Source organism: Parafrankia colletiae, assembly GCF_001854655.1.
In the GTDB taxonomy this organism is placed as follows: Bacteria; Actinomycetota; Actinomycetes; order Frankiales; family Frankiaceae; genus Parafrankia; species Parafrankia colletiae.
The window spans coordinates 1-115343 of the sequence record NZ_MBLM01000058.1 but is presented as its reverse complement, the minus strand read 5'-3'; the positions used below and the strand labels follow the sequence as shown (position 1 = coordinate 115343).

General features: G+C 72.4%; 86 protein-coding genes and 5 pseudogenes. 40 read left to right on the top strand and 51 right to left on the bottom strand.

The window, feature by feature from the left end:
* Positions 1-51: 51 nt before the first annotated feature.
* Together CC117_RS40435 and CC117_RS40430 are read right to left on the bottom strand one after the other, a co-directional pair.
* Positions 52-1365: a DUF2252 domain-containing protein gene (locus CC117_RS40435; RefSeq protein WP_071083283.1), complete on the bottom strand. Its 1314-nt coding sequence runs from the start codon at positions 1363-1365 to the stop codon at positions 52-54.
* A gap of 138 nt (positions 1366-1503) precedes the next feature.
* A pseudogene (locus CC117_RS40430) lies at positions 1504-2535 on the bottom strand (helix-turn-helix transcriptional regulator); the annotation flags it as partial.
* 163 nt (positions 2536-2698) lie between these two features.
* On the opposite strand from CC117_RS40430, the gene CC117_RS08550 reads away from it, so the two are divergent.
* From CC117_RS08550 to metH, 4 genes are all read left to right on the top strand, one after another.
* A complete protein-coding gene (locus tag CC117_RS08550) occupies positions 2699-3163 on the top strand; it encodes a VOC family protein (protein ID WP_071083210.1) in 465 nt (154 codons plus the stop codon).
* A 234-nt stretch (positions 3164-3397) separates the two neighbouring features.
* Positions 3398-4522: a DUF222 domain-containing protein gene (locus CC117_RS08545; RefSeq protein ID WP_071083209.1), complete on the top strand. Its 1125-nt coding sequence runs from the start codon at positions 3398-3400 to the stop codon at positions 4520-4522.
* Positions 4523-4950: 428 nt separating this feature from the next.
* Entirely contained in the window at positions 4951-5772 is an 822-nt protein-coding gene (locus CC117_RS08540) for an alpha/beta fold hydrolase (protein ID WP_241829937.1), read from the top strand.
* Between the two features lie 119 nt (positions 5773-5891).
* Complete coding sequence (gene metH, locus CC117_RS08535; protein ID WP_071083207.1) at positions 5892-9638, top strand: methionine synthase; 3747 nt, start codon at positions 5892-5894, stop codon at positions 9636-9638.
* A 111-nt stretch (positions 9639-9749) separates the two neighbouring features.
* Here the strand turns inward: metH and CC117_RS08530 are convergent, their stop codons facing one another.
* The 8 genes from CC117_RS08530 to CC117_RS08495 all read right to left on the bottom strand — a co-directional run bounded on the left by CC117_RS08530 (position 9750) and on the right by CC117_RS08495 (position 17246).
* Positions 9750-10034, bottom strand: coding sequence for an EthD family reductase (locus CC117_RS08530; RefSeq protein ID WP_071083206.1), 285 nt, complete (start codon positions 10032-10034; stop codon positions 9750-9752).
* A 106-nt stretch (positions 10035-10140) separates the two neighbouring features.
* Positions 10141-11034: a CYTH domain-containing protein gene (locus CC117_RS08525; protein WP_241829936.1), complete on the bottom strand. Its 894-nt coding sequence runs from the start codon at positions 11032-11034 to the stop codon at positions 10141-10143.
* A 136-nt stretch (positions 11035-11170) separates the two neighbouring features.
* Positions 11171-11365, bottom strand: coding sequence for a ferredoxin (locus CC117_RS08520; RefSeq protein ID WP_071083205.1), 195 nt, complete (start codon positions 11363-11365; stop codon positions 11171-11173).
* A gap of 130 nt (positions 11366-11495) precedes the next feature.
* Complete coding sequence (locus CC117_RS08515) at positions 11496-12329, bottom strand: TauD/TfdA dioxygenase family protein (RefSeq protein ID WP_071083204.1); 834 nt, start codon at positions 12327-12329, stop codon at positions 11496-11498.
* A 7-nt stretch (positions 12330-12336) separates the two neighbouring features.
* Complete coding sequence (locus tag CC117_RS08510; protein ID WP_071083203.1) at positions 12337-12909, bottom strand: carboxymuconolactone decarboxylase family protein; 573 nt, start codon at positions 12907-12909, stop codon at positions 12337-12339.
* 796 nt (positions 12910-13705) lie between these two features.
* Complete coding sequence (locus CC117_RS08505) at positions 13706-15004, bottom strand: acyl-CoA dehydrogenase family protein (protein ID WP_071083202.1); 1299 nt, start codon at positions 15002-15004, stop codon at positions 13706-13708.
* Positions 15001-16140 (bottom strand): acyl-CoA dehydrogenase family protein, encoded by a 1140-nt coding sequence (locus tag CC117_RS08500; RefSeq protein ID WP_071083201.1) that lies wholly within the window; start codon positions 16138-16140, stop codon positions 15001-15003. Before CC117_RS08500 ends, CC117_RS08505 begins: the two co-directional genes overlap by 4 nt.
* A 215-nt stretch (positions 16141-16355) precedes the next feature.
* Positions 16356-17246, bottom strand: coding sequence for a hypothetical protein (locus CC117_RS08495; RefSeq protein ID WP_071083200.1), 891 nt, complete (start codon positions 17244-17246; stop codon positions 16356-16358).
* A 190-nt stretch (positions 17247-17436) separates the two neighbouring features.
* On the opposite strand from CC117_RS08495, the gene CC117_RS08490 reads away from it, so the two are divergent.
* Positions 17437-18117, top strand: a complete 681-nt coding sequence (locus CC117_RS08490; protein WP_071083199.1) for an enoyl-CoA hydratase-related protein — start codon at positions 17437-17439, stop codon at positions 18115-18117.
* Positions 18114-18914: an alpha/beta fold hydrolase gene (locus CC117_RS08485; protein ID WP_071083198.1), complete on the top strand. Its 801-nt coding sequence runs from the start codon at positions 18114-18116 to the stop codon at positions 18912-18914. The genes CC117_RS08490 and CC117_RS08485 overlap by 4 nt, the downstream gene beginning before the upstream one ends.
* Here the strand turns inward: CC117_RS08485 and CC117_RS38805 are convergent.
* A pseudogene (locus CC117_RS38805) lies at positions 18872-19270 on the bottom strand (sensor histidine kinase); the annotation flags it as partial. The gene CC117_RS08485 and the pseudogene CC117_RS38805 sit on opposite strands and share 43 nt — an antisense overlap.
* 172 nt (positions 19271-19442) lie before the next feature.
* On the opposite strand from CC117_RS38805, the gene CC117_RS08475 reads away from it, so the two are divergent.
* A complete protein-coding gene (locus tag CC117_RS08475; protein ID WP_071083196.1) occupies positions 19443-20609 on the top strand; it encodes an acyl-CoA dehydrogenase family protein in 1167 nt (388 codons plus the stop codon).
* Positions 20610-20706: 97 nt separating this feature from the next.
* On the opposite strand, the gene CC117_RS08470 is transcribed toward CC117_RS08475, so the two are convergent.
* The 3 genes from CC117_RS08470 to CC117_RS08460 all read right to left on the bottom strand — a co-directional run bounded on the left by CC117_RS08470 (position 20707) and on the right by CC117_RS08460 (position 23868).
* Positions 20707-21546 (bottom strand): alpha/beta fold hydrolase, encoded by an 840-nt coding sequence (locus CC117_RS08470; RefSeq protein WP_071083195.1) that lies wholly within the window; start codon positions 21544-21546, stop codon positions 20707-20709.
* A gap of 89 nt (positions 21547-21635) precedes the next feature.
* A complete protein-coding gene (locus CC117_RS08465; RefSeq protein WP_071083194.1) occupies positions 21636-22088 on the bottom strand; it encodes a deaminase in 453 nt (150 codons plus the stop codon).
* 187 nt (positions 22089-22275) lie between these two features.
* Positions 22276-23868 carry a WS/DGAT domain-containing protein gene (locus tag CC117_RS08460; RefSeq protein WP_071083193.1) on the bottom strand — a complete coding sequence of 531 codons (1593 nt, stop codon included), beginning with the start codon at positions 23866-23868 and terminating at the stop codon, positions 22276-22278.
* Between the two features lie 1242 nt (positions 23869-25110).
* Here CC117_RS08460 and CC117_RS08455 point away from each other — a divergent pair.
* The 6 genes from CC117_RS08455 (at position 25111) to CC117_RS08430 (ending at position 31445) form a co-directional block, all read left to right on the top strand.
* Positions 25111-26391 (top strand): thiamine pyrophosphate-dependent dehydrogenase E1 component subunit alpha, encoded by a 1281-nt coding sequence (locus tag CC117_RS08455; RefSeq protein WP_071083192.1) that lies wholly within the window; start codon positions 25111-25113, stop codon positions 26389-26391.
* A 209-nt stretch (positions 26392-26600) separates the two neighbouring features.
* Positions 26601-27560, top strand: coding sequence for an alpha-ketoacid dehydrogenase subunit beta (locus CC117_RS08450; RefSeq protein ID WP_071083281.1), 960 nt, complete (start codon positions 26601-26603; stop codon positions 27558-27560).
* 4 nt (positions 27561-27564) lie between these two features.
* On the top strand, positions 27565-29043 hold the full coding sequence (locus CC117_RS08445) for a dihydrolipoamide acetyltransferase family protein (RefSeq protein WP_071083191.1): 1479 nt from the start codon (positions 27565-27567) through the stop codon (positions 29041-29043).
* A 182-nt stretch (positions 29044-29225) separates the two neighbouring features.
* The gene (gene pheA, locus CC117_RS08440) at positions 29226-30173 is read left to right on the top strand and encodes a prephenate dehydratase (protein ID WP_071083280.1); all 948 of its coding nucleotides are present in this window, start codon (positions 29226-29228) and stop codon (positions 30171-30173) included.
* 86 nt (positions 30174-30259) lie between these two features.
* Positions 30260-31021: a pentapeptide repeat-containing protein gene (locus tag CC117_RS08435; RefSeq protein WP_071083190.1), complete on the top strand. Its 762-nt coding sequence runs from the start codon at positions 30260-30262 to the stop codon at positions 31019-31021.
* A 199-nt stretch (positions 31022-31220) separates the two neighbouring features.
* On the top strand, positions 31221-31445 hold the full coding sequence (locus CC117_RS08430; RefSeq protein ID WP_071083279.1) for a hypothetical protein: 225 nt from the start codon (positions 31221-31223) through the stop codon (positions 31443-31445).
* A gap of 22 nt (positions 31446-31467) precedes the next feature.
* On the opposite strand, the gene CC117_RS08425 is transcribed toward CC117_RS08430, so the two are convergent.
* Genes CC117_RS08425 through dnaK form a run of 4 tightly spaced genes read right to left on the bottom strand, consistent with a single transcriptional unit; the run spans position 31468 to position 35273 of the window.
* Positions 31468-31836 (bottom strand): chaperone modulator CbpM, encoded by a 369-nt coding sequence (locus tag CC117_RS08425; RefSeq protein ID WP_241829934.1) that lies wholly within the window; start codon positions 31834-31836, stop codon positions 31468-31470.
* Positions 31833-32873 carry a DnaJ C-terminal domain-containing protein gene (locus tag CC117_RS08420; protein WP_071083189.1) on the bottom strand — a complete coding sequence of 347 codons (1041 nt, stop codon included), beginning with the start codon at positions 32871-32873 and terminating at the stop codon, positions 31833-31835. Before CC117_RS08420 ends, CC117_RS08425 begins: the two co-directional genes overlap by 4 nt.
* Positions 32870-33364 carry a nucleotide exchange factor GrpE gene (locus tag CC117_RS08415; protein WP_071083188.1) on the bottom strand — a complete coding sequence of 165 codons (495 nt, stop codon included), beginning with the start codon at positions 33362-33364 and terminating at the stop codon, positions 32870-32872. The genes CC117_RS08420 and CC117_RS08415 overlap by 4 nt, the downstream gene beginning before the upstream one ends.
* Positions 33357-35273, bottom strand: coding sequence for a molecular chaperone DnaK (gene dnaK / locus CC117_RS08410; protein ID WP_198541775.1), 1917 nt, complete (start codon positions 35271-35273; stop codon positions 33357-33359). The genes CC117_RS08415 and dnaK overlap by 8 nt, the downstream gene beginning before the upstream one ends.
* A 285-nt stretch (positions 35274-35558) precedes the next feature.
* Here dnaK and CC117_RS08405 point away from each other — a divergent pair, with 285 nt between their 5' ends.
* The 4 genes and pseudogenes from CC117_RS08405 to CC117_RS40425 form a co-directional block, all read left to right on the top strand.
* A complete protein-coding gene (locus tag CC117_RS08405) occupies positions 35559-36071 on the top strand; it encodes an Hsp20/alpha crystallin family protein (RefSeq protein WP_071083187.1) in 513 nt (170 codons plus the stop codon).
* A gap of 151 nt (positions 36072-36222) precedes the next feature.
* The gene (locus tag CC117_RS08400) at positions 36223-36777 is read left to right on the top strand and encodes a hypothetical protein (RefSeq protein ID WP_131803035.1); all 555 of its coding nucleotides are present in this window, start codon (positions 36223-36225) and stop codon (positions 36775-36777) included.
* Between the two features lie 219 nt (positions 36778-36996).
* Positions 36997-38340, top strand: a complete 1344-nt coding sequence (locus CC117_RS08395; protein WP_071083276.1) for a phosphoribosyltransferase family protein — start codon at positions 36997-36999, stop codon at positions 38338-38340.
* A 98-nt stretch (positions 38341-38438) separates the two neighbouring features.
* Positions 38439-39077, top strand: a pseudogene (locus tag CC117_RS40425) (DegT/DnrJ/EryC1/StrS family aminotransferase); the annotation flags it as partial.
* 521 nt (positions 39078-39598) lie between these two features.
* Here CC117_RS40425 and CC117_RS08385 read toward each other — a convergent pair.
* The gene (locus CC117_RS08385) at positions 39599-40555 is read right to left on the bottom strand and encodes a LysR family transcriptional regulator (protein WP_071083185.1); all 957 of its coding nucleotides are present in this window, start codon (positions 40553-40555) and stop codon (positions 39599-39601) included.
* Positions 40556-40676: 121 nt separating this feature from the next.
* Here CC117_RS08385 and CC117_RS08380 point away from each other — a divergent pair, with 121 nt between their 5' ends.
* Together CC117_RS08380 and CC117_RS08375 are read left to right on the top strand one after the other, a co-directional pair.
* Complete coding sequence (locus tag CC117_RS08380) at positions 40677-41585, top strand: NAD(P)H-binding protein (protein WP_071083184.1); 909 nt, start codon at positions 40677-40679, stop codon at positions 41583-41585.
* Positions 41586-41696: 111 nt separating this feature from the next.
* A complete protein-coding gene (locus tag CC117_RS08375) occupies positions 41697-42986 on the top strand; it encodes an amidohydrolase family protein (protein WP_071083183.1) in 1290 nt (429 codons plus the stop codon).
* Between the two features lie 117 nt (positions 42987-43103).
* Here the strand turns inward: CC117_RS08375 and CC117_RS08370 are convergent, their stop codons facing one another.
* Together CC117_RS08370 and CC117_RS08365 are read right to left on the bottom strand one after the other, a co-directional pair.
* On the bottom strand, positions 43104-43616 hold the full coding sequence (locus CC117_RS08370) for a hypothetical protein (RefSeq protein ID WP_071083182.1): 513 nt from the start codon (positions 43614-43616) through the stop codon (positions 43104-43106).
* Between the two features lie 229 nt (positions 43617-43845).
* Positions 43846-48060, bottom strand: a complete 4215-nt coding sequence (locus CC117_RS08365) for a molybdopterin-dependent oxidoreductase (protein WP_084131745.1) — start codon at positions 48058-48060, stop codon at positions 43846-43848.
* A gap of 439 nt (positions 48061-48499) precedes the next feature.
* Between CC117_RS08365 and CC117_RS08355 the strand changes: the two genes are divergently transcribed.
* Complete coding sequence (locus CC117_RS08355) at positions 48500-49975, top strand: MFS transporter (protein ID WP_071083179.1); 1476 nt, start codon at positions 48500-48502, stop codon at positions 49973-49975.
* Here CC117_RS08355 and CC117_RS08350 read toward each other — a convergent pair.
* Entirely contained in the window at positions 49943-51922 is a 1980-nt protein-coding gene (locus CC117_RS08350; protein ID WP_071083178.1) for an AfsR/SARP family transcriptional regulator, read from the bottom strand. The genes CC117_RS08355 and CC117_RS08350 overlap by 33 nt on opposite strands.
* Positions 51923-52025: 103 nt before the next feature.
* On the opposite strand from CC117_RS08350, the gene CC117_RS08345 reads away from it, so the two are divergent.
* The 3 genes from CC117_RS08345 (at position 52026) to CC117_RS08330 (ending at position 54719) form a co-directional block, all read left to right on the top strand.
* The gene (locus tag CC117_RS08345; protein ID WP_071083275.1) at positions 52026-52904 is read left to right on the top strand and encodes an alpha/beta fold hydrolase; all 879 of its coding nucleotides are present in this window, start codon (positions 52026-52028) and stop codon (positions 52902-52904) included.
* 765 nt (positions 52905-53669) lie between these two features.
* Entirely contained in the window at positions 53670-54278 is a 609-nt protein-coding gene (locus CC117_RS08335) for a hemerythrin domain-containing protein (protein ID WP_071083176.1), read from the top strand.
* Positions 54279-54314: 36 nt separating this feature from the next.
* Positions 54315-54719, top strand: a complete 405-nt coding sequence (locus CC117_RS08330; protein ID WP_241829948.1) for a DUF2267 domain-containing protein — start codon at positions 54315-54317, stop codon at positions 54717-54719.
* Positions 54720-54787: 68 nt separating this feature from the next.
* On the opposite strand, the gene CC117_RS08325 is transcribed toward CC117_RS08330, so the two are convergent.
* The 4 genes from CC117_RS08325 to CC117_RS08305 all read right to left on the bottom strand — a co-directional run bounded on the left by CC117_RS08325 (position 54788) and on the right by CC117_RS08305 (position 59838).
* The gene (locus CC117_RS08325) at positions 54788-56512 is read right to left on the bottom strand and encodes a GAF domain-containing sensor histidine kinase (RefSeq protein WP_071083175.1); all 1725 of its coding nucleotides are present in this window, start codon (positions 56510-56512) and stop codon (positions 54788-54790) included.
* Positions 56513-56672: 160 nt separating this feature from the next.
* Positions 56673-57737 (bottom strand): universal stress protein, encoded by a 1065-nt coding sequence (locus CC117_RS08320; RefSeq protein ID WP_071083174.1) that lies wholly within the window; start codon positions 57735-57737, stop codon positions 56673-56675.
* Between the two features lie 131 nt (positions 57738-57868).
* Positions 57869-58582 carry an AMIN-like domain-containing (lipo)protein gene (locus tag CC117_RS08315; protein ID WP_071083173.1) on the bottom strand — a complete coding sequence of 238 codons (714 nt, stop codon included), beginning with the start codon at positions 58580-58582 and terminating at the stop codon, positions 57869-57871.
* Positions 58583-59199: 617 nt separating this feature from the next.
* Positions 59200-59838 (bottom strand): response regulator, encoded by a 639-nt coding sequence (locus CC117_RS08305; RefSeq protein ID WP_071083171.1) that lies wholly within the window; start codon positions 59836-59838, stop codon positions 59200-59202.
* A 227-nt stretch (positions 59839-60065) separates the two neighbouring features.
* Here CC117_RS08305 and CC117_RS08300 point away from each other — a divergent pair, with 227 nt between their 5' ends.
* From CC117_RS08300 to CC117_RS08290, 3 genes are all read left to right on the top strand, one after another.
* A complete protein-coding gene (locus CC117_RS08300) occupies positions 60066-61736 on the top strand; it encodes a SulP family inorganic anion transporter (protein ID WP_071083170.1) in 1671 nt (556 codons plus the stop codon).
* 163 nt (positions 61737-61899) lie between these two features.
* Positions 61900-63426 (top strand): AAA family ATPase, encoded by a 1527-nt coding sequence (locus CC117_RS08295; protein WP_071083169.1) that lies wholly within the window; start codon positions 61900-61902, stop codon positions 63424-63426.
* Between the two features lie 58 nt (positions 63427-63484).
* A complete protein-coding gene (locus tag CC117_RS08290; protein WP_071083168.1) occupies positions 63485-64492 on the top strand; it encodes an Acg family FMN-binding oxidoreductase in 1008 nt (335 codons plus the stop codon).
* A gap of 8 nt (positions 64493-64500) precedes the next feature.
* Here the strand turns inward: CC117_RS08290 and CC117_RS08285 are convergent, their stop codons facing one another.
* Positions 64501-65763 (bottom strand): acetyl-CoA hydrolase/transferase family protein, encoded by a 1263-nt coding sequence (locus CC117_RS08285; protein ID WP_071083167.1) that lies wholly within the window; start codon positions 65761-65763, stop codon positions 64501-64503.
* Between the two features lie 63 nt (positions 65764-65826).
* On the bottom strand, positions 65827-66726 hold the full coding sequence (locus tag CC117_RS08280) for a universal stress protein (protein WP_071083166.1): 900 nt from the start codon (positions 66724-66726) through the stop codon (positions 65827-65829).
* 298 nt (positions 66727-67024) lie between these two features.
* Between CC117_RS08280 and CC117_RS08275 the strand changes: the two genes are divergently transcribed.
* The 4 genes from CC117_RS08275 (at position 67025) to CC117_RS37335 (ending at position 73002) form a co-directional block, all read left to right on the top strand.
* Positions 67025-68596 carry a bifunctional aminoglycoside phosphotransferase/ATP-binding protein gene (locus tag CC117_RS08275; RefSeq protein ID WP_241829932.1) on the top strand — a complete coding sequence of 524 codons (1572 nt, stop codon included), beginning with the start codon at positions 67025-67027 and terminating at the stop codon, positions 68594-68596.
* Between the two features lie 76 nt (positions 68597-68672).
* A complete protein-coding gene (locus tag CC117_RS08270) occupies positions 68673-69566 on the top strand; it encodes a universal stress protein (protein WP_071083165.1) in 894 nt (297 codons plus the stop codon).
* A gap of 317 nt (positions 69567-69883) precedes the next feature.
* Positions 69884-72838, top strand: a complete 2955-nt coding sequence (locus tag CC117_RS08265) for a GAP1-N2 domain-containing protein (protein WP_071083164.1) — start codon at positions 69884-69886, stop codon at positions 72836-72838.
* Positions 72835-73002 carry a hypothetical protein gene (locus CC117_RS37335; RefSeq protein WP_157905377.1) on the top strand — a complete coding sequence of 56 codons (168 nt, stop codon included), beginning with the start codon at positions 72835-72837 and terminating at the stop codon, positions 73000-73002. The genes CC117_RS08265 and CC117_RS37335 overlap by 4 nt, the downstream gene beginning before the upstream one ends.
* Before the next feature lie 57 nt (positions 73003-73059).
* Here the strand turns inward: CC117_RS37335 and CC117_RS08260 are convergent, their stop codons facing one another.
* The 5 genes from CC117_RS08260 to CC117_RS08240 all read right to left on the bottom strand — a co-directional run bounded on the left by CC117_RS08260 (position 73060) and on the right by CC117_RS08240 (position 81468).
* The gene (locus tag CC117_RS08260) at positions 73060-75015 is read right to left on the bottom strand and encodes a recombinase family protein (protein WP_071083163.1); all 1956 of its coding nucleotides are present in this window, start codon (positions 75013-75015) and stop codon (positions 73060-73062) included.
* 285 nt (positions 75016-75300) lie between these two features.
* Positions 75301-75975: a deoxyribonuclease V gene (gene nfi, locus CC117_RS08255; RefSeq protein ID WP_071083162.1), complete on the bottom strand. Its 675-nt coding sequence runs from the start codon at positions 75973-75975 to the stop codon at positions 75301-75303.
* A gap of 53 nt (positions 75976-76028) precedes the next feature.
* Positions 76029-76352, bottom strand: coding sequence for a toxin-antitoxin system YwqK family antitoxin (locus CC117_RS08250; RefSeq protein WP_071083161.1), 324 nt, complete (start codon positions 76350-76352; stop codon positions 76029-76031).
* Positions 76353-76375: 23 nt separating this feature from the next.
* Positions 76376-78295 carry a YwqJ-related putative deaminase gene (locus CC117_RS08245; RefSeq protein WP_071083160.1) on the bottom strand — a complete coding sequence of 640 codons (1920 nt, stop codon included), beginning with the start codon at positions 78293-78295 and terminating at the stop codon, positions 76376-76378.
* Complete coding sequence (locus tag CC117_RS08240) at positions 78292-81468, bottom strand: ATP-binding protein (RefSeq protein WP_071083159.1); 3177 nt, start codon at positions 81466-81468, stop codon at positions 78292-78294. The genes CC117_RS08245 and CC117_RS08240 overlap by 4 nt, the downstream gene beginning before the upstream one ends.
* Before the next feature lie 276 nt (positions 81469-81744).
* On the opposite strand from CC117_RS08240, the pseudogene CC117_RS40880 reads away from it, so the two are divergent.
* Positions 81745-81965, top strand: a pseudogene (locus CC117_RS40880) (IS1634 family transposase); the annotation flags it as partial.
* Between the two features lie 8 nt (positions 81966-81973).
* Here the strand turns inward: CC117_RS40880 and CC117_RS08235 are convergent.
* The 11 genes from CC117_RS08235 to CC117_RS08180 all read right to left on the bottom strand — a co-directional run bounded on the left by CC117_RS08235 (position 81974) and on the right by CC117_RS08180 (position 96000).
* On the bottom strand, positions 81974-84391 hold the full coding sequence (locus CC117_RS08235) for a phosphoketolase family protein (RefSeq protein ID WP_071083158.1): 2418 nt from the start codon (positions 84389-84391) through the stop codon (positions 81974-81976).
* Positions 84388-84744, bottom strand: a complete 357-nt coding sequence (locus tag CC117_RS08230; RefSeq protein WP_071083157.1) for a helicase associated domain-containing protein — start codon at positions 84742-84744, stop codon at positions 84388-84390. Before CC117_RS08230 ends, CC117_RS08235 begins: the two co-directional genes overlap by 4 nt.
* Positions 84745-84808: 64 nt before the next feature.
* Positions 84809-85333 (bottom strand): flavodoxin family protein, encoded by a 525-nt coding sequence (locus CC117_RS08225; RefSeq protein WP_071083156.1) that lies wholly within the window; start codon positions 85331-85333, stop codon positions 84809-84811.
* 196 nt (positions 85334-85529) lie between these two features.
* Positions 85530-86420, bottom strand: a complete 891-nt coding sequence (locus CC117_RS08220; protein WP_071083155.1) for a universal stress protein — start codon at positions 86418-86420, stop codon at positions 85530-85532.
* A gap of 341 nt (positions 86421-86761) precedes the next feature.
* Positions 86762-88831: an NAD-binding protein gene (locus CC117_RS08210; RefSeq protein ID WP_071083153.1), complete on the bottom strand. Its 2070-nt coding sequence runs from the start codon at positions 88829-88831 to the stop codon at positions 86762-86764.
* A 63-nt stretch (positions 88832-88894) separates the two neighbouring features.
* A complete protein-coding gene (locus tag CC117_RS08205; RefSeq protein WP_071083152.1) occupies positions 88895-90049 on the bottom strand; it encodes a uroporphyrinogen-III synthase in 1155 nt (384 codons plus the stop codon).
* Positions 90046-90369: a nitrite reductase small subunit NirD gene (gene nirD, locus CC117_RS08200; protein ID WP_071083151.1), complete on the bottom strand. Its 324-nt coding sequence runs from the start codon at positions 90367-90369 to the stop codon at positions 90046-90048. The genes CC117_RS08205 and nirD overlap by 4 nt, the downstream gene beginning before the upstream one ends.
* Before the next feature lie 17 nt (positions 90370-90386).
* Entirely contained in the window at positions 90387-92987 is a 2601-nt protein-coding gene (gene nirB / locus CC117_RS08195) for a nitrite reductase large subunit NirB (protein WP_071083272.1), read from the bottom strand.
* A gap of 150 nt (positions 92988-93137) precedes the next feature.
* Positions 93138-94127: a TIGR03557 family F420-dependent LLM class oxidoreductase gene (locus CC117_RS08190; protein ID WP_071083150.1), complete on the bottom strand. Its 990-nt coding sequence runs from the start codon at positions 94125-94127 to the stop codon at positions 93138-93140.
* Positions 94127-95287, bottom strand: a complete 1161-nt coding sequence (locus tag CC117_RS08185) for an iron-containing redox enzyme family protein (protein WP_071083149.1) — start codon at positions 95285-95287, stop codon at positions 94127-94129. Before CC117_RS08185 ends, CC117_RS08190 begins: the two co-directional genes overlap by 1 nt.
* Positions 95287-96000, bottom strand: coding sequence for a class I SAM-dependent methyltransferase (locus CC117_RS08180; protein WP_071083148.1), 714 nt, complete (start codon positions 95998-96000; stop codon positions 95287-95289). The genes CC117_RS08185 and CC117_RS08180 overlap by 1 nt, the downstream gene beginning before the upstream one ends.
* Positions 96001-96194: 194 nt before the next feature.
* On the opposite strand from CC117_RS08180, the gene CC117_RS08175 reads away from it, so the two are divergent.
* The 5 genes from CC117_RS08175 to CC117_RS08155 all read left to right on the top strand — a co-directional run bounded on the left by CC117_RS08175 (position 96195) and on the right by CC117_RS08155 (position 100191).
* Positions 96195-96509 carry a DUF1330 domain-containing protein gene (locus CC117_RS08175; protein WP_071083271.1) on the top strand — a complete coding sequence of 105 codons (315 nt, stop codon included), beginning with the start codon at positions 96195-96197 and terminating at the stop codon, positions 96507-96509.
* Positions 96510-96715: 206 nt separating this feature from the next.
* Positions 96716-97366: a carboxymuconolactone decarboxylase family protein gene (locus tag CC117_RS08170; protein ID WP_071083147.1), complete on the top strand. Its 651-nt coding sequence runs from the start codon at positions 96716-96718 to the stop codon at positions 97364-97366.
* 167 nt (positions 97367-97533) lie between these two features.
* Positions 97534-98157, top strand: coding sequence for a TetR/AcrR family transcriptional regulator (locus CC117_RS08165; RefSeq protein ID WP_071083146.1), 624 nt, complete (start codon positions 97534-97536; stop codon positions 98155-98157).
* A gap of 163 nt (positions 98158-98320) precedes the next feature.
* Entirely contained in the window at positions 98321-99355 is a 1035-nt protein-coding gene (locus tag CC117_RS08160; RefSeq protein ID WP_071083145.1) for an ATP-binding cassette domain-containing protein, read from the top strand.
* Positions 99352-100191: an ABC transporter permease gene (locus tag CC117_RS08155; protein ID WP_071083144.1), complete on the top strand. Its 840-nt coding sequence runs from the start codon at positions 99352-99354 to the stop codon at positions 100189-100191. Before CC117_RS08160 ends, CC117_RS08155 begins: the two co-directional genes overlap by 4 nt.
* Before the next feature lie 2094 nt (positions 100192-102285).
* Here CC117_RS08155 and CC117_RS38800 read toward each other — a convergent pair.
* Together CC117_RS38800 and CC117_RS08150 are read right to left on the bottom strand one after the other, a co-directional pair.
* Positions 102286-103116, bottom strand: a pseudogene (locus CC117_RS38800) (BTAD domain-containing putative transcriptional regulator); the annotation flags it as partial.
* Between the two features lie 458 nt (positions 103117-103574).
* Positions 103575-104315: an MBL fold metallo-hydrolase gene (locus CC117_RS08150; RefSeq protein ID WP_071083143.1), complete on the bottom strand. Its 741-nt coding sequence runs from the start codon at positions 104313-104315 to the stop codon at positions 103575-103577.
* A gap of 186 nt (positions 104316-104501) precedes the next feature.
* Here CC117_RS08150 and CC117_RS08145 point away from each other — a divergent pair, with 186 nt between their 5' ends.
* Positions 104502-106097: an FMN-binding glutamate synthase family protein gene (locus CC117_RS08145; protein WP_071083142.1), complete on the top strand. Its 1596-nt coding sequence runs from the start codon at positions 104502-104504 to the stop codon at positions 106095-106097.
* A 13-nt stretch (positions 106098-106110) separates the two neighbouring features.
* Complete coding sequence (locus CC117_RS08140; protein WP_071083141.1) at positions 106111-106500, top strand: PPOX class F420-dependent oxidoreductase; 390 nt, start codon at positions 106111-106113, stop codon at positions 106498-106500.
* A gap of 84 nt (positions 106501-106584) precedes the next feature.
* Here the strand turns inward: CC117_RS08140 and CC117_RS08135 are convergent, their stop codons facing one another.
* The 4 genes from CC117_RS08135 to CC117_RS08120 form a co-directional block, all read right to left on the bottom strand.
* A complete protein-coding gene (locus CC117_RS08135; protein ID WP_071083140.1) occupies positions 106585-107772 on the bottom strand; it encodes a cytochrome P450 in 1188 nt (395 codons plus the stop codon).
* Between the two features lie 85 nt (positions 107773-107857).
* Positions 107858-109324 (bottom strand): aldehyde dehydrogenase family protein, encoded by a 1467-nt coding sequence (locus CC117_RS08130; RefSeq protein ID WP_071083139.1) that lies wholly within the window; start codon positions 109322-109324, stop codon positions 107858-107860.
* Between the two features lie 13 nt (positions 109325-109337).
* Entirely contained in the window at positions 109338-110324 is a 987-nt protein-coding gene (locus CC117_RS08125; protein ID WP_071083270.1) for a sucrase ferredoxin, read from the bottom strand.
* 4 nt (positions 110325-110328) lie between these two features.
* On the bottom strand, positions 110329-111255 hold the full coding sequence (locus CC117_RS08120; protein ID WP_071083138.1) for an enoyl-CoA hydratase: 927 nt from the start codon (positions 111253-111255) through the stop codon (positions 110329-110331).
* 354 nt (positions 111256-111609) lie between these two features.
* Here CC117_RS08120 and CC117_RS08115 point away from each other — a divergent pair, with 354 nt between their 5' ends.
* Entirely contained in the window at positions 111610-112440 is an 831-nt protein-coding gene (locus CC117_RS08115; protein ID WP_071083137.1) for an SDR family oxidoreductase, read from the top strand.
* Between the two features lie 191 nt (positions 112441-112631).
* Here the strand turns inward: CC117_RS08115 and CC117_RS08110 are convergent, their stop codons facing one another.
* A complete protein-coding gene (locus CC117_RS08110) occupies positions 112632-113720 on the bottom strand; it encodes an NAD(P)H-dependent amine dehydrogenase family protein (protein ID WP_071083136.1) in 1089 nt (362 codons plus the stop codon).
* A 738-nt stretch (positions 113721-114458) separates the two neighbouring features.
* On the opposite strand from CC117_RS08110, the gene CC117_RS08105 reads away from it, so the two are divergent.
* A partial coding sequence (locus CC117_RS08105; protein WP_071083135.1) for an ABC transporter substrate-binding protein occupies positions 114459-115343 on the top strand: 885 nt, incomplete at its 3' end.

Sequence of the window (115343 nt, the reverse complement as noted above, 5' to 3'; positions counted from 1 at the left end):
GACGTCCGCCGGACGCGACATCCACCGGCGCGCCCCCGGCCGACCTCGCCGTCAGTCGACGTCGATGATCTGCCCGTTGCGGAACATGTCGACGAACAGGGCGTGGTCGTGGTGCACCTGCGCGCCGTAGCGGTGGGCGAACTCGACCAGGGCCGCGGTGAAACCCTTCGGGTCCGCCGAGATCGCCTCGTGGATGGCGGCCTCGGTGGAGAAACTGACGAGGTCGTGTTCGCTCTCGTCGTCGGCGACGGCGTGCATCCGCGCGGTCGAGCGGCCCAGGTCGGCCACCAGCTCCAGCATCTGGTCCCGCTCGTTCACCTCGGACCAGTCCAGGTCCTGGGCGTACGGCGACACCTCGGCGACGAGCTGGCCGACCCCGTCGATCTCGGTGTACCCGAGCCAGGTGTCGCTGTCGGCCTGCAGCGCCCGCTGCGACAGCGCCGTGCGGTGCCCCTGGTGGCGGAAGTAGCCGGCGATCCGCTCGTCGGCGACGAACCGGCTGACCGCCGGGACCTGGCCCTGCTTCATGTACAGCACCACGTCGTTGTCCAGCGCCTCCGTCTGCCCCTCGACGAGCAGGCTGTAGGACGGCAGCCCCGCGCTGCCGATGCCGACCCCGCGCCGCAGCACGACATCCTTGACGGTCAGCGACACCGGCCGGGTGCGCCGCCCCGGCGGAACCGTCGCCAGGTAGCGGTCGAAGGCGGCCAGGACCTTCCCGCGGGTCTCGTCGTCGACCGCGCTGGCCCCGCCGCCCCGGGTGAACCGGCGGTCGTAGTCCTCGACCACGGTGAGCTCGTCGAGCAGTCCCACCCGGGTGGCGCGCCGCGCCTGCTGCAGGAACGCGTGCACCACCCCCGAGGTCGACGTCCGCGTCAGCAGGTCGGCGGACGAGCCGCCCTCGGCGAGGTCGCGGATCTTCTCCTGGTAGGCGCCGACGCAGGACTCGACCAGGTCGGTGATGACGGCGTCGCTGAGCGCCTTCGCCCGGCCGAGCAGGGCGAGGCTCGCGACGAGCCGGCGCAGGTCCCAGGTGAAGGGCCCGACGTAGGCCTCGTCGAAGTCGTTGACGTTGAACACGAGCACACCGTTGCTGCTCATGTAGGTACCGAAGTTCTCCGCGTGCAGGTCGCCGTGGATCCAGACCCGGCTCGTCCGCTCGTCGAGGAACGGGTCGTCGAGCGCGTGGACGTCGGCGTAGAACAGCGCCGCGGACCCGCGGTAGAAGGCGAACGGCGACGCCGCCATCTTCCGGAACTTGCGCCGGAACGCGCCCGCCTCCGCGGCCATCAGGTCACCGAAGGCCGCCTCGAAGACCTCCCCGATCACGCGGGTGCGGTCCGGGTCGGGTGCGGACGTCGTCATGCGCTGCGCTCCTTCTCGTACGGCCGGTCCAGCATGCCAGCGCGCCGCCGCCCACGCGATGTCCCGGATGTGACCATCTGACTCCTGTACCCCGGGGTGGCCGGGTGGCCGGCCGTAGAGCGCCGTCAGATCCGCCGCGGCCTCGGTCATCGCCGCGCGCAGCTCCGGCGGATCGAGCACCTCGATGTCGGCACCGAGGACCAGCAGGTCGCCGCGGGCGTGCCGGACGGACTCGATCGGCAGCCGGGCGCGCACCCAGCCGTCGGCGTCCGGCTCGCCCGCCGTGCGCTGGACGGACCTCGCCACCGCGGGTGCGAGCCGGAAGGGTACGAGCCGCAGCCCCGCCGGCGACAGCCGCACCGTCGCCGAGGACCGGTAGACCTCGGCCTCGTACCGCGCCGTCCAGCCGGCCCAGTACCCGGCCAGGTCGAACCCGTCGGGGCGGGTGAAGGTCTCCGGCAGGACGTCCAGCGCGCGGATCTGGCCGACCCGGTAGACCCGGTAGACCCGGACGCCGCTGCCGGAACCCGCCTCCACACCCACGGCGCCCGCCTCCACACCTGCGGCGCGCTCCCCCGTCCCCGCCGCCTTCGGTGCCTCCGCCGCGGCGGCGACCAGGTACCAGGTGCCGCTCTTGAGGACGATGCCGAGCGGCTCCACCTCACGGACCACCTCGCGGGGAGCGCGCCAGCGCAGGTAGGTGATCCGGATCGGGCGACACCCCCAGACCGCGCCGGCGGCGTCGGCCAGGAACGGCACGGGTTCGGCGTCCCGGAACCAGCCGGGCGCGTCAAGGTGGAACAGCTCGCGGGCCCGTGCCGCCCGTTCCCGGTTCCCCGGGGGTAGCGCGGCGAGCAGTTTGCGCTCGACGGCCGCGGCGTCCAGGCCGAAACCGAGCGCGGCGGCCGCGTCCGGAAGACCGGCCAGCGGCAGCGAGTCCGACTCGCCCGCGGTCAGGCCGGTCAGGCTCGTCCGGTAGCCGGCCACCAGCCGGTACCCACCCGCGGACCCGCGTTCGGCGAGGACGGGCACGCCCGCCGCGGCGAGCGAGTCCAGATCCCGGTAGACGGTGCGGACCGACACTCCCAGCTCGGCGGCGATCTCGCCGGCGGTCAGCCGACCGCGGACCTGCAGCAGCAGAAGGACGGACAACAGGCGGCTGGCGCGCACTGCCGCATTCTCCGCCGCGATACCTGACAGGAGAAGTCAGGTATCGCGGCGAGGATGGCCGCGGGGACGAACGCGCGGGAAGGAGCAGCGGTGCCGCGCGGGAGATGCGCGCGGCGCAACGGTCCGCAGTTCGACCGCCCCGAACCCGAGCAGGAGGAGTGACATGGCGACAGCGGAAACGGCGGAGGCAGCGGAAACGACGGAGGCAGCGGGGACGACGGAGACCGCGGAAGCGGCGGGGCCGACCGCGGGGGTGAGCTGGGCCGGGCTGATGGTCGACTGCCCGGACGCGAAGGCACTGGCGGAGTTCTACGGCGAGCTGACGGGATGGGGCGTCGGTGGTGCTGACGAGAACGGTGCCTGGGCCTACCTGACACCCCCCGGAACCGAGATCATGATCGGATTCCAGCGGGTGGACGGCTACCAGCCGCCGCGGTGGCCGGACCAGGACGGGCCGCAGCAGTTCCATCTGGACTTCCGCGTTCCGGACCTGGCAGCAACCCTGGAGCTGGCCGACCGGCTCGGCGCGACCCAGCCCGACTTCCAGCCGGGTGGCGACCGCTGGCGGGTTCTTCTCGACCCCGCCGGCCACCCGTTCTGCCTCTGCCCCGCCGCGGCGTGGTCGTAGACGGCGCGGCGGAGTCGTAGACGGACAGTGGCGCAGCCACGGCACCACCGCTGGATGTCGTGGCTGCGGTGCTCCGGACTGTCGGACGTCACGGAGGCCTCGAGGTGACGCCCGGTTCCCCGTGTGGTCTCCCCCTGCCCGGCAGACCCACCACCGCCCGAACCCGCCTATGATCGAACACACGTTCGAAACCGTGTTGGATGTCCCATCCCTGCCCCGGAGACGAGGTTCCCCATGCCTCCCACCGACGCGACCGCCCCTGCCAGCAGCAGCCAGCACCAGGCCAGTAGCCCGGCCGATGGTGGCGAGGGTCCCGCCGTGGACGCCATGAGCCGGTTCGAGAAGCGGCTGAGGGACCATCTGAACACCATCAGGAACGCGGCCCGTCAGGTCGCGGCCGGCCAGGCACAGATGCTGCGTGCCCTGGCCGGCACCGCCGCTCTGCACGCACCGCGGGAGGGTGACCCGGCAGGGGTCTTCACCGACTACGCCCCGGAGGAGGTCGCGGCCGTCCTGGCGGTGTCTGCGAACTCGGCCCGCAACGAGCTGTACTTCGCCGAGACCGTCGCCCGGCGCCTCCCGCACGCGTTGGACGCGTTGGAAGCCGGCGAGATCGATCTGCCGCGGCTGCGGATCCTGGAACACGCGATCACACCCCTCGGCGACGACRTCGCCACCGCGTTCGAGGCATGGATGCTGGAGCGGGGCCAGCGCAGGCACCGCACCGCCTACGCCGCCGCCGCACGTCGCGCAGTGCTGCGCCTGGACCCCGACGGCACCGAACGCCGAGCGAGGGAACGGGCGAAGGAACGCGGGGTCTGGATCGACGCGGAGGAGGACGCGATCAGCACCCTGTCCGCACGTCTGCCCGCCGATCAGGCAGAGGCCTGCTACCGGCGGATCAATGATCTCGCGGACGGGATCGCCCGGGCCCGCACCGAGGACGACACCCGCACCCCCGACCAGATCCGCGCGGATGTTCTGGTCGATCTGCTGATGGGCCGGGGCGAGCATGCCGCGCCCATCGGCTGCGAGATCCAGGTGGTGGTGCCCATCACAACCCTGCTCGGTCTCGGTCAGGAGCCCGGCGAGCTCGCGGGCTACGGCCCACTGCCCGCCGCGGTCGCGAGAGAGATCGCGATGCGCCCAGGGTCCACGTGGYGCCGTCTCCTCACCGACTCACGGGGCGCGCTGCTGGAGGTGGCCGAGCGGCGGCTCCCCAGCCCCGGCCAGGTACGCCACGTCCGGGCCCGGAACCGGCACCTGCACCCGCCCGGCGACACGCACCGAAACCGACCACACCGTGCCCTACGCCGAGGGCGGGCCCACCCTCACGATCAACCTGGGCCCCTGCTGTAAGYGTCATCACCGCATGCGGCACCGGCCAGGCCGGCTGTGGAGGGTCCGCCAGCCCACCCCCGGAACATTCGTATGGACCGGGCCGTCGGGAACCACCACGACCTACCCGTACGACTACCTCACCGGCGAGGAACAACTCCCACCGAAGGTCCGGAACGAGTAGGTCCTGGCCGAGCAGCTTCCGACGCTGGGCGGACGGACGACTCCCCCGTTGCTCGGGTGTGACGCCCGGTGCCTGTCCGACACCGGGAGAGCCACGATGGGATCGTCAGCGGAGGGCAGGACGGTTTTCGCGACAGCGCGGGGGACCGCGACAGCACAGGGACGGGGTGTCGGTGCAGGCAACAGGGACGGGGCAGCTCCGGGCAGTGCCGAAGAAAGTTCGGACGGTCACGGTCGGTGGGCCCGGTGYGTCGAACGAGGTGCTCGTGGTCGGGGAGGGAGAGCCTGTCGTCCTCGCCGCGCACGCCTGGGGCGCGTCGGCGCGGGTGATGCTGCCCACTGTTCTGAACCTGCCGGGGACGAAGGCCGTGGTGAACTTCCGTGGCTACGGCGGTTCGTCGCCGCGGCCCGACGGCTGGACGTATCCCGAGCTCGCCGCGGAGCTGGCCGCGGTCGCCGACGCGGTCGGGGCGACGTCCGCCATCGGGCAGAGCATGGGGGCCGGCGCGCTGATGGCGCTCGTCGACCGAGAGCCGGACCGGTTCGAGGCCCTGGCACTGTTGCTGCCGCCGGCGCTGGACGAGCCGATCCCGCCGGACGTCGAGGATCTGTTCCGCCGGATCCACCTGGCCCGGCACGGTGGCGACCCGGACGAGCTGCGCACCGAGATCGCGGCGTGCATGTCCCCGGAGCTGCTGTCGGTCCGCGGCGCGGACGCGTACCTGCGGGCCTACGCGCTGATGCTGGCGGCCTGCACGCCGCCGACGCAGCGCCCGGGGAACACCCCGGTCGCCGACCGCGGGCGGCTGGCACGGGTGCAGTCGCGGGTGCTGGTCGTCGGGCAGGACGGCGATTTCATCCACCGCACCCTGACGGTGGGCGAGGTCGCCGCCGCCCTCCCCCGCGCGCGGACGCACATCTTTCCCGCCACGGCTCCGATGTGGAGCGACCGGCGCTCGCTGCGGGCGATGCTGCGCGACCTGCTCACCGGCGGCCCGGAGGTCGTTGCGCAGGCCGGGCCGGAACCCGGGCGGGAAGCCGGGCTGGGGGTCCGGCTGGACGTCGGTGCCTCGCGGGGCACCGTGTAATGTCGGCAACCAAGTCGAGGGGCGCTGCAACGGACCCTGGTTCTGTAACGGGCTCAGGTCCGCCACGCTCGGCCGGCACCACTCCGTAAGGGCGCCTCCCTCACAGGGAGGTGTGTGTCATGGCGGAATCCGGGGTCCTCGGTAACGCGGTTGTCARCAGTCCCGATGCCCCTGCGGCCGGGGCCGGCGGGCAGGTGCTGCGGGAACTGCTGGCGCAGCGCGTGGTCGTGCTGGACGGCGCGTGGGGCACGATGCTGCAGAACGCCGGCCTCACCCCTGCCGACTACCGCACCGAGCGGTTCGCGGACCACCCGAAGGACATCACCGGCGACCCCGACCTGCTGAACCTGACCCGGCCGGACGTCATCCTCGACGTGCACCGGCAGTACCTGGCCGCGGGCGCCGACATCACCACGACGAACACCTTCACCGCCACCAGCATCGGCCAGGCCGACTACGGCCTGGAGTCGCTGGTGCGGGAGATGAACGTGCAGGGGGCACGGCTGGCCCGCCAGGCCGCCGACGAGGCCGCCGAGCGAACGGGCACCCCCCGGTTCGTCGCCGGGTCGATCGGGCCGCTGAACGTGACGCTGTCGTTGTCTCCGCGGGTGGAGGACCCGGCCTACCGGGCGGTGACCTTCGACCAGGTCCGGGACTCCTACGCCGAGCAGATCGCGGCGCTGGCGGAGGGCGGGGTCGACCTCCTCCTCATCGAGACGATCTTCGACACGCTGAACGCGAAGGCCGCGATCGCCGCGGCCCGCGAGGTCGCCCCCCAGCTGCCGCTGTGGATCTCGGTGACGATCGTCGACATGAGCGGGCGGACGCTGTCGGGGCAGACGGTGGAGGCCTTCTGGAGCTCCATCGCACATGCGGAGCCGCTGGTCGTCGGGGTGAACTGCTCGCTGGGCGCCGAGGAGATGCGCCCGCACGTGGCGGACCTGGCCCGGCTCGCCGGCACGTTCACGGCCTGCCATCCCAACGCGGGCCTGCCGAACGCGTTCGGCGGCTACGACCAGACTCCGGAGGAGGCCGGCCGGCTCATCGGCGGGTTCGCGGCCGAGGGCCTGGTCAACGTGGTCGGCGGCTGCTGCGGGACGACCCCGGCGCACATCGCGCGGATCGCCGACGCGGTGAAGGGCGCCGCGCCGCGCCCGATCCCCGAGCCGCCCGACCGGACCCRGTTCAGCGGCCTGGAGCCGTTCGAGATCGGTCCGGACACCGGCTTCGTCATGATCGGCGAGCGCACGAACGTGACCGGCTCGGCCCGCTTCCGCCGGCTGATCGAGGCGGACGACTACCAGGCCGCGATCGACGTCGCCCTCGAGCAGGTCCGTGGCGGGGCGAACCTGCTGGACGTCAACATGGACGCCGACCTGCTCGACAGCGAGCGGGCGATGACCACGTTCCTGAACCTGCTGGCGACCGAGCCGGAGGCCGCCCGACTGCCCATCATGATCGACAGCTCGCGCTGGAGCGTGCTGGAGGCGGGCCTGCGCTGCGTGCAGGGCAAGGGCGTCGTGAACTCGATCAGCCTCAAGGAGGGCGAGGGCCCCTTCCTGGAGCAGGCCCGGCGCATCCGCGACTTCGGCGCCGGCGTGGTCGTGATGGCCTTCGACGAGAAGGGCCAGGCCGAGACCACCGAACGCAAGGTGGCGATCTGCGGGCGGGCCTACGACCTGCTCACCCAGCAGGTCGGCTTCCCGGCGACCGACATCGTGTTCGACCCGAACGTGCTCGCGGTGGCCACCGGCATCGCCGAGCACAACGGCTACGCCAAGGCCTTCATCGACGCGCTGCCGCTGATCAAGGAGCGCTGCCCGGGGGTGCGCCTCTCCGGCGGCATCTCGAACCTGTCGTTCTCCTTCCGCGGCAACAACGTCGTCCGCGAGGCGATGCACTCGGCGTTCCTGCTGTACGCGGTGCGGGCCGGGCTCGACATGGGCATCGTCAACGCCGGCCAGCTCGCGGTGTACGCGGACATCCCCGCCGACCTGCTCGAGCTGGTCGAGGACGTGCTCTTCGACCGGCGGGACGACGCCACCGACCGGCTCGTCGCGTTCGCCGAGACGGTCAGCGGCAGCGGCACGAAGCGCGTGGTGGACCTGTCCTGGCGGGAGGCCCCGGTCCGGGAGCGCCTCGCGCACGCGCTCGTCCACGGCATCGTCGACTTCATCGAGGCCGACACGGAGGAGGCGCGCGCCGTGGCGGCCCGCCCCCTCGACGTGATCGAGGGCCCGTTGATGGACGGGATGAAGATCGTCGGCGACCTGTTCGGCGCGGGCAAGATGTTCCTGCCGCAGGTGGTCAAGAGCGCCCGGGTGATGAAGCGTTCCGTCGCCTACCTGGAGCCGTACATGGAGGCGGAGAAGCAGGCGCTGCTCGCCGCCGGCGGCTCCGCCGACGCCGACCAGGGCCGCCGCGGCAACGGCCGGGTGGTGATGGCGACCGTCAAGGGCGACGTCCACGACATCGGCAAGAACATCGTCGGCGTGGTCCTGGGCTGCAACAACTACGAGGTCATCGACCTGGGGGTGATGGTCCCCGCCAAGGTCATCCTCGACACGGCCGTGGCCGAGGGCGCGGACGCGGTCGGCCTCTCCGGGCTGATCACCCCGTCCCTCGACGAGATGGTCTCGGTGGCCGCCGAGATGCAGCGCCGCGGGTTGAAGCTGCCCCTGCTGATCGGTGGTGCGACCACCTCCCGCCAGCACACCGCCGTGCGCATCGCTCCCGCCTACGACGCCACTACCGTCCATGTGCTGGACGCCTCCCGGGTCGTCGGCGTGGTCTCCGACCTGCTCGACAACGACCGGGCGATCGAACTCGCCGCGCGCACCCGCCAGGAGCAGCAGGAACTGCGGGAACAGCACGAGAAGCGCCAGCAGCAGCCGCTGCTCACCTTCGACCGGGCCCGGGCGAACCGTGAACAGGTCCCGTTCGACGACCTGCCCGTCCCCGCCTTCACCGGGCTGCGCGTCGTCACGCCGACGCTCACCGAGCTGCGCGCCATGATCGACTGGCAGTTCTTCTTCCTCGCCTGGGAGCTCAAGGGCAAGTTCCCGGCGATCCTGGAGCAGCCGGTCGCCCGCGAGCTGTACGACGAGGCGAACACCCTGCTGGACCAGATCATCGCCGACGGCGGCCTGCGGGCCGAGGGCGCGTACGGCTTCTGGCCCGCCGTCGCCGACGGCGAGGACATCGTGATCGACGTCGCCGCGGTGGACGCCGCCGCGCCGGGCGCGACCAGCCCCCTGGCCGAGAGCGGCCGGCTGCGGCTGCCGATGCTGCGCCAGCAGACGGCGAAGCCCACCGGTCGCCCGAACCGCAGCCTCGCCGACTACGTGGCGCCGGCCGGCGACCATCTCGGCGCGTTCGCGGTGGCCGTGCACGGCGCCGATCGGCTCGCCGCCGACTTCGAGGCCCACCAGGACGACTACCGGGCGATCATGGTGAAGGCGCTGGCCGACCGGCTGGCCGAGGCCTTCGCCGAGTACGTCCACCTGCAGGCGCGCCGGGCCTGGTTCGAGCCGGACGCGCAGCCGGCGCTGGCGGACCTGCACGCCGAGCGGTTCCGCGGCATCCGGCCCGCGTTCGGCTATCCGGCGAGCCCGGACCACAGCGAGAAGCAGGCGCTGTTCGCCCTCCTCGAGGCGGACCGGGTCGGCCTGGGCCTGACCGAGTCGTTCGCGATGACACCCGCCTCCGCGGTGAGCGGGATCATCTTCGCCCACCCGTCCTCGCGGTACTTCACCGTCGGGCGGATCGGCCGCGACCAGGTCGAGGACTACGCCCGGCGGCGGGGCATGAGCATCGGCGAGGTCGAGAAGTGGCTGCGCCCGAACCTCGCCTACGACCCGGAGTAGTCACCCAGCGTCACGCTGCGCCGCAGCGGGGTGCAGGACCCTGCGGGAGCATCGGGAACGGCACCGGGCGCCCGGTGCCGTTCCGGGCGCACTCGGGCCTGGTACGGCGGGTCAGCCGGTGAACTCGCTGATCTGCATCACCGGGGTGATCGTGGTGTAGTTCACCAGGTCGGAACTGATCGACGAGGCGTCGGCGCTCATCRCCTTCTTCAGGTCCTCCATCGAGGCGAAGCGGAAGTGCGCCGCCGCCACGTACGGCCCGCGGATGCCCCGGTCGACCTCGACCTCGGTCAGCCCCCACATCCGGCAGGCCATCGGAATGTGGTTGGTGACGTAGTACTCGTGGTCGAAGGTCGCGCCCTCGCTCCTCGGGTACAGCACGCTGAGCCGGATCACGGTATTGGCCTCCTCGGTCCCGGTATCCGCCCGTCAGGACACCATCCGTACAGCTTCTCCCAGGTCACTGGTTCGGCGCATCCGTCCCGGACCGCCCCGGTGCGCGTCAGCGCGGGCGCTGGGCCGCCGCGACGCCGGCGAAGTAGTCCAGCGTGGCCCGGGTCTTGGTCGGATGCGGGCCGGTCAGCTCGACGCCGTGGGCGCGCAGGACGTCCGCGGTGCGGGCACCGACCCGCAGGGCCTCGGCGGGCAGGCAGCGGGTCGACAGCTCGAGGATGCGGGAGCCGTCGGGGTAGGTCCACCGCTCGACGAGCAGGCGGCGGTCCAGGCCCGCCACCCGGATCTTGGTCCGGCCGGCGTCGACCGGGCCGAACATCACCAGGTCCTCCGGCCGGACACCGGCGGGCAGGCGGGACGACAGCAGCCGCAGCTGCCGCCGGGTGAACAGGCGGTGCGCCGCGCGGCGCTGGGCGATGACGCGGGCGACGTCGTCCGCGCCGAGCCGGGCCCGCAGCGCCCCGGAACACACGTAGTAGCCGGGCATCCCGTCGACCTCGACGACGAAGTCCTGGGCCCGCCGCAGCCGCCGCGGGATGTCGGCGGGGACGACCGGGCGCAGCTTGACGACGGCGTCGTCGGGCCCACCGACGATGCTCCGGATCCGGGCCACGACCCCGTTGCGGTGCAGCGCGTGGTCCGGGGTGTCGAGGTAGCACACGCGGAGCCTGCGGGCCCGGGTGAAGTCGACCCCGAGGGCCTCACAGGTGCTCTCGTGCGCGTGGGCCGGCACGATCAGCTTGAGCTCGACCCGGTCCACCTCGCTGGCGACGGCCAGCAGGCGGTCGAGTTCGGGCTCGGTGAGCTGCCAGAACCGCTGCGCCGCCCGCCGGCGGCCCGCCGCCCGGGCCCCGACCGGTGCGGCCGCCGCGGCAGACACCCGACCGCGGGACACACGCCGCAGGCGTGACACACGCGCGGCGACGGGAGGCAGACGGCTCATCCCGGACAATGCTAGGTGCGCAGAGCGCATATCACCTGACAAAAAGTGTTTCTCTCCCCCACGGGGAGCCGCGGGCGGCGTGTGCACGGGCGGGGGTCCCGCCCGTGCCGGTGCCCGGGGCTCCCAGGGCCGAGACTCAGTCCTCGGCGATGGCGATGGCCTGCTTGGGGCAGGCCGAGACGGCGGCCCTGAGGTCCTTACGCAGATCCTCGTCCGGCTCCTCGTCGAGGATGACCAGATAGTCGTTGTCGTCGAGCTCGAACACCGACGGGGCGATGCCCACGCACAGCGCGTTGCTCTCGCACAGTTTGAAATCCACGACCACTCGCATGCTGACCCTCCGTCAGACCGACACACTCCAGACCRGGATCACGTCCGCCGCGCCGCCAGGTCCGGCCTCTGGACCTGGCCGGCTGTCCGATGGGCGTCATCCTGCCGCGCATCTGCTCGATGCGCGGAGGTCAGGCTACGACTTCTTCGCCCCTGAGGGTCGTTCGGTGCATCAGCCGGTGCGACGTCGCCGTGTACGGGATCGCCCGGTGCAGCATGCCGGTGTTGTCCCAGATCACCAGGTCACCTGGGCGCCAGTGGTGGCGCAGGACGAAACGCGGCTGTGTCGACCAGGCGAGGAGACGGTCGAGCAGGGCCCGGCTGTCCTCTTCCGGCCAGCCGACGACGTGGCTCGCGGTGGCCCCGACCAGCAGCGACCGGCGACCGCTGCGCCGCGTCCAGACCAGCGGGTGCTCGCGGGCGGGTACCCGCTCCCAGCTCGCCCGGGTCTTCGGCGAGGCGTCCGGCTCGGCGAGGGCCTGGGAGGCCGCGAAGCTGTGCACGACCCGCAGGCGCGCGAACTGCTCCTTCTCGTCGGCCGGGAGGGCGTCGTAGGCGGCGTAGGTGTTGGCGAACTCGGTGTCGCCGCCCTCGTCGGAGACCTGGCGCGCGGTCAGCAGGGTCGCCTTCTGTGGCAGCTCGTCGTTGGCGCCGTCGAGGTGCCAGAAGAAGGTGCCCCGACGGTAGGCCGCCAGCACGCTCTCGGCCGGGTCCAGCGTGATCTTCGAGACCTCGGGCAGCCCGTCCATCCCGCCCATGGGGGCGACGACCACGGTGCCGAGCATGCGGCTGAACGCGACCAGGTCCGCGTCCTCGACGTGGACCTCCCGGTAGATCACGACGCCGTGCTTCTCCAGGAGCGCCTGGCACTCCGCGGCGACCGCCGGGTCGACGAGCCGGGGCCCGGTGAGGCCGGCGACCTCGACGCCGACGTCCGGGCTGACGGGGGAGACGGTGGCGGCCATGGTGGCCTCAGCTTTCGTGGAGGTCGTCGTCGAGCGGCAACTCGAACGAACGCATCATCATGGAGAGCGTCTCGTAGGTGCCCACGGTGAAGATGACGTCGAGCAGCTGCTGGACGTCGAGCTTGGCGCTGAGCACCTCCCAGGTCGTCAGCGCGATCTCACCGTCGATGATCAGCTCGTCGACCGCGCGGATCAGCGCGGCGTCGAGCGGGTCCAGGAACGGGGCGTCCGGCCCCCAGGCGATGCGCGCGATCTCCGCGTCGGTGATGCCCAGATCCCGGGCCATGATCACGTGCTGGGCCCACTCGTAGGCGTTCTTACGCACCGCGGAGACCCGCAGGACGAGCGTCTCGCGCTGCCGCAGCGTGAGCGTGGTGCCGCGCAGGATGTGCCCGTTGTAGGTGAAGAACGCGTGGGCCAGCTCGGGATGGTGAGCGAGGGTGCCGAGCGTGTTCAGGGCCTTGGAACGCCCCTCGGTGGGCAGCGGGGGGTGCCGCGGCACCTCGGGCGTCATCGCCGCCAGGGCCTCGCGCATCTCCTTCGGCCACTGCCGCAGGGGACGCGGTTCGATCCGTGCCATGTCTTCAGAGCCCTCCGCCCGTGAAGCAGTGAACGCCCGGCGGATGATCAGGCCCGACGACCAGCCGGACACGGCACCATGCAAACCGAACGAATCCTAAAAAATTGCTATCATCTGCCGTTCGGTCGGTCAAGAGTCACAGATTGGGCTACTGCCCCAACATCGGACAACCCGACACAGGACCGCGGCGAGTCGCGACACCGGACATTCCTGGTCATCTCGCCGCCATCTGGAAGAAGCCTATATGGCACATCCGAGAATGCATGTGATAAGCGCGTTGCGACAACGCGGAACCCGGCGCGACAGCAGCCGGCGGCCCGTCGGGCAGCCAGACAGCGCCACCACCAGCGGACACCGGCTGACAGCGGCGGCAGAACGGCCTCACCCGGCACCGCGCCGAGCTTCCGCCAGTGACCGCCCCATCACCGTGGCGTGCTGCACGAACGGCACCGCCGCGGTGCGCCCACGACTTCGAAGAGACAGATTCGGTAACGATACTCTTTCTGGCGAGAGCGTGTTTCTCGCAGCATCAACGAAAACCGCGGCAGGTTTCTCTGATATCGATCCCGGCCGTCGCGAAAAACGCACGCGGGGGCGATCCCGAGCGCGGCACACTGCACTTCAGAAGGTTGAACGGTCAAGCTGTTCCAGGTGGGTGATCCGCAGCCCTTTCCCGGCCGCGGCCCACCCGGTTTCCGCAGGCGTGCCGGCGGGTCCGGCGGTGGCCGGCGGCGTCGCATCCGACGACGCCGGCCACCGCGGGCAAGGTCCAGGTCCGCCAGCTGGCGGTCCGCGGTCAGCGCCGGGCCGAACCGCCCCGTGGGACGTCCCGGAACGCCACCCCGCGGTCGAGCGCCACCTCCCGCGGCATGCCCAGCACCCGCTCGCTGATGACGTTGCGGGCCATCTCGGTGGTCCCGCCGCCGATGCAGCTCACCTGGCGCAGCAGGTAGTCGTTGCCGCACTCGGCGGTGGCGCCGTCGTCGTCCGCCCAGGCCGCTCCGGCACCGCCGGCGAGCTCGAAGGACAGGGTGGACGTCCGGGCTGCCACCACACCGGTGAACAGCCGCCCGACGGCCGCGGACTGGTCGGGGATCCGGCCGGACCGCAGGCCCTGCGAGAGCCGCTCCTGCAGGGCGTGGGTGACGATGTCGAGCATCCGGCCCTCGCCGATCAGGTCGCGGGCCAGCGGGTCGTCGAGCCTGCCGGCGTCCCGCGCGATCTCCACCAGGTGGGTGGCGCGGATGCTGCCGCGTGCGCCGCCCTTGGGGATGGTCACCAGCGGCGAGTTGTGCAGCATCCGCTCGTGGAACATCCACCGGGTGCCGACCGTCCAGCCGTCGTCGACCTCGCCGACGCGGTCGGAGTCCGGCACCCGCACGTCGGTGATGAACTCCTGGCAGAACTCCTTGTTGCCGTTCAGCATCTCGATGCGGTGCACCTCGATGCCGGGCTGGTGGATCGGCATGATGAACACGGTCAGCCCGCGGTGCTTCGGGACGTCCCAGTTCGTTCGGGCGAGCACCAGGCCCCAGTCCGACCACCAGGCGCCGGTCGTCCAGATCTTGGAGCCGTTGAGGATCCAGTCGTCGCCGTCACGGACGGCGGTGGTCATGGCGGCGGCGACGTCCGACCCGGCGCTGGGCTCGGAGAGGAACTGCATCCACAGCTCCTCGCCCCGCAGGATCGCGGGGATGTGCGTGCGCTTCTGCTCCTCGGTACCGAAGTCCAGCAGCACCGCCGCGCACGGGGAGAAGGTCGGCGCCTGGATCTCGGACGGGTACTCGTAGCCGGTGATCTCCTCGCTGAAGACCCGCTGGTGCTCGGGGGTCAGCCCCTGCCCGCCGTACTCCTTCGGGAAGCAGATGCCGGCGAAGCCCGCGTCGAAGAACATCCGCTGGATCTCGCGCTGGCGGGCGACGCCGGCGAGTTCCTCCTCGTCGCTGTGCCCCGCCCGCATCACGCCGACGCCGGCGTTCGGCGGCAGCGGCGCGAGATTGGCGCGGATCCAGCTCCGCGCCCGCTGGCGGAAGCTCTCGACATCCTCGATGTCGCCCGACGGGGTGGTGCCGCCGCTCGTGGCGCCCGTGCTCATGCCCGCTCCTTCAGGTGCTCGACGACGCCGGCGATCCGCTGCCGGTGCTCGGCCGGGGTTCCGTACAGCGCCCGGTCGAGCACGACCCGGCGCAGGAAGAGGTGGAGGTCGTGCTCGAAGGTCACGCCGATGCCACCGTGCATCTGGACGCAGTCCTGCAGCAGCTCGGAGCCGTAGTCGCCGATGAACGCCTTGGCGACGCTGACCAGCTCGGGCGCGTCCGGGGACTCCGCGTCGACGGCCCTGGCCGCCTTGTCACTGATCGCGTGCGCCGCCTCCAGCCACGACTTCATGTCGGCGAAGCGGTGCTTGAGCTCCTGGTAGGAGGCCAGCGGCCGGCCGAAGGAGTAACGCTCGAAGGCCCACTGCACCGTCAGGTCGAACGCGGCCTGCATCGCACCGACGCTCTCCGCACACTGGATCACCAGAGCCTGCTGCAGCTGGCGCTCCACCTGGTCCGCGGCGCCGCCGAGCTCGCCGACGACAGCGCTGCGCGGGACGCGGACACCGTCGAACCGGACGGTGAAGAACCGCCGGGTCAGGTCCACCGTCTTCAGCGGGGTGATCGTCACCCCGGGCGCGCCGGCCGGCACCAGCACCTGGCTGAGGCCCTCCGCCGTCCGCCCCGTGACCAGCAGGTACCCGGCCTGCTCGGCCGACTCGACCGGGCGCTTCACCCCGTCCAGGACGATCTCGTCGCCCTCGACGCGGCAGGTGAGCCCCACCGTGCCCAGCCGGTCGTGCGGCGCGGGCTCGGCGTGGGCCCAGGAGGCGACCGTCGTGCCGGCCAGCAGGTTCTCCAGCGCCTCGGTGTGCGCCTCGCCGCCGGCGGCGCTCAGCGCGGCCGCGACGACGTTCGTCGGCACCAGCGGCCCCGGCGCCGCGCGCAGCCCGAACTCGTGGGCGGCGATGGTCAGGTCGACCAGGCCCGCCCCGCTGATCGAGCCGCCGCCGTGTTCCTCGGAGACCAGCAGGGAGGTCCAGCCGAGCTCCGCGCCGGCCCGCCAGTAGTCGGCGTCGAAACCGGCGGGGCTGTCGCGGAGCGTGCGGATCCGGTCGACYGGCACCTGGTCGGTCAGGTACCGGGCGGTCGCCTCCCGCAGCACCTCTTGATCGGCGTCCAGCTCCAGCAGCACAGTCCTACCTCCACGTCGCTTGAGCCCCCGCGCGACACCCAGCACCGCAGGAGGTGAGAAAAACCTATAGGCGAATTTGACCGGTGTTCAACAGATAACCCGACAGTGGCCCCGGGGACAAGTCCCGGCCCCGGCATCTACTGGCCTGGGACCGCCAGAACGGCTCCCAACCGGGCCGTCAGGAGCGAGCAACTGGGACCGCGGTCAGCTCGCGGTCAGCTCACCGCCCCGCCCGCCGGACCCCCGTCGACACCGGCAACGGGGCCTGCGCCGGCATCGTCCTCGCTCATGTCGAAGTCGTACTGGAGCGGCAGGATCAGCCGGTACGGCAGGAAGGCCAGCTCCTCGTACGCGCCGCGGTGCGCCGGGAAGCGGCCGACCGCCTGCCAGGACCGGCGGGCCCGCGCGATGCGCCCGATGACCACCGCCGGGTCGTCCTCGCACAGCAGCAGGTGCAGAACCAGGCCGGTCTGCTCCGCCAGCCCCGACTCCGCCACCCGCACGGCCGGCCCGGCGGACGGGGCGGGCGGGGCTTCGTCGCCGCCCTCGTCGTCAGCCCGGGTCAGCCGGACGGCGGCGAGCACTCCGGGCACCGCGGCCAGGTCGGGCAGGTGTACGCCCTCCCACCAGGCCACCGCCTCGTCCACCCGGTCCGGCGACGGCGCCCGACCCAACGCCATGATCACTCCCCGGTGCGCCAGGTAGGGCACGGCGACGGGACGCACCAGGCAGCCCGGACGGGTCCACGCCGAGGAGACCCGCCACCGCGAGTTGTGCCGCACCTGCCCGGGGCGCCAGAACCTGCCGGCCCGCAGGATCGTCCGGTCCAGCGCGAGCCAGCCCTCCCGGGCCTGCGGGCTGGTCATGTCGAGCGGGCCGCCGAACCAGTAGGTGGTCAGGTAGGACGGATGCCCGCCGATCAGCTCGGACCGGACGGCCCCCGGCACCGCCCGCAGGTCCCGCGGCGCGGCGTAGCGCCGGCCGGCCAGCACGTCCGGCTTGGCGAGGTGCTCGGGCATGTGGTCCAGGTCGTACCAGCGGTTGTAGTCGACCGTGTGCTCCGCCGCGACGTCCAGCAGCGCCAGCATCATTCCGGTGATCTCCACACCAATCCCTCCCTCGGCCCCGCCCCACCCTGCCATCGGGCGTTCGGCGGGCGCGCGCGAGCGCTGCGCGTGTGGATCTGTTGACCCTCGGTGTGAAGGTGTGGGTCAATGCGACATCGACGTCGATGTCCCCGGGGGGACCGTCGACCGCGGTTTGCTTCCGTCCGCCTGCGACCGGCGAGGGAGACCGATGCGTCCCGAACATGTCGAGTACGACGTCGTCGACCAGCACATCGGCGTCATCACGTTCCAGTTCCGCCTTCCCCGCGCCGCCGACGCACCCGCGGCCGGCGCCCCGGCCGACGCGCACGGTGCCCAGCTCATGCGCGAGCTCGACGACGCCTGGCAGACCGCCGGCGCGGACAGCCGGGTCCGGGTGATCGTGCTCCGCGGAACCGGCCGGCACTTCTTCGACCCGCCGGCCGCCGGCCCACCGGTGCAGGGCGGGCAGGCCTGGCAGCTGCGCTACGCCCGGGCGTGGAAGGCTGTGCCCAAACCCGCCGTCGCGGCCGTCCAGGGCCGGTGCGCGGCCGGCGGTGCCCTGTTGTGCTGGCCGTGCGACCACGTCATCGCCGCCGACGACGCCGAGTTCTGCGCCTCCGAGGTCCGCCTGGCCGTGGGCGGCACCGACGCGGGACCCGCACCCGGAGGTGGGGGCACCGGGACACTGACCGCGGCCGAGGCGCACGGGCTCGGCCTGGTCACCGCGGTGGTGCCGCTGGCGGCGCTGCACAGCGCCACGTTCGCCCTCGCCCGCAGTCTCGGCGGGGCGGTCGGCCACGACGACGTCCCGGCCGTTCCGGCGGTTTCGGCCGTTGCGCCCACCCCGATCAGGCGGGCGGAAGCCCTGGAAGGAGATCCGGGCCGGTGACAGCTCCCGAGAGCGCGGCGACCGGCGTGAGCATCTTCGTCCAGCACGGCCCGGTCCGGCTGCACGTCCTCGGCAACGACCGGGTCGCGTCGTCCGGCCGGCCCGATCAGGCCGATCACTCCGACCAGCCCGACCGGTCACCGGCACCGGTGGTGGTGGTGCCCGGGATGGGCGAGTACGCCGGCGAGTACGGGTGGCTGCTCGAGCGGCTCGGCGACCGCCAGGCCGTCGCCGTCGACCTGCGTGGGCGGGGCGGCAGCGACGCGCCGCCCGCCGACTCCGCCGGGTACTCCTGGGAGGACCACATCGCGGATCTGCGGGCTGTCGTGGAAGCGCTCGGCCTGCGCCGGCCCGTGCTGGTCGCGTTCTCCCGCGGCTCGTCCTACGCGCTGGGGTACGCGCTGCGCTACCCGGGCGAGGTCGGCGGCCTCGTCGTCGGCGACTACTGGGCCCGGCACGCGCGTCCGCCCGACGCCGCGGTGGAGCGACAGCTGACGGCCCGGATCCGGGGCGTCGCCGTCGCCGACCGGATGCCGGGCCACGCGGCGCGAGCCGTCTTCGCCCAGGCCCGGGACGTGCCGCTGTGGGACCGGCTCGGCGACCTGCGCTGCGGTGTCCTGGTGATCCGCGGCGGGCGGCGCGGGGCGGTGGTGACCGACGAGGTCGCCGCCCAGTGGCGGGAGGCGCTCCCGACCGTCGAACTGGCGACCGTCGACGACGCCGGGCACGACCTGTGGAGCCGTGACCACGACGCCTACCTGGCCGCCCTGCTCCCCTTCCTCTCCCGCACCGGCTGACCCGGCCCGTCGGGCGGCAGTCCTGGCCCGTCCGCCGGCGGCTGCTCGTCCACGGGCGGCTGCTCGTCCACCGGCGGGACCGAGGGGAAGGACGCGCCGAACACGGCTCCGCCCTCCGGGGCATGCCCGGCGAACGGCCGGCCGCCGAGCCGGCGCACGAGGCCGGCGACCAGCGCGAGCCCGACGCCGGTCGAGACGGGACGCTGCCCGTGGTAGCGCTCGAACGGCGCCGCCCGGTCGAAGGCCACCGCGATGTCGTCGTCGGTGAGCCCCGGGCCGCCGTCGCGCACCTCGATCACCGCGGTGTGGCCGCCCGCGCGCAGCGCGAGCACCATCGGCTGGCCGGCGGGCGGCACCCACCACGGGATGCGGCCGCGGCGTCACCGCCTCGTGAGGTGACAAACAGGCCCGCGACCGAAAGCGCGTAACCATGCGAATGTATGAGGGGTTGCCGGCGGGCAGCCCCTGACTGACGCCCGCGGACGGCTGCCGCCGCCCCGCCCACCTCGTCCAGCGGAAGGTCGACTGATGCACTTCGAACTCACTCCGGATCAGGAGCAGCTCCGGGCCGGGGCGCGCGAACTCGCCCGCAGCTTCGGGGACGACTACTGGGCGGAGAAGGACCAGAAGGTCGAGTTCCCCTGGGAGTTCTACAACGCGTTCGCCGAGGGCGGGTGGCTCGGCATCGCGATCCCCACCGAGTTCGGCGGCGGCGGGCTGGGCATCACCGAGGCGGCGCTGCTCCTGGAGGAGATCGCGGCCTCCGGCGCTGGCATGAACGGGTGCAGCACGATGCACCTGACGATCTTCGGCCTGAACACGATCGTCAAGCACGGCAGCGCGGACCTGCAGAAGGAGATCCTGCCGAGCGCGGCGGACGGGTCGCTRCACGTCTGCTTCGGGGTCACCGAGCCGAACGCCGGCACCGACACCACCAGCATCACGACCTTCGCCGAGAAGGTCGACGGCGGCTATGTGATCAACGGCCGGAAGGWCTGGATCACCAAGGCCGGCGACTCGCAGAAGATGATCCTCATCACCCGTACGACGAAGCGTGAGGAGGTCACCCGCTCCACCGACGGGATGACCCTGTTCCTCATCGACATCGACCGCGAGAAGATCGACCTGCGCGCCATCCCGAAGATGGGCCGCAACGCGGTCTCCTCCTACGAGGTCTTCATCGACAACCTGTTCGTCCCCGAGTCGGCGCGGATCGGCGAGGAGGGCAAGGGCTTCAAGTACCTGCTGGACGGGCTCAACCCGGAGCGCATCCTGCTCGCCCACGAGGCGCTCGGCATCGGGCGGGCGGCGCTGGAGAAGGCGACCCGCTACGCCAAGGAGCGGGTGGTGTTCGGCCGGCCGATCGGCAAGAACCAGGGCGTCGCCTTCCCGCTGGCCGAGGCCCAGATCCGGCTGGACGCCGCCGAGCTGATGGCCCGCCAGGCCGCCTGGCGCTACGACCAGGGCCTGCCCTGCGGCCAGCAGGCGAACTCGGCGAAGTGGCTGTGCGCCGAGGCCGGTTTCCAGGCCGCCGACCAGGCGATCCAGACCCACGGCGGCATGGGCTACGCCCGCGAGTACCACGTGGAGCGCTACTTCCGCGAGTCGCGGATCATGCGCCTGGCCCCGGTCAGCCAGGAGATGGTCCTGAACTACGTCTCGCAGCACGTCCTCGGCCTGCCGAAGTCGTACTAGACGACGTCGCACCGGGCGGCGGCGGGTGACAAGGGGGCGGGCGGCGGCCCCTGCCCCCGCCGCCCGCCCGGATGCCGCCGGTGCTCCCGGCGGCGGGTCACGCCTGCCGGGGGCCGGTGGCGAGGAAGTCCAGCAGGTCCTGGTTCAGCCGGTCGCGGTGCGTGGCGATGAGCCCGTGCGGCGCGCCCTCGTAGACCTTGGGCGTGGCGTCCTTGACGAGGTCGGCGGTGCGCTTCCCGCCGACCTCGAACGGAACGATCTGGTCGTCGTCCCCGTGCACGACGAGTGTCGGCCGGTCGAAGGCGGCGAGATCCGGCCGGAAGTCGGTGGCCGAGAACGCCTCGATGCACTCGACCGTGCTGCGCAGACTCGACTGGACGCCCTGCGACCAGAACGAGTCGCGTACGCCCTGGGAGACCTTGCTGCCCGCGCGGTTGGCGCCGAAGAACGGGCCGTCGGCCAGATCGCGGTAGGTCTGCGACCGGTCGGCGAGAATGCTCGCCCGCAGGCCTTCGAAGACCTCGGGTGGAACACCGTCCGGGTTGTCGTCCGTCCTGAGCATGAACGGCGGCACGGCGGAGACCAGCGCCAGCTGGGCGAGCCGGAACGTCCCGTGCCGGCCGACGTACCGGGCGACCTCGCCACCGCCCATCGAGAAGCCGACCAGTGTGACGTCGTGCAGGTCCAGATGGTCGATCAGGGTGGCGAGGTCGTCGGCGAACGTGTCCATGTCGTTGCCGGTCCAGGGCTGCGAGGAACGCCCGTGGCCGCGGCGGTCGTGCGCGATGACGCGATAGCCGTGCGCCGCGAGGAAGAACGCCTGCGACTCCCAGCTGTCGGCATTGAGCGGCCAGCCGTGGCTGAGGATCACGGGACGCCCCTCGCCCCAGTCCCTGAAGTAGATCTCGGTGCCGTCCTTCGTCGTCACTGTCGCCACGGTCGTCCCCCTCGGAAGTCAGGTGCCGGACCCGTCCCCTCTCCACGCTAGGTTCCCCGGATGCGGCCGACGACTCAGACGGAGACGACTCAGACGGACAGGTGGGCGTTGACGGCGCGGGCCTGTTCCGCCAGGTCGGGGAGCTCCACGACGGTGACCCCGGCGGCACTGAGCAGCTCGAAGCCCTGGCAGTCGGCGACGAACAGGCTGGGCTCGCGCCAGGCGATGACGACCCTCGGCAGCCCCGCCTCCAGGATCAGCTGGGTGCAGGTGCGCGGCCGGGACTTCCGCTGGGAGCAGGGCTCCAGCGTGCTGTAGATCGTCGCCGTGGCGAGCCGGGGATCGTCGAGGGTGATCTTCGCCAGCGCCGACTCCTCCGCGTGCACCGCGTCATCCACCTCCCGGGAGTACCCGGAGGCGATCTCCTCGCCGTCCGCGCCGACGATGACGGCGCCCACCGAGTAGGCGCCGGTCGCGGGCGGGCAGCGGCGGGCGAGCTCGATCGCCCGCGTCATCCACAAATGATCATCGAACTCGGTCATGCGGGCAGTTCCTCCTCGGGCGGGCGCGGCGCGGGCGGCGCCTGCCCCAGCGAACCAGTCCGCGACCGCCGGCGCCCGGGCACTGTGAGAACCAGCTGCCCGGGCACCGGTGCGGATCGCTGCGCCACCCGCCCCGGCCAGCGTCACACCGCACGCCGGCCGAGGCGCCCGTCAGGCGGTGGAACCGTCAGGCGGTGGAGGCGGCCGGCGTCCTCTCGCGGCGGCGCCACGGCCGGAGCAGACCGCCGACCTCGTTCGTCACGACGCCGGTCACCGCCCCGGTCACGGTGCCGGTCATCATCGCCGTCACGGCGGCGGCCGCCGCGGGCAGCCGCTGGGCCGGGACGGTGACCCGCTGCCGGGGGGCGCAGGCACGCAGGGCGTCGAGCTCGTCCAGCCAGAGCTGGGCGAGCCGCTCGTGGCCCGGCACGCTCTCGCTGGCGACGAACATGACACCGACCTGGTCGTCGACGCCGAACATGGCCACGGCCAGGTGCTGGCGCCCGACCAGCAGCGGCCCTGTGCCGATCAGCCCCGTCATCCGGCGGCCGGCGACGGACAGCGGGCCGCGGATCGACCGGGCGTTGGTCGCCACCAGCGCCATCTTGCTGATCTGCGTCGGGTAGCTCCCGACGCCGGCGAGCATGCGCTGGGAGGCGAACCGGGCCATCGCCGGGAAGTGCCGCCGTTCCACCAGGCCCAGGCCGCCCTGCTTCATCCGGGTGGTGGCCACGGCGATGCGGGCCAGCCGCCGGACCGGGTCGGGCTCACCGCAGTGCAGTGGCACCCGCCCGCCCGTGTTGTAGTTCGACAGGACGTCCTGCTCGGCCGCGGAGCGGATGCTCACCGGCATCAGCGCGTGGACGGGACGGGTGCCGCGCCTCCAGTCCGCCGGTGACCAGGCCCGCAGCGCGCCGGCGAGCGCGGCGAGGTAGATGTCGTTCACGGTGACGCCGTGCTGGCGGGCGATCGAGCGCAGGGTGCTCAGCTCGACGGTGACCCAGTTGTGCCGGGCCGGCCCGGTGGGCGGCCCGCCCCACCCGCGCAGCCGGCGGGTCGGCAGCAGGCAGTTGATCCCACGCCCGACGAACTTGGCGTACTCGGCCGGCCGGGGGCGGCGGATCGTCGCCGGCAGGCCGAGATCAACCGTGTCGCTCTCCCCGAACAGCAGGTGCATGGCCCGGTACATGGCCATCCCGTCCTGCTGGACGTGGCTGGAGCGGTACACCAGAGCCGTGCCCGTCGCGCCCGGGCTGGGGTCACGCAGGAGGTACAGCATCCACGGCGGCCGGGTCATGTCGATCGGCCGGCTGGCGATGTTGTCGACGGCGGCCCGCAGGCGGGCGTCGTCGACACCCCCGTGGGCGCCGATGCCCGCCCCGGCACCGGCGCCTTCCCCACCGGCTCCCGGACCGTCCGCGGCCAGGTCCCCGACCGGGGGCAGGTCGATCGCGACGACATGGTCGGTGAGGTCGATGTTCGGGTCGGAGACCCAGCGGGTCTCGCGCGCCGACGCCCCCCGCTCGGGCGACCAGATCGTCACGGTGTCGAGTCGGTCGGTGAGCGTCCGCGCCTCCGGGGCGCGCAGCCGCTCGACGACGTGCGCGCGCAGCTCGGCGAGGTCGAGCTGCGGGCCGTCGAAGAACAGCAGCGCGCCGATGTCCTGGTGCTCACCGGGGTTGCGCTGGACGAACGCGAGATAGGCCCGGTCTCCCGGGGTCAGCGGGCGCACGTGCGCCGGCGTGTAGTCGGTCTTTCTGATCGCGCCGAGCAGAGCCATCAGACGCTCCCCCCGCCCGTCCGCGGGCAGTGGGTACAGGTCTGGACCGTCCGGTCGTCAGCCCTGACAAATCGGCGCATCTGTGCGCAAAAGGAACCTATACCCATGCATCAATTACTGCCCGTGTCTGACACGACATCCGGGGTTGTGGCGGACGTCTCCTGTCCGGCATCTGGGACGCACAGCAAGAGGTTGATCACCCGCAGCAGTCAGAGCCAGCAGCCTGCGRATACAGCGCGTTTTCTCATGACAACCGTACAACCGGACCACCGGCACCAAGGTGYGCTCCCGCGAGGGACCATCGACCCGGCGGTCCGACGGCCCGACGGCCCGACGACCCGGCGGCCCAAGGACCCGCACCCAGCACTCGGGATACCGCACCCGGAATGCTGCACCCGCGATTCCGTACCCGGGCGCAGGGCGCACAGGAAACGGCCCGCACCATGACAACGGTAAATCGCCGACGGGCCCGAGGCAGGGCCTTCACAAAGGGACCTGCCCGACCTCGACAGCTAGCCGACAGCACCCGAAGGCACCTTCGGCGGRCACCCCGGAGACCCTTGTCACAGCCACGGAGAACGGCCTTTCGAGTACCACCACCCGGATTCACCGGCGCCCGCTCCGTCCACCGTCAGGCCGTGGCGACCGGCAACGATCCCCGGCGGCACCAGTACACCGTTCTGCGCCTTTTCGACCCTGCCCCGACCGAAAGAAGCTTCACGATCATGCCTCTGACCAGCAGCGACAGTTCCACCGATCCGAAGTGTCGACCTCGCCACACAGGCCTGGGCGGCATTCCCGGGAACGCATACCCGGCACGACCTGGCAACATCATCGGCACGTCTGCCAGGCTTTCTTCCCCTTTCCCGCACACCGGTCGGCGGGGGCGGGTAACCCCCGGGCGAGGCCCCGGGGTGATTCTGAACACGATCCAGCCACTCACCCGAGGCGGAAAATCGGTAAGCAGCGGCCGGCTAGTGCCGTGACCGACAGGGTTCGCCCCGGCCGGTGCGTCCAGCCGGTACCGAGAAGCTGAGCGGAGAAGGATCGTGATCACGGAGATCGCCCGGGCAGGGCGTGCCGGCGAGCCGAAACAGGCCGGGTCCGGCCACCGCTCACCGCAGCTCGTTTCCTGAACGGCGGACGTCGCGCGGGCAGCACGCCCGACCGCGCCGGGCGCGGCGCCGGCGCCGGCCCCGGCGCCGCAGACCGCACTCCGCCGCCAACCGCCGAAGGTGGACTATGACGATCCTCGACGCCAGCGCCGCGCCCGGCCAGACGGGCCCGCCGAGCTCCCACGGCCCGCGGCGCGATCCCGCGCCGCTGCTCCCCGACCCCGAGCCGGTGCGGGTTCTCGGCACGGACGCTGCCGGCGAGGTCGACCCCGGTCTGCTCCGCGAGCTGTACCGTCGGCTGGTCCTCGGGCGCCGCTTCAACCAGCAGGCCACGACCCTCGCCCGCCAGGGCAGCCTCGCGGTCTACCCGGCGTCCACCGGCCAGGAGGCCTGCCAGATCGCCGCGGCGATGGTGCTGCGGGAGACGGACTGGCTGTTCCCCAGCTACCGCGACACCCTGGCCGTGACGGCGCGCGGCGTGCCGCCGATGGACGTCCTCGCGCTGATGCGCGGTCACACGCACTGCGGCTACGACCCACGCCTGGCCCGGACGGCGCCGCTGTCGACCCCGCTGGCCACCCAGGCCTGCCATGCCGTCGGTCTGGCCCACGCCGCCCGGCTGCGCGCGGCTGCCGATCCGGCGGCGGACCGGGAGGTGGTCGCTCTCGCACTGGTCGGCGACGGCGGCACCAGCGAGGGTGACTTCCACGAGGCGCTGACGTTCGCCGGGGTGCTGCGGGCGCCGGTGGTGTTCCTGGTGCAGAACAACGGCTACGCGATCTCGGTGCCGCTGTCACGGCAGACCGCGGCGCCGACCCTGGCGCACAAGGCGGTCGGCTACGGCGTCACCGGACGTCTCGTCGACGGCAACGACGCGCCCGCGGTCCACGCCGTGCTCAGCGAGGCGGTCGAGCACGCCCGGGCCGGCCACGGCCCGGTGCTCGTCGAGGCGATCACCTACCGGCTGGACGCGCACACCAGCGCCGACGACGCGACCCGCTACCGGGCCCAGGGGGAGGTCGACGCCTGGCGGGCGCACGACCCGGTCACCCGCCTGGAACGGCACCTGCGCGAGACCGGGCAGCTGGACGACACCGGCGTCGCGACCGTCACCCGGGCCGCCGAGGAGTTCGCCGCCCGGATGCGCGCACAGGTCGCCCAGGCCGCCCAGGTACCCGCTCCCGATCCGCGCACGCTGTTCGCCCACGTCTACGCCGAGCCGACCAGCCAGCTCCGTGAGCAGGCGGCCGAGCTCGCCGCCCGCCTCGAGGCCGATCTCGACGGCGATCTCGACGTCCGCCCGGACTCCGGTCCGAACGCCCGTCCGGACGTCCACCCTGACGCCCGTGGGGACCTCGCCGCCGCGGAGCCCGCGGCGGGCCCCGGCACCCGGAGTGACCTGTCATGAGCAACGCGACCAGCATCCCCCCCACGATCACCACGACCGCGAGCGCCCTGGCGGGCGCCACCGCCGCCGGGGCGGCCGCCGAGGTCGCCGGGGCCGAGGCCGGCGCGGCCACCAGGCCCGCGGTGCCCGCCGGGGCGCTCGGCCGGCCCGGCGGGCGCTCCCGCGGCAGCACCGGCAGCACCGGCAGCACCGGCAGCACCAGGACGACCATGGTGCGGGCGCTCAACACCGCGCTGCGCGACGCGCTGCGCGAGGACCCGGACGTACACGTCCTCGGTGAGGACGTCGGGACTCTCGGCGGCGTCTTCCGGGTCACCGACGGACTCGCCGCCGAGTTCGGGGCGCACCGCTGCCTGGACACCCCGCTGGCGGAGGCCGGCATCCTCGGCATCGCCGTCGGCATGGCCATGTACGGGCTGCGGCCCGTCGTGGAGATGCAGTTCGACGCCTTCGCCTACCCTGCCTTCGAGCAGCTCGCGTCGCATGTGGCGAAGATGCGCAACCGCACGGCCGGCCGGGTCCCGCTCCCGATCACCATCAGGGTCCCCTACGGCGGCGGGATCGGCGGGGTCGAGCACCACAGCGACTCCAGCGAGGCGTACTACGTCCACACGCCGGGGCTGCACGTGGTCACCCCGGCGACGGTCGCCGACTGCTACGGGCTGCTGCGCGCCGCGATCGCCTCGGACGACCCGGTGGTCTTCCTCGAACCGAAGCGCCTGTACTGGTCCAGCGAGGAGTTCACCCCGAGCGCGGTGCCGCCCATCGGCCGCGCCGTGACGCGCCGGCACGGCAACGCGGCCACGCTGATCACCTACGGGCCCTCGCTGCCGGTCTGCCTGCAGGCCGCCGACGCCGCCGCGGCCGAGGGCTGGGACCTGGCCGTCGTCGACCTGCGCTCGCTCGTGCCGTTCGACGACGAGACGGTGTGCGCGGCGGTCCGGGCCACCGGGCGGGCCGTGGTCGTCCACGAGGCGGCCGGGTTCGGCGGCGTCGGCGCGGAGATCGCCGCCCGGGTCACCGAGCGGTGCTTCCACCACCTCGCCGCGCCGGTGCTGCGGGTGACGGGCTTCGACATCCCGTATCCGCCGCCGTTGCTCGAGCACCACTACCTGCCCAGCGTCGACCGGATCCTCGATACCGTCGCCCGACTCCAGTGGGAGCAGTGAACCCGTGGCCGCGGTGCACGTATTCGCCCTGCCCGACCTCGGCGAGGGGCTGACCTCGGCCGAGATCGTCCACTGGCTGGTGGATGTCGGGGACGTCATCGAGGTCGACCAGCCGGTGGCCGAGGTCGAGACCGCCAAGGCGGTCGTCGAGGTCCCCTGCCCGCATGCCGGCGTCGTCACCTCCCTGGCCGGCCCGGCCGGCACCGAGCTGCAGGTCGGCAGACCGCTGATCACCGTCGCGGTCGGGTCCGCAGGTGAGCCGTCCGACGGGCCGGCCGATGGGCCCGCGCGTGGGTCGGAGGACGGGGCGGGCGGGTCCGGCAGCGTTCTCGTCGGCTACGGCACCCGCGAGCAGCCCGCCCGCACCGGCCGGCGGGCCCGGACCGGCCTGGCCCCGCAGCCGGCGCCAGCCTCCCCGTCGGCACCAGCTCCACGGCCGGCACCAGCTCCACGGCCGGCACCAGCCCCGCAGCCGATGACCGAACCGGCGACCAGGCTGGTGGACGGGGTCGTCAGGGTGGTCTCACCGCTGGTCCGCCGCCTGGCCCGGGACAACGGCGTCGACCTGCGTTCGCTCGCCGGCAGCGGGCCGGACGGCCTGATCCGCCGCCGCGACGTCGAGGCCGCGGTCATCACGGCCCGCACTGCGGCGTCGGCGCCGTCCGCGCCGTCCAGCATCCCGCTCCCCAGCCCGGCCAGCCCGGCCAGCCCGGCCGGCACGGCCGGCACGGCCAGCGCGGATGACCATGACGTGGTGCCGCTCAGCCCACTGGGCCGGCACGCGGCGGAGGCGTTCACCCGCAGCCGGCGCGAGGTGGCCGACTCCACCTGCTGGGTCGACGCGGACGCCACCGCGCTGCTCGCGACCCGGGCGACCCTCAACCAGAGCGCACCCGCCGCCGGCGCACCCGGTGCGGACAGCGCGGACGGCGGCGGTTCCATCGGGCTGCTGGCGATCGTCGCCCGTGTCTGCGTGGCGGCACTGCTGCGCTTCCCCGACCTCAACTCGCAGGTCGTCACCGACCTCGACGGCCGGGCCACCGCAGTGCGCCGGCACCGGGCCGTGCACCTCGGCTTCGCCGCGCAGACACCGCGGGGCCTGGTCGTCCCCGTGGTCCGGGACGCGCAGGCGCTGACCACCGCCGCGCTCGCCGGCGAGATCACCCGGCTGACCACCGCCGCGCGGGCGGGGAGCCTCACCCCCGCGGAGCTCTCCGGCGGCACGTTCACGCTGAACAACTACGGAGTGTTCGGCGTCGACGGGGCCACGCCGATCATCCACCACCCGGAGACGTCGATGATCGGTATCGGCCGGATCATCCCGCGGCCCTGGGCGGTCAACGGGACGCTGGCGGTTCGCAGCGTCGCGCAGCTGTCCTTCACCTTCGACCACCGGGTCTGCGACGGGGCGACCGCCGGTGCGTTCCTGCGTTTCGTCGCCGACGCCGTCGAGAACCCCACCCGGCTGCTCCGGTACCTGTGACGACCCGCCCGGTGGCTCCGCCAGCCCCGTCCCCGACATCGCGCCCGGCCTCGCCCACGGTCCCGCCCACCGTCTCGCCCGGCACGGCGCCGGTGGTGGCGACCCCCCGGCCCGCGCCGGCGATCTCCGTGCCGCACCAGACCGGCGAGGCCCGTGCCCTGGCCGGTCCCGGAAGGGACGTCTTGCCTGCCCACCCGCAGCGATGCACCTACCTCGGCCCCGAGGGGACCTTCACCGAAGCCGCGCTGGGCACCCTTCCCGAGGCCGTCACGCACGAGGTGTTCCCGTCCGACTCGGTGGCGGGTGCGCTCGACGCGGTGCGGGGCGGGGAGGCCGCCGTCGCGCTGGTGCCGATCGAGAACTCGGTCGAGGGGGCGGTCACCGCCACTCTCGACGAGCTCGCGACCGGGCGGCCGCTGACCATCCGCCGCGAGGTGCTGCTACCGATCAGCTTCGCGCTGCTCGTCCGGCCAGGCACGACGCTGGACGACGTCAAGAGCGTGACCGGTCACCCGGTGACCCAGGCGCAGGTGCGGCGCTGGCTGGCCCGGCACCTTCCGCACGCCGAGTGGGAGTCCGCCGCGTCCAACGGCGAGGGTGCCCGCCTGGTGCGCGACGGCCGCTTCGACTGCGCCTTCGCCGGGGAGTTCGCCGCGCGCCGCTACGGGCTGGAGGCGCTGATCACCGAGATCAACGACGCTCCCGACGCGATGACACGCTTCGTGCTGCTCGGGCGTCCCGGCCGCATCGCCGCGCCGACCGGCATGGACAAGACGTCCATCGTGGTCTGGCCGGCCGCCGACGAGCCGGGGGCGCTGCTCGCGCTGCTGGCGGAGTGGGCCGTGCGCGGGGTGAACCTGCTGCGGATCGAGTCGCGGCCGACCGGCGAGGGACTCGGCCGCTACTCCTTCTCGATCGACGCCGAGGGGCACGTCACCGATCGCCCGGTCCGGGAGGCACTGATGGGGCTGCACCGGATCAGCAGCAGAATCCGCTTCCTCGGCTCCTATGCCCGCGCCGACCGGACCGCCCCCGCGACCGACCCGCGCCTCGCGAACCACGAGTTCGCCAGGTCAGCCGCCTGGGTCGCCCGCTGCATCGACGGCATCGGTGAGCATCCCGAGCTGTGACCGCCACGTTCGCTCCCGGTGACGGGTCGGCCTAAGGTGGCGCAATCGTTCCCCCGAAGCCGGTTGTGTGGCTAATCTCACCTGTCATGACGCGCGACAATCGCACCGGCCGGGGCCGTTCAGGCGGCACCGGGGTGGTCGCGGACCGGTTATCCGGAGCCGCCTCGACCCGCCGTGGACTGTGGCCCGGCCGGCGGGGCGCCGCGGCCGAGCTCGCCGGCGCCGACCTGGCCGGCCGGGTCTTCAGCGGCCGCGGGCTGCGCGGGGCCGACCTGCGCGGGGCCTATCTGAGCGGCGCGGACCTGCGCGGCACCGACCTGCGGGGCGCCCGGCTGCGCGGCGCGGACCTGCGGGACGCCGATCTGAGCAGCGCGGTGCTGGCCGGTGCGGACCTCAGCGGGGCCATGCTCGTCGGCACCTACCTCACCGGCGCCGACCTGCGCGACGCCGACCTGCGCGGGGCATACCTGCGCGACGTCGACCTGCGCGGGGCGTTCCTCGGTCGCGCCGACCTGCGCGACGCCGACGCCAGCGCGACCATCCTGCGCGGTGCCGTCCTGCAGGGGGCGGACGCGACGGACGCGATCCTCGACACAGCCGACCTGCGCGCGGCCGACCTGCGCGGCCTGCGGCTGGCCGGGGCCCGGCTGCACCGGGTGGACCTGCGCGGCGCCGACGCCCGGGGCACCGAACTCGGTGAGGCGACGCTGTGCGCGGCCCGGCTCGACCGGCTCCGATGGTCCGCGGCGACCACCTGGCCGCAGAACGAGTGGGCGCACCGGGTCCGCTCGACCTCCCGCGAGACCGCACCGGATGTCTTCGAGGTCGAGGGCAGCCGGCACGGCTGACACATGCCGTACAGGCCTTACCGGTCGAGTCCGGGCCGGCTTCGTCCTACCATCGCGAGATGAACCTGCGGTGTTTGACCACGCTGCCCGTCCCGGGGCCCCGGGACGGCGACCTGGCGGCCGGCACCAGCCGACCCGCCACCGGAGAGGTCACCGGTCGTCCACCATCGGCAGGTGGGTCGACGTCGAGGTCGATCTGATGGGACTTTTCCGTCGTCGTTCCGACGCCTCCCGCGAGTCCGACCCCGCGCCCACGTTCGGCGGGCGGACGTTCAGCCGTCTGTTCGGGGTGTCCTGCGCCGAGTGCCGGCTCGGGCCCGCCTCCTTCACCCGGGTCGCCGCCGAGGCCTACGCCTGGGCGGACACCCACGACCAGCTCCACCATCCCGCCAGGTCGTCGGCGAAGGTGGTCAGCAACCGGTAGCCGGGCAGCGGGCCCGGCACGGTCAGCTGACGGGCGGCCGGTGCGCCTCGCCGCGCGCCGGCCGGGCCCGCAGCAGGCGCTCCAGCTCGTCGATGCGGTCGAGCAGGTCGAGGACGACTCCGGTCGCCGTGTAGGTGATCCCCAGGTCGTGGCGGAGCCGCTCGATGCGCCCGGCGCGCGCCACCGCCCGCGCGGCGAGGACGTAGCGCCCGGACGCGTCGGGCTCGGTGTCGAGCAGGCCGAGCGCGACCAGCCGGCGGACCAGGTCGGGGTGCAGCCCGGAGGCGACGCCGAACGCCTCCAGGTCGAGCCCCGGCCCCGGGCTGTCGCGCCCGGCACCGGCGTCGGAGCCGATGCCGGGCGGGCGGATACGGACCAGCAGCGTCGTCATGACGGCCCCCTGGGGTTGAAGGACGAGTCCCGGGCCAGCTGGCGGAACAGCTCGTTCTCCCGCTCGGTCGGCTTCGGCGGCACCATGATCCGGGCGTGTGCGTACAGGTCACCGGCGTCCGCCCCCGGTCCGGAGGCCGGCAGGCCCCGTCCGCGCAGGCGCAGCGCACGGCCGCTGGGCGTCCCCGCCGGCACGGCGAGGCTCACTCGCTGCCCGTCCGGGGTGTCCAGCGCGACCGTCGTGCCGAGCGCGGCCTCCCAGGGAGTGAGCAGCAGATCGGTGTGGACGTCCCGGCCCTCCGCCCGGAACCGCGGGTCGGTCAGCAGGCGCACCACCAGGTACAGGTCACCTGCCGGGCCGCCGCCACGCCCCCGGCCGCCCTGCCCGGCCAGCCGCAGCCGCTGACCGTCGCGGATCCCGGCCGGAATCGTCACCTCGATCTCACGCGGGCCGTCGGCTCCCGGCAGGACCACCCGGCGCCGCCCGCCCCGGTACGCCTCACCGAGCGTCGCCTGGACCTCGGACTCCTGGTCGGCACCGGGCGTCGGCCCGGCCCGGCCGCGGCGGGCGAACCCCTGCGCGCCCGCGCCGAACAGGTCGGCGAAATCGAACCCCCCGAACCCGAACCCACCGCCGCCGCCGCGCGGACCGGCACCGAAGCCGCCGCCGCCCCGGTCGGCCCCGAAGCCGGAACCGGCACCGCCGCCCGCGCCGCCACCCGCACCGCTGCCGGCGGCCGCGCCGGGGCCGCCGCCCGGGCGACCAGCCCAGGCCTCGGCGCCCTCGGGCACCCGGCGGAAGTCGGGGCCGAAGCGGTCGTAGCGGGCCCGCGTCCGCGGATCGGACAGCACGTCGTACGCCTCGGACACGTCCTTGAACCGTTCCTCCGCCGACGGGTCGGAGTTGATGTCCGGGTGGTACTTCCGCGCGAGCCGGCGGTAGGCCCGCTGGATGGCGTCCGCATCCGCGTCCCGTGCCACCCCCAGGACCTGGTAGAAGTCCTGGCCGGTCGCCGGCCCGGTGCGCCCGCCGCTCATGACGGCGCGTCCACCTGCGGCGCGTCCGCCTGCGGCCCGGCGCTCACGGCGACGGTCGCGGGGCGCAGCAGCCGCCCGTCCGCGGCGAACCCGGGGCGCAGGACCTCGACGACGGTGCCGGCGGGCGGCGGCTCCGGCATGGTCGAGGCGTCGACCACCGCTCCGACCTCGTGCCGCTTCGGGTTGAACGGGCCGGCTTCGTCGTCCAGGCGGCTGACGCCGCTGACCCGCAGCGCGTCCAGCGCGAGCTGACGCACGCCGCGGACGCCGTCGACCAGCGCGCCGGGGTCGGCGGCCGCGTGCTCCAGAGCCAGGTCGAGATGGTCGAGGACCGGAATCCAGGCGAGGACGACTCTGTCCCGTTCGGCCGACCGGGCCGCCTCGAGCTCCCGCCCGGCCCGGCGGCGGTAGTTGTCGAAGTCGGCGAGGGTGCGCAGCTGCCTGGCCTGGCATTCCTCCAGCTCGGCAGCAAGGCCGGACGGCTCAGTCATCGTCACGGGTGGTGAAGTCGGCGTCGATCACATCGTCGGCGGCCGACGCCGTCTGCCGAACGCCGGCGGGCGGGAGACCGAACAGGATCTGTTGCAGATCGTTCACCAGCGGGCGGACGCGGTCGACGTCTGCGTTCTCGTCGAGCGCGCGTCGCGCGTCGGTCACCAGCTGTTCGGCACGGGCCTTCTCGTGCACGGGCACCTGGTCACCGAGCTCGGAGATCCGCCGCTCGACCTGGTAGACCATCGAGTCGAGCTGGTTGCGGGCGTCGGCGTTCTCCCGCCGGGTGCTGTCCTGCGCCCGGTTGCGCTCCGCGTCGGCCACCATCCGCTCGATCTCGTCCGGCGGGAGGTTGGTGTTGTCGGAGATGGTGATCCGCTGCTCCGCGCCGGTGTCCTTGTCCTTCGCGGTGACGTTGAGGATGCCGTTCGCGTCGATGTCGTAGGTGACGTCGACCTCGGCCTGGCCGCGCGGCGCGGGGCGGACCCCCTCCAGGCGGAACCGACCGAGGGTCCGGTTGTCCGCAGCCATCTCGCGCTCACCCTGCAGCACCACGATGTCGACCGCGGACTGGTTGTCCTCCGCGGTGGAGAACGTCTCGGTGCGGCGCGCCGGGATCGTCGTGTTCCGTTCGATCACCGTGGTGCTGACCCCGCCGAGAGTCTCCACACCGAGGGAGAGCGGGTTGACGTCCAGCAGCAGGACGTCGGAGACCTCGCCCCTGAGCACCGCGGCCTGCACGGCCGCCCCGACCGCGACGACCTCGTCCGGGTTCACGGTCATGTTCGGGTCCCTGCCCCCCGCGAAACGGCGGACGGCGGCCTGGACCGCCGGCATCCGCGTGGCGCCACCGACCAGGATGACCTCGTCGATGTCCCCCTGCGCGGTCTTGGCGTCCTTCATCGCCTGCCGCAGCGCGGGCATGCACCGCTCGAGCAGGTCGGACGTGCTCGCCTCGAACTGCGACCGGGTGAGGGTGGTGTTGAGATGCTTCGGGCCGTTCGCGTCGGCGGTGATGAACGGCAGGTTGATCTGTGCCTGCGTCACCGAGGAGAGTTCGGTCTTGGCTTTCTCCGCCGCTTCGAAGAGCCGTTGCAGCGCCTGCGGATCCATCCGCAGGTCGATGCCGGACGTCTTCTGGAAGTCGTCGGCGAGAAGGTCGACCAGGCGCCGGTCCCAGTCGTTTCCGCCCAGATGGGTGTCACCCGCGGTGGCCCGCACCTCGACGATGCCGTCACCGACGTCGAGAATGGACACGTCGAACGTGCCGCCGCCCAGGTCGAAGACCAGCACGGTCTCGTGCGACCGTTTGTCCAGCCCGTAGGCGAGGGCCGCCGCGGTCGGCTCGTTGATGATCCGCAGTACCTCCAGGCCCGCGATCCGGCCGGCGTCCTTCGTGGCCTGCCGCTGCGCGTCGTTGAAGTAGGCCGRCACGGTGATCACCGCCTCGGTGACCCGCTCCCCCAGGAACCGGCCGGCGTCGTCCGCCAGTTTCCGCAGCACCATCGCCGAGATCTCCTCGGGCGCGTACTGCCGCCCGCGCACGGCGATCCGGACGGCGTCGTCCCTGCCCGACTCGAGGTCGAAGGTGACGGTTCTGCGCTCGCTGGAGACCTCGCCGTAACGGCGGCCGATGAACCGCTTGACCGAGGTGATCGTGCCCTTCGGGTTCAGAATCGACTGTCGGCGCGCCAGCTCCCCCACGAGGCGGTCGCCGCTCTCCGTGAACGCGACCACGGACGGTGTCGTACGGGAGCCCTCCGCGTTGGGAACGACGGTGGGCTGACCGCCCTCGACAACCGCTATGACCGAGTTCGTCGTACCGAGGTCTATTCCCACGGCCTTTCCCCACGATGTCCTCCCGATGAGAGCCTTCCGGTATGAGGCGTTTTCCTCCCTCCGACACATGCATGCAAATGCGCGTGTTTAGGGAACCGCGGCAACCGCCGCCTGACAGACCGGTACCACCCCCCGCCGGCCCGAAAACGGAAACGGCGGACCGGCACGCACGGCGAACCAGCCGGCGTCGGCCCGTACCGGCACACGCAGGGCGGACCGTCACCCGCYGGACCGTCACCCGCCGGACCGTCACCCGCCGGACGGGCGTCCGCTTGCCGGCCAGGCAGACCCGACCGACGATTGGTGCGTAGCCAGACAAGAGCACTGCGTCACAGTCAAGGGGGTACGCGCATCATGACTCAGCCTGTGCGCGCCGGGGCCAGCCGTCCGCTGCCCACCGTCCGCTTCGACCCGTTCCGCGAGATCGAGGACGCCTGGAGCCGGATGGGCAGCCTGCTCGGCGACGTCGTCGGCAGTGAGCACCGGTCCTACGGGGCCCTGGGCAGCCGAACGGCCGCGGTGGACGTCGAGGAGACCGACGAGGCGTTCGTCGTCGAGCTCGAGACGCCCGGTGTCCGGGCCGACGACCTTTCGATCGACCTGCGGGACAACGAGCTGTCCATCAGCGGCGAGATCAGGGCGCGGGAACGCGAGGGGACGCTGCGGCGGCAGGGCCGCCGGACAGGTCGGTTCGAACAGCAGATCACGCTCCCCGGCGAGGTCAACCCGGACGCGGTGACCGCGGCCCTGGACTGCGGCGTGCTGACCGTCCGGCTCCCGAAGGCCCGCCGCAGCGAGCCCCACCACATCAGGATCTCCGGACCCACCGCGGCGGCCGAGCAGGGATCGACGCAGCGGCTGGGCTGACCCACGGCCGGGGCATTCTCTTCCGTGCGGCGAAACTTTCACGCGGCGCACTCCCTTCCTCTGCGCGTCATGTCGTCATGTCGGATACCCGACCTGCTCGGAATCCGCACATCGGCGGCATGGCCACCCCGTCCGCGCGAGCCTTCTGGGCGTGGACCTTCGTCGCGTCGGACAGGTAGCCGGCATCGCCGGAGCAGTCCTGTGGCTGGGAATGCTGACCACCGGATTCATCGTGATCGCGGTGCTCAGCTCGTCGCCGACGCTGAAAGCACCGATCCTTGCTCTCTACCGGGATGACGGAGTCGTTTTCGCCGAGATCAGGGCCTGCCCCGGCGACGGTGTGCGGACCTTCTACGTCGACCAGGCCTACAGCAGATGGTCCGTGCTGGCCGCCTCCTCCTCGACGGCGCCGACAAGGATCCGGCTCTTCGAGGTCCCGGCCGGCTGGATCCTGGAGGGCCGGGATCCCCTGCTGTCACATCCCGAGCTTCACCGCGCGGGTACGTATCTGATCTGGCTCCGGACCAGAGGGGACGATCAGGCCGCCTTCGCGTTCGACACACCCCAGCTCGATGCGACCACCCGCGACCTGGTGCTGACCACCACCGGCCGCGACCGCGACGACAACGACCCCGCCGCGGCACCGATGCCGCGCCCGGACTTCGAGCGACGGGCGGAGCTGTACTGCGAGGAACACCACGGCTGAACACCACGGCGCAGGACGGCCCGGAAGGACCCTCGCCCCCGAGCCTCCGGAGCACCCACCACTCCGTGGYGGGGACATCGATCCGTGGCGGGGACATCGACATCCAGGGCGGCACCGATGTTCGGACGGCTGGCAGCGGGGCAGGAGGAAACACGGGGTTTCAGGGACGGGCGGACCGCCGGGCGCACAGACCGCCAGGAGGCGGAAGGGAGCGACGAGATGCTCTTCCGTGATCGCGGACATGCGGGTCGCGAGCTCGGCAGGCGGTTGGCGTACCTGCGCGGACCGGACGTGGTGGTCGTCGGCCTCCCCCGCGGCGGGGTGTCGGTCGCCTATCACGTCGCGCAGGCGCTGGGCGCGCCGCTGGACGTCATCGTGGTCCGCAAACTGGGTGTCCCCTTCCAGCCTGAGCTGGCGATGGGTGCCATCGCCGAGGGCGATGTGCGGGTCGTCAACAACGAGACCCGGCTCCTGGCCATCAGCCCGGCGGACCTCGCCGCCGTCGAAGCCCGCGAGCGGGTGGAGCTGGACCGGAGGATCCGCCGCTTTCGCGGGTCACGCCCGCGGGTTCCGCTGGCCGGCCGCACGGTGATCGTGGTGGACGATGGCATCGCCACCGGTGCGACAGCCTCCGCAGCCTGCCGGGCGGTCCGCGCCGCCGGCGCCGCCCGAGTGGTGCTCGCCGCGCCGGTCGCCCCGCCGGACCGGATCGCCTGGCTGCGGCAGGACGCCGACGAGGTGGTCTGTCTGGCCACCCCGGAGGAGTTCTTCGCCATCGGCTCGTTCTACGCCGACTTCACCCAGACACCCGACGAGGAGGTGACGGACCTGCTGCGGCAGGCCGCGCTGGCCGCCCCGCCGGAGCCCGCCAGGATGCCCGGCCCTGGGGCAGGAGGAACCACGGGCACGGGCCAGAGGATCGAGGTCACCGTCCCTGCCGGCACGGCACGACTCACCGGGCAGCTCACGGTGCCGGAACATCCGTGCGGGCTGGTCGTGTTCGCCCACGGCAGCGGCAGCAGCCAGCACAGTCCGCGCAACCGCCACGTGGCCCAGGCCCTCGGTTCCGCCCGCCTGGCCACGCTGCTGTTCGACCTGCTCACTCCGGACGAGGAAGCCGACCGCACGAACGTGTTCGACATCGGCACGCTCGCGCGACGGCTCGTCGAGGTCACCCGGTGGCTGGGCGAGCAGCCGGCCACCGCCCGTCTCCCCACCGGCTTCTTCGGTGCCAGCACCGGTTCCGCGGCCGCGTTGTGGGCTGCCGCCGAACTCGGCCCACGCATCAGCGCCGTCGTCTCCCGCGGCGGGCGCCCCGACCTGGCTGCCCCGAAGCTGGCTCTGGTCGCCGCCCCGACCCTGCTCATCGTCGGCGGGCGGGACGACGTCGTGCTCGACCTGAACCGGCGTGCCCAGACTCAGCTGCGGTGCGAGAACCAGCTCACGGTGGTGCCGGGGGCCACCCACCTGTTCACCGAGCCCGGCGCTCTGGAAGCGGTGGCCACCCTGGCCAGGGACTGGTTCCTCCATCACTCGGCCCTGGTCGGGAACATCCGCGCCTGAGGGTCGTGGAGACACGGAGACACCGGAACCTGCCGTCGCGGGCCGTATGCGCGACGGCCGCGTCACACCCGGTCTGATATGCAGCGGTCTGGCCTGATATGCAGCGGTCTGTGGCTCTCTTCGTCAGGCACCGCATCGACGCGACCGTCGCTGACGGCGTCTTCGCCCTGCTCGCGCTGGCGGCCGGGGGCTGGCCCGGGGCAGCCGGGTGGCCGGCGCCGGACAGCGCGGGTTCCCTGCTCCCGGCCGGGACCAGGGCCGACACCGGGGGCAGCCGGACCGAGGACGGCCTGTTGTGCCTGTCCGTGCGGTCCGCCTTCCATCTGCTGCTGAGCGCGGCGGAGCTTCCGGCGGGGAGCGAGATCGTCATCTCCGCGGTGACCCACCCGGACATGGTGAGGATCATCGAGCTGCACGGTCTGCGCGCCGTCCCCGTGGACATCGACCCCGGCACCCTCGCCGTCGACGAGGCGGCGCTGGACTCGGCGGTCACCGATCTGACCCGCGCCCTCGTCGTCACCCATCTTTTCGGCGCGCGGTCGTCGCTGGACGCCGTCGCGCGGACGGCGCACGACCGCGGGCTGCTTCTCATCGAGGACTGTGCCCAGTCCATCCAGGGTCCCGACGACCGGGGCGATCCGCGGGCCGACGTGTCCCTGTTCAGCTTCGGGCTGCTCAAGACCGCGACCGCGATGGGTGGAGCGGTCACGTGGGTGCGCCGGCCCGCGCTCGCCGCCGCCATGCGTGCCCGGCACGCGGGCTGGCCCGTACAGCCCCGGCGGGCCTACGCGGTGAAGGTGCTCACCTGCATGGTGGCGCTGGTTGCGTCCCACCCGGTGCTGTACGGCCTCCTTTTCGGTGGCGGGTGCAGGTACGACCCGACCGCGCTGGTCCGGTCCCGGGTCCCCGGGGACGAACCCGGCTTCACCCGGTGGCTGCGGCGCAGGCCCTGCGACGCGCTTGCCCGGACCGTGGCCCGGCGACTGGCCCACTTCCCCGCGCACCGGCTGGCCAGCCGCGCCGAGGCCGGCGAGGCCTTCGCGGCCGCGCTCCCGCCGGGGGTGTTCCGGCCCGGCGCCACCGCGGCGCGGCACACCCACTGGGTCTTCCCCGTCGTCGTCGACGACCCGGACCGGGCCGTGGACGGGCTGCGGGCCGCCGGCGTCGACGCGACCCCGGCCACCAGCCAGATCGCCGCGGTCGAACCCGCTCCGCCGGGCGCCACCCGGATGCTCACCGGCCTGGTCTTCGTACCGGCCTACCCCGGGCTGCCCGCCGCCCGGCGAGACCTGGCCGCAGCCGTCATCGCGGCCTGCTCGTCGGGGCCGGCGGGCACCACGGCGGCCACAGCCACAGCCGCCCGGACCATGGCCGCGACGGCCGCCGAACGGGAGTCGCGCGGCCACGCGACGACGAGGGTGGACGGAGCGAGGTCGCTGACGGGCCGGTAGGTGATGTCGGGCCGGGGGTGCCGGCGGGCGACCGAGACCGGTGGGAACCAGACGATCCGACCCAGCTCGATCAGATTGAAGATCTGCGCGAGGTCCATGCGGGGGCTGTCGGCGAGGGCCCGCTGCGCCGCCACCGCGGCAGACCCGGGCTGGGGATCGCCGTGGTCCGCCGGCGCCCCGTCAGGCAGGAGCCGGCCGGCCAGGTCCGCCAGGCACACCTGGTCACGGGCCGCCAGCGGATCGGTGGCGGCCAGCGCGACCAGCCGTGGCTCGGTCAGCAGCGGCTCGAACTCCACGCCGCGGTCATCGAAGGGGGCGGGCAGGAGAGCGACGTCCGCACGCCCGTCCCGTAGCGCGGGAGCCTGCTCACCACGGCCACCCAGCAGCAGATCCACCGGGATGGCGGCCGGTTGCTCCTCGTAGGCGGCGAGGATGCGCGGAAGCAGACCGGCGTCGTAGTCGGCCTTGAGGGCGAGCCGCAGCCGCGGCTCGGGCTCGGCGGCGTGGCGGGCGTGCCGGGCGGCGGCGGTAACCGCGTCGAGGGCGACGCGGGCGTCGCGAAGCAGCGCCTCGCCGGCCGGTGTCAGTGAGACCTGGCGGGTGGTGCGATCCAGCAGCCGCACGCCCAGCTGGCGCTCCAGCTCCCGGATCGCCCTGGACAGCGGCGGCTGGGCCATGCCCAGGCGGTCGGCCGCGCGGGTGAAGTGTAGTTCCTCGGCGACGGCGACGAAATACCGGAGCTGCCGCACCTCAAGGTCACCCATACCTCGACGGTATCAATCGGGACCGAAACGATCCTTCCGCCGCGCTCCGCCGGCCCGTTGACTGGGCGACGACCGGCCGCCCCGCCGGCTCACCGGCTCACCGGATCCGAGGGAGAATCCCATGATCGTTGTCACCACACCCACCGGCAACATCGGCCAGCAGGTCCTGACGAACCTCCTCGAGGAGGCCGCACCTGTCCGGGTCGTCGCGCGCGACCCGACGAAGCTTCCCGAGCAGACCCGCGGGCGGGTCGAGGTCGTGCGGGGCTCACACGGCGACGCGGACGTCGTGGCCCGCGCGTTCGAGGGGGCCGACGCCGTGTTCTGGCTCCCGCCGCCCGACTACCGCACACCGGACCTCGCCGCGTCCTACCTGGACTTCACCCGGCCGGCCAGCGACATCTTCCAACGTCACCAGTCGATGCGGGTGGTGGGAGTCTCGGCGCTCGGCCGCGGCAGCGCGCTGGCCCGTAAGGCGGGTCTGGTGTCCGCCTCGCTGGCGATGGACGACCTGATCGCGGGCACCGGAGTGCGGTACCGGTCGCTGGCCCTGCCCTCGTTCATGGACAACCTGCTCCGCCAGGCCGCCGCGATCGGGAGCCAGGGTGTGTTCTTCCTGCCGCTCGACGCGGACCGCAGGCTGCCGACCTGCGCCACCCGTGACATCGCCTCCGTGGCGACCAGGCTGCTGCTGGACACGTCCTGGTCAGGCCAGGACAGCGTCGCCGTGCTCGGCCCCGAGGACCTGTCCGGCGACGACATGGCACGGATCATGTCCGAGGTGCTGGCACGACCGATCCGCTTCCAGTCGGTCTCGGACGAGGACTTCCGCATGACGCTCGGCCGGCAGGGCATGTCCGAAGCCATGGTCCAGGGTATGGCCGAGATGATGCTGGCCAAGAACAGCGGGCTCGACAACGCCGAGCCGCGAACCCCGCGGGCGGACTCCCCGACCAGCTTCCGGGCCTGGTGCCAGGACGTCCTGGGGCCCGCCGTGTCGGCGTCGAAGGAAGGCGCCGCGACCCCCTGACGTGACCGACGCAACAGGGGGAGAGTAGGTGCCACGGGACAGCGGGCCCGGCTGCCGCGAAAGGACGACCGCCGGCCCGCCGGTCCATACCGCACCCGCGAAAGGACTCCCATGCGCCATGACGACATGATTCTTGTCAGCGTTGACGACCACATCGTCGAACCGCCCGACATGTTCGCAAACCACCTCCCCGAGCGGTACAAGGCCGACGCGCCGCACGTCATCAGCCTGCCGGGCGGCGCCGACGCCTGGAAGTTCCGGGACACCATCGTCCCCAACGTCGCCCTGAACGCGGTGGCAGGGCGACCGAAGGAGGAGTACGGACTCGAACCACAGGCCTTAGACGAGATCCGCCCCGGCTGCTACCAGGTCGACGAGCGGGTCAAGGACATGAACGCCGGCGGCATTCTCGCCTCGATGAACTTCCCGTCGTTCCCGGGTTTCGCGGCACGRCTGTTCGCCACCGAGGACCCGGACTTCTCCCTGGCCCTGGTGCAGGCGTACAACGACTGGCACATCGACGAGTGGTGYGGGGCGCACCCGGGGCGCTTCATCCCGATGGCCCTGCCGGTCATCTGGGACGCCGAGCTCTGCGCCCTCGAGGTGCGCCGGACGGCGGCGAAGGGATGCCACTCGCTGACGTTCACCGAGAACCCGGCGGCGCTCGGCTACCCCAGCTTCCACGACGCGTACTGGAACCCGCTGTGGCGCGCGGTGTGCGACACGAACACCGTGCTGTCGATCCACATCGGCTCGTCCGRCAAACTGACGATCCCGGCGCCCGACTCGCCGCCGGACGTCCTGATCACCCTGCAGCCGATGAACATCGTCTCGGCCGCGGCGGACCTGCTGTGGTCGCCGGTCATCAAGAACTTCCCGGACATCAGGATCGCCCTGTCCGAAGGCGGGACGGGCTGGATCCCCTACTTCCTGGAGCGCGTCGACCGCACCTTCGACATGCACTCCACCTGGACGATGCAGGACTTCGGTGGACGGCTCCCGTCCGAGGTGTTCCGCGAGCATTTCCTGACCTGCTTCATCAGTGACCCGCTCGGGGTCGAGCTGCGCCACCACATCGGCATCGACAACATCGCCTGGGAATGCGACTACCCGCACAGCGACTCGATGTGGCCGGGCGCCCCGGAGGARCTSGGCKCGGTGATGGACMRGTTCGCCGTCCCSGACCCGGASATCAACMRGATGACCTACGAGAACGCCCTGCGCTGGTACTCCTTCGACCCGTTCTCCCACCTCCCGCGCGAACAGGCCACGGTCGGCGCGTTRCGGGCCCGGGCCGAGGGCCACGACGTCACGATCCGCGCGCTGAGCCACCGCACCTACGAGCGCGGCGAGAAGCTCGCCGCCTACCAGGCCCTGGCTTCCTCCGCGCCCCAGCGGTAGCGCCGAAACGGCAGGTCCCGACCGGCCGGCTCCGGGCGCGGGCAGGGCGCGCGGTGCTCACACCGCGCGCCCGTCCACCCGGAGCCGTCCACCCGCGGGTAATCAGGCCGCGGGTGGTCAGGCCGCGCGGCCCGGCACAGTGGCCAGCTGGCCGATGCGCACCTTCTCCAGCATCGTGGCGACGGAGCGGGTGATCTCGGGCAGCGAGTCCCGCAGCCCGGCGACGGCCTGCTGATAGAGGTCGAGGTCGGGGACGCCCGCCCCGGCGAGCAGCCCCATCGGGTCGGCGAGGCGGGCCTCCAGCCACCCGACCGGGTCGTCGGTGAGCCGCGGGTCGAAGACCCGGTCGCTCGGCTCGTTGTCCCGCATCGTGGGATGGTGATGGACCCGGTCGCGGCTGCCCGGCCCGCCCGCGACCGACTCGAGCAGGTCCACCCGGAACACCGCGTCGTCGACGACGACCCGCTGCGAAGCGTAGACCGAGCCCCGCCACGGCTGGCGTTCGACGAGTCTCAGCTCCACCCGCACGCCCCGCTCCGGGCCCTCCTGGCCAGGTGTCGGTTCCGGGTCGACGAAGTAGAGGTCCTCGACAACCACGGCAAGTCCGTCGAAGCAGAACATCGTCAGCATGTGCCCGCCCTTCGGTCCACGTCGTGCTCTGGTCGGTGTCGTACTTCGTGATTGGATGCTGGCACGCCGCGCGTACGACCGTCCTGCGCACGCGTTGCTCTTCATCAGCCCGAAACCATCGGGTCCGCAGGCCCGGGCCGCAGGATCTCCGCGCGAGGATCCGACGCCCCCCGGGAACCTCACAGGTCCGGTCGCTGATCGCCAGCGGGGGCACCGAGGGTCACGACCGTCAGTACACGTCGCGGACATAGCGCCGATCGGCGGCGAGCTGGCGGACGTAGGCAGCCGCGCCGTCGGGACCGAGCCCGCCACAGGTGGCGACGACATCGCGCAGCGCCCGGTCCACGTCCCGCGCCATCCGGACGGCGTCGCCGCACACGTAGACGTGGGCCCCCTCGGCCAGCCAGGTCCACACCTGCGCGCCGTGTTCACGCATCCGGTCCTGAACGTAGACCTTGGCGCGCTGGTCGCGGGAGAAGGCGAGATCCAGCCGGGTGAGGGCCCCGGACGCGGCGAACGCGGCCAGCTCGTCGGCGTAGTAGAAATCGGTGGCCCGCCGCTGTTCGCCGAAGAACAGCCAGTTCGGGCCGGACGCGCTGCGGGCGTGACGATCCTGCAGGAACCCGATGTACGGCGCGATACCGGTCCCGGCGCCGATCATGATGGCCGGCGTGGCGTCGTCGGGTGGCAGGCGGAAGTGCGGGGCCCGTTTCACGAAGACCCGCACCGGATGCCCCGGCTCCGCATCGGCGAGATACGTCGAGCACACACCGCCACGAGCGCGGTCTCCAGCGCCCGCGAAGCGGACGACCGACACGGTGAGGCTCACCGTCCGCGGCTCCACGAGCGGCGAGGACGAGATCGAGTACAGCCGCGGCCGCAGCGGCCGCAGCACCGTCATCCACTCCGTGGCATCGGCCCGCACCGGGTGTTCGGCCAGGACGTCGACGGCCTGCCGTCCCCACGTCCACTTCGCGAACTCAAGCTGGTTGTCGGGACGCAGCAGCGTGCGCAGGCGACTGTCACCGGCCCGTTCGGCGACGAAGCGCAGCAGCTCCGGCCGGACGGTGGTGATGTCCAGGCGGTGCCGCAACGCCTCGGCGAGCGGCGCCCGTCCACCGTCGCCCGTCTCGACCTCGGTGTCCGGGGCGAGGCCGGTCACGGCCAGCCACTCGTCGACCAGGGACGGGTTGTTCGTGGGCCAGACACCCAGCGCGTCACCGGCGGCGTACTCCAGCCCGCTGCCAGCCAGGTCGACGGTGACCCGGCGCACCTCCTTGGCCGAGCCCGCCAGGCTCAGCAGCCGGTTGTCGATCAACGGTGCCGCCCAGGGATCGYGGTCCGCCGCCCGCGGCGGTGTGGCGGGCCGGGCGGCAGGCACAGCGGCGGCGGCAGGCACGGCGACTACGGGCACGGCGGTGACGAGCGGTGCGGCCTCCGGTGCGGTTTCCGGTCCGGCCTTCGGCGGCGGGTCGAGGACGGCCTGCGGGTCCGCGGGCGGGGCGAGGGCGGCCAGGACCTGCTCCAGCCAGCCGTCCAGGGCGTCACGGTAGTGGGGCTCGCAGTCGACACGGCCGACGAGCCGGGTCGCGCCGAGTTCGGCCAGCCGCTCGTCGAGGCGGCGCCCGTGGCCGCAGAAGTCCGCGTAGCTGGAGTCGCCGAGTGCCAGCACGGCGTAGCGGCGGCCCTCCAGGCGAGGAGCGTCCGCGCCACGCAACGCGTCCCAGAAGACCGTGCCGTTGTCGGGGGCGTCGCCGTCGCCGAAGGTACTGGTCACCACCAGCAGGTCACCCGGTGCCACGAGCAGATCGCCGACCGGCGCCGCCATGGCGTCGACGCGGACCTGCCAGCCCGCGTCCCGCAACCGGTCCCGGATCACGGCAGCGGCATCCTCGGCGTTGCCGGTCTGTGAAGCCCACAGCACGCTCACCGCGCGTGCCCCGGCGTCGGCAGCCTCGCCGGCCGCAGCGACGTCACGCCTCGTCTGGCGCGGAATGAGCGGGGCGGTGGGGAGGGCGACGCCGTAGCCGCCGGCGAGGAAACCGTCCACCCACTGCCGGCGTCCCGCGTCGAAGGGCGCGTCCGCGGGCAGGCGCGGCGGGGCGCCCGGGGCCGGCGGCGCGGCGGCCAGCGCCGCGAGGAACCCGGCGAGGTACCGCCGCTGGGGTTCCGTGAGATCCGGTGGGGTCAGATCGATGCCGAGCGCCTCACCCAGTGCACGGCCCGTGCCACGATCCGCAGGCTCCCGGTCCGCCGGCGGGACATCCACCGGCGGACCGGCGACCCTGGTCAGCGCGACCGCGCAGGCCTTCAGCTCGGGCTGGAACGAGATCGGGTCGACGGCGTCGCTGGTGACCGCGTTGACGCTGAGCTGTTCGCCGAACAGGTCGTTCCAGTGGAACGGGGCGAAGCAACCACCCGGCAGCACCCGGTCGGTGACGACCGCGGGCAGCACGGCGCGGCCACGGCGGGAGACGAGCTCGACCCGGTCGCCGGCAGCGATGCCCAACGTCTCGGCATCGGACGGGTTGATCTCGACGAACGGGCCGGGGTTCAGCCTGTTCAGCCTGGCGACCTTGCCGGTCCGGGTGAGGGTGTGCCACTGGTGCGCCAGCCGTCCGGTGTTGAGCAGGAAGGGATAGTCGTCGTCGGGCAGTTCGGCGGGCGGCAGGTGCGGCCGGGCGTGGAAGGCGGCACGGCCGGTCGGCGTCGGGAAGCGCAGCCGCGGGCGGGTGCCGTCGGGCCGCTCCAGCAGCGGCTGGCTGACACCGTCGTTGCGGTAGCGGATCGGGTTCCGGTCGGCGGCGCCCGGCGGGGCCGGCCACTGCACCGGGCCGGTGCGCAGCCGCTCGTGGTCGACGCCCCGCAGGTCGTAGCCGGTCTCCGGGTTGGCGAACTCGCGGATCTCGGCGAAGACCTCCTCGGCGGAGGCGTAGGTGAAGGCGTCCGCGAACCCCAGCGCGGCGGCGACCCGGGCGATGAGCTGCCAGTCGGGCAGCGCCTCCCCCGGCGGGTCGACGACCCGCCGGGCCAGGGTCAGGTTCCGCTCGGAGTTGACCATGATGCCGTCGGTCTCGCCCCAGGTCGCCGCCGGCAGCAGCACGTCGGCATGGGCGTTCGTCTCGGTGTCGCCGAAGGCGTCCTGGACGACGACCAGCTCGGCCGCCGCGAGACCGGCGAGGACGGTGGCCCGGTTGCCGACCGACGCCACCGGGTTGGTGCAGATGATCCAGCAGGCCCTGATCCGGCCGGCGGCCATCTGCTCGAACATGTCGATCGTGCCCCGGCCGACGTCCGGGCGCAGCGTGCCGGTCGGCAGGCCCCACTGCCGCTCGACGAAGGCGCGGTCGGCGTCGACCAGGACCGAGCGCTGGCCGGGCAGGCCGGGTCCCATGTACCCCATCTCCCGGCCGCCCATCGCGTTGGGCTGGCCGGTGAGCGAGAACGGCCCGGCGCCGGGCCGGCAGATCGCCCCCGTCGCCAGATGCAGGTTGACCAGTGCGTTGGTGTTCCAGGTGCCGTGGGTGCTCTGGTTGAGGCCCATCGTCCAGCAGCTCATCCAGGTGTTCCCGGCCGCGGCGATCCACCCGGCGGCCCGGCGCAGATCCTCCTCGGCCAGCCCGGTGAGCTCGGCGACCGTGGCCGGTGGGTAGTCGGCCAGGAACGCGGGCAGCTGCTCCCATCCGCTGGTGTGCTCGGCGATGAACGCCACGTCCAGGTGGCCGCCCTCGGCGAGCAGGTGGAGCAGGCCGTTGAGCAGGGCGAGGTCCGTGCCCGGACGGATCTGGAGGAACAGGTCGGCCTTCTCGGCGGTGGCGGTGCGGCGCGGGTCGACGACGATCAGCCGGGCACCGGCACGGACCCGCTCCATCAGGCGCAGGAACAGGACGGGATGGCACTCGGCCATGTTCGACCCGATGACCAGGAACACGTCGGCGTGGTCGAGGTCGTCGTAGGAGCCGGGCGGGCCGTCGGCGCCGAGCGACAGCTTGTAGCCGCTGCCCGCACTGGCCATGCACAACCGCGAGTTCGACTCGATCTGGTTGGTACGCAGGAAGCCCTTCGTCAGCTTGTTGGCCAGGTACTGCGCCTCCAGCGTCAGCTGGCCCGAGACGTACAGCGCGACGGCGTCCGGGCCGTGCTCATCGATGATCGACCGCATCCGACTGGCGACACTGCCGATCGCCTCGTCGAGCGGGATGTCGGTCAGCTTCCCGCCGCGCTCGTGGCGTATCCGTGCCGTCGCCAGCCGGCCCGGCGCGGTCAGCAGGTCGGCGCTGGTCGCGCCCTTCGTGCACAGCCGGCCGCGGTTCGCGGGGTGCTCCCTGTCCCCGCTCACCCGGGTGACCCGGCGGCGGCCGCCCGGCTCCGCGGCGAGGTCGAGGACCATGYCGCAGCCGACCCCGCAGTACGAGCACACGGTCCTCGTCCGGGCTGCGGACACCGGTCCTCCCCTCCCTGACGAAGGCCGCCGTCGGCGGCGGCTGGCGCTGTCGGATGCGGCTGGCGCTGTCGGATGCGGCTGGCACCGTCGGATGCGGCTGGCGCGTCGCGTCCCGACCGTAGGAGGGGCGCGTTTCACCGGTGTCACACCCGGGCCGGCCGTCGGTGACGACCACCGCACCACCACCGGCAGGGGCTGGTGAGTTCCGGCGGGGAGGCGATGCCCGGGCGCCGCCGCACCGCTCGGGGCCTGGTTCGGCCGGGTACCGAACCGACGTTCCGCCTGTCCGGGAAGGTTGCTCACCGCTGCCGGCCGGCTGGTGAGAGAACTGTTTTCCCACCGTGTAATGGCTGGCCGGGTGCCGCGAAACAGCGGCTTCCTAACGTGCCGTCGCGACACGTCCTGCCCGATGTCTCGCGGACCGGCCCGAGGAGCCCCCATGAGAACAGCCCCCACTGACAGGAAGCACCCGGGCCGGCGGACCGGCCGATCCGGGCACTGGATCGACGACTGGCATCCGGAAGATCCCGTGTTCTGGGAGAGGACCGGCCGGCGGATCGCCCGCCGCAATCTCGTGCTGTCCGTCCTCGCCGAGCACTTCGGCTTCTCCGTYTGGGTGATGTGGAGCATTCTGGTCATCAAGATGGGTGCGGACGCCGACGGCGGGCCGGGTCCCGCCGGCTTCGCGCTGAGCATCGACCAGCAGCTCTGGCTCGTCGCCGTCCCCTCCGGGGTCGGGGCCTTCCTCCGCCTGCCCTACACCTTCGCGGTGCCGGTCTTCGGTGGCCGTAACTGGACGGTCTTCTCCGCACTGCTGCTGGTCGTGCCCTGTGTGCTGATGATGTGGGCGGTACGCCACCCCGAGCTGTCGTTCGGCGCGCTGCTGGCGGTCGCCGCCGTGGCCGGGGTCGGCGGCGGGAACTTCGCCTCGTCCATGACGAACATCTCCTTCTTCTACCCGGAGAAGGAGAAGGGATGGGCGCTCGGGCTCAACGCGGCCGGTGGCAATCTCGGGGTCGCCGTGATCCAGAAACTCGGCGCGGTCGTCATCGCCGCCGGGACCGGTACCGCACTGGCCCGGATCGGACTGATCTACATTCCGCTGGCGGTCGTCGCGGCGGTCGGGGCACTGCTGTTCATGGACAATCTTTCCGAGGCGAAGGCCGATTTCGGCTCGACCGCGTCGGCGGCCAGGCGCGGCCAGACCTGGATCATGTCCTTTCTCTACATCGGCACCTTCGGTTCCTTCATCGGCTATTCGTCGGCGTTTCCCGCGCTGCTGAAGAACCCCGCGCTGTTCGACCGACCGGACGTCGCGCTGAGCTACGGCTTCCTCGGCGCGCTGGTCGGCTCGGTCGCCCGCCCGCTCGGCGGGAAGCTCGGTGACCGGATCGGCGGCGCGAAGGTGACCGTCGCCGCCTTCGGCGTCATGACGCTGGGCGGTCTCGGCGCGGTCGCCTCGATCGGCCCCCGGGGAGGCATCCTCGACCGGCCCAGTTTCGGGCTCTTCTTCGGCTCGTTCATGCTGCTGTTCCTCGCCAGCGGCATCGGGAACGGGTCGACGTACCGCATGATCCCGGCGATCTTCGCCGCCCGCGGAGCCCGCAACGGCGGAACCCCGGACGCCATGCTCCGGGCCCGTCGGGAGGCTGCCGGTGCCATCGGCATCTGCTCGGCGGTCGGTGCCTTCGGCGGCTTCCTGGTGCCGATCGTGTACGCCGAGTCGAACAAGGCCTACGGGACGATCGCCCCGGCCCTGTGGGTCTACGTCGGCCTGTTCGTCGTGATGGCCGCCGTCACCTGGCTGTGCTACCTGCGCCGCGGCGCCGCCAGCACCCAGCCCGCCCCGACCCCGACCCCGACCCCGACATCAACGCAGGCATCACCGCAGGCACTGGCAACGACCACGAGGTGAGCCGCCAGAGCTGCACCGGCACGCGCGAGCGCTGGCTTCCGCCTCGGCGCGGTAGCGCTCCACCGGGCCGAGGGTGAGCATGCCGCTGGCGGCGCCGGCGTGTTCGGTGCGGGCGGGCCACAGCGCCCGGGCGGCCCGCGCGGCGATCGCGTGCTCGCCGAGCTGGGCGGCGGCGCGGGCGGTGAGGCACCAGAGCGCCTCCTGGAGGTGGTCGCGCGGTGGTTCGGGCGTTGCGGTGAGGGCGACCCGCGCCTGTTCCCGGTGGCCCTGCGCGAGAAGCACGAGCGGCGCCGCCCAGGGCGCGTACGGGCCCCAGTCGAGCCGCGGGTCGGTGGGAGCGGGGCGGCTGTGCAGCAGGCGCAGCCCGAGCAGAGCAAGCGGCAGCAGACCGCGATGCAGGCCCGGCATCCCGGCGTGCTCGAGGGCGGTGTCGGCGGCGCGGTAGGCGGCCGCGGCCTGCGCGGCGGACGGCCCGACGGGCACGGTGCTGCGGACCGCGGTGACGAGGGCCCGGAACCACTGGGTCAGCACCGGCACGAGCGGTGACTCGTGCTGGGCGGCGAGCTCCTCAGCGGCGTGCGCGTGGTGGGAGCCGGCGTCGAGATCGCCCCGGGCCGACGCGGACTGCAGGCGGACGAGATGGCCGAGAATCGCGAAGGCGGGCAGCCCGTGCCGGGTGGACAGGGCGATGATCTCCGCCCCGACGGCGTCCCGCCGCGGCGCGAGTCCCGGCCGGGAGAAGGACTGGAGAAGGACGCCGTTGAGCGCGAAGGCGAGCAGGGCGGGATCGCCGAGGGTCCGCGCCAACGCCTCCGCCTCCCGCGCCGGCCCGGCGGCGTCCTCGGCGCGGCTCTCGACGGCGACCGTGGCGTACAGCCGGGCACGCAGGTCGGCGGGAGCGGCCGGCCCGAGCGCGGCGAGGGTGCGTTCGGCCGCGGCCACGACGGCGCGGCTCTGTTCCGGGTCATCGGCGCGGTTCCAGATCGCGGGCACGTCGTAGGCGCCGATCACCCGGGCGGTCAGTGCGACGTCGCCCGTCCGTTCCGCGGCGAGCGCGGCGGCAAGCCGGTCACGCCGTGACGAGACAAGCGCGTCTCCGCCCGCGAGCGCGAGGGCACGGGCGACATCCACGGTCGTGCGGGGGCCGAGGCGGGCGGTGGTGGTCAGCCACGGGGAGCCCCGTGGTTCGAGGGCGGGCGACTGGGTGAGCAGATCCGTCTCGAGCTGCCGCAGGGCGCGGCTCGGGTCGAGCCCGAGCTGGTCGACGAGCATCGCGCGGGCCCGCCGGAGCGTGGCGAGCGCGTCGGCCCGACGTCCGGCGCGGTAGAGGGCGCGGGCGAGCAGCCCCCACGCCGGCTCGCGCCACGGGTGCTCGGTGACATGCGCGTCGAGGTCGGCGACGAGGTCGGCCCCGTCGCCACGATCGAGCAGAATGCCGGCCCGCAGCTCCACACCCTGCAGTCGCAGCTCCCCGAGCCGGACCCGCTCGCCCCGCACCCACCCGACGTCGGGCAGGTCGGCATAGGCCGGCCCGCGCCAGGCGGCGAGAGCCTCGCCGAGCGACGCGAACGCCTCGGGCGAACCGGGCGAACCGGGCGAGCCGCGTGCGGCGGCAAGCGCGTCTTCGAAGCGGTGGACGTCGACGGCCACCCGCGGCAGACGCAGCGCGTAACCGGGCCCCTCGGTCACCAGCACGCGCGGTGGCGTGCGGGGCGGGCGTTCCGGCTCGAGGGCGCGGCGCAGGGTGGCGACGAACGTGCGGAGGGCGCCGACGGCGCCGGCCGGCGGGTCGGGCCACAGGTCGGCGACGAGGGTGTCCGTGGCGACCATCCGTCCGTCGGCGGCGACGAGACGGGCGAGGACCTCACGGTGCCGGGGGCCGCGCAGGTCGATGCTGCTGCCGTCCTCGCGCCGCGCTCTCGTCGCGCCCAGCACCTCGATCCGCATGTCCCCATCCTCACGACCGCGCCGCGCCCGCGTCCCGCGTGCTGATTCGCCGCTGATCGGCGCCTCGCAGCCTGGGCTCACCCGCTACGGAAGGAAGCCCGCCATGCGCCCCACCATCCCCGGATTCGACTACACCCGCCTGCCGGGCGCGGACGGCGTCACGCTCTCGGCCGCGGTCGGCGGCACGGGCAGCCCGGTCGTGCTGCTGCACGGCTTCCCCCAGACRCACCTCATGTGGCGGCAGGTCGCCGAACGCCTCGCTGCCCGGCACACGGTCATCTGCCCCGACCTGCGTGGCTACGGGGCAAGCGACAGGCCGCGGGCCACCAGCCCCGACGTGTACGCGAAGCGGACCATGGCAGCRGACATCGTGACGCTCGCCGCCGCGCTCGGCCACGAGCGCTTCGCGCTGGTCGGCCACGACCGGGGCGCCCTCGTCGCCTTCCGGGCGGGCCTCGATCATCCCGAGACGATCACACACCTCGGCATCCTCGACGTGCTCCCGACGCTCGACATGTGGACGGTCCTGCACGGGGTGTCGGGCGCGGTCGGCTTCCACCTCTATCTCATGGCGCAGCCGGAGGGCCTGCCGGAAACGATGATCGCCAACAGCGCGGACGCCTTCTTCGGCTACTTCCTCGACGCCTGGGCGAACGCCCCCGGGGCGATCCCGGCGGACGTCCGCGCCGAGTACCTGCGCGCCAGCGCCGCCGCGGTGCCGTCGATCGTCGCCGACTACCGCGCGTCCGCGGGCGTCGACGTGACGCACGACCAGGCCGACCTCGACGCGGGCTCACAGTTCGCGATGCCCGTCTCCGTCGTGCAGCAGGACTGGGGCGCCCAGCTCGGCTTCGACGCCGCTGCCCTCTGGCGGGCCTGGGCACCCGACCTCGACCACCGCCTCACCCGTGCAGGCCACTTCATGGCCGAGGAGGACCCCGACGAGATCACCCAGGTGATCCTTGACCTCCTCACCCGGTGACGCGGGCCGGCGGCACTGTACCCAGCGCACGCCGGTCGCCGCCTCCGAGAAGCCCACCGGACAAGTGAAACCGTCCGCTCGGACCTGATCAACCAGGCGGTTCGCACAGAGCGGGGGCCGTGAGACGGCGCTCACGTTCTATCCCACGGCGGGCACGGTGCCGCCGGCCGACACCGCGCCCGCTGCCGCCGCGCCGGCTGTCCCCGCGACTGCTGACCACGCGCCAGCGGGCGCGCCGTTTCCGCGGCGGAGCAGTGGGAGGCGTGGGCGGCTCGTCGCCGGACTTGTCGCGCTCACCCTGACCGCCGGTGCGATCATCGTGTCCGGCGCGTTCGCGACCGGCGGCTCCGACCATCTGGTCGCCACCACGAGCCTGACCACGCGGCAGTCCGACCCGCAGGCCGTCATCCGGGCCGACCGGGCGGCGCCGACGACGCTGCCACGGGCCGCCCAGCCGCAGACCGCCCAGCCGCAGGCCGCGCACGTCTTCACGTTCGCCGGGGCCTCGCTCGCAGGTCGTGCGCGGCCGAGGGCGCGGCCGGGGGCACCCTCACAGCGCGTTGACCGAGCGCCTGGTAGTGCGTGGAGTTGGACCGGGTGCTGTCGCACGGCCGCTCGGCGGGGTCTGGCCCCGGACCACCCCCGGCGATCTACCCGGGAGCAGCAGCGCGGGGCGGTTTGGACCCGGGCACCCGGGCACGTCCAGATCTGTCCACCGAATCCGCCCCGCCTCGCCGGGCGGGGCGTCACGGGATGGAGTGCCCGATGGCGATGAGCGAAGCCGAGGTCGAGCGCGCCCGCGCCGCCCAGCTGCCCGACGACGACGTCGTGGGTGTCCTGCTCCGTCAGCACGCCCGCGTCCGTGACCTCTTCGCCGACGTCCAGAGCACGACGGGCGAGCACAGGAAGCAGGCTTTCGACGAGCTGCGCGCGCTGCTCGCGGTGCACGAGACGGCAGAGGAGATGGTCCTGCGGCCGGTGACCGCCGAGGCCGACCGGACCGTCGCCGAGGCCCGCAACCGGGAGGAGGACGAGGCCGCCCAGGTCCTCAGGGTGCTGGAGAAGATGGACGTCAACAGTGCCGAGTTCGACCGCCGGCTTGCCGAGTTCGAGAAAACCGTCTCCGATCACGCCGAGCACGAGGAAAGCGAGGAGTTCCCACGCATCCGCGCCGCCCGCACCGAGGACCAGCTCGAGCACATGGGCCGCCGGCTGCGCACCGCCGAGAAGATCGCTCCTACCCATCCGCACCCGTCCACTGCGGGGTCACCGGCCGCCCAGTGGACCATCGGGCCGGTCGCCTCGATCATCGACCGGGTGCGCGACGCGGTGCGGTCATCGCATCGGCCGCCACGCGGTGGTCGGAGGGCATGACCGACAGCGACGGCAAGAGGCCACCTGATGGGAGAGGTGAAGCTGTTGAAGCAGGATGAGATCGTCTCCGCCGTCCGCGGGACCGCCCGGCTAGACAGCGTCGAGCACACCGAAGCCGCCGTGCGGGCGACTCTGTCGGTACTCGGCGAGCGGTTGTCCGGCGGGGAGACCAAGGACCTGGCCTCCCAGCTCCCGCCGTCGTTCGCCCAGGCGCTGCCGCCAGCCGGCCGTGGCGAACGGTTCGGGCTCGACGAGTTCTATCGGCGCGTCGCCGAGCGGGAGGGCGAGGGCTGCGACGAGGCGCATGCCCGCCAGCACGCCCGGGCGGTGGTCGCGGCGCTGAAGGCGTCGATCGGTCCGGACGAGTTCGAGGATGTCGCTGGGCAGCTCCCCAGTGACTACGCCGACCTGCTGGGCCGCGAGCCGGTCATCCACTACTGACCAGGGTCTGAAAGAACAACGGTCGGGTAGCCCGGCGGTGTCCTGTCAGAGGGTCCGGCGGCGTCCCGTCAGAGGGGTGCGGTCCAGCGCAGCTGGGTCCCGCCGGCGGGTGCGGTCTCCGCGGTGAAGGTGCCGCCGAGACCCTCGGCCCGTGCCCGTAGGTTGTCCAGGCCACTGCGGCGGGCGGTGTCACCGAGGCCGACACCGTCGTCAACGGCCTCGAGGGTGACCATGTCCCCTTCCACCGCCACGCGGATCTCGACCCGCGTGGCGTGGGCGTGCCGGGCGGCGTTGGTCAGGGCTTCCCGGGCCACGGCGAGGAGGTGGTCGGTGAGCTGGTCGTCGACGACGGTGTCGAGAGGACCGGTCAGGCTGAGGGCGGGGGCGAAACCGAGAGCGGGCCGCACCTCCGCGGCGATCTTCTTGAGGCCGGCGTGCAGGTGGCCGCGCCTGGCAGGCCCCTGCCCGCGCAGCTCGAAGATGGAGCGACGGATGTCCTTGATGGTGGCGTCGATGTCCTCGACGTAGCCGCCGAGCCGCTCGGCGTTCGACGGGTTCTCGTACTGCGCGAGATCCTGCATGCCGAGGGCGACGGCGAACATGCGCTGGATGACGTGGTCGTGCAGGTCGCGGGCGATGCGGCCGCGGTCGGCGAGGACCCTCAGGCGTTCCTGGTCGGCCTTGGTCCGGGCGAGCTCGAGGGCGACGGCGATATGGCCGGCGAAGCCGGCGGCCATGTCGAGGTCGCTGTCGGTGAAGGCACGCGCGCCGCGGTCCCGCCCGATGAGCAGGGCTCCGATGCACTGCTCGGCCCCGGTGACGAGAGGAAGGACGAGAAGCGGCCCGGTGCGCGGCCCGCGCTCGTCCGGGACCGCGTCGAGTTCCGCGTCGTCGACGCGCAGGGCCTGCCGTTCGCCGATCACCCGTCCGGTCAGCGTGTGCTCCAGCGGGATGAGACGACCGACACGCTCGGTGTCACCCTCGACCGGGACGTCAGCCCCGCCCTCGACGGTGGACGCCGTGAGCGCCGCGGCGACCCGGACGTGCCCGCCGTGGTCCAGGTCCCCACCCGGGTCGGCGTGGTCACCCGCGCGCAGCGCGAGAGCGACGAAGGACGCGCCGGCGACGTCCCGAACCCGGCGCGCGGCAGCGGTGAGCGCGTCGTCGGCGCCGGCCATCAGCAACCGGGCGACCTCCGCCGATGCGGTCATCCACAGATGCCGCTGCTGCGACTCGTGGTAGAGCCGCGCGTTCGCGATCGCCACGCCGGCGTTGGCCGCCAGAGCGAGAGCAAGCTCCTCGTCCTCCGCGGTGAAAGGAAGACCGCCGTGTTTGTCGGTCAGATACAGGTTGCCGAACACCTCCCCCCGCACGATGATCGGCACTCCGAGGAAGGTCGTCATCGGCGGATGACCCGCCGGGAAGCCCTGGGAGCCGGTGGCGCCGGCGATGCCGTCGACGCGGCGCGGACGGGGGTCGTCGATGAGCAGGCCCAGCAGACCGTGCCCGGTCGGCAGATGCCCGATCCGGTCGACGTCCGACTCGTCCATGCCGACGTGGACGAACTCCTCCAGTGTGCGGTCGGGCGCGATGACCCCCAGGGCGCCGTAGCGGGCGCCGAGCAGGTCGCAGGCGGCCTCGACAACGCGCCGCAGCAGGACGGACAGCCGCAGGTCGGTGGCGACGACCTGGTTGGCCTGGAGCAGGCCGCGCAACCGCCCCTGCGTGGCCAGCACGTCCTGGGCCCGATCGACCAGCTGGCTGAGCAGGTCGTCGAGCTCCAGCCTGGCCACCGCGGGGAACGTCAGCCCGTCTCCCGGCGGCGGCGCCGGCGGGACGATCGGCCCGGCCTGTGAGCTGCCGGTCTGCGGGCCGGTCGGATGCGCCGCATCCGACCGATATGAGGCAGATGACTGCGATCTTGCCACCACGCCAGCAGAATACGCGAGGCGATCAGGGGACGGAAGTGTGGGCCCGCGGGCGGCCTGCTTCCCGGTTCGCCGAGACTTTCGGTCCCTCCAGTGCGGCGCCACCGGCGGCCCCGCGCACCACGGCGACCGGGCAGCCGGCGTGCGCCACGCACTGCGAGCTCGTGGAGCCGAGCACGAGTTCCGCGAAACCACCCCGGCCCCGCGCGCCGAGAACCAGCATCTGCGCCCGGGCGGCCTCACTGATGAGTTCGCGACTCACCCCGCCCCACACCAGCACCGGCTCCACCTCGACTCCGGCGCCGGCCGGCCCGCGGAGGACGCGCACAGCATCGTCAAGGAGCGCACGGGCGGCGTCGCGGAACACCTCCTCACCTGCCGCGCCGGCCCCGTCCCCCAACGCGGGCGGCGGCGTCCAGACATGCACGACCCGTAGCCGGGCGGCCCTCAGCCGCGCCTCCCGAACAGCCCAGGCGAGCGCGACCTGGGAGGAGGCCGAGCCGTCGACACCCGCGACGATCGGGCGGTGGCCCTCCCAGCCGGCGCTGCCACCGTGCACGATGACGACCGGAACAGTCGCGCCGTGCAGGCAGGCGAGGCTGACCGAGCCGGTCGGCATGCGGCCGGACGGAGTGGCGCCGCGGGCCCCCACGACGAGCATCTCGGCACCGTCAGCCTCGGCCAGCAACATCCGCACGGGAGGCCCGAAGACGGTCCGGGCCACGATCCGGGCGTACGGCTCATCCGCACGCACCCGGTCCACCGCCTCGTTGAGGATCCACTGGGCCGTCCACCGCGGATGTTCCGGCGACGTCGCCGGTGGCGGGCGCGATCCGTCCTGTGCCGGTCCGGCGGACGCCCAGGCCAGCACCGCGCGTACACCGGTCCCGCGGAGCACGGCCTCCCGGACGGCCCAGTGCAGTGCGCGCTCCGAGTCCACGGAACCGTCGAGCCCGACCACGATGTCCCGGCCGGGCCCGTCCGACCAGCCGACCTCGTCATCGTGGACAGCATCGTCGCGGACAGCATCGTCGTCATCACTCACAGCGTCGTTGCCGTCGGCGGGCGGCTCCTCGTGGTCATCCGTCACGTGGCCAGGCCTCGCCGAGGCCCTCCAACGAGGCGATGTCGCCGCCATCACTCAGCCCCCCTGCGTCGTCGGCGTGTCACCCGCGCCCCGCCCCGCCGCAGGCGCCGGTGCCACCTCGGGCGGGGCGGGCCTCACGCCGCCAGGTCGATGGCCAGCCGTGGCGGGTTCGACAGTTCGAGCACCCGGAAGCCGACCCGGTCGTCAACGCCCAGGCCGAGGTGGACGTATCCCTCGTAGTCGCCGGTGATCCGGTACTGGACGAGCGAGGGATGGCCACCACCGGTGGACGGGGTGCGCAGCGTCGGGTTTCCGGCCTCGTCGTGGGCCACGGTGGAAAAGAGCACCACCTCCATGAACGCCTGGCCTCGCAGGGCGACCACCGCGCCCTCGCCCGGGGAGCGCACGTCGGGGACGTACCGCACGTCGTAGCCGGGGACCTGGTCCGCGAACTCGATCACCAGCCGGTCGAAGGCGACGCCGACAGCCACGTTGTGCCCGCTGCGTACCCCGACTACCGTCGCCGAGCCGGGCAGGGCGCGGTCCACACGACGCGGCTCACTCGACCAGACGACCGGCCGCGGCGCGTCCGTCGGGGACGGCGCAGGCGCGGGGCCGGCCGTGGTTCGCGACGGGGCAGGCGACGGCGGGACAGTCGACGGGGCGGAGGTCCGACTCGCCGAGGGAGCGGGAGAGGCGGTGGCCGCGGAACCTCCACCGCCCGATCCACGGTTGTCGGAACCGCCGCCGCAGCTCACCAGCCCCAGCAGGACACCGGTGAGGAACATTCCCACCGCGGCTCGCACCAGACCGCCGCCCACCGGCGTCCGGGCCCCTGGCCCGCTCATCGCGATCTCCGCGATCTCCGCGAGCCCCCGCGAAGGTGACGAGAGCCGTGGCCGGTCTGGCTGCGGCACCCCCGGAGCCGGACGCTCCCCCCGCGCAGGCTCACCCAGCCGCCGGGACCCATCCGGACGTCCGCGTGGGGCGCGGGCTGGCGGCGTGCCAGCTGCCTCGCCACGGCCACCGCACCGATCGCCAGCTCTCCGACGACCACGACCGCGGTGAGGTCAGGGCGGGAGTGGACCACCGATGCGCACCGCACCGGCGCGGACGGGGTCACCGCCGGAACCGTTCGTTCCACGGCCGAGGACGCGGCAGCCGGCGAGCCGGCACCGGAGGCCCCGGTCGACGGCCGCGCGGGCTCCGAACGGCCGGGTCCGGCGGGGACGGGCGGCGGGCCGGTGATCGGTTCCGGCCGGGCGAACACCTGCGGCGCGACGAAAACAGTCTTCATGACTTCCGCCTCCTCGACCATCCAATACACCACTGGTGTTCCCGTCCGGAGGGGTGGTGAGGAAGGCGAAGGTCGCGGCGGAACCAGGAGGAAGGTCCCGTCGACGGCACAGGCGGACGAACCGCCGCCGGGCACGGGTTCCGGCTCGYGGCAGAGCGCCCGTGGTGGTTACTCGCCGGCCTGCTTCAAGAGGTAGACGGCGGCCTGCGTACGGCTGGCCAGGCCGAGCTTCTCCAGGATGCTCGACACGTAGTTCTTCACGGTCTTCTCCGACAGACCCAGCCGGGTACCGATCTGCCGGTTCGTCAGACCGTCCGCGATCAGCTGCAGGATCTCCCGCTCACGCTGGTTCAGCGAGGCCAGCGCGGGATCCTCGTGCGGGCCCTCCCGCAGCCGCTCCAGCACCCGGCGGGTCACCGAGGGCGCCAGCAACGACTGCCCCGACGCCACCGCCCGGATCGCGCCCACCAGGTCGTTGCCCCGGATCTCCTTCAACACGTAGCCGGCCGCCCCGGCCATGATCGCCGAGAACAGCGCCTCGTCGTCGTCGTACGACGTCAGGATCAGACACGCCACGTCCGGCAGGGTGGACCGCACCTCACGGCAGACGTCGATGCCGCTGCCGTCCGGCAGCCGCCCGTCCAGCACCGCCACGTCCGGGCGCAGCGCGGGAATACGCCGCAGCGCCTCCGCGGCCAGCCCGGCCTCCCCGACGAGCTCGATGTCGTCATGCCGGGCGAGCGTCTGACGCAGACCGTTCCGCACGATCTCGTGATCGTCGAGAACGAACACCCGGATCTTCTCCATGGGCCGCGACGATACGGCCTCGGGCACCTTCGGCGGAACCTTTCGGCATACGGGAGCAGGACCTGCTACCCCCGGCAAACCTGCCGAAGGCCGCGCGGGTCAGCCCGCAACCTGGGACATCCTTCTTCCCGACAGATGACAGACCGGACGAACCGCCGGATTCTCCGGGTCGGTGCCTACGCTGCCCTGATGACCTGTGCCACCACCGACCAGGAGTGACGTGCTCCGTGTACCACCTGCGCCTGCCGCCCCTGCCGCGTTACTCCCGCCGGTGGGTGCGAGGGGATGTCGCAAGCGGCCTGACGGTGGCCGCCTACCTGATCCCGCAGGTCATGGCCTACGGCGCACTCGCGGGCGTGGCGCCCGTGGCGGGCCTGTGGGCGATCGCGCCCGCCATCGTCGCCTACGCGGTCCTCGGGTCGTCGCGGCTGTTGTCGGTGGGCCCGGAATCCACCACGGCGCTGATGACGGCGGCCGCTGTCGCCCCGCTGGCGGCGGGTGATCCGAACCGACACGCCACCCTGGCCGCCACCCTCGCCGTGGGGGTCGGGGTCCTCGCGATCGCCGCCGGGATCGCCCGGCTCGGTGTCATCGCCCACCTGCTCTCCCGGCCGATCCTCGTCGGCTACCTCGCCGGCGTGGCGGTCATCATGATCGTCGGCCAGTTGGAGAAGGTGACCGGCGTCCCGGTCGACAGCGGGAGCCTGTACGGGGAACTCCGCTCGTTCGCCGGCTCGCTGCACCACCTCCATCTCGGCACTCTCGCGGTCTCCGTCGCGTCGCTCGCCCTGCTCGTCGCACTCCACCGCTGGACGCCCCGGCTACCGAGCCCACTCATAGTGATCATGATCGCGACCTTCGCGGTCTGGGTGTTCGGCCTCGACGGGCACGGCGTCCGCGTGGTGGGTGCCGTCGAGGGCGGCCTCCCGCGTCTGGTGCTGCCCACGGGCTCCGACCTCGTCGACCTCGCACCGTCCGCGCTCGGCATCCTCTTCGTCGGGTTCGCCGACAACATGCTCACCGCCCGCGCCTTCGGCGGTCGCGACAGCCACCGCATCGACGCCAACCGGGAGCTGTTCGCGTTGGGGACGGCGAACCTGGGAGCGGGAGCAGGGCAGGGCTTCCCGGTCAGCAGCAGCGGGAGCCGCACCGCGCTCGCCGCGTCCAGCGGCGCGCACACACAGGTGTACTCCCTGGTCGCCCTGGTCGCCGTCGTCCTGGTCCTCGCCTTCGGGCGCCCCGCACTGGCGATGTTCCCGAGGGCGACGCTCGGCGCGATCATCATCTTCGCCGCGGTCCGCCTGATCGACGTCGCCGGGTTCCGGCGGCTCGCCTCGTTCCGGCGCAGCGAGCTGGCGCTCGCGCTCACCGCCGCCGGCGGCGTGCTGGTCTTCGACATCCTGTACGGGGTCCTGGTGGCCATCGGCGTCTCGCTGCTGGACCTGCTGGCCCGGGTCGCCCGGCCCCACGACGCGGTGCTCGGGCAGGTCCCCGGCCTGGACGGGATGCACGACGTGGACGACTACCCGAGCGCCCTCACCGTGCCGGGGCTGTTCGCCTACCGGTACGACTCGCCGCTCTTCTTCGCCAACGCCGAGAACTTCCGCCGCCGGGCACTCGCGGCCCTCGACGCGTGCACCGACGACGTCGACTGGTTCGTCCTGAACATGGAGGCCATCGTCGAGGTCGACATCACGGCTCTCGACGCGCTCGAGGATCTGCGTGCCGAGGTGACCGGCCGGGGCATCGCCTTCGGCCTGGCCCACGTCAAGCACGACCTGCTCGACGACCTCACCGCGTACGGGCTGACCGCGAAGGTCCAACCCGAGATGATCTTTCCCACCATGCGCGCCGCCACCGCGGCCCACCGTCTGCGCTCGCAGGATCGGCACCCCTGAACGTGGAAGGCGCCTCGGACCCGGGCGGCCCGAGGTGGTCCTCCGTGGCGGCCATCGTGGACCTGGGACCCCTTCTTTGGTCCCGCTCGTCCGGGACCTTGGAACCCCGTCCGTGCTACTCAGGAATGCGGTACCCGGAGCGTTTCGGGGGCAGGGTCGAGACATGGGTGTGGCGACAGCAGCAGGCACGGTCCCTACCGCGGCGGCAGCCCCCGAACGGGCGGTGGCCTCGGTACCGCTGCGGCCCGGTCCGGCCGGGTCCGCGGCCCCGGACGCGGCGGTGCAGCCGGCCCGGCTGGTCGAGACGCACACCTCCGTCCTGGTCTTCATGGGCGACCGGGTCTACAAGACCAAGAAGCCGGCCGACCTGGGGTTCCTGGACTTCCGCACGCGGCAGGCACGCCGAGCCGCCTGCCACGCCGAGGTGGACCTCAACCGGAGACTGGCGCGGGACGTCTATCTCGGTGTCGCCGACGTGGTCGGCCCCGACGGCGACCTCTGCGACCACATGGTCGTCATGAGGCGCCTTCCGGCCGATCGCCGGCTGTCCACCCTCGTCGCCGCCGGCAGCGACGTCACCGGACAACTGCGGGCCGTGGCCCGCCTGCTCGCCGGCTTCCACAGCCGCTGCGAGACCTCCGCCCAGATCAGCGACGCCGCTTCTCCCACCGCGCTGCGCCAGCTCTGGGACGAGGGCATGGAAGGCGTCCAGCCCTATGTCGGGACCGTTCTCGACCCCGCCACCATCGACGCCATCGGCCGCCTCGCCGCCCGCTACCTGGACGGGCGCGAGCCTCTGCTCCGGGAGCGGCAGCGCCTCGGACTGATCCGGGACGGCCACGGCGACCTGCTCGCCGACGACATCTACTGCCTCGACGACGGCCCCCGCATCCTGGACTGCCTCGAGTTCGACCAGCGGCTGCGCGTCGGTGACATCCTCGCGGACATCGCGTTCCTCGCGATGGACCTCGAACGCCTCGGCCGCCCCGATCTCGCCGCCTTCTTCCTGGACCGCTACCGCGAATACGCCGCGGAGAGCCACCCCAGGTCGCTGGAGCACCTCTACGTCGCCTACCGGGCGTTCGTCCGCTGCAAGGTCGCCTGCACCCGACACGCCCAGGGCAACAGCTCCGCCGCGGCCGAGGCACGCGCACTCGCCGCCCTGGCCCTGTCGAGCCTGCGCCGCGGGCGGGTGCGGCTCGTGCTCGTCGGCGGGCCCGGGGAGTCGGGGCGCAGCCAACTGGCCGCGGCCCTGGCCGAAGCGGAGGGATGGACACTGCTGCGCGCCGAGACCCCGGCCACCGGGACCGCCGACAGCGGTCCGGACAGCGCGACCGGTGACAACGCCGACGCGGGGTACGACGAGCTGCTGCGGAACGCGCACATCGCGGCCGAGCGCGGCGAGACCGTCGTCCTCGACGCGCCGTGGGCCCTGCGCCGCGACCGCCACCGCGCGGCGGCGCTGGCCCATGCCACCGCGGCCGACCTCGTCCAGCTCCGGTGTGCGCCTGTGGCTCACCCCCAGGCAGCAGCGCAGCCGAGGCCGGTACTCCGACCGGTCGGCCCGTCCTCCGGTTTCGGGTCCGCGGGTGAGCCGCCTTCCGCTGATCCCTGGCCCGAGGCAAGAACCCTTCCGTACGCCAGCACGCCCGAGGGCGTCCTGCGGGCTGCGCGGCGGGCGACGACATGACAATGACCGCGGACAACAGTGCCGGGACGCAGGCCCGAGCCCAGAGGAGAGCGAGCTCATGGTCACACGCGGGATGGTGATATCCGCCGATCAGGCGCGGGCCGCGGTGGAGGCCGCAGTCCTCGCCCCGTCGATCCACAACTCCCAGCCGTGGCGGTGGCGGTTGCACGAGGACACCCTGGAGCTGGCCGCGGATCTGGCCCGCGCAGTCCCCGTCGTCGACCCGGACCATCGGCAACTGGTGGTGAGCTGCGGCGCGGCGCTGCTCAACGCGTGGCTGACGCTGCGCGACGCCGGGCTCGACGTGGTGGTCGACGAGCTGCCGGACGGCACCGACATCCTCACCGGGAGGCTGGCCACCCTCCGTGTGGTGGGCCGCAGACCGCCCACGGAGGACGAGGCGACGCTCACCGCCGCGATCACCCGCCGACACACCGAGCGCCGCCCGTTCGACCCCGCCGACCTCCCGGCCGAGCTGACCCGCGTCCTGCGGCGGGCGGCCGAGGCGGAGGGAGGTTGGCTGGTCGCACTCGTCGACCCGGATGCCCGGGTGGAGCTGTCGGTGCTGCTGGCGCGGGCGGACTGGATCGAGACGCACGATCCGGCCTACCGGGCGGAGCTGCGGGAGTGGAGCCGCACTGATCCGAACGCGCCCGACGGCATCCCGCGCAGCGCGGTGGTCGGCTCCGGGCAGCCGCGCCAGTCGGAGTTCCCGCTCCGCGAGCTGGACGTCGTCGGCGAGGCCGGCCAGCGGTTGCGCCAGCTGGAGGTGGAGCACCCGGGCGTGCTGGTGCTCGGCACCGACGCGGACAGCGTGGCGGACCGGCTCCGCGCAGGGCGGGCGCTCGGCCGGGTGCTGCTCACCGCGACGGCTGCGGGCCTGGCCACCTCGCCGCTCGGCCAGGCGATCGACATCGAGGCGACCCGCGGCCTCGTCCGGGACACCACCGGCGGGAGCGGGGCCGCCCAGATGATCCTGCGGGTGGGCTACCCGGACCCGTCCGCTCCCGCGCTGCCGGCGACCCCACGCCGCCCGCTCTCCGAAGTCCTCGACACAGCCGGCTGACCTCCCGGTCAGGCCACGTGCGACCGGGTTTCCCGGCGCGGCCGGGCACCACTGGCTTCGGCGAGCGCGGGACGGGCGCGGGGATGCGCGACCTTCTCGACGAGGTCGCGGGCCTGCCGCTGCTGGCTGCTCCCCCACAGCACGGCGGTGCCCTGCTCACTGACGACATGACTGTGCTGGAAGCTGGTCGTGGGTTCGGTCAGCGCAGGCACGACCGTCGACACGTCGGCCCTGGGATGCCAGCTGGGCAGGGCGATGACCGCCCGCCCGTCCTGCGCGTGCAGGGCGCCCGCGACGAAGTCCGGCTGCCCCCCGAATCCCGACCACACCGTGCCGCGGATGTACGAGGCGTTCGCCTGCGCATGCAGGTCGATCTGGAGCGCGGTGTTGATCGAGGTCATCGCGTGCTGGCGGGCGATGACGGCGGGGTCGTTGACGGTCTCGGTGCGCAGCAGCCGCACCCGGGGGTTGCGGTCAAGCCACCTGTACAGCTCGTCCGAGCCGAACACGAAGCTGGTCACCAGCTGGGCGTCCGGGTCGAGGGCACCCGCCCGGTCGAGCGCGAGGACACCGTCGGAGAACGTCTCGGTCCACACCCGCAGCCCTCGCCGGTCCGTGAGCGAGGCGAGCGTGGCATCCGGAACCGCCCCGATGCCGAGCTGCAGGGTGGCGCCGTCGGCCACCAGCGCGGCGACCCTGCCGCCGATCTCCCGCTGGACGTCGCCGGCCGGCCGCGGGGTGGGGCTGGCCAGCGGCACGTCGGCCTCGACCGCCAGGTCCACGGCGTCGCAGGAGATCTCACCGTCGCCGAACGTGTAGGGCATCGCGCGGTTGGTCTGGGCGACGATCAGGCCGCCGGCCGCCCGGGCCGCCGCCACCGCCGCGGGAAGGATGTTGACCTCGGTGCCCATCGACACCCGCCCGTCGACCGGGCGGCTGGTGTGGAGGACGACCACGTCGGGGCGGTGCGCGCCCGCGAACAGCCGCGGAACCAGGCTGAGACGGCTGGGCAGGTACTCCAGGCCCGGGCGACCCCGCATCCCGGGGCCGACGAAAGGCGTCACCGGGATCACGCCCGCCCGGTCCGGGACGCCGTGCTGGGCGTTGAGGACGAAAAGGCGGTACCCGGCCAGGGCACGGTCGACAGCGCCCAGGGCGACCGTCGGGGTCGCGAAGTTGCCGGACGCGACCACCTTCGGTAGCCGGTCGCCGTGGCCGGCCAGGCGGGCGGCGATCAGGTCCGCCAGCATGTTCTCACTTACGGTGCGCATACCCGTATCGTCCCGGCTTCGCCGGGCCGTCGCGAGGACTGCCGGCCGGGAACCCACCCGTCCTCAGGCGTGGAGGACGGCGACCGGGCAGTCCGCGTGCAGCACGCACTGGTGCGCGGTGGAGCCGAGCACCAGTTCGGCGAAGCCACCACGCCCCCGGGTCCCCACCGCGAGAAGCTGGGCCTCGGCTGACGCGCGCAGCAGCGCGCGGGTAGGGGTGTCGTCGACCGCGAGCTGACGGACCTCGAGGTCGGCCTCGTCGTCGAGGCCGGCGGTCGCGACGTCGGCGAGAAGCCGCTCGGCGTCGGTGCGCAGCGAGGGGTAGAACTCGTCCACGGACACACCGAAGCTGGTGATGTCGACACGGTAGCCGTACACCAGGTGCAGCGGCGCCCCACGCTCGGCGGCCTGCGCGGCAGCCCAGCGGACGGCCGCCTGCGACGACTCCGAGCCGTCGACGCCGACCACGACCGGCCGCCGGTCCTGCGAGGCGGTCTCGTCTGCGTGGCCGGCCTCATCGGCTGTCCCGCGGACGACCACGACCGGGCCGGAGGAACGGTGCAGGAGCCGGTGGGCGACCGAACCGGCGAGGATGCGGTGGGCCAGGCCCGGGCCGCGTGCTCCGACCACGGTCATCGCGGCGTTCTTGGCCTCCGCGACGAGGGCGTCCACCGGGTCCTGGTCGACGACGAGCCTGCGCAGCTCGACCGCCGGCTGCGGTGCCGGGACGCGGGCGATCGTCCGGTCGAGCATCTGGGCGGCCGCCGCCGCGAGAGCGCCGTGCTCCGCGGCGGCGGCAGCCTGGTAGACCGGCCGCGGCAGGCCGTCCGCGGTCCATCCCAGCAGGGCCGTGACCGGGCGCCGCTCGACCTGGGCCGTCCGGTAGGCCCAGCGCAGCGCGGCTTCGGAACCTGCGGAGCCGTCGATGCCGACGAGGATCTCCCGGGTGGGTTCGGTGCTCACGGCTGCCTCCTGGCTGTTGTCGGCCCCCGTTCGGGGGTGGCGTGAAGTGCCCGCCCCAGCGTGGCGCGGCGAACGGATCGTCGGGACCGACGAAGGTCCCGCCGGCACGGGGCAGGAGGTCGGGTGAGCCGGCATCCCGATCGTCCCCTGACGGCCCGGCCCGAACGGGGCATCGTCTTCCGCGGAGGGAGTCGGACCACGGCGGACGATCCCGGGGCGCGGATTACTCGGCTGGCCCCGGATCACCGTACGTCGATGGTCGTGACGCATTTCGTCCCGAACACATCTGGAGACGTCGATGCTGGTTCAGGAGAGTTCGGTGCAGGAAGACGGCGGTCTCCATTCCGGTCGTTCTGGAGAGCCGGAGACCAGGGCGGTGCAGAATCACCCGGCCCCGGAACTTCGCCTCGACAGTCGGGAGACCGTGGAGACGCACACCGCGATCCTTTTCCTGACCGAGGACCGCGTCTACAAGCTGCGCAAGCCGGTCGACCTCGGCTTCGTGGACCTCAGGACCCGGCAGACGCGGCTGGCGGCCTGCGAGGACGAGGTGCGTCTCAACCGTCGGCTGGCCCCGGACGTCTACCTCGGCGTCGCCGACATTCGGGACGAGCGCGGTCGACCGCACGACCACATGGTCGTGATGCGCCGGATGCCCGCCGACCGCAGGCTCTCGGAACTGGTGCGCGGCGGTGCCGACCTGACCGGCGAGCTGCGCGCGATCGCCCGCACGATGGCGGCCTTCCACGAGCGCTGCGAGACCTCGCCGGAGATCTCCCGGGCCGGTGGGCTCGCCAACCTGGAGGCGCTGTGGCTGGAGGCGATGAACGCCGTGGCGCCTTTCTGCGGCTCGATCCTGGACGCTGGCACCGTCGACGAGATCGGCCGGCTTGCCCTGCGGTACCTGGCCGGGCGGGGCCCCCTGCTGGCGGAGCGGCAGCGGGCCGGGCACATCCGCGACGGGCACGGTGACCTGCTCGCCGACGACATCTACTGCCTGGACGACGGCCCCCGCATCCTGGACTGCATCAACTTCGACCGCCAGCTGCGGGTCGGAGACGTTCTCGCCGACGTCGCCTTCCTCGCGATGGACCTGGAGCGGCTCGGCGCCCCGGCCGCGGCCCGGACCTTCCTCGACGCGTACCGCGAGTTCTCCGGCGAGACCCATCCGGCGTCGCTGGAGCACCTCTACATCGCCTACCGGGCGTTCGTCCGGGTACGCATCGCCTGCATCCGCGACCATCAGGGCGATCCGGACGCCGCCGAGGAGGCCCGCCAGCTCGCCGACATCGCGCTGACGCACCTCCGTCGAGGCCGGGTGCGGCTGGTACTGGTCGGCGGGCTGCCCGGCACGGGCAAGTCGACACTGGCGAGCGGTCTGGTCGCCGCGCAGGACGAGTGGGCCCTGCTGCGCTCGGACGTGGTGCGCAAGGAGCTCGCCGGTCTCGCCCCGCACGTCGCGATCGATGTCGCCCCCGGAACCGGTATCTACAGCGCCGCGTCCACCGAGCGCAGTTACGCCGAGCTGGTCACGAGAGCCCGGCGGGCGCTGGAGCGCGGGCAGAGCGTCGTCCTCGACGCCTCGTGGTCATCCCGGCGGTTCCGGGAGCTCGCGGCCGGGGCGGCGAAGGAGACCGGCGCGGATCTGACGCAGGTCCGCTGCGTGGCGCCGACGCGGATCGCCGTCGCCCGCATCGCGTCGCGGCGGGCCGTGCAGGCGTGCGGCACCGGCGCGGACGCCTCGGACGCGACCGGTGCGGTGTACGCGTCGATGGCGCACCGGGCCGACCCCTGGCCGACCGCGCTCGACGTCGACACCACGGCCTCCGTCGCCCAGACGGTCGCCGCCGCGGCGCGGATCGTCGACTGACGCCGACCGGCGCCGCCGCCGTCCGGAACACCCGCTCGCCCAGAACATGCGCTTCCGCAGCTAAGGAGAGAGTGCGATGACCGGAATCGTGGTCGGAGTGGACGGGTCGGCCGACGCCGAGGAGGCGCTGCGGTGGGCGATGGCGCAGGCGCGCAGGCAGGACTGCCCGCTCACGGTGATACTCGCCTGGGATCCGAAGCACTGCCCGCCCGCCGTGTCCGCGACGACCGCGACGGCTGACGCGGAGAAGGCGGGCGCCGGGACGGCGGGCGAACACGAGACCGAGGCCGCGGCCTACCACCTGATGCAGACCGCGATCGGCCGCGCAGCCAGGCTCTCCCAGCCCACCGCGATGGTCGAGAAGGTGGAGCGCCGGGACGCGGCCGAGGCGCTGCTCGACGCCTCGGCCGAGGCGGAGATGCTGGTCCTGGGCCTACACGGGGCCAACCGGAAGCACCGTCTGTTCGCCGGTTCGGTCACCGACATCTGCCTGCACAGGGCGCGACCGACAGTGGTCGTCGTGCGGTCCGGCCACCTCCGGCCGACGGGTCCGGTGGTCGTCGGTGTGGACGGCTCCGCGGCCTCGGTCGCGGCGCTGCGGGTGGCTGCGTCGCAGGCCAGGTCGCGTGAGACCAGCCTGCGTGTGGTGCACTCCTGGCTCCCGGTGGCCCCGCTCTACCCGGGGGCGTACGCCGGGCTGGACCTCCCGACCCTGAAGAACGCTGCGCGGGCACTGCTGGACGACTGCGTCGCGCAGGCACAGGAGGAGAACACCGACCTTCGGGTCGAGCGGGTGCTGGTCGAGGACGCGGCGGCGCCCGGCCTGCTCCGGATGTCCACCGACGCGAGCCTGCTCGTCGTCGGCGCCCGCGGCCACGGCGGGTTCGCCGAGCTGCTCCTCGGCTCCGTCAGCCACCAGTGCGTGCACCACGCCGGCTGCCCGGTCGCCGTCGTCCGGGCAGCCGACTAGCCCGAGTTTCCATACTTGCGGGCAACTTGGGTGTCTCGCATCACCGACCACGACTGGCCGATCGACCAGGTCATTCACCTGCGTGCTCGCCCTGTCGGTGGCCCACCTGATGCGCCGCGAGGCCGACCGTGCGGGCCTGCGCCTGTCCGTGCCGGCACTGCTGCGCGAGCTCGCCCGGGCCAGCCAGCCCGCCCGGCGGAGAGGGCGATCGGGCGGACCTCCGCGATCCACATGGCTGAAACTGCTGCGCCCCAGGGCATTGGGGTCTGCGATGCTGGGCACGGAGGCCAGCCACGGGGTACGGAGGCGGAAGTCCGGTGACCATCCACCAGCTTCATCGCACGTCGGCGGCGGCGTCGGGCCGGCCTGGCTGGCGTGTCACGGCGTACACACCGGGGCTCGGCGACGCGGTACGCCAGCAGATCGTCGGTCTCCTCACCTCCGAGCTCGCCGTGGACGCGCGCCGAACCGGGCCACGGCGGCGCAGCGGCGGGCCTGGGTCCAGGTCCGGAGCCGGAGCCGGGCCGGGGGCCGCACAGGTTGCCTGGATCTCCACCGGGCAGCGAGAGGCCGGTCTGAGCCTGAGCTACTCACTGTTGGAAGGCGGGGCCGCGGTGATCTGCCGAACCGTCGGCACCGGCGTCGACTTCGCCGACCGCCCCGGGAACGTCTTTCAACATGCGCTGCTGCTCACCGAGCCGGACCGTGATCTCGGCGGTCTGCTTCCCGCCGACCTGTGGTGGTGGCCGGGCTGGGCCGACCAGCCATCCGACGGCGAGCTTCCCGCTGTCGAGCGTCTCGTGGTCGACTCGCAGCTGGCCTGGCAGGAGGCGGTCGCCCGGGCGCACGAGCTGTACGGCGACGGCCGGCTGGCTGCCCTGCTGGCGAGTATGCGCAGGGCGGCGCGCAGCGGCGGGGCTGTGYGGATAGTGCTGGTGGAGCAGGGCCCGRCAGCCACGGTGCGAACGATCCGGCTGGTCACCGGCTCGCTGCCGCGGGCGTCGGCCCTGGCAGTGACCTTCAGCGTCCCTGTGGGGCACCCGGAGCAGTCCCGCCACGTTCTGGTGGGTGTGCCGGTGGGTGCTGACCTCGATCCTGCGGCCGTCCCGTTCGGCGTCCGGTTCGAGACCCACCGTCTGCATGGCGGGGCCGGCGTCAGCGCCGGCGCTGCGCCGACGGGCGCCGGCGCTCCCGCCGCGACCGACGGCGCCCAGGCGGATGAGTACCAGGTGGACGTGTCCTGGGGGGAGACGGCCGCGCGAGTGTGGGCCGCCGGGAGAATCGATGTGCTGGCGGCGACCGGCGCGTCGTTCGCCGGCGCCGACGCCGCGGAGCACCTCGCCGCCGTGGCTGCCAACGCCGGCGTACCGCCGGCTCAACCGCCCGGCGATCTGACGCCCGGCAGCGCACAGCCCGAGGCCCCAGGCCCGGCGCAGGCACCGCCACCGGCAGGTGCCGGGGCCTGGGGAGGGGCGAAGGGAGGAGCCGCGGCGAAGGCTCCGCGGCCCCGCCCATCGAAGCGCTTACCAGCAGGTGTGCTGGCTGCGTGGATGTCCCGTGTCCGGTCCGCGGGATCGCTGATCGGCGGGTACGCACGCGGTGTGTCGCTGTTCGGTGCCGGCGCGGCGATCGCGTTCGGTCAGCTCGGCGCACGGTTGCTCGTGCTGCCGGCACGCACGCTGGCAGCGGGGCCGCCGGTGCTGCGCCCGGCCGGCGACGAGGCCGCCTACCCCGGGTACTTCACGCCGGCCGGCCAGGCGCTCGTCGACCTCGGCGCCATCAGGGACGCCCTGGCCGACTCGCTCCGCACCGCCAGGCCGGCCTTCACCGCGGYCGTCCCGGCCCGCTGGCCCGGCCCGTTCCTGGGGCGAACCGCCTCGGCGCGGCGTTGCTGGACGATGTGGAGGGCGGGGACGGCGACCGGCGTCACAGTCGCCGGGGGGCTCGCCCAGGCGGCGTTCGCCGTGCACACAGCGCTCGTCGTCACCACGATCGCGGCGCTGCGGTTCGCGGGCGCGGCGCTGCGGGCCGCGGAAGCGGCGCGTTGGCTGCTGCGCGAGGCACGCCCGGCAAGGCCGACCCTGGCAACGTTCCGTCGCCTCGGCGAGCTGGGGGTCGACTGCCCGTACCCGGACTGCGCCCGCCCGCTGGGCCGGCCGTTCTACGAGTGCCCCAACACGGACTGCGACCGCCGGCACGACGACCTGCGGCCGGGTCGCGGCGGCCTGCTGTACCGGGTGTGCGCCTGCGGGACGCGGCTGCGGACCTGGGCGCCGGGCCGGCGCGGCCGGCTCGCCAGCTACTGCGGCTCGTGCTCCGGCCGGCTGCCCGACGGGGTCGGGCACCTGCCGATCGTCCACATCGCGCTGATCGGCCCGCCGGCATCAGGCAAGACGACCCTGCTGGTCGCCGTCCTGGCCGGCCTGCAGGAACTCGCCTACCAGCGCGATCTCACGGTATCCTTCGCGTTCCGGCCGGACGAGGAGTGGTACCGGGGCAGCCTGCAGGTGCTCGCGGACGGCGGGTGGCTGGAGTCGACAGTCACCCCGAACCCCCGGGCGTTCGTCGTCACCGTCGGCATCCCCCGCGGGCCCCGGCGCATCCTGTTCTTCTTCGACCCGGACGGGGACCTCTACACCGACCAGGAGACGCTGCGCACCACGCACCGTTACCTGGAGCGGACCCACAACGCCCTGCTCGTCGTCGACCCGTCGGCACAGCCGGCGCTGCTCAGCCGGCTCACCCCCAGACAGCGGGAGGCAGCCTACGAGGCGGCCCACCCGGCCGCCGAGCCGACCTACGACACGATGCGGCGGCTGATCCGGGTTCTGCACGCGGACCGGACGCTGCCACGGCGGGGTGGCCGCCTCGCCCTGCGGCTCGCCGTGGTGGTCAGCAAGACCGACTGGCTGCGCGGGCTCCCACCGGTCCTGCGCCTTCCCGACCTCACCCCGGAGCAACAGGACGGCCTCGTGCGCTACTGGCTCACCCAGCCCGCACGCCTGCCGGAGCTCGGCCTGCAACCGTCGACGGAGTTCACCGAGACGCGCTACTGGGCGCTGAGCGCCGCGGACTGCATACGCGGTCGAGGCGGAACCGTGGACCCGGGCGAACGCATCGCCGCGGCCGAACCGGTGCTGTGGATGCTGGGCGCGAGCGGACGCAGGTTCCGGCGCCTGATCGTCCGGCAGCAGAAGGCACGGCAGGCCAGCAGACACCCCGTGCCCCACGCCGCGACGCACCGGGCGCACTACGCGGGCCTCGAACGATGAGGACGCCCCGCCGGGCGGCGCAGGCCTCCCACCCGGCCGGCGAGCCCCCGATACCGGCGCATGTGCGCCGGCAGCGCCGCGTGCTGCTGGGGCTCTATGTCATGGCGGTTCTCATCCTGATCGCGGCCCCCTGCGGCCTGGTGGGCCTCGTCATCCTTCGTTGAGGGGTTCTTCGTCTCGGGGTCCGCTGGTGAGGTTCCGTCGGGCGGCTGCGGGTTGGGCTATCCCCCGGTCTTCCGGGGGGTCTTGCGCAGGGCAACGGTGGCCAGCGGATGCTGGCAGAGCCCCGGGTCGCAGTCACCCAGCACCGGCTGCCGGAAGTGGACCTTGTTGAGGATGATGAACGCGGTCTCCGGCAGGGTCTCGACCTCGACCGGCTCCACCGCCGGCTCGAACACCCGACTCGTGGCCGAGGAGGTTCCTTTCTCCGCCGACCCCGACCTGCCACGCGAGCGTGACCACTGGACGGTCCGCGCCGTGCCCCGCGACCCGTTCCTGCTGCGGTTGAAGACCGGCAGACGTTCGCCTCGCCGCACCCCGACCTGGATGCTCCAGCCGTGCTGGCTGTCCGTCGAGGTGCTGGTGGCGGTTCCTTTCGTCTCGTCGCGGCTCCAGCCGAGGGACTCGCTGGTGCTCTGGGTCTCCTGGCTGAGCACGAAGCGGTACTCGGAACCGACCAGCTCCACCGCGGCCTGCGCCTCGAGGGCGTTGTGGGTACGCATCAGCAGCGTGACGCTGCCCGCCGTGTTCAGCATCCGCTGCGCGTCCTCGCGCGCCGGCACATGCTGATGCAGGAACATCGTCCGGACCCGGGCGTTGCGGGCGTGCTGGCTGAACTCGTCGAGCACGTCCCGGCCCAGCCGGTCGACCCCGGCGACGACGATCAGGTCATCGCTGCGGTGTGGCGCACCCTGGCGCAGATCCTCCATGAAGCGGTACAGCAGGATGCGCGCCGAGGCACCCTGATCATTGTTGTAGATGGGCGCGGCGAGCACCGTCAGGCCAGGGCGCCACAGCCCGCTACCCGGCCGCGCGACGGCCTCGTCGGCGTCATCGTGCGTCCTGCTGTCTGCCGCTGTTCCCCCCGGCGCCGCACCCTCGGGCGCCGCGCGGTCCGCAGGCCGCCGATCGTCGTTGCCCGCCAGCATCTCGAAGGTGTCGACGAGGTAGGTCAGCTCGGTGCTCTCCTGCGGCGTGCGGCCGAACTCGTGGCTCGCCTGCATGAGCTCCCGCTGCTCCCGCAGGCTCAGCACACCACCGGCCTGGCCGCTTCCGGCGCTCGTCTCACTGAGCCGTTGCAGCAGCCGCACGCCCGCGGCAAGCCGGCGGAACGTCCAGGGCGGGTCGATGAGGCGGGCGACGGTCCGCACGATCGCCTCATCGCGCCGACGGATCTCGGCGGCGCCACTGCGACCCGGCAGCACGGCGAACGCATCGGCGATCACCCGACCCACAGCCTCCGGGCTGAGCTCGTGGAACAGGTCGACCAGGCTGAGGTCCGTCGGGAACCGGCCGCACGGCACCCGCTGCCCCGTGCTGTCCACCAGCTGGACCAGATCCTCGGCGACCTCGTGACTGGTGAGGTCGAGCACGACCACGCTGCGGTCGGGGCGCATCAACGAACCGGCGGTCGTCGCGATCATCGCCGCCCAGCCGTCCCACGTGCCGCAGACGACATCCACCCGGGTCGCGTCGGGAGGTCCCTGTACCGGGCGCCACTCGTCCCGGGATTCCGCCGCGGCGGAGCTGCCCTGCCGCTGCTGGTCGTGCGCGTCCATCCACGCGCCTTCCCGCTCACGTCCGACAGCTTCGCGCCAGCGCGCGTACATCGACGTCAGCCCACCGCCCGCAACGGCCACACCGGCCGTGGCCAGCGCCGGGAGAGCCAGCGACGCCCCGGTCGCCACACCGAGGACGCCCAGTGCGCCCCCCAGGACGACGCCGCCGACCGCGCAGGCCTTGGCCGTAGCGCCCAGGGCCGCCGCGTTGGCCGCGCCCCCGAAGTGCTCGGGCGGCAGCACCGGCAGGCTGAGCGGGTCTGGCACCGGCCGCTCCGCGGGTACGAACTGCCAGCCCCACTGGAACCTGTCCACCCCCTGCGCCAGCAGCCGCCGCGCCAGCTCACGCCGCCGCATCTCCGCGAGTTCGCCGGCCTTGTCAGGCACGAGCGCCGTCACGTGCCACCTCCGATGGCAGGAATAATTCCAGTCCGCATCGTAAGTACCATCGATATTCCAGTCGACGCAAGTGAAAACATCCCGACAATTGTCTTCCGTACAGCCACAGCTCGATCAATCCGTGAACCGCTTCCCCGCCCCCACAAAATATTGACGGCGAGCAATCTGCTTTCCTTGTCAAGGAGGAGCATGACTGCCCCGTTCCAGAAAGAGACGTCGCAGGCCCTGGTGCTGACAGCCGCTTCGGCGGCACCATCCGCATGGCGCCCCGGCAAGCGGGGCCGATCAGGCCGCGAGGCGGGCTTCGGCGAGTGCCGTCCGGCTGAGCTGGTCAGCAGAACGGGTCGTCTCCGGCAGCCGGTAGCGGGGGCACAGCTCCAGCACCCACCGGCAGGCGGAGTCGAGGTTGGTCCGGTGGCCGACCGAGATGTATACCTCGCGGACTCCGTCGCGGGTACGCAGCGCTGCTCCTACCGGCTCGCCCTCGAGAATGATCGCTGTCCGCTCGCCCCGACGCTGCCCGGGTGATGAATGCTCGCCGACGAACTGGGTCTTCGCCACGCCGATCGTCGGCAGGTCCACGGTGACGCCGAGATGGCAGGCCAGCCCGAACCGTCGGGGGTGGGCGATGCCATGCCCGTCGCACACCAGCAGATCAGGTGGTGTCGTCAACCGGGAGAGAACTGCCTCCCACGCGTCGAGCAGTGGCGGCAGCTCCCGGAACGACAGCAGGCCGGGAATGTAGGGAAACGACGCCCGGCCCACCGCCGTGGCTGACGCGATCACTTCCCAGCCGGGCGCGGCGAGGACGACGACCGCGCCCGCGACCAGATCCGAGTCGGTGTCGTACGCGACGTCAAGGCCAGCCACCGTCGTGACCAGATCCGGTCCGGGCGTGTCCGCCTGGACGAGTCGACGCAGCTCGTCCTGCAGTGCCTCGGCATCCTCGGCCTCTCCCACCGCCGCCCCTCACTTGTTGAAGTTCAACCCGCGCCCCCAGGCGGCACCGCGGGTCAGCTCAGTTCGGTTCCGTCCTCGGCCCATCGTTTCCTGCGGAGCACTTTTGCGTGGTCGTACTGCGTCTCGGATTCCATCTGGCCGTTCGAAAACCAGGAACGACCGATGCCGTGCCGGCCGCCGTCGACGTTCCAGTACTCGGACCTGACCGAACCATCCGGGTAGAACGTGCGCTCCRGCCCCCTCAGCCGGCCGTTTTCGTAGGTTGCGACCTTGCGGGGCTGGCCGTCGGGATAGTAATCGGTCACCTCCCCGGTGAAGAATTCCCCTTCGTGAGTGACGAAGAGGTCGTCTGTGTAGTCGATGTCGTCAATGTGCACTGAACGAACGGGATCTGGTCCAGTCATTCATCTTCCCTTTTCCACTGGTCGGTCGGAATCATGCCGGGGATGGACTCCACGCCTTCTAGGATAGCAGTGCAGTTCGGACAGCAGGGGGCGGTCTTGTCGGGCGGCCGATAAGGAAAACGATTGTCCACGAGTATCTCGCCGAGTGATTCAGAGGTCACCTGATATCCCATGGCCTCCCGGTCGTACAGGGCCCGACTGGTATTGAGGACCTCGGCGTGGGTGCCCGGGATATCGAAGTGCGGGAAGCCCCCCCTATCGCCATTGCGATACTGGTAGGCCTCGGGATTCGCTGCCGCCTCGGCCACCAGATTGTTGAGACGTTCCTGGAGAATCGGATGAAGGTCGGTCGGAATCTCCTTCTCCTGGTTGACGGCCTCGTACACGCGACCGGTACGGGTGTCGAGGAGTACGGAGGTGACCGGTGCCACCTCGGACTTCRCTACGGTCCCGTCCCGACGCGCCTTCAGATATCCCTCGGTACGTTCGTCGGCGAGCCCGCTGACATAGTCACGGGCGGACCTCCCGTCGACCGATTCGATAAATCCTTTCTCGCCTCGCCGTATGTCAGCCTCGTCCAGCCTAGGAAGTGGCTCTATCGCGCTGAGCGGGGACTCGGGCCACGGCGAACCGTCCGGCTTGGTTGACACGGCGTCAGGATCGATAGGCCCGTCGTTCGCTTCTCGCTGTTCGCCGGGCGTCTGGATACCATCGGCCACGGCACCGTCGGCCTGGGCGGGCAGCGGCTCGGCAGGGGAAAGGTCGTTCCGTTCCGGCCTCGAGACGGCGGTGTCGATTTCCGCTGCCGTCTGATCCGGGCCTTCACGAGTGGATGTGTTTTCCTCCTGGTCTACCTGCCCTAGTGGTCCCAGCTCAAGCCTGTCCGATTCGCTGGCCGACTCGGTTTCGGGCTCGAGCTGTGCGGACGTGCTCTCGGGGGTTGCGGGTGGTTCCACCGACTCGGCGCTGGTCGCCGGTTCAGGCACGATCTGTGCAGCGCGCTCCTCCGGAACCTCCAGCGGGACGACGTCGGACGCCTCATCGACGGTGGGCGAATCGAAAATCCCCCCTTCCCCGGTGGCATGGGTTGTCTCCTCGGCTRCACGCGGGTCGGAAGTCTCCGGCACCGACGAGGGCTCGTCCGCCTGGGGCAGGTCGGGAATCTCGGTTTCCCTCGGTGCGGGTGCGGTCTCGGCTATGTCGGTGGCCTGCGGCACCGACTCGCCGTCGTACCCCCCATCGTCGGACACGGCCTCCGGCGTTGTCTCGTCCGGTATCGGCTGGGTGGGGATGTCGGGCGTCGTTTCAGTCGGTGCTTCAGCTGGTGTTGCGGCGGGTCCATCGGACAGTGTTGCCTCGCGCAGCGGGGCAACACTGGCATCGTCCTCGGGCGTCGATCCGTCCCCGAACCCGCCGTCACCAGTGGGGCCGCCATCGCCGGTGGGGGGATCTGCGACCATCGGGCCATCCGCCACGAGGTCGTCCGGGCTCTCGAGAAACGCACGTGCCTCACCGGCGATCGACTCGGCCAGCGCTTCGGAGTCGCTCATACCGACCGAGCCGTCGTCCTGACTGCCGATGGACTCGTCATGGGCCTCGTTCGCCGATGTCTCGGTGTCGGCCGCGGCTGCCTCACCGCCGTGCGCCCCGGGGGCCGGTGCCTCGGTGAATCCGGGCTGTGCGTCGGTGGTGCCCGTGTCGGCCTCGACGGCCGGGGACTCGGTGTCCTCCGGCGGAAGGCTCAGCGCACGGGAATCCGCGGCGAGCAGGTCGGCGAGCGCCTGCGAATCGCTCTCCTCCGGCCCGAAGGACTCCTCGGCGGCGCCGAGATCGCCCTCCGAGCCAGCCCACCCTTCCGCGGCGATGTCCGCCGATTCACCGAGACCGGCCAGGTCACCGACGCTGTCGCCGCTCATGTCAGTGCCCCTGCCCGCGGGCCCTTCGGTCCGCGTCCAACCGGCGGTTCCTCGAAGAGCCGGACGATCGTGTCGAGCTTGCCGACGCAGGCGCGGGCGAAGGCTCGGCGCAGATGAAGCCCGCCGGCGGCGCCGGTCACCTCGACCTGCGCCGCCGTGAGCCCGCTCGCGTCGGGATCGCCGATCGCCACCCGGTGGCTGCCGGTGGCATGCGCCGGATGCTCCCTGAAGGCGCGCATCTGATCCACGACGTCCGCACCGTCGAGGATCAGCCCGCGCCGAGCCCACTGCTCGGTGTGTGGATGCGGCTGCCGCGCAGCGCCGGGCCCGCGCCGTGTGACCGCGGCCTCCAGCCTGCCTCTCACGTCGTGCCACCGGTACACGCCGGCCTGAAAGCGCAGGTGGTCCTCGGTGGGCGGCGGCCGCAGGCCCAGCCGGGCGGTGAGCTCGGCCAGGATGTGGTCGGCGAGGTCCGCGGGGTCGAGCCAGCGGCGCAGCAGCGGGCGGCGGGCGTCGACCGCCCGTTCGACCGCATGGGCCAACGCGCAGTCGCGCTGGCGCGGCGGCAGCCGGAGCAGCCAGTCCGACAGCGCCGGGGCCGGGTCGACGGGGTGCACCCCCGCGACCGTCGCGGCGACGACCGCCTCCACCCACAGGACGAGCAGCGGGGACGTCGAATCGTGCCGGGCCTCGTTCATCGCGCGCAGTGTGCAGGGGGCGGTCCGGCAGTCCGGCGGGCACAGGTCGCTGCGCGCGGCCCGCAACGGTGGCAGGTGGCTCGCCCGTTCGGTGGACTCGTACCGCTCCCCGTGGCGCATCTGGATCAGCAAAGGCCGGTCCATGCCGTCCAGCGCGACCGCCGCCTGACCTGGCGGCAGCGCGACCACGTGCTCGGACTGTTCCTCACGCAGGTTCATGGTCGCCCCGACGCTGGCCCGGTCGTCGGCCGCGGGCAGTCGGTGCATCACCTTCAGCGCCGTGTTCTTCAGGACGTCCGGAATGATCTTCGATGGGATCTGCTCGACGACGACGACGCCCTCGCCGTAGGCGCGGATCTCGGCGAGCAGGCCGGCGAAGAGCTCGACCGCGTTGCCGGCCGGGCCGTCGGCGTCCCGGCGCAGCAGCCGGTGCGCCTCCTCGATCACCAGGACGTGCCGGAGCCGGTCGTCGCCGGGCTCCGGCGGGTTCGTCCGCAGATGCTCGACGATCCGGATCAGGACCACGCCCATGAGGAACGCCTTGTCCTGGTCGCTGGTGACCCGGTCCAGCTCCAGCACGACGTTGCCGCGCAGCAGCGCGCCGACGTCCAGCGGATGCCCGCCCTCGAAGAACCGGCCCGGGGTGCCTTCGCGTAGTCCACGCAGGCGCACGTCGACCAGGCCGCGGACGTTGTCGCGGACCTCCTGGCCGTAGCCGATGTCGTCGACGACCCGCTGCGCGACGATGCGCAGCTCACCGAGGGTCGGGTAGCTGGTGCGGACGTCGCGGGGCTCCTCGTCGACGAACAGCTTCGGGCGCCGCGCGGGGCGTGGCTCGCCGGTGACCATGTCCCAGCCGGCGTTCGCGTAGACCTCGGCGAGGGCGATCGAGAGGATCTGCGGCACCGGGTTGTCGGCGTTGAACGCGGCCAGGAACAGCTCGCGGACCAGGTCGGCGTGGCTCTGGAGCGGGTAGCCGGGCTCGGGTTCGAGCGGGTTCAGGCAGCCGGGCGGGTCGTCCGGCACCCCGGGGCGCAGGACGGTCACCGTGTCGTCGGGGCGGGTCCGGCCGGCCATGCGCGCGTACTCGGCCTTCGCCGGCTCGATGACCAGCCACGGCACCCGGTCGTCGGGGTGCTCCGGAGCGGACAGCTCGGTCAGCAGCGTGCGGGCGGTCTGGGACTTGCCCGAGCCCGTCGCGCCGCAGAGGAAGGCGTGCCGGTTCAGCGTCGGGCGGGTCACGACGAACGCGCCGGCGTCGGCGTAGGCCGGGTCGAGCACCGTGCCGATCGGGAAACCGTCGTCGTCGGTGCGGTCGCGGGTGACGTCGAACCGGTGCGGCGTGAGCAGGCGGACGCCGGGCAGCTCACGGGCCGGCGGCCGGGCGAGCGCGGCCAGCAGCTCGCTGGAAGCGGCGAACGGTGCCGTGGGGACGAAGATGTCCGCGAGCTCGAACGGGTCCGGCGGGCCGGGCTGCCAGCCGGCCTGCCGGCCTGCCGGCGTGGCGGGCGGCGGCCCGGCGGCGAGCTCGGCCAGGCTGCCGAGACGGTCCGACGGCACCAGGGTGTATGGCAGACCGCCGAGCTCCGCGGCCCCGCACAACAGCGACGCGGCGGCCCCCGCACCCGCGGGCGTATCGGACCCGACCAGCAACCGGACGTCCCACATTCCCGCACCGCCGTAGCGGGCGAGCTCGCGATAGCGGGCCTCGGCGCGTTCCAGCTCGGCCCACCGGGAGCCCCGCGCCGCCTCGCGCAGCATGGGAATACCGATCTCGAGCCGGTCCTTGTCGGCCTGGACCAGGCCGGCAGGGCGCGGCTGCGCGAGCACCATCCAGACGAACGGGTGCGCGAGATGCGCGGCATGATCGTCGAAGGAACCGCGGCGATGCTGCCAGACCTCCTCGTTCGGCAGCGACCAGAGGGCGTCGGGTGCCCCCAGGCAGGGCAGCCACACCGGGAACTCGGCGAGCAGCCGGTCGACCTCGCTGCCGGGGGCCTCGACGCCGCTCGCGCCCGGCGGGAAGAGCAGCCCGCGGGTGCCGTCCGGCCGGGCCGGGCCGGGCGCCGCCCCCGGAAAGAACGGCCGGCCCCCCAGCAGAAAGACGAACCGCTCCTGACAGGACCTGGGGGCCTCACCCGTCCGCATTGCCGTCTGCGCAGGTAGGCGTAACCAGGCGGCGAAAAACAGCGGACTGCGCGCCCCTGGCATCCCGGCAATGGCGCCGAGGTCGTCAAAGCCGCCGGGGTCATCGGGGCCGGCGAGGCCGTCGATGACGTCGGCCCCCGGCGTGGTCAGGCTTTGGAACGTGGCGTGCATGGAGGTCACCGCGGCGAAAAGCTGCGCGGGGGCCGGATCGCGAACCTGCGGATCCTCCGGCGGCCGAGGTACGGAAACGAGGCGGTAGGCCCGAATCCCGTCCAGAGCGCCCCCGGCACGCTCCCCCGGCCGGCCCGGAATCAGCTGGCCGGACATGCCAGGCCAACGTCCCTACAGTGGCGCGACCAGCGCACATGGATAACGACCACGATGCCCCCGCAATCCGGCCTTCGCGCCCGAAGCGCCGCTGTGACGCCTCACCCGCATCCTTACCCTGGCAAACACGGGAAACAACGGCCAAAGCGACCAGGGAGTTCCGCAACGTGACAACGGAAGATCATACAGATCTCGATCACGACCTGCCGTACTAGCCCGAGTTTCCTGACTGGCTGGCAACGTGGACCGCGCCGGGTCGCCCGCGCGCTGCGCGCCGAGCTGACCGGCGACACCCCCGCCACCCTGCGCCTGACCTGGACCCACGACGAGACCGCGCAGGCCACCCTGAAAGAAGAGATCTTCGGAAAGCGGATCCTGGTCACCGACCACTACTGGCCGATCGACCAGGTCGTCGATGCCTACCGATCCCAGGAGGACCTCGAGGCCGGGTCCGCCAGGCCAAGGACCCGCACGTCGTCTCCTTCTCCCCGATCCACCCGGCGGGTCAGGTGTCGCCGCCCGACCAGGTCCACTCCCGGATCTCGGGCAGGTCCTCGAAGTGCTCGGTGACGTAGGCGTGGTGGCGGGTCAGCTGGTCCTGGCAGTGGCTGACCAGGCGGTCCGTGCCGGGACGGGTCGTCCGGGCGAACTCCACGGCGAGCTGGGCCAGGTGGTAGCGGCTCAGGCCGTTGCGGACGACCATGTCGAACGGGGTCGTCGTCGTGCCCTGCTCGGTGAACCCGCGGACGTGGAACCGCTGCGGGTTCGCCCGGCCGTGCAGCAACTGGTGGACAGCCCGGCTGTAGCCGTGGAAGCCGACGACGACGTCGGTCGAGTCGGTGAACAGTGCCCGGAACATCGGGGTGGAGAACCCGTGCGGATGCAGATCCGAACGCAGCAGAGCCATCAGGTCCATGACGTTGACGACCCGGACGGCCAGGCTGGGCACGTACCGGCGGAGCAGGTCCGCGGCCGCGAGGATCTCCAGTGTCGGCACGTCACCGATCCCGGCGAGGACCACGTCCGGCTCACGGTCGAGATCGGTCTCGGTGCCGGCCCAGTCCCAGACCGACCCGCCGCGGGCGGCGTGCTCGTCGGCCTCGTCCGCGGTCAGGTACTGCAGGTGCCGCTGCTTGTCGGCGACGATCAGGTTGACGTGGTCGCGGCTGCGCAGGCAGTGGTCGGCGACCGAGAGCAGGCTGTTCGCGTCCGGTGGCAGCCAGATCCGGGCGACCCCGGGTGAGAGCGGCACGACCGTGTCGATGAGCCCCGGTCCCTGGTGGGAGAAGCCGTTGTGGTCGTTGCGCCAGCAGGTGCTGGTGAGCAGGACGTTCAGGCTGGGAACGGGGGCGCGCCACTCCAGCCGGCTCGCCTCCTGGAGCCACTTGGTGTGCTGGATGACCATCGACGCCGACACCATCGCGAACGCCTCATAGGTGGCGAACAGGCCGTGCCGGCCGGTGAGGGTGTAGCCCTCCAGCCAGCCCTCGCACAGGTGCTCGGAGAGGACCTCCATCGCCCGGCCGTCCGGGCTGACCCGGTCGTCGCGCGGGTCGGCCGGCGCGACCAGGCAGCGGTCGGTGACGTCCAGGATCGCCCCGAGCCGGTTGCTCGCCAGCTCGTCCGGGCTGAAGACCCGGAAGGTGGTCGGATTGTCCCGGTAGACGTCGGCCAGCAGTTCGCCCAGCGGCCGGGTCGTCTCGTGGACGAGGCTGCCGCGCCGGGCCGGGTCGACCTCCAGCGCGTGGGCCCGCCAGTCACGCAGCCGCAGCGGCTCGGTGCGCACGCCGCCGTTGGCGTAGCTGGTGGCGCCGAGGCGCGCCGAGCCCTCCGGGGCGAGGGCGGCCAGCTCGGCGACAAGTCGTCCGTCGGCGTCGAACAGCCGCTCCGGCCCATAGGAGCGAAGCCAGGTCTCGAGCTGGGCGAGGTGCTCGGGGTTGTCCCGCACCCCCGCCAGCGGTACCTGGTGCGCGCGGAACGTGCCCTCGACGAGGACGCCGTCCACCTCGTGCGGGCCGGTCCAGCCCTTGGGTGTCCGCAGCACGATCATCGGCCAGATCGGCGCCTCGGTGACGGTGCGGTTCGGCTGCCGGGCCGTCCGCTGGATGTCGCGGATGCGGGTGTGCGCGGTGGTCAGCGCGGCGTCGAAGGCGCGGTGCACCTCACGGACATCGTCGCCCTCGACCCAGAGGACGTCGTACCCGTGGCCGGCGAACAGGTGGTTCAGCCGCTCGCGGGGAAGGCGGCCGAGCACCGTCGGGTTGGCGATCTTGTACTCGTTGAGGTTGAGGATCGGCAGCACCGCGCCGTCCCTGGCCGGGTTGAGGAAGTCGACGCCCTTCCAGCTGCCCTCCAGCGGGCCGGTCTCGGCCTCACCGTCGCCGACCACCGCGGCGACCAGCAGATCGGGGTGGTCGAACGCGGCACCGAAGGCGTGGACGAGCGCGTAGCCGAGCTCGCCGCCCTCGTGGATCGAGCCCGGCGTCGGGACGCTGACATGGCTGGGGATACCGCCCGGGGTCGAGAACTGCCGCACCAGCCGGGTCAGCCCGGCGACGTCCCTCGACACGCCCGGATAGATCTCCGAGTAGGTGCCCTCCAGGTAGGTGTTGGCGACCAGCGCCGGCCCGCCGTGCCCGGGGCCGGCGACATAGAGCACGTCCTGACCGGTCCGGCGGACCAGCCGGTTCAGGTGGGCGTAGACCAGGTTCAGCGCCGGCGACGTCCCCCAGTGCCCGAGCAGCCGCGGCTTGATGTCGTCGCGGCACAGCGGCCGGCGCAACAGCGGGTTGTCCATCAGGTAGATCTGCGCCGCGGTCAGGTAGTTCGCCGCGTTCCAGTAGTCGATCAGCCTGCCCAGCTCGGTCTCGTTCAGAGCGGACTCGTCGAGCTCGCGGCCTGACAGCGGCCCTGGGAATTTCATATGCCGTTCTCTCCGGTGCGGTGCCAACGGTCCCGAACCGGTTCCCACTGCCAGCCGGGGACACCTTCAAGCGCGGCACGCCGTTCGTCGGAGAGCTCACCCTCCAGGTGGGCGATGCGCTCGCCGGCGACCCAGGCGGCCAGTGGGAAGCCGTCCGCGTCCAGGTGGCCGTCGGGGACAAGGGTGTCGCCCTGAGCGTGGGCGTAGGCCCGCAGAGCGGCAAGCCCCTGGGAGAAACGCTCGTCGTCGGCCTGCTGCTGCGCGGCGGAGCGCCGTTCGACCCCCCGCTCGAGCCGCTCGAGCCGCTCGGCCCGCGGCCTCGCGCCGGCGGCCGTGTTCTGCTGATCGGTCACGGTACTGATCGYCTTCCGTTCGGATTCCTCAGGAGCAGGCACCGCCCGCGGTCACTTCCCAGCGCTACACCGTGGCCTGGCTCAGCGATCGCCCCAGCTGCGCGCCCCACTCCTCGGCCCRCTGCGCCTCGCCATCGACCAGTGGTCCCTCCGTCCCGGTGACGTAGAAGCTCGGGCCCCGCTCGGCGTGCTGGAAACCGCGTTTCCGCAAAGCTCTGAAGATTGCCTTCGAGGCGGTGCCCGGCTGGAAGCGCATCTTCACCGAGGTGTCGAACGACACGACRCGCAGATCGGCCCGGGGGGCAGCCAGCTCGATCCACTCCCGAACTCCGACACCCGGCTCCTCGCCCGCGGTGGCACCCTTCTCGACAGCCTGGCGCCGGGACTGTTGCCTCGGCATCGAGAAACCATGGGTGGGTGCGCCGACCACCAGGAGCTCCAGATCGACGGGAATCCCGGCCGCCGCCTGGTCGGGACCGACAACGGCGACGGATTCAGCACCAACCGCATGGGCGATGCCCGCAGCGACGGAACGGGCAATCGTGAGGGTGTTTCCGAAACAGGATTCGGTGACAATCAGAACGGCCATCGCGGCGCCTACCTGTTCGTTGTTCTCCGTACCGGATGGGCAGTCCGGCCCTTCTATTCTCACACCTCGTTTCCCGACCGTGGGAGACCGTAGTTCCCGGCGTTTCGTGACTTTGGTCCCGGCTCTCGGGGCGCGGATATTGTGCCGGTACACCGGCGTTCCCGACCGGATCCGTCCGGCATCGCCGTGCGGGCAGTCATGTCGCGGCGACGACGCGGCCCTCGCTGGGCACGACGGTCACCGGGCAGCGTGCGTGCAGGATGCTCTGGTGGCTCACCGAGCCGAGCAGCAGTTCGGCGAAGCCGCCCCGACCGCGATGACCGACGACGAGGAGCTGCGCGTTCTCGGCCTCACGCAGCAGGACCGGGCTGGGAGCCTCCGGCGTGACGACCGTGTCGACGACGATCCCGCCCGCCCCGGCCAGGCCCTTCGCCACGATCTCCTCCATGGCCTCCTGGGCTCGGCGGAGCAGGCTCGACTGCCCGGCGAGGAGCAGCTCCGGGTACAGCACCTCCGTATGCCCCAGCGCGTGGACGACCCGCAGCGGCGCCCGGCGAAGGGTGGCGGCCTCGGCGGCCCAGCGCAGCGCGCCGACCGAGTTGCCCGAACCGTCGACACCGACGACGACCGGGCGCGGAGTCGGGTGCTCCTCGGTCGTTCCCCGGACGACGACGACCGGAATCCGCGCGTGGTTGACCACCCCCTGGGCGACCGAACCCGCCACCGCACGGTGGATCGGACCGTGACCGTGCGACCCGACGACGACCATCTCGGCGCCGGCCGAGCTGTTCTCCAGCGCAGCCACCGGCGAGGCGTCGACGACGAGCCGGGTCATCTCCGCCCCTGACAGGCCTGCGCGGCCGATGGCCCGGTCCAGCGCGTTGGACGCCGCGGTCTCGAGGTCGGTGTGGTCCGCCGGGTCGGTCTGGAGGGCTCGGCGGTACACCTCCCGCTGCAGCCCGTCCCCGCCCCACGCCAGCAGCGCGGTGACGGCGCACTCGCGCAGGCGCGCCTCCCGTAACGCCCACCGCAGCGCGTCATCGGAACCTTTCGAACCATCCACGCCGACGAGAATCACGCCACTCATGTCCTACCACCCGTCTCCGCCGACGACCAGGAGCCGCCAGTCCGCATTCCGCATTCTGCTCATTCGAATGTCCCACCGTGGACGGAGCGGATCACCCGCCTTTTGTTCGGCCGCACCCGGTCCATTGCCCCCGGGCAGTCAGGACCATCGTCCCGGGAATCCCTTGGAGCAGGCCCGCACCTTCTTCGACAGGCCAGGGCCGCACCGTTCGACGAGCTCGTCGCGGTCGGCGGCGTCCACCCGGCCCTGGGCCCGGTCCGGCAGGTACAGGGTTCGGGCCCCGGTCAGATGCGGCCACCTGGCCCACGAACACGAAGCGGCCACTCACCCGCTACTGCACTTCACCTGGCTGTGGCGTCCGGCGGGCGGAAGTCTCCCGAGGCTGGCTGGTTGCGGCGGACCAGGTCGATGATCCGGGTCACGGGCCCGGTCACGAGCAGTTCGTCACCGGGCCGCAGCCGGGTGTGCCGGCTCAACCGGTGCTCCAGCTCGCCGTTCTCCCCTCCGACCGCGAGCACCCGTATACCGGTCGCCAGCTCCGCCAGCGTCGGGCCGGCCAGAGCACTGCCCTGGTGGACGGTCATCATCGCGACCAGGAACGGCGTGCGCTTGACGTAGAAGGTGGTGATCACGCGGTAGCCGAGAGCGGCGCCGACGAAGTAGGGCGTCGCCAGGGCGGACGCGCTGCGGGCAGTGTGGACGTCGAACAGGCGCTCCACCTCGTCCGCCATCGTCGCACCGGACGTCCGYAGCACCACCCGTAGCCGGGCGTTCTCTTCGCGGGCGGATCCGCACGTTTCTCTGACGGGCACAGTCTGTGCGGACCGTGCCGTGTTCCTGCCCCGTCCGGCTGGTGCTCCTCGCCGGCCGCGGGCGAGGAGCTGCTCCTCATGGGCCTCCCGGGCGGAGAGCACCGCCTCCAGGTTCGCCGCACCGTCACTGCTCAGCGCCGCGATCGCCGCCGCGCGGGGCATGCCGGCCTCCAGCAGTGTCGACCGAACAGCCGCGTCCCCGATGACAACGGGAACGCGCAGCTCGCGGGCCACCGGCAGATACGGGTTTGTCTGGTCGCGTTCGATCACCACGACCTGCCGGCCGGCGAGTAGCAGCCCCTCCATGGTCGCCACGCCGACCGACCCGAGCCCACAGAGCACGACGTGGCGGTCGATCGCCCCGATCCTTCCGCGGCCCAGCGCACGCTCCAGCCGCCGACTGATGATCACATTGGTGATGAAGGCGTAGACGACCGCGATCGACAGCGCCCCGGCCAGCATCAACGCAATCCCGAACACCTGGAGCCAGCCGTCCGCGGCACCGAAGTTGAAGTCGCCGTAGCCGACCGTCACCATCGTCTCGACCGTCAGGTACAAGGCGTCCAGGGGAGAGAAGCTGGCAGGAGCGTCAGGGTTGTGACCCTCGTAGGCCAACGACAGGACCACCGTACTGACGCCCATGATCATGAAAACGGCAGCCAGCGCCCAGCGGAACGGACGGTCGAACTCGCTGCGGATCATCGCGCTGATCTCACTCAACCRCATCACGGGACGATGCCGAGCCGCGTGCAGCTCCAGCTGAGACCGCAGCGCACTGCTCCGTCTGCGGCCCGGTGCCGTGGTCGCGTCGTGGCGCCGCCCACCCGTGGGCGCCTCCTCCGCACGGCCGTCTCCGACGCCGTCGGCCGCGTAGCCCACAAGTGTCGCGAACAACCGCGCGTCGTCCAGGCCCGCCACCGTGATGTCGCGGGCACCGTACTCGAACGTCCGACCGAGGACGGTCAGCCGGTCACCAGGGCGCAGGGGTACATCCCGGGGCGGACAGATCTCAACGAGCCGTTCCCCGCCCCGGTGCAGCGAGATCGGGGTCAGGTCGCCATAGATATCCCGGAAGATGCCAGGCCGCTCCACCCGTTCGTCGACGACCGTGAAGATCTCACCGTCGGTCAGCCCGTCCGCGCCGGAATGGTCGACGGCGAAGGCATGCACAACGTCCGAGCGGACACATGCCATGACGAAGCCCGGGCCGGCCAGCTCCGCCCGGTTGAGCACCCGGGCCTGTGGGAGCGCCGCGGCGAGCTGATCGCCGAGCTGCGCGTTGTCGATACTCAGAACGAGCCCGACCGTCGGCGCGATCTCCGCGGTCACCATTGCCGTCTGGAGGTTGGCGAGGTCGGACTCGTGGCAGGCCACGACCGCCAGCGCGGCGTCGATGCCGGCTTCCCGCAGCGCCTCCGCCGTCTGCGGGCTCTCCACCACCAGGCGGGCCGCCCATCGTTCGAGCTGGCGTCCTCTGGTGGGCGCGTGTCGGTCGTCGACGACGACCACGGCGACGCCGGATGCGATCAGCTGTTCGGTGATCCGCAGGCCCAGCCCACTCAGTCCGCACACGATGACGTGGCCGGTCGCAGCTGCCATGTCTCCCCTTCGTCCGCAATCCAGTACATCCGACCTGGACGGACAGCTGGGAGCAAGGAACGGTCAGTAGCGCCAGTCGTCGGTGGAGGCGTCGGCGCCGCGCTCCGGCTCGAAGGCGAGCCGGTAGCCGCGTTTGGCCACGGTCTGGATGAGGCGGGGGTCGCCGAGCGCGGAGCGCAGCCGGCCGACGGCCACCTCGACCGCGTGTTCGTCACCACCACCGGGCGGGAGCAGCTCACGGCGGGTGACGACATGCCCGGGCCGGCCGGCGAGGCGGCGCAGCAGGGCCATGCTCGTCCGGCTGAGCGGGACGAACCGGCCGTCGACGACGGCGGCCTGGCCGCGGATGTCGAGCCAGTGGTCGGCGACGGGCAGCAACCGTCCACGACGGCGCGGGATCTGCTCGACGATCTCGCGCACCAGCGCGCCGAGCCGGGCCCGCGGCGGCTGGATGACGGGGATGTCCCGTTCCAGCAGCGGGCCGGCGGTCACCGGCCCGACGCAGCTCGCCACCACCGGGCCGAGCAGCGCCTCGTGCACCGCCTCGCCGAGGCCCTGGTCGTCCGCGGCGCGCAGGAAACTGACCGCGGCGGGGGCGCTGGTGAACGCGACCGTGTCCAGCTCGGCTGTCGCGACCGCGTCGATCACCCGTCGCAGCGGTGTGGTGTCCTCGGGTGCGATCCACCGGTACACGGGGACCTCGATGACGTCCGCACCGGCGAGCCGCAGTGTCTCGACCAGGTCGGGGAGCGGTTCGCCGTGCTGCTGTACCGCGATGCGGGTGCCGTCGAGGTCGTGCCGCTCGATCAGGTGCTCCAGCACCTCGTTGGACGACTCCGACTCCGGTGACCAGGCCTCGCGCAGCCCGGTCGCGCGGATCGCGCCGCGTGCCTTCGGGCCGCGGGCCAGCAGGGTCGCCGCGCCGATCGCCTTGGTCAGCGGATCCAGCAGGTCCCAGGCGTCGGCGGCCTCCATCCAGCCGCGGAAGCCGATGCCGGTGGTGGCGACGACGACGTCCAGCGGCGCGGTCAGGCAGCGCTCGGTCGCCTGCCGCAGCTCGGTGTCGTCCGCCAGCGGGACGATCCGGATCGCCGGGCCGTACAGCACCTTCGCCCCGCGGCGTTCGAGCGCGGCACCGAACTCCTCCCGCCGCCGGGCCGCGGTGATCCCGACGGTGTACCCGGCCAGGGGCTCGACGTCGAGGGAACCGCCAGTCACGCCACCTTCACCTCCACCATCCCCGTGCGGGCGCGCACCTCGTAGACGGGTACGGAGACGCCGTGGTCGTCCAGACACTCTCCCGTACGCAGATCGAAGGTCTGCTTGTGCAGGGGAGACGCTACCGTCAGGTGCTCCGCCCGGCTCCCGACGATGCCCCGGGCCAGCACGCAGGCGCCGGTGAACGGGTCCTGGTTGCCGAGCGCGAAGAGCTGCCCGTCATGGCAGCGGAACAGGGCGAGCTGCAGATCACCGACGAGTGCCGCGACGCCGCGTTCCGGTAGCAGGTCGTCATAGCGGCACACCGTGGTCCAGGTCATCGCTGCGTCCTTCTGCGTCATCGGGCCGGGGTGGCGGCCGGCAGGCCCAGAAACGCCGGCCGGGGCTGGCCGCGCTCCGTCACGAAGGAGATCGTCGGGTCGGGGGTGTCCGGGGCGTTGACGAACGAGACGAACCGGCGCAGGCGCACCGGATCGTCCAGCACCGCGGCCCACTCGTCCTCGTAGGTGCCGACGTRCCGCTCGATCGCCGCGTCGAGCTCCGCGGCGATGCCCAGCGCGTCGTCGACGAGGACCGAGCGCAGGTAGTCCAGCCCGTTGACCTGCTCACCACCGGGGCCGGTCGACAGCGACTCGACCCAGCTGGACGTCCGCTGCAACCGCTCGGCGGTGCGGACGTAGAACATGACGAACCGGTCGATCGTGCGGATCAGCGTTTCGGTGTCGACGTCGGTGAGCAGCAGGTCGGCGTGCCTCGGCCGGAAGCCGCCGTTGCCGCCGACGTGGAGGTTCCACCCGTTCTCGGTGGCGATCACGCCGATGTCCTTGCTCCGCGCCTCGGCGCACTCGCGGGCACAGCCCGACACCCCGGCCTTGATCTTGTGCGGTGAGCGGATGCCCCGGTAGCGCAGCTCGAGCTCGATGGCGAGTGCGAGCGAGTCCTGGACGCCGTAACGGCACCAGGTCGACCCGACACAGGACTTCACCGTGCGCAGCGCCTTGCCGTAGGCGTGCCCGGACTCGAATCCGGCGTCGACGAGCCGCCGCCAGATCGCCGGCAGCTGCTCCACCCGGGCGCCGAGCAGGTCGATGCGCTGCCCACCGGTGATCTTCGTGTAGAGGTTGAAATCCTGGGCGACCAGGCCGAGGGCGACGAGCTTCTCCGGTGTTATCTCCCCGCCGGGAATCCTCGGCACCACCGAATAGGTGCCGTTGCGCTGGATGTTGGCGAGGAACGCGTCGTTGGTGTCCTGGAGGGCGGCCTGTTCGCCGTCGAGGATGTGGCCGTTGCCGAGGCTGGCGAGAACGGAGGCCACGACCGGTTTGYACACGTCGCACCCGCGGCCGCGGCCGTACCGGCCGACGAGCTCGCTGAACGTCCTGATCTGGTGGACGCGGACGAGGTCGAACAGCTCCGCGCGCGAGTAGCCGAAATGCTCGCACAGCGCCCGGCTGACCGTCACCCCGCTTTCGGCGAGCAGCGTCGAGAGCGCGGGAACGCACGACCCGCAGCCGCTGCCGGCCTTCGTGCAGGCCCTGATCTCGGCGACGGTGGTGAGCCCCTCCCCCGCGATCGCGGTGTCGATCGCCTCCCGGGTGACCGCATGGCAGGAGCAGACCATCGCGTCGGCGGGCAGGACGGCGGCGACCGCCGCACCGCCACCCCCGCCCCCGCTCGGCGCGATCATCACGAGAGGGTCGCCGGGCAGCGGACGACCGACGAGCGGGCGCAGGGTCGGGTACTTCGAGGCGTCCCCGACCAGCACGCCGCCGAGCAGGGTCGCGGCGTCGTCGGAGACGACCAGTTTGGCGTAGGTGCCGGCGACCGGGTCGTTGACGGTGACTTCCAGCGCCCCCGCGGTGGCCGCCAGCGCGTCGCCGAAGCTCGCGACGTCCACGCCGAGCAGTTTGAGTTTCGTGGCCGTGTCCGCGGCGGCGAACTCGGCCGGCCCGCCGAGGAGCCGGTCAGCGAGCACGGAGCCCATCGCGTAGCCGGGAGCCACCAGCCCGTACACCTGGCCGGCGACGCAGGCGCACTCCCCGATCGCGAAGACCGCGGGGTCGGCGGTCCGGCAGCCGGTGTCGACCACCACCCCTCCCCGCTCGCCGACGGCCAGCCCCGTCTCCCTCGCCAGCTGGTCCCGGGGACGCACGCCGGCGGCGAAGACGACCAGGTCGGCGGGCAGTTCGGTGCCGTCGCCCAGGGTCGCCAGCATGGGGGTGGAGCCGGCGGGCTCCGGCGCCGCGACCACCGAGGCGGCGTACGTCCCGAGGTGGACGGTGACCCCCAGCTCCTCCACCAGCCGGCGCAGCAGCGCACCGCCGCCCTCGTCGACCTGCAGCGGCATCAGCCGCGGAGCCATCTCGACCACGTGCACGGCCAGCCCGAGCAGGCGCAGCGCCCGCGCCGCCTCCAGGCCGAGCAGCCCGCCACCGACCACGAGGCCCACCGGAACCACCGGAACCGCCGGATCCGCCGTGCTCCCGCGCGCCGTCGCGTGGAGGGCCGCGGCGCGGATCGCGTCCATGTCGTCCAGGGTGCGGTAGGCGAAGCAGCCGGGGAGGTCGGCACCGGGCACCGGCGGGACGAACGGGGACGAGCCCGTCGCCAGCACGAGCGCGTCGTAGCCCACGGTGCGCCCGCGGCTGGTCGTGACGGTCCGCGCCGCGCGGTCGACCGCGATGACGGCCTCGTCGAGCCGCAGCACGTAGCCGTGCCCGTCGTAGCAGCCGTCCGGGACGAGGTCCAGGCTCTCGGCGCCGGCGCCGTCGAAGTACGACGAAAGCGCCACCCGGTCGTACGCCCGGCGCGGCTCCTCCCCGAAGACGGTGACCTGCCAGCGCCGGTCGACATCGCGCTCCCGCAGCGCCTCGACGAAGTGCTGGCCGACCATGCCGTTGCCGACCACGACGAGACGGCCGCCCGAATCCGTTCCCATGATCAGCCCCACCTGCGCCCGGATCCGCCACGGCCCGGCTGCGTTCATGGTCGCCAGGAACTGTTATCCCGAACGCGCGGAGGCGTTAACACCCGGGCAAGGAGTGCTCACCGCCGCCGGGACGCCGCTGTGCGTCCGGCGCGGCCGTTCTCAGGACGCCGCGACCAGCCGCGCGGAATCGGCGTCGAGTGCGCGCAGCGGTCCGGCGAGCTCGGAGCTGAAGAATGCCAGGAACGCATCCGGGTCAGGCCCGCAGTTCATCAGGACGAGCTGGTCGAATCCGGCCGCGGCGAACGGTGCGCAGGCTTCGAGGTAGCGGGCCGGGTCGGGGCCGTAGGCGAGGTGTTCTGCCAGGTCGTCCTGGGTCACCGTGGTCGTGGCGGCGGCGAAGTTGGCCGGGTTCGGCAGTTCGCTCATCACCTTCCAGCCGGTCACCGCCCAGCGCATCGTGCGCAGCGCGCTGGTCAGTGCGGTCTGTGCGTCCGCCGCGAAGGCCACCAACACCTCGGCGTACCGCGGGCCCGCTCCGCCGGCGGCGGTGTAGGCGTCGACGAGGCTCCGTTTCGGCTCGGTGGCGAACAGCCCGTCACCGCACTCCGCCGCCATCCGCGCCGAGCGCGCTCCGCCCGCCGCGATGGCGATCGGCGGGGGCGCAGCGGGCAGGTCGAACACGCGGGCGTCCTCCAGCTGCAGGTAGCGGCCGTCGTACGACTGGTACCCGCCCTTCCACAGCAGCCGGATGATGTCGACGGCCTCCCGCAGCATCGCCTGGCGCCGGCCCACCGCGGGGAACTCGCGCCCGACGACATGCTCGTTGAGCCGTTCGCCGGAACCCAGGCCGAGGGTGAACCGGCCGTCGGAGAGCAGTGCGACCGTCGCCGCCGCCTGCGCGATCACGGCCGGGTGGTAGCGGATCGTCGGGCAGGTCACACCGGCCGCCAGACCGACCCGGTCGGTGGACTGCGCGATGGCGCCGAGCAGCGACCAGGCGAACGCGGAATGTCCCTGCTCCTCGAGCCAGGGGTGGAAGTGGTCGCTCAGCTCGACGAAGTCGAATCCGGCGTCCTCGGCGGCCTTCGCCTGGCGGACGATCTCCTTCGGGCCGTACCCCTCGGTGATCAGCTTGTATCCGATCCGCATCATCGCTCCCTCGGGAAGTCGTCCAGCTGGTCAGCGCCCAGCTGGTCAGCGTCGGGCGGGGACTCGTCGGGCGGGCCGGCGGGCGGCAGCAGGGCCGAGCGGCCGTCGCGCCAGGCAGCCAGGACCCGGGCCGACCACCGCCCCTCCACGGCCATGATCGCGCGGGCGCCGAGCAGCACGTCCACGCCCAGCTGCGGCTCCGCACGCACCAGGTTGCCCGCGAGCGCCTCCGAGGCGAGCGTCTGGTGATGGGCGTCCGCCACGACGTGCACGGAGAAGAAGTGGCGGGCGCCGGCCGGCAGCCCGTGCCGGCGCAGCGCGGCGCCGTAGGCCGCCATCGGCTCGACGGAGGTCATCTCGAACACGGCCAGGTGGCCGACGAGCGCCCCGCGCAGCCGCCGGTGCAGGCCGAAGAACGACGCCAGGTTCACCGAGGCGAGCGCGGCGCCCGGCACGCGGTCGAGGTAGGCGCCGTAGCCCGCGTCCAGGCCGAGACCGAGCATCGTCACCCCGAACAGGTTCTGGTGGACGTCCCGCGCGGTGCCGTTGCCGTACTCGTCGGCCTGGATCTCGACGAGCGCCGCCTTCGCCGGACCGGTCAGCCGCGGGATCGCCCACGAGTGCGGGTCGGCCTCCTTGAGCTGCAGCGGCGAGCGGAGGATGGCGAACTCCCGGAACTGCTCGAGCGAGCCCTGTTCGGCCAGGTACGCCGACACCGACGGTCCCGGGGGTCCCGACGGCCCGTCGATGACCGCGCGCAGCGCCGCCGCGATGCCGTCACCGTCACGCGGGTCACAGGCCGCCACGGGCACCGTCCCGGCCTCGCGGCGGACCCGCGCCTCCAGGTCCTCCTCCAGGTGATGGCGCAGGGTCAGCAGGGCCGGCGCCCACTCCCACCGCTCGTCGACGCCGGCGAAGCCGCGGTAGTGCAGTTCGTAGAGGCAGTAGAGGGCCAGCGCGCCGTCCTCTCCGTAGAGGACGTCGTCCCCCGGCGGCGGGGCGGGCCCGAGGCCCGCGTCCGCCGGCCGCCGCAGCGCGTCGGTGACGAAGGCGCTGAGCGGCCCGCGGGGGCGTGGCAGCCGGCCGGGCCCGAGCTGGGCCGGCGGCAGGACGGTGCCGTACCGCGCCGCCGCCCCCGGCAGCGCGGCGGTCGTGGTCATCAGGCCCTTCCCGGTTCCGCGCCGGCGGTCAGAACCCTGCGCAGGACGTCCGCCTGCCCCGGGTCGGCCGTTCCGGTGCGCAGCCAGGTGACTCCGGCGAGCAGGTAGTCCGTCTCGGTGCTGAAGGCCCGGCCCTCGGTACGCAGCTCGTCGATGCGCCCGCGGACGCCGGACCGGCAGCTGTGCGGGCCGAACACGACGGGGCACACCGACCAGTCCGCCACGGCGTACCCCGACCGCCGGGCATGCTCGATCACCCCGAGCGGGTCGGCGATCGACGCGACCATCAGCATGAGCACGTCGTACGGCCCGGACAGCAGGCGACAGGTGACCTCCGCGCCGCTCTCGCCGCCCCACAGCTCCGGCGTGCCCGTGTCGTCCGCCGGGGCCGCGAGATAGGGCGGGTTGGCGACCGCGATCCGTTCCGGGCCGTCGAGGGCCTGCTCGAAGAAGTCACCGGGCTCCACCGTGTAGCCGGGCGGGCCCTTCGCCGCGACGAGGTGGGCGGCGACGCGGAAGCTGTCCGGGTCCCGCTCGAAGCCGCGCACCGGCACCGACGCCTCACAGCGCGACAGCGCCTCGATGATCGGCAGTCCGGTGCCCGCGCCGAGTTCCACGATGCCACCGGCCAGGTGGGGGGCGGCCACCGCCGAGCTGAGCAGACGTTCCACACACCAGGCGTAAAAGGTTGATTCCACCGTGTCGTAGAACATGGGCCTCCCCCGCACTCGCCCTGCGTCTGCCCCTCGGGCATGCCCCGGATCGGGGACGTAACGCTTGTGACGCGGAGGGCGAGAACAGCCCTGACGCCCGGTAACCAACGCGGACCGAGGGTCCGTTTCTCGTGGTCGCGGGGGCCGCGGACGTTGCATACTCCCGGAACGGGAACGTGAGCGAGGAGCAGCAGGTGCCGAAGGGCTACGTGATCCTGACCGAGACCATCCACGACCCGGCGGGCATGGCGGCGTACAGCCGGCTCTCCGGCGCCTCGCTCGCCGAGTACGGCGGCCGGGTGCTCGCTGTCGACGACGACGTCGACGTCATCGAGGGGTCCTGGCCGGGCCGCCGGACGATCGTCATCGAGTACGAGTCGGTCGAGAAGGCACAGGACTGGTATCGCTCCGCGAGCTACCAGGCCGCTCTCCCGCTCCGGCAGGCCGCGGCCGACTGCAACGTCATCATCGCGTCGGGCTTCACGCCCCGCGCCGCGACGCCCAGATGATCATGGCCTGATCCGGGCAGGCGAGCAAGCGGACGAGCGAGCGCACGAGCGGACGAGTGCCGCGACCGAACGAGCATCGGTTTCCTCGACAACACGCGCACCAGACCGACGAAGGCGGCCGGCGAACGGCCGCGGATGGGACGGGACGGCGAGATGAGAGGCGAGATGAGAACCGTGACGAGCAGGTCGACCACGGCGGGCCAGCGATGACGACGGAGCAGATCCACGAGGCGGCGCGGCAGGCCGCACCGGAGCCGGCCCGGATTGCGCCGCTGCCGGTCGAGGAGTGGAGCGAGGACGCGGCGGAAACGCTGCCTAAGTACTTACGACGCCCCGAGCTCTTCCTCTCGGGCCGCCCGGACGCCCTGCCGATGCCGACCTCGCTGCGCCTGTTCGCCCACCACATCCGCCTGACCGAACCGTGGCTCGCCTTCTCCGAGGTGCTCGCCAGCAGGAACGCCGTGCTCGACCCCCGGCACCGTGAGCTCGTCGTCCTCCGCGTGGCCTGGCGGACCCGCTCGTCCTACGAGTGGACGCATCACCTGCGCATCGGCAAGCACAGCGGTGTCACCAGCGAGGAGATCCACGCCATCCCGCAGGGCGCCGCCGCCGACCTCTGGGCGCCGCTGGAACGGGCCATGCTGGCCGCCGTCGACCAGATGATCGACCAGTTCCGCGTCGACGACGAGACCTGGCGGGTTCTCGCGTCCCACCTGGACGAGCCGCAGCTGCTGGAACTGTCGTTCGTCATCGGCAGCTACCTCTGCCTCGCGCAGGTCCTCAACAACGTCGGTCTGCAGCCCGAGCCGCCGACCGAGGTCATCGACGCGCCCGCGCTCCCCGCCCTGGGAACCTGACCCGCCGGGGACCTGACACGCGCACCTCCTCCGGCCCGGTCGGGTCAGCCCGGCGCGCTCTCACGCCACGCTGACCGGACCGGGCACCAGGCCGGTCGACGCCCGCCCGACAGTGCAGATGACGATGTCAGTCGCACGGCCGGGCGCGCATGGGATAGGAACATCGGATGGCCAGCAGGCACCAGGCCGGTCCGACCGAGCCGACCACACGCGACCAGCTACTCGACGCCGCCGAGCACCTCCTGATCGAGGAGGGCTACGCGGCGGTCACCTCGCGGCGCGTCGGCGCCCGGGCCGGACTCGCACCACAGCTTGTGCACTACTACTTCCGCACCATGGACGACCTGTTCCTGGCGGTGTTCCGGCGCCGCGCGGACGTCGGTCTCGACCTGCTGCAGGACCTGGTCCGGTCCCGGCCGACGCTGCAGCAGCTGTGGGAGCTGCGCGAGATCGGCCTCACCACCACCACGTTCAGCCTGGAATTCATGGCACTCGCCAATCACCGCAAGGCGATCCGCTCGGCGATCGTCGAGTACTACCACCGTTACCGGCAGCTCCAGCTGGACGCCTTCACCGCGGCGCTGGCGGATCTGGGCGTCCCGGAGGAACGCTGCCCACCGCTGGTGGCCCAGCTGGTGATGGTCGGCATCACGCAGCTGATCGCCATCGACGGCGAGGTGGGCCTCGGCTCGGGCTACGAGACCGTCGTCTCCTTCATCCAGCAGCAGATTGACGGCCTCGCCGCGGGAGAGCCCGTCACCCGCTTCCAGGCACCGTCCGACCAGCGCTGACAGCACCGCGACCCGCGGGACCGACCCACAGAACCGGACCCGCGGGACCAGGCTTTCGGGGGTGCGGGCTCCCGGAAGTCTCGTGAATGCGCCGCGAAGGAGCGGTGAAACCGGCCCTACCTAGGGTTCCCAGGTGTCGCATCCGCCACCGAGAGGACATCCCTTGGGAGCCCCACCCGCAGTCCAGGCCCGCGGCCTGGTCAAGACGTTCCGCGACCAGCGCGCCGTGGACAGCATCGACCTCGACGTCCGCCAGGGCGAGATCTTCGGTGTGCTCGGCCCGAACGGCGCAGGGAAGACGACGACCCTGAAGATGCTGGCGACGCTGCTGTCGATCGACAGCGGCGAGGCGCGGATCTTCGGGATCGACGTCGCCGCGAATCCGCACCGGGTGCGGCAGCTCATCGGCGTCACCGGCCAGTACGCCTCGGTGGACGAGGATCTCACCGCGACCGAGAACCTGTGGCTGTTCGGCCGCCTGCAGGGCCTGCGGGCGTCGGAGGCCCGCGCCACCACCCGCCGGCTGCTGGAGCAGTTCGGTCTCGAGGAGGCCGCCGAACGCAGGATCTCCGAGTTCTCCGGGGGCATGCGCCGCCGGCTGGACCTCGCCGCCTCCCTGATCACCCGCCCGCCGCTGATCTTCCTGGACGAGCCGACCACCGGTCTCGACCCGCGGACCCGGGGCCAGATGTGGGACACGATCCGCGGCCTGGTCGCCGACGGCTGCACCGTGCTGCTCACCACCCAGTACCTGGACGAGGCCGACCAGCTCGCCGACCGGGTGTGCGTCATCGACCACGGCCGCAAGGTCGCCGAGGGCACCCCGGACGACCTGAAGGCGCAGGTGGGCGAGTCGACCCTGCAGGTGCAGCTCGCGCCCGGGGCCGACCAGGCCGCCGCCGCCGAGGTGGTGCGCCGCATCCTCGGTGAGGAGCCGGTCCTCACCCCCGAGTCCGGCCGGATGAACGCGCCGCTCCCCGACGCCGACCGGGCCGCCGACGTTCTCGGGGGCCTGCGCGCGGCGGGCGTCTCCATCCGCTCGGTGAGCGTCGCGCGGCCCACCCTCGACGAGGTGTTCCTCGCCCTCACCGGCCATGACGTCCCCCCTGCCGACCGGGCGGACGGCGAGCCGGGCCCCGGCGCCGTCGACATCCCCGACGACCGCGGCAGCATCGCCCCCCTGGAGGTCGCCCGATGAGCACGACTGTTCTGGAGGCGCCGGCCACCGTCCTGGACGCCTCGGCGGCACTCGCCCGCACCCATGGTCGGCCAGGCATCCGCGACACCGCCTCCCAGACGCTCGCGATGGCCTGGCGGGCGCTGAAGAAGATGCGCCGCAATCCGGAGCAGTTCTTCGACGTGGCGTTGCAGCCGCTGCTGTTCACGGCGATGTTCGCCTACGTCTTCGGCGGTGCGATCTCCGGGGACGTCGACAGCTATCTGCCGTTGCTGATCCCCGGCATCGTCGCCCAGACGGTCCTCACCACCTGTATGGCGACCGGGGTGCAGCTGCGGGAGGACATGGACAAGGGCGTCTTCGACCGGTTCCGGTCGCTGCCGATGTCCAGGGTCGCCCCGCTGGCCGGCCCGATGGTCGCCGACCTGGTGCGCTACCTGATCGCGGCGGTGCTGACCTACCTGATGGGGCTGCTGCTCGGCTACCGGCCCGGCGGCGGGGTGCCCGGCGTCGCCGGGGCGGTGGTGCTCGCGGTGGTCACCGGCTGGGCGATCGCGTGGGCGTTCACCTGGATCGGCACGCTCGCCCGCAGTGCCCGCAGCGTGCAGGGCATCTCGATGATGATCCTGTTCCCGCTGACGTTCCTGTCCAACGCGTTCGTGCCGGCGGACACCCTGCCGGGCTGGCTGGAGACCTTCACGAAGGTCAACCCGGTGTCACATCTCGTCTCCGCGACCCGGGACCTGGCGAACAACGGCGCGATCACCGCCCAGGTCGGCTGGACGCTGCTCACCGGCCTGGTGGTGATCGTCATCTTCCTGCCGCTGTCGGTCGTCAGCTACCGCCGGAGCCTGTAGGACGGCGGGCGGCGGGGTCTGCCCGGCCAGTCGCTCGACCAGAGCGTCGGTCTCGCCGAGCAGCTCGCTGCTGCGCCGCCTGCCGATCTGCCCCTCGGCGCGGGCCAGCGCACCCGGCGCCCGCTGTTCCGCGGCAACCTCGACCCAGTGCCAGTCCAGCGGGGAGATCAGCGCGAAGTAGCCGAAACGCCGGGCCACGGCCAGCAGCCAGGCCGCGTCCACAGCCTCGTCGCCGGCCGGCCCGACCCGCAGCTGCCAGGCTCCGAGGGCGAACAGGGCCGTGCCGAACACCGGGTAGTCGATGTGCGCCTCGTCCAGGCCCAGCAGCCTGCGGCTCCGGAGAATGCATGACGACGCGAGCCCCGCGCCCTCGGCGAGCTGCCTGGCGTCGACCGCGTACCGGGCGAACGCGGCCAGGGCTACCGCCTCGCCGAACAGCAGCCACGGCTCCAGGCCGGTCTGCTCGACCCCGGGCATCCGCAGCGTCCGTGTCTGGTCCGCCACCTGGAGGTGGCGGCGCAGGCCGTCCTCGATCTGGCCGCGGGCGGTCGCAAGTTCGGCCCGGACCACCGCCGCCATCATCCCGCCGAGCAGCAGCCCGGAACCCGCATCGTAGGTGTACGGGAACCCCGCCTCGGCGAGCCCGGCCAGAATCCCCTCGGCGTCGTCGAAGGCGCCGCGGCGGATGGCGTCCGCCGCCTGCAGCGTCCGCAGATAGGCGGCGTCGTCGTGTGCGCCGAGCCGCTGCAGAACGGGCAGCGCCGCCTCGATGTGACGATGACTGGCGGCGGTCTGCCCCACCCGCATCGTCAGCGAGGCGAGCTGGGTGCGCAGCCCCGCCTCGTACCACGGGCCGTCCCCGGGCCGGATGAGCGCGAGCGCACGTTCCCCGGTGGCCATCGCCGTCTGCGTGTCACCACTGTTCTCGTACAGATGCAGGAGCCAGGTCAGAGCCAACAGGGCGCAGTACCGGTCGGTGTCCTCCGCAAGCTGCTCCAGAACCTGCTGCAGGCTCTCGGGCCCGCAGCGCGCGGGGTGGGCGTGCAGCAGCACCCTCACCCCACCTGCCACCCGGGGATCCTCCGCCGCGTCCGGACCAAACCGGATCAGGAGCTCCCGGATCGGCGCCACATCGGCGCCGGCGTGGGGAAAAGCGCCGCCCAGTAAGGCAAGCGCCATGGCAAGGGCCGCGGGCACCGCCCGCGGCGGCGGCTCCCACCCGCGGACCGCCGCGCCGATCGCCCCGACCAGCACCATGATCCGGGTGTGCTCTCCGCGCATCTCCCAGAACCCGGCCAGGACCGCGACGATGGACACCGCCGCTTCGGCATCTCCCTCGGCGAGCGCCGCCCGCAGCTCGTCAGCGAGGTTGGTCTCCTCGGCAGCCAGAGCGTCGATCGCGCTGACCTGCCGCTCGCCGTACAGGTCGGCGCAGTGGCGGGAGACGTAGCGGAGCGCCCAGGCCCGCCGGGCCCGCCGGGCCGCCGCGGCCTCCCCGTCCTCCGCCAGCCGCAGCAGGCCGAACTCCCGGACTGTCTCGAGCATCTGGTAGCGCGCCCGGCCGGACGCCTCACGCACGCTCAGCAGCGACTGGTCGATGAGGTTCTGCACCACCTCGACGGCGTCCAGCTCCGGGCCGAGCATCTCCTCCGCGGTGTGCAGAGTCAGACCGTCCCGGAACACCGACAGCCAGCGCAGCGCCCTTCGTTCCGGCTCGGCGAGCAGGTTCCACGACCAGTCGATCACCGCGAGCAGGGTGCGGTGCCGGTCCGGAGCACCGCGGTCGCCGCCGCGCAGCAGGGCGAACCGGTCCGCGAGGCGCAGGTCGATCTCCTCGACGGACAGCACCCGCACCCGTGCGGCCGCCAGTTCGATGGCGAGCGGCAGCCCGTCCAACCGGTCGACGATCGACGTGACGGCCGCGTCGTCCAGCCGGACGTCGGGCCGGGCCGCCACGGCACGCTCGCGGAACAGCTCGACGGCGTCCGACCGGGTCAGCGTGCCGAGTGGGTACACCCGCTCGGCGCTGATCGACAGCGGCGCCCGGCTCGTGGTCAGCACCCGCAGGTCGGCCGTCGTGGCGACGAGGAACGCGACCAGCTCGGCGACCGCGCCGACCAGATGCTCACAGTTGTCGAGGACGAGCAGGCTCGGGCTGCCCGCCAGCTGCGCGGCGATGCGGCCCCGCAGGTCGGCGTGCTGCTCCGGGGTCAGAACCCGGCGGTTGCCGACCGAGTCCCGCACGCCGAGCGCGGAACCGACCTCGCCGAGCAGGTCCGCGGGCGCGGTGACACCGACCAGTTCCACCACCCGCACCACCGGGAGCGGGCTGTCGCGGGCCAGCAGATGCGCCAGCCGGGTCTTGCCCAGCCCACCGGGCCCGATGATCGACACCACCCGGGAGCTGGCGAGCATCGCCCGGAGCCGCTCGACGTCCCGCCCGCGCCCAAGCAGCCGGGTGGCGTCGTAGCGCAGGCCGTCGCGGACCGGGCGGTCGGCGACGAGGAGATCACGGTGCACCCGCGCGAGCGCATCACCAGGACTGACGCCCACTCTGTCCCGCAGGTCACGGCGGTAACGCTCGTACCGCTCCAGCGCGGCGCCCGGGCCGCGCACCGCCGCCTCGCTGCGGAGCAGATCGGCCAGCAGCCCCTCGTCGCCGGGCCGGCCCGCCACCGCCTCCGTCAGCAGCGGCAGCGCCTCGGCGTGCGCACCGGTCCGGCTGCAGGCCTGCGCCAGCACCGCCCGCGCCGTCGTGCGGTCACCCACCGCGGCCCGGCGGACGTCCGCGAGCGGGCCCTCCTCCCCTGGCCGGGCCTCCGTCAGTGGCCCAGTCTCCGTCAGTGGCCAAGCCGCCGTCAGCGAGCCAGCGCCCGCACGGGGATCGGAGTCGGAGTCGCCGACTGCGAGGGCCTCGCGGGCCACCTCCGCGGCTGCGAGCGGATCTTCCGGAAGAAGGCGGGTGGCCTGCTCCGCCAGTCGGGCCAGCAGGCAGCTGTCGACCTGCGCGGCCGGCAGGTCCAGGCGGTAACCGGCCCCGTCGCGCACCACCGCGCCGGCCCCGAGGACTGCCCGCGCCCGGGACACCACGACCTGCAGGCTCTTCGCCGCGTTGGCCGTCGCCTCTCCGTGCCAGATCAGGGCGGCCAGTCGCTCGGCCGGCACCGCCCGCCCACTGGCCGCCGCCAGCGCCGCGAGCAGTGCCTGCTGGCGATCCCCGACCACCGGGGTGCCGTTCCAGCGCACCCCGTCCAGCAGGGCGAGTTTCACACCCACGCTGAGGGAGTCTAGGGCGTCGCCCACACCGAATCCTCCCCGATGATCCGCGGTGACGACGCGCAGCTGTCCGTCAACGAACGCCGTCTGTCAACGAGCGCTGTCCGTCACGCAGAACCTTCGGACTGCCGCGCGAGGTGTTCGAGCGCTGTGTGCATGAATGCTCCCGCGCCGGCGGAGAGGGGTTCACCGTGGCCGAAGCAGGCGGCCTCGATGTCGAGGGACGCCAGCCGGGTGAAGGACCAGAGCGCCTCGGCCCGGTCGGCGTTGAAGACACCGGGGAAGACCGGTGTCCGCGGGTCGGGTGACCGCGGGTCGCGCGCCATGATGTCGCCGGCGAACAGCACCCGTGGACCGGGCAGGTACAGCCCGATGCTGCCGGCGGTGTGACCCGGGGCGCCGACGACCACGGCACCGCCGGCGATGTCGAGGACGTCGCCGTCGCCGAGTGCCTGGTCGACCGGTGTCGGGGCCGCGGCCGTCGCCGGCAGCGCGGAGTGGACCTCGTCCCACAGCGGGCGCTCCCAGTCGGCCAGATCCGGCGGCACGGCCTCGGCCCGCCCCTCGATCAGCGGGACGTCCGCCTGGTGCGCCAGGACGCGGACGTCGCCCCAGCCCGCGATCTCGGCGGCCGCGCCGGCGTGGTCGACATGGCCGTGGGTCAGCACCAGCCGTCGCACCTCGGTCAGGTCATGTCCCAGGTCGCGGATGCCGGCGGCGATCCGCCGGCCGGAGCCGGGCAGGCCGGCGTCGATCACGGTCAGGCCGTCCGGGTCACGCCACAGGTAGACGTGACCGACGGGAAAACGCAGGAAGTACAGGTCCGGTCGCAGCTCGACAACGCTCATGACGGTGACGGTAGGTACCGGTCGCCGCCCGCGGGCCGGGCTCTGCCGCCGGCAGATCGGCCGTGGGCAGAGTCCGGTTCCGTCCGCTGCCGGCGCAGTTCGACGGCCCGAAGCGGGGATACCGTCAGACCTGCCACGGACCTGGGCGAACCCGTCCAGGACCGGGTGGGAAGGGCACGGTTCGCGATGTTGCCATATGCGACGGTCTGCCTCCTGGCTGTGCTGGTCGCGGTCGGGGCGGTCCTGGCGCTGCTCGTCTCGGCCGGCTGGTGGGCGGGTGCGGCGCTCGCCGCGGCGCTGCTGGCGCTCGCGGTGCACGACGTGACGCAGCGGCGGCACGCGATCCTGCGGTTCCACCCCGTGCTGGGGCACCTGCGGTTCCTGCTGGAGAAGATCCGCCCGGAGATCCAGCAGTACTTCATCGAGCGGAACTACGACGGCCGGCCGTTCGACCGCGACACCCGCACGATCATCTACGAGCGTTCGAAGGGCACGCACGGCGATCAGGCATTCGGCACCGAACGGGATGTCAACGAGGTCGGCTACGAATGGCTGCCACATTCCGCCATGCCGGTCCCGGTGGCCCCTGGCGATCCGCAGCCGAGAGTACGGATCGGTGGTCCGGACTGCTCCCAGCCCTACGACATGGCGCTGCTGAACATCTCCGCGATGAGCTTCGGAGCGCTGTCGGCGAACGCGGTGCTGGCGATGAACCAGGGCGCCGCGGCGGGCGGCTTCGCCCACGACACCGGCGAGGGCGGCCTCACCGAGCTCCACCTGAGGTACGGCGCCGACCTGGTGTGGGAGATCGGCAGCGGCTACTTCGGCACCCGCACGCCCGACGGCGACTTCGACCCCGCCCGTTTCAAGGACGTCGCCGCGCTGCCGACGGTCCGGATGGTCGAGCTGAAACTGAGCCAGGGCGCGAAGCCCGGTCTCGGCGGTGTCCTGCCGGCGGCGAAGGTGACACCGGAGATCGCGGCGGCCCGCGGTGTCCCGGTCGGCGTCGACTGCGTCAGCCCGGCCTTCCACCGGGTCTTCGCCACCCCACGCGAACTCGTCCTGTTCATCGCGCGGATGCGGGAGCTCGCCTCGGGCAAGCCGGCCGGGTTCAAGCTCTGCGTGGGCACGCGCCGCGAGCTGCTCGCCATCTGCAAGGCCATGGTCGCCGAGGGCGTCACCCCGGACTTCATCGTGGTGGACGGCTCCGAGGGCGGCACCGGCGCGGCCCCGCTGGAGTACGAGGACCACGTCGGCACCCCGCTGACCGAGGGACTGATGGCGGTGCACAACGCCCTCGTCGGCGTGGGCCTGCGGGACCGGGTGCGGATCGGGGTGGGTGGCAAGGTCGCCCACGGCGTCGACATCGTCAAGCGGATCGCGCAGGGTGCCGACTACACCAACTCGGCGCGGGCGATGATGATGGCGACGGGCTGCATCCAGGCGCAGCGCTGCCACACCAACACCTGCCCGGTCGGAGTGGCCACCCAGGATCCACGCCGGGCGCGGGCGCTGGACGTGCCCGACAAGGCCGAGCGGGTCCGCCGCTACCAGGCGGCCACCGTCGAGCAGGCGGTCCGGGTCATGGCCTCGCTGGGCTGCTCCAGCCCGGCCGAGCTCGGCCCCGGGATGCTGCTGCGCAGGATCTCCCACAGCGACACCCGCAGCTACGCCGACCTGTACGACTGGCTGGCCCCGGGTGAACTRCTCGCCGAACCCCCCGCCTCCTGGGCAGCGGACTGGGCCGCCGCCGACCCCGATACCTTCCGCCCCCACGGCTGACAAGGAGCTTCCAGTGCCGACTGTTTCCCCGGCTTATCGGGACCTGTTGGAATCGGGCAACACCGCCACGCTCGCGACCGTCGGGGCGGACGGGCAGCCCCAGCTCACCGCGATCTGGGCCATCCTTGACGACGGGCAGGTGCGGACCTCGCTCCACCCCAGCCGGCAGAAGTACCGGAACCTGGTCGCCAACCCGAAGGCGACCCTCTTCGTGATCGACCCGACCAACCCGTTCCGGACGCTGGAGGTGCGGGGAACCGTCGAGATCACCGAGGACACCGGCCTGGAGTTCCTCAAGCGCCTGCTCGCCGTCTACGGTACGGATCTGGAGAACTTCCAGGCAGCCGTCGACGGCCGGGTGGTCGTCACTCTCCATCCCACCCGGGTCGTCGAACTCGGCTAGCCGGCAAGAAAGCAGCCAGCCGGCGGTGCGCCGCCGGCTGGCTGGAAAAGAAGAGGCCGGAAAGGGACCCGGCCGGGCGAACGGTCAGAGCACGATCGGAAGCTTGTGGTAGCCGCGGATCGTGGCGGTGTGGATGAGCTCCGCGCCCGGCGCGAGATCCCAGGCCTGGAAACGGTTCAGGAACTCCTCGAGCGCGATCCGGCCCTCGATGCGCGCCAGGGCCGCCCCGAAGCAGTAGTGCACGCCCTTGCCGAAGGTCAGATGCGCGTCGATCTTGCGGTGGATGTCGAAGTCGTCCGGGTTGGGGAAGACCCGCTCGTCACGGTTCGCCGAACCGGTCAGCAGGGCGACGATCTTCCCTTCCTCGACCACCTGGCCGTGCAGCTCGACCGRCTTGGTGGTCACCCTGACCTGGATCGGCGACGGCACCTCGTAGCGCAGTGTCTCCTCGACCGTGTTCGGAATCAGGGACCGGTCCGCGACGACCTGGGCGCGCTGGTCCGGGTTGTCGGCGAGGACCTTCGCGAGCCAGCCGATCAGACGGGTCGTCGTCTCGACCCCGGCGGCGTAGAGCATGCCGACGTAGTTCAGGATCTCGGTGTCGGTCAGCCCGCGTTCCTCGTTGGTGAAGACGTCCTTGAACCGAGCCTCGATGAGGGTGGTGAGGAAGTCGTCCGCCGGGTTCTTGCGGCGGAACTCCAGGAACGGCGCGTACGGGTCGCCCATGGTGACGAGCCGGTTCCCGTCCTGCGGCTTCTCCTCCTTCAGCCGGGCCGACTCCTCGACGGTGTCACGCAGGTTCAGCAGGTACTCGTCGGGGATGCCGACGAGGGCGCCGATGACCCGCATCGGCAGGTGGCCGGCGAAGTCCTGCACCAGGTCGAAACCACCGCTGCCGACGAGCGGGTCGAGGTACTCGGCGCACAGCTCCCGGATCCGCTGTTCCAGGACGAGCACCCGCCGCGGGGTGACGGCACGGCTCAGGATGAGCCGGTGCATGTCGTGCTCGGGCGGGTCCTCGGCGATGAACACGCCGGGCGGTGTCTGGATCCCGGCCTTGACCATCTCCAGCAGGATGCCCTTGGAGGAGGTGTAGCTCTGCCAGTTGACAGAGGCTTCCTCGACGTCGGCGTAGCGGGAGACCGCGTAGAAGTCGTAGCGGTCGTTGTAGTAGAGCGGTGCCTCCTCCCGCATGCGCTTCCACAGCGGGTAGGGGTTCTTGTCGATCTCGAAGTCGTATGGGTCGTAGTAGATCTCGGTTGCGGTGTTCACGCGGTGCTCCTGTCAGCGTGCGCTACGTGCGCCTGCGCAGCGGCGGCGGTCGGTGCCAGCGGGTCCAGACGGGCTCGCGCGGGATTCAGGCAGGCTCGCAGAGCGCCTTGACCTGCAGATACTCCTCGAAGCCCAGCTTGCCGCTCTCGCGRCCGATGCCGCTCTGCTTGTAACCGCCGAAGGGGACGTCGTGGCCGTAGTAGATGCCGCCGTCGACGATCATGGTGCCGGCGCGGATCTTGCGGGCCACGGCCTTGGAGCGCTCGTGGTCACCCGAGAAGACGGCACCGGACAGGCCGAAGATGCTGTCGTTCGCGATGCGGATCGCGTCCTCGTCGTCCTCGAAGGGGACGGCGACGAGCACCGGGCCGAAAACCTCGTTGCGGACGATCTCGGAGTCCTCCGGCATGTCCGCGAACAGCGTGGGCTCGAAGTAGTAGCCCTTCTCGAACTGCTTCGGGCGGCTGCCCCCGACGATCGGGGTGCCGCCGGCCGCCTTGGCCCGCTCGACCATGGCCTCGACGCGGTCACGGTGCCGCTCGCTGTTGAGCGGGCCCATCACGTTGTTCGGGTCCAGCGGGTCACCGTAGGGCATCGCCGAGAGCATCTGCGCGGCGAACTGCACGCCCTCCTCGAAGCGCGACCGCGGGAGCAGCAACCGGCTCAGCGTGGCGCAACCCTGACCGGCATGGAGGCACACCATGAAGGTGGACAGGCCGATCGAGCCACGGAAGTCCGCATCCTCGAAGACGATGTTCGCGGACTTGCCGCCCAGCTCCAGGAAGCACTTCTTGATTGTTTCCGAGCCGAGCTTCATGATGCGCCGGCCGACCGCGGTCGAGCCGGTGAAGCTGATCAGGTCGACGCGCGGGTCGGTGATCAGTTCCTCGCCGCGGTCGTTCACCGAGCTGGTGATGACGTTGAAGACGCCCGCGGGGATGTCCGTGTGCTCCGCGACGATCTTGCCGATCGCGCTGGCGCACCAGGGTGTCGTCGGGGCGGCCTTGAGGACCACCGTGTTYCCCGCGGCCAGCGCCGGAGCCACCTTCGCCAGGTTCACCTGGAAGGGCTGGTTCCACGGCGTGATGGCACCGACCACGCCGTACGGCTCGCGCTCGACCCAGCGGTGGGCGCCGAACCCCGGGATGTCGCCCATCCCGTAGTCCTGCGAGAACTCGTACTTCTCCAGCAGGTCGGCCACCCAGCCGATGCCCTCGATCGGCCCGTCGATCGTCGAGTGGATGATCTTCGTCGGCAGGCCGACCTCGGCCGTCGCCAGCGCGCGCAGCGGCTCGGAGTGCTTGGCCAGCGCGTCCTGCAGCTGGCGCAGACAGCGCACCCGGAGTGCGACGTCCGTACTCCAGCTGGTCGTGTCGAAGGCCGTCCGCGCGGCGTCGATCGCCGCCTCGACGTCCGCGGCGGAGGCGTCGGCCGCGACGCCGATCGAGGCCTCCGTGGCCGGGTTGATGTTGTCGTACGTGGCGCCGCCCTCGGCATCGACGAGCCGGCCGCCGATGAGCAGCTTCGCGGAGTTCAAGCCCGCGTAGGTCATGTGCTTCCTCCAGTCAGGTGACGCGCGTGTGCTCATGGCGGGTGACGGCGGAGACCGCCCATTCGGTCTGGGTCTTGGCGGCCGACGCGGGCGGGCTCATGCAGTCGGGCATCGCGACGGTACGCCCGGGGCGGACGGTCCCCGACCAGGTCACAGCCTCCGCACCGGTCTCCCAGGACAGCTCGGCGCGATCCCCGTCGACCGAGCCGTGCCGGGCCGCGTCCAGCAGGCCCCAGCCGAMACGACGCAGGACCTCGCTCTCCAGCRCCTGCACCTGGGGACCGGCGAGGCCCGAGCAGCCCCGGTAGTGGTCGGCGACCGTGTCGATGTCGCCGTCGCGCCGGATCACCCGGTCGATGAGGTCCGGGTCGGCGAAGGCCCAGCCGGTGCCCTCCGGCAGGACGAGCGCGACCGGGGCGAAACGGTGACCACCGAGATGGCTGGTCCGCCACAGGTTCACGCCCGGGCCCGGCGTGCCGGCTGCCAGCCGGACGGCGAGGCCCGCTCCCAGCCGGCCGCAGCAGGCGTCCCGGCGGCCGTGCCCGCACACCAGGACGTCGACCCCCGGCACCGCCAGGCTGGACGGGCCCGGGTCGGCAGCCGCGGCGACCAGGGCGGCCACCGTGTCGCGCAGCGAGGCACCGACAGCGCTCTCGAACCGGCGGTAACCCGCGAACGCCGACGCGCCGGGTTCCCGCGCGTGCAGGATCACCCGCCGTTCCCCGACCGGGGTGCCCGTGTCCGCGGGCACGACGGCCTGCAGCCGGTAGCCCGCGGGGCCGATGAGAGGTTCCAGCAGCGCCGCCTCGTCGGTCTCGCCGGCGTCACGCGGCCACGGGAGGGGGATCTCGACGAGGAGGAAACCCGCGTAGGTGCCGGCGGTGCCGGCCGGGGACATCGCCACGGCCCGCGACCAGTCGGCACATCTGATCTTCGCTTCGGGATCGACTCCGGCCGGAAGACCGGCCCCGGACGTCTCGATCCCTGCTGTCGGCTCCATCGCGTCAGCCGACCGGGTCGGGGGCCGCGACATGGTTCCGCAGGGCCGGGGCGATCGGTGGGGCCGTGCGCCAGTCCGCGATCCCGTCGTCGCCCGCCGTGCCCATGGGCATTCCGCCCTGGTGCACCCAGGCCCAGTGCGCATGGTTCAGCTCGTGCAGCGTGAAACATGCGTTCAACGCGTTGTAGAAACCCATCTGGTCCACACTCTGGTTGACCGACTCCTTGATCAGAAGGGCGGCCATGGTGGGAACGGAAGCGATTCTCCGGGCGAACGCGAGGGCCGAGTCGTGCAGTTCCTCGGCCGGGAAGATCTTGGAGACCATTCCGAGCCGCCAGGCCTCCTCCGCATCGATCGAGTCGCCGGTCAGAAGGAGTTCCTTGGCCCGACGCGGGCCGAACTCCCACGGGTGCGCAAAGTATTCGAGGCCGCACATGCCGAGCCGGGTTCCGACCATGTCCGCGAAGGTGGTTCCCTCCGCCGCGACAATGAGATCACAGGCCCACATGAGCATGAGGCCGGCCGCATAGACCTCGCCGTGCACGGCCGCGATGGTGACCTTACGGAGGTTGCGCCAGCGCCGGGTGCTCTCGAAGAAGTGGTGCCACTCCTGCAGCATCAGCTTCTCGGCACCCTGCCGGGTGCCGCCGTTGACCTTCGCCGATGGGTGCTGGCCAGGGCCGGGGGTCATGTCCGCCCGGCCCTGCTTCGAACCCATGTCGTGACCGGTCGAGAACATCGGGCCATGGCCACCGAGAATGACCACCCGGACGTTGTCGTCCTCTTCGGCCCGGAGGAAGGCCTGCCCCAGCTCCACCAGCAGACCGCGGCTCTGCGCATTACGAGTCTCGGGGCGGTTCAGCATGATCCGCACTATCGCCCCGTCGTCCAGCGACTCGTACGTGAGGTATTGGTACCGCGAATCGCTCATGGGTGCCCTTCTGTCCTGGTGGGCGTGCCCACTGGTTTCGGGGATGGGGCCCCCTACCTGGGCTCTTACCGTCAGTATTTACACTAGGTTGAAGTACATGTACTGTCAACCCGGTCGCAGTGGGGCAGCAGCGGACAGGGCGGCCCCACCTGCCGGGCTGGCCTTTCCGACCCGCGGCCGGCGAGGCGCTCGCACTTTGGCAGCGGGTGCCGACGCGGCCGGTCCCGCTGCGTTTGCGGCGCGGTTCCCTGATGATGATTCGGGCCGGCCGACGAATCTTCCCAATACCACCGGTCAGATTGACCAGACCAGGCCCGGACCAGACTGGACGGGCGGACGTGGAGGCTACGGAGCATGACTGACTCGCAGGCTTTTCGGTACGACGGGAAGCGGGCGCTCGTGGTCGGAGGCGCCACCGGCATGGGCGCGGCCGCGGCCAGGGCGGTCGCCGCCCTGGGCGCCGAGGTCGTGGTCATGGACATCGCGCCCGCCGACTACCCGGTCGCACAGATGATCGTCACGGATCTGGCGGACCGCGCCAGGCTCGACGCGGCCATCGACGAGATCTCCGGGCCGGTGGACGCGGTGTTCTCGGCCGCCGGGATCGCCGGCGGGCCCGCCGTGATGCGGGTGAACGTCATCGGTCACCGTCACCTGCTGGAGCGGCTGATCGCCGAAGGCAGGCTGGGCGCCGGATCGGCGATCTGCTTCATCTCCTCGGTGGCCGGGCTCGGCTGGCAGAACCATCTCCCGACGCTGGTCGAGTTCCTTGCCACGGAGGACTTCGAAGCGGCCGACAAATGGGTCAGCGCCCACGAGGGCACCAACAGCTACATGTTCAGCAAGCAGGCGATCAACGCCTACGTCGCCCGCGAGTCCTACCCGCTGCTGGCCCGGGGCATCCGCATCAACGCGATCTGCCCGGGCCCGACCGACACTCCGCTCGCCCGCGCCAACTCCTGGGGCGGCTTCGACGAGCAGTACCGGAAGGCGGCGGGCGACGTGCCCCCGCTGACGCCGGAGCAGATGGGGAACGTGATGGCCTTCCTGAACAGCGACGCGGCGAGCGGGATCAGCGGCGTGAGCCTGCTGGTCGACTCGGGCCACGTCGGCTCCTCGATCGGCGGCTCGTGGGAGGCCGGCAAGCCGGTGATCGAGTTCCTGATGACCCAGAACTCGGTCTGACCCACGCCTCGACCCGCCCGCGCGGGGCCCGCGCGGGCGGGTCCAGCGCGCGCGGGTCCAGCGCGCGCGAACGGAGCCCGGTGCCGACGGCGGCGATGTCGGCACCGGGGCTCCGTCAGGAATGCGGCCACCCGCTTCCCCGGGTCCGGGYCCGGCTCAGGCCGAGGTGATCAGCGGTCGTCGACCGGCGGTCAGGCCGACTCGAACCCACCGGTGTAGGGGTTCTTCGAGGGGAAGGGCGCAAGGTCCAGCAGCGACAGAACTCCCGGCGGCGCCTCGCAGACCCGGGGGATCGCGTTGACGACGCTCATCGCCGAAGCGACCGCGATCGGGTCGCCGGTGTAGCCCTCGGGCGCGGAGAGCTTCATGTCCAGCCGGACGCCGGGCAGCCCGTCAACCTGCGCCCGGTAGCCGTCGCCGGAGAACCCAACCTCGGGGAAGTCCGTTTCCCTCAGCCGTTCCACGTGCTCGACGACAACCCGGGCCTCACCACCGGAGATGCCCTTGACCCGGTAGCGCAGACCGCAGATCGTCCCGGCGGGGATGTGCCCCGACGCGACGTCGAACGCCTCGTCGGAGTGCAGAATGGTGTGGTCCTCGACGATCTCGTCGATCGTCACGCCGATCGCCTCGGCCAGCATCGCGATGGTCGTCGCGTGGTAGCTCGTGGTGACCCCGGGGGCGAGGATCGGCATCTTCGCGACGTCGTTCTGGCCGAAGCCGAAGAACATCGTGATGCCGGGGCCCTCCCAGAAGGCGTTGTTCATGATCTGGGTCATGTGGACACTGCGCACCTCACGGGCGAGCGCGAGCGCCGACAGGGCGAGTRCCGCCGTGCCGTAGCCGGGGTCCATGCCGATCGTGCAGAAGGACGAACCACCGTCGGTGCAGGCCTGCTCGAGCTGCTTGTAGAGCTCGTCGTCCTGCGCTCGGGGGTAGACCAGGGTCGGCCACCACAGGCTGACGACGTTCTTGCCGGACCGCAGGATCCGCAGCAGGTCCCCGAACGTCTCCATCGGGTTGTTCACCCAGGTGCGCCCGACGGTGAAAACGACACAGTCGGCTGGCTGGGCGAGCAGCGCGTCCTGGTCACGCGTCGCGGTCAGGCCCAGCGGGGCTAAGCCGAAGATCTCGCCGATGTCGCGGCCGTCCTTCTCCTCGGAGTGCACCCAGGCACCCGCCAGTTCCAGGTCAGGATGGCCGAGGATGCCGGTGACCGCCTCCTTGGCCACGGTGCCGGTCGTCCACTGGATGACGCGATAGGTCACGATCTCCTCCATCGGTGGCACCCGGACCAACGGCCGGTGCCGATGCTGGGGCTCACGGGCTGGGGCTGTGGCTGGCTGCGGCCGGGTCCAGGGCTGTGGCAGATGGCGCGTGGCCGGCTGTAAGCGTGGCCGGGCCTGKCCGGGYCGGGCAGCAGGCACGCGGACGGGCGGTCTGCGGCCGGGGGCCCGCCACCCCCGTTCGCATCCCTTCCGCAGTGAGCATGGAAACCGGCCTGGATGCCAGGCGTCCGACCCGGCCTTGCCGCACACCATAGTTATACCGAGTCTAACTATGCAAGAGGCCGAAACAGCTCGATCGCCACCTCCCCCACGGCTCCGCGACCCCCGTGGCCACCGACCATCACCAGCCCGCCACACCGCGTCCCCCGCAGCCCGTTCCAGCGGCCCGTACGCCACCGGCCACCCCCACCACAGGGTTGTGTGACCTGCCGGCACCTGTTAAAAAGTAGACCCCGCYAAATTTGACTCAGTTTAAACTCTGACTGCGGGTGGGCGGAAAGGGACAAACCCCCCACGGTCAGCCGCAGGGCCCGACCARCCCGGAACACACACTGCCATCCAACGGGAAAMCCCGAAAGCGATCATTACACACCCGACGCGGAAACACCCCGTGCCGCCCTGCCCCGGGCCGGGCCACCCGCGATACGCACCCCCACCGCGCGACCTGTACTCCGCTGGACCCCGCGGCCCGGCCCACGCGCAGTGACCACATCCGGGAAGGGACACCACGTGATAATCCGCAAGGCCCTCGCGGTTACCGCCGCCGCCGGCCTGCTATCCGCCGCCCTCGTCGCCTGTGGCGGCGACGGCGACTCCGACAGCACCGACACCGCCGGCCTCACCGGCGCACCGATCACCGTCGAAGTGATCACCACCCTGAACAGCGTCACCCCRCACACCGAGTCCTACGAAGGCGCCCAGGCCGCCGCCGCGGCCGTCAACGCCTCCGGCGGCATCAACGGCCGCCCRCTCAAGGTCGAGGTCTGCGACGCCGGCGAGACCGACACTCCGGCCAAGGCCATCGCGTGTGCCCGCGACCTCGTCGCCGACCGCGACGTCATCGCCGAGGTCGGCGACTTCCAGGCCTTCCAGGAGCAGACGAACACCATCCTGAACGAGGCCGGCGTCCCCAACATCGGCCCGCCGCCGCAGAGCCAGTCCGCGCTGAACTCCCCGAACTCGTTCCCGCTGTCCGGCTCCGAGGGCGCTGCCATCGCGACCGTCCTCGCCGACGCGGGTGCCACCGACATCCAGGTGGCCTTCACGAACGTCGCGCAGGCGGCCGCCGCCGTCCAGTTCAACACGGCCGCCCTGCAGAAGGGCCGCGGGCTGACCATCAAGGGYGGCATCCCGATCGACGTCACCGCCACCGACCTCACCCCCGCCGTCACCCGCGGCGCGGACGGTGACGCCGTCGCCCTCGCGATGATGCCCACCCACTTCGCCGCCTGGCTCACCACCACCAAGGCAGGCGACTACGACCAGAAGCTCGCTGCCAGCAGCTCCGTCCTGCGCCCCGAGACCCTCAAGGCGCTCGGCGACAAGGCCGACGGCGTGCTCGTCGCCTCCGGCCTGCCCCTCGTCTCCAGTGACCAGGAAGGCATCGTCCGCTAC

Bases quoted from the DNA above. Each gene is read 5' to 3' on its own strand.
- CC117_RS08525 (WP_241829936.1), bottom strand. From the start codon at position 11,034: ATGAGCCGTCTGCCTCCCGTCGCCGCGCGTGTGTCACGCCTGCGGCGT.
- CC117_RS08275 (WP_241829932.1), top strand. From the start codon at position 67,025: ATGCTGGTTCAGGAGAGTTCGGTGCAGGAAGACGGCGGTCTCCATTCC.
- CC117_RS08180 (WP_071083148.1), bottom strand. From the start codon at position 96,000: ATGTTCTACGACACGGTGGAATCAACCTTTTACGCCTGGTGTGTGGAA.
- CC117_RS08290 (WP_071083168.1), top strand. From the start codon at position 63,485: ATGGTCACACGCGGGATGGTGATATCCGCCGATCAGGCGCGGGCCGCG.
- CC117_RS08285 (WP_071083167.1), bottom strand. From the start codon at position 65,763: ATGCGCACCGTAAGTGAGAACATGCTGGCGGACCTGATCGCCGCCCGC.
- CC117_RS08165 (WP_071083146.1), top strand. From the start codon at position 97,534: ATGGCCAGCAGGCACCAGGCCGGTCCGACCGAGCCGACCACACGCGAC.
- nirD (WP_071083151.1), bottom strand. From the start codon at position 90,369: ATGACCTGGACCACGGTGTGCCGCTATGACGACCTGCTACCGGAACGC.
- CC117_RS08455 (WP_071083192.1), top strand. From the start codon at position 25,111: ATGACGATCCTCGACGCCAGCGCCGCGCCCGGCCAGACGGGCCCGCCG.
- CC117_RS08185 (WP_071083149.1), bottom strand. From the start codon at position 95,287: ATGACCACGACCGCCGCGCTGCCGGGGGCGGCGGCGCGGTACGGCACC.
- CC117_RS08150 (WP_071083143.1), bottom strand. From the start codon at position 104,315: ATGAGCGTTGTCGAGCTGCGACCGGACCTGTACTTCCTGCGTTTTCCC.
- CC117_RS08490 (WP_071083199.1), top strand. From the start codon at position 17,437: ATGCGTCCCGAACATGTCGAGTACGACGTCGTCGACCAGCACATCGGC.
- CC117_RS08415 (WP_071083188.1), bottom strand. From the start codon at position 33,364: ATGACTGAGCCGTCCGGCCTTGCTGCCGAGCTGGAGGAATGCCAGGCC.
- CC117_RS08405 (WP_071083187.1), top strand. From the start codon at position 35,559: ATGACTCAGCCTGTGCGCGCCGGGGCCAGCCGTCCGCTGCCCACCGTC.
- CC117_RS08170 (WP_071083147.1), top strand. From the start codon at position 96,716: ATGACGACGGAGCAGATCCACGAGGCGGCGCGGCAGGCCGCACCGGAG.
- CC117_RS08305 (WP_071083171.1), bottom strand. From the start codon at position 59,838: ATGGAGAAGATCCGGGTGTTCGTTCTCGACGATCACGAGATCGTGCGG.
- CC117_RS08430 (WP_071083279.1), top strand. From the start codon at position 31,221: ATGGGACTTTTCCGTCGTCGTTCCGACGCCTCCCGCGAGTCCGACCCC.
- CC117_RS08550 (WP_071083210.1), top strand. From the start codon at position 2,699: ATGGCGACAGCGGAAACGGCGGAGGCAGCGGAAACGACGGAGGCAGCG.
- CC117_RS08115 (WP_071083137.1), top strand. From the start codon at position 111,610: ATGACTGACTCGCAGGCTTTTCGGTACGACGGGAAGCGGGCGCTCGTG.
- CC117_RS08435 (WP_071083190.1), top strand. From the start codon at position 30,260: ATGACGCGCGACAATCGCACCGGCCGGGGCCGTTCAGGCGGCACCGGG.
- CC117_RS08450 (WP_071083281.1), top strand. From the start codon at position 26,601: ATGGTGCGGGCGCTCAACACCGCGCTGCGCGACGCGCTGCGCGAGGAC.
- CC117_RS08270 (WP_071083165.1), top strand. From the start codon at position 68,673: ATGACCGGAATCGTGGTCGGAGTGGACGGGTCGGCCGACGCCGAGGAG.
- CC117_RS08465 (WP_071083194.1), bottom strand. From the start codon at position 22,088: ATGACCGAGTTCGATGATCATTTGTGGATGACGCGGGCGATCGAGCTC.
- CC117_RS08350 (WP_071083178.1), bottom strand. From the start codon at position 51,922: ATGCGGATCGAGGTGCTGGGCGCGACGAGAGCGCGGCGCGAGGACGGC.
- CC117_RS08235 (WP_071083158.1), bottom strand. From the start codon at position 84,391: ATGAAATTCCCAGGGCCGCTGTCAGGCCGCGAGCTCGACGAGTCCGCT.
- CC117_RS08515 (WP_071083204.1), bottom strand. From the start codon at position 12,329: ATGGCCGCCACCGTCTCCCCCGTCAGCCCGGACGTCGGCGTCGAGGTC.
- CC117_RS08420 (WP_071083189.1), bottom strand. From the start codon at position 32,873: ATGAGCGGCGGGCGCACCGGGCCGGCGACCGGCCAGGACTTCTACCAG.
- CC117_RS08395 (WP_071083276.1), top strand. From the start codon at position 36,997: ATGCTCTTCCGTGATCGCGGACATGCGGGTCGCGAGCTCGGCAGGCGG.
- CC117_RS08335 (WP_071083176.1), top strand. From the start codon at position 53,670: ATGGCGATGAGCGAAGCCGAGGTCGAGCGCGCCCGCGCCGCCCAGCTG.
- CC117_RS08120 (WP_071083138.1), bottom strand. From the start codon at position 111,255: ATGAGCGATTCGCGGTACCAATACCTCACGTACGAGTCGCTGGACGAC.
- CC117_RS08510 (WP_071083203.1), bottom strand. From the start codon at position 12,909: ATGGCACGGATCGAACCGCGTCCCCTGCGGCAGTGGCCGAAGGAGATG.
- CC117_RS08240 (WP_071083159.1), bottom strand. From the start codon at position 81,468: ATGTCCGGCCAGCTGATTCCGGGCCGGCCGGGGGAGCGTGCCGGGGGC.
- CC117_RS08385 (WP_071083185.1), bottom strand. From the start codon at position 40,555: ATGGGTGACCTTGAGGTGCGGCAGCTCCGGTATTTCGTCGCCGTCGCC.
- CC117_RS08460 (WP_071083193.1), bottom strand. From the start codon at position 23,868: ATGGCTCTGCTCGGCGCGATCAGAAAGACCGACTACACGCCGGCGCAC.
- CC117_RS08370 (WP_071083182.1), bottom strand. From the start codon at position 43,616: ATGCTGACGATGTTCTGCTTCGACGGACTTGCCGTGGTTGTCGAGGAC.
- CC117_RS08315 (WP_071083173.1), bottom strand. From the start codon at position 58,582: ATGAGCGGGCCAGGGGCCCGGACGCCGGTGGGCGGCGGTCTGGTGCGA.
- CC117_RS08220 (WP_071083155.1), bottom strand. From the start codon at position 86,420: ATGAGTGGCGTGATTCTCGTCGGCGTGGATGGTTCGAAAGGTTCCGAT.
- CC117_RS08520 (WP_071083205.1), bottom strand. From the start codon at position 11,365: ATGCGAGTGGTCGTGGATTTCAAACTGTGCGAGAGCAACGCGCTGTGC.
- CC117_RS40435 (WP_071083283.1), bottom strand. From the start codon at position 1,365: ATGACGACGTCCGCACCCGACCCGGACCGCACCCGCGTGATCGGGGAG.
- CC117_RS08155 (WP_071083144.1), top strand. From the start codon at position 99,352: ATGAGCACGACTGTTCTGGAGGCGCCGGCCACCGTCCTGGACGCCTCG.
- CC117_RS08505 (WP_071083202.1), bottom strand. From the start codon at position 15,004: ATGAGCACGGGCGCCACGAGCGGCGGCACCACCCCGTCGGGCGACATC.
- CC117_RS08380 (WP_071083184.1), top strand. From the start codon at position 40,677: ATGATCGTTGTCACCACACCCACCGGCAACATCGGCCAGCAGGTCCTG.
- CC117_RS08425 (WP_241829934.1), bottom strand. From the start codon at position 31,836: ATGACGACGCTGCTGGTCCGTATCCGCCCGCCCGGCATCGGCTCCGAC.
- CC117_RS08295 (WP_071083169.1), top strand. From the start codon at position 61,900: ATGGGTGTGGCGACAGCAGCAGGCACGGTCCCTACCGCGGCGGCAGCC.
- CC117_RS08190 (WP_071083150.1), bottom strand. From the start codon at position 94,127: ATGCGGATCGGATACAAGCTGATCACCGAGGGGTACGGCCCGAAGGAG.
- CC117_RS37335 (WP_157905377.1), top strand. From the start codon at position 72,835: ATGAGGACGCCCCGCCGGGCGGCGCAGGCCTCCCACCCGGCCGGCGAG.